Origin of the sequence: Halostagnicola sp. A56, from assembly GCF_000691505.1 — an archaeon.
GTDB lineage: Archaea > Halobacteriota > Halobacteria > Halobacteriales > Natrialbaceae > Halostagnicola.
This window is the reverse complement of record NZ_JMIP02000020.1, coordinates 56563-170309: the sequence shown is the minus strand read 5'-3', so window position 1 is coordinate 170309 and position 113747 is coordinate 56563. Positions and strand designations below refer to the sequence as shown.

Below are 113747 nucleotides of genomic sequence, written 5' to 3'. Positions count from 1 at the left end.
CGAGCGCGACGAACCGGTCGATTCGGGTGCCGGCCAGACGTCCGCGCGAGCGGCGCTCGCCCACGCGATCGGTGCGAAACTCGCAGACGAGTCTCGAGTCGGACTGCCTGCGATTCTCGGCGACGACCACGCGGACACCGTTCGCCGCGACCTCGAGGAACGGCTCGGCGTCGACGTCTTCGAGGTGCCGATGGGGCCGCCGAGCCTCCCCGGCATCCGGCTCGAGGACCTGCTCTACGACGCGCTCGAGGACGCTGGCGTCCGGGTGACGACCGGTGTTCCGGTCGTCGATTACGAGTCCGTCGACGCGGACGGCGCTGGCGCCAACCGCGGGCAGATCGACCACGTTCTCGTCGACCGGAAGCGAAAGCGGGTTCCCTACAGCGCGGATCAGTACGTCCTCGCGACGGGCGGGCTGGTCGGCAAGGGCGTTCAGTCCGACCGCGAGCGGGTCTACGAGCCAATCTTCGACTGTCACGTCGCCCACAGCGAGGATCGGTACGACTGGTTCGTCGACGAGGCGTTCGGCGAGCATCCGTTCGCCCAGTTCGGCCTCGCGGTCGATCGGGAGTTGTACCCGCTCGGGGCCGACGGCGAACGCGAGTTTTCGAACCTGCGCGCAGCAGGTGGCGTATTAGGCGGGTTCGATGCGCCCGCGGAGAAATCCGGCGGCGGCGTGTCGCTCTCGACCGGTTACGCGGCGGGGGCGGCCGCCGGCGAGGAGGTGGACCGATGAGCGGGCGAACGACCAGCGGGCGGACGACAGGCGTGCGCGAGAATCTGCGAATTCGGCCGAAACGGCCGACCGAAGCCGGTCGGCGAGCGATGACTGCGACTCGAGCGACGACGGTGATTCGATGAGTGAGACACACCAGCCGACGGACGACGGATCGAGAGACGACGAGTTCGAACCGGTACAGGTCTTTCCGGAAGCAGAGGAGATGGACCTCCGACCGGGGGCGGACGACTGTTACAAGTGCTCGACGTGCGATACGAACTGTCCCGTCGCCGAGGTCGACGACGAGTTCCCCGGCCCGAAGTTCCAGGGCCCCGAACAGTGGCGACTCAAGCGACAGGATGACCACGACATCGACGACTCGGTGATGAAGTGTTCGAACTGTATGCGCTGTGATAACGCCTGTCCATCGGAAGTGCCCCTCTCCCAGATGCACAACACGGCCAGAGGCGAGTACGTCGAGGAGAACATGAGCAAACTCTCTCGAGAGTACTGGCGGAATCGGCTCCTCTCGAACTACGGGACGATGGCTCGCATCGGAAGTAAAGTACCTCGGCTCACGAACTTCGTGATGGGGTTGACAGTGACACAAGTCGTAAACGAGAAGCTGCTCGGAATCACCGGCGAGCGGACGTTTCCCGCCTTCGCGACGGAGACGTTCCGCGAGTGGTGGGAAAAGCGAGGCGGGGCCGCCGCCTCGAGGGAGAACGCGCGAAAAGCCAGAACGCGCCGGGACGACTCGAGCGCCGACGAGCGAAAGCGGGTCGCGTACTTCCACGGCTGCTATTCGAACTACAACACGCCCGAGGTCGGCAAGGCGATGGTCGAGGTCTTCGAACACTTCGGCTACGAGGTCGTCGTTCCCGACCAGCGGTGTTCGGGGACTCCGATGTACGCGAACGGGATGTTAGACGACGCCGAGCGCGCCGCCGAGACGAACGTCGACGAACTGGGCGCTGCGATCGAGGAGGGGGCGGATATTATCGCCTCCTGTACGTCCTGCTCGATGTCGCTTCGTCAGGAGTACCCCGAACTCTTCGACTTCGAGGATACCGAGGCGGTCGCCGAGCACACCTGGGAGGCCCTCGAGTACCTGCGGGTTCACGAGGACCTCGAGGACGAACTCGCCGACGCGAGCGTCGACTCGGCGGACGTCGCCTACCACACGCCCTGTCACGCGCGCAATCAGGGCCTCGACGGCCAGACCGTCGAACTGCTCTCGGGTATCGACGGCATCGACGCGCACGACGTCGGCGACTCGTGTTCGGGAATCTCCGGCACCTACGGCTGGAAGACAGAACACTACGAGACGTCGATGGCGATCGGCGAGGAGATGTTCGAACACATGGAACAGGTCGACGCCGAGGCGGGGATGACGGAGTGTCCCACCTGCGCGATGCAGATGGAACACGGGACCGGCTACGAGATCGACCACCCGCTCGAGATACTCTCGGCGGCGCTGGTCGACGGGCCCGAAGCGGGCGGAGGGGACGCGGCCTGATGGACCTGCGCGATCGCATCGCTCGCCGACGGTCCGCACACAACGGGGGCCGGCTCGTCGTCGACCGCGAGTACCTCAGTCCCGCCGTTCACGCGACCGAACCCGTCGGCCGCGGCTCGGTGCTCGAGCAGTGTCTCGACGCGCTCGAGCCGGTGTTCGACGGGGAACTTCCCCCGCCCACCGCGGTCGTCGGGCCGCCGGGGTCGGGAACGTCGGCGATCGTCACGGCGCTTTTCGCGGCACTGAACGAAACCTTCGGCGACTCAGGGCGGGCGATCGGAACGTCGACCCGGACCGGCCGTTCGGGCCCGACGACCTGGTTCGTCTACATCGACGGCCGACGGGTCCAGACCCCGTTCGCGTTCTACCGGGCCGCGCTCGCGACGATATCCGACGACGCAGTCCCGACCAGCGGCGTCGGTACCGACGAACTGCGAGAACGAGTTATCGACCGACTCGAGCGCCCCGACCGACGGGCCATCGTCGCGATCGATCACCACGATGAACCCGAGACGCTGACCTACGAGCGGGTTCTCGACCTGCTCGAGCCGGTCGGAGACGCCGTTCGAACCGCCGCCGTGGGAACGCGCGAACCCGACGACTGGCACGACGCCACGATCACCGTTCCCGCTTACCGACAGCACGAACTCGTCGACATCCTCGCGGATCGGGCCTCGACCGGGCTCGCCGCCGGCGCGCTGGCACACGATTCGATCCGCCGCGTTGCCGAGTGGGCCGACGGAAACGCCCACGACGCCCTCGCGGCGCTGTACGTCGCGGCGGTCCGCGCGAGCGACGACGGAGCCGGTCAGATCAGAGCGGCGGACCTCGAGGCGGCGATCGCGGACGTGCCGAAAACAGGTATCCACATCGATCGAACGCTGGCATTGTCACGGAGCCGTCAACAGGTGCTGCTTGATTTGCTGTCGGTCTCGGACGGTTCGAAACCGATCCGCGAGGTCGCTCGAGCGATCGACGCGGAGTCCGAAGTCACCGCGAGCACCGCGACGCGATTCCTGTATGAACTGGCCGATATCGGGGTTTTAGAGCGGGTTGGGCTCGAGTCGACGGGGTCGGGTCGTCGCCCGAGTACAGTCGAACCGCGGTTCTCGCCGATCGCGTTTCGATCGCTGATCGCGGAGTAGCGTCAGACACCAGCGGTTGTTTTTTGTACTTTATCGTTAGCTGGTCTTGGTTCGGTGTTGCTGAAACAGTTTGAGAACGAAGAAATACGAAGCTATGCCTTACGAAAGACACGTTCGATACTGTTCCGATTCCATGGTTTTCGTATCTGAAATCGAGGTCGTGTCGTGAGCAAGCATCTTTCAGCGAGTGCTACACGGCGGAATTTGATGAACCTTGGGAGCGTGAGCGGACGGCGACACGCGACCGGTTGTTCTCTCCGTGAGACACAAGCGATTCTTCGCTTGATCGGCGTTGAACGCTCTCATCAAGCAATCTGTCACTGGGTATATCGGCTGGCTGAAAACGTGCCAGACCCGCCGACGGCGCAGCCGTCGCGGATCACCATTGATGGAACCGCTGTCAAGATCAACGGCAACTGGTCTTGGGAATATGCTGCAATAGACCTAGATTCACGATTAATTCTTGATGTCGCAGTGTTTGGACGACGAGGCACTGATCCAGCCGCTGCATTCCTGCATTGATTGACCAAGAAACACGATCTCTCCGAGACGATGTTTCTCGTCGATGGCTACGGCTACCTGACTGCCCTCTCTCGGTTGGGGTTAAACGGTCAGCTCCAAGAATAGGGTTGTGTTGCTGATGTTGACTTTCGTAGACTATGCTGGCTCGTAGCCTGCTCATATTGTTGATAGTCGCGATGCTGGGATCAATGAGTTGTGTATCCAGTTTCTCATGCCACTGTGCTGGCTTTGCTCGCTCGAACGCGTCGTCTGCGGCCCGTTCCACCGAAGAAAGCCAGCGTGGTCGATTGCCTTGACGGTCCACTCAGCAGGTTCATTGATGGGGTTTGCGATAGCAGTTCGCCGCTATAGAGATACCCTTCGTCGCCGTGGATACCAGTGATAGAATTCTCGATGTCATGGCCGAACAGGAATAGCGATTGCTCGAGGTTTACCATATCTGACGGAACTGCCCAGTCCCAAGAGCCGAGGTTTCTGCGGGTGGCACCAGGGTTTTATACATTGAATTTGTATTCAGTACTTGTATGGATACGCAATTCGAAGACAAGACTGCACTCGTCACCGGTGCAGGCTCAGGAATTGGTCGCGCAACCGCGGAACATTTCGCTCACTACGGCGCAAACGTCGTGGTCGCAGACATCGATACAGAGGGCGGAACTGAAACTGTTGACCAGATCGAAGCTGCTGGCGGGGAAGCAGTCTTTGTCCAAGTTGACGTGACCGATGAATCTGACGTCGAAGCAATGGTCGAAACCGCCTGTGACACCTACGGCGGCCTTGACATCGCACACAACAACGCGGGTATCGAAGGTGGCAATGCACCACTCACCGAGCAGAGTATGGATAACTGGCAGCGTGTTCTGGACATCAATTTGACTGGTGTCTGGTTAGCGATGAAATACGAGCTTCCGAAACTCACAGATACTGATGGCGGTGCCATCGTAAACACGTCCTCGATTGCCGGACTCTCAGCAGACGGAAGCGCCCCATATACTGCAAGCAAACACGGGGTTGTTGGACTCACCAAGTCTGCCGCTGTCCGTTATGCCGAGCAAGGTGTCCGTATCAATGCTGTCTGTCCTGGCGTGGTTCGGACACCCATGGTCGAACGAACACTCGAGGAACACTCGGAGGCAGTTGAAGCAATGACCCGCGAACAGCCTCTGGGCAGAATGGCAGAGCCGGAGGAAATAGCCTCCACTGTGGCGTGGTTGGCGTCCGACGATGCGTCGTTCGTGAACGGGCATGCGCTCCCGGTTGAGGGGGGAAAACTCGCCTGAGAAGACTGATCGTCCTGTAACTACTGTTGTGTTTCCCCACCGTCGACGGGAATCGCCTGCCCAGTGATGAACGAGGCTTCTTCTGAACAGAGCCACACAATCACGTTTGCTACTTCTTCAGGTGTCGCGGCACGTTCCATCGGGACGTTCTTGATAACCGCTTCGCGTTCTTCTTCGGACATCGATCGGAGAGCTGGTGTATCGACGATCGTTGGACAAACAGCGTTGACTCGGACACCATCTCCAGCAACCTCGAGAGCTGCTGTGCGTGTAAGCCCGACCACCGCATGTTTACTCGCTCCATAGGGTGCTCGACCTGGACTGCCTCGAATGCCGGCTTTCGAAGCGACGTTGACGATAGCGCCACCACTTGATTCGAGGAGTGCAGGGAGTTCGTATTTCATGCCGGCCCACACACCTGTTTGATTGACACCAATAACCTGATTCCAGTCTTCTTCGTCGATATCTGTTATCGGTGATGGTTGGTTGCCGGTCGCTGCGTTGTTGATAGCACAATCAAGCCGACCATGTTCTTCGAGTGTAGCGTCTATGAGTGCGGCTATCGAAGGCGGACGGCTGGTGTCAACCTCGACAAAGGTCGCGGATCCATGATTGGTGTTGATCTGTTCAGCAGTTTCTTGACCGGCTTCGGTGTCGATATCTGCCACAATGACATGTGCACCTTCATTCGCGAATCGTTGAGCAGTGGCATGTCCGATGCCGGAGCCGGCTCCGGTGATGAGAACGACGGAATCTGTATAGTCGAACATCTCTTTTATATATTGAATCTTTTGTAAAGGGCCTTCTGGTACGCAGTTGCTTCCATATTTTGACCGAGCAAAACCCATTCCCGACGAGCAAACCCACCTGTGGCGATCGAATAGTGGTTGCTCGTTCATCACTCTGACAGTGAGCCCGACTTTCGGTGACGCTTTGAGGTAAGTATGCTTTCAAGTTGGATCATAAGCGGAGTGCCCAGATCACTGTAACAGAAGGGGAGCTGACACCTAATGCTACAGACCCTGAGTCACTACCTATCTCCTGTTAAAATACAGGCTCGAAACAAGTAACGAATACGAGCTACTCAGAAGAAGCGGTGATACGGTCGATATGAGTTTGAATTGCTTCTTTTAGCAACTCAATTGACTCGTCCGGGTGGTAGACCGTAAGCCGGCGTGCACGGGTCCCAATCAACAGAGAAAGGAACAACTCAGCTTCTACTGCTGGAGTGATGTCTTCGAACACACCAGCTTTGACGCCTCGAGAAAGAATGTCTTGAAGAAGGCTCTTGAGTTCGTTATCCACGACAAGGTACTGTTCCCGACAGTCTTCGTCGTGTGGCGCATTAACTCGAAGCTCGAACATCGCTAGCATGATATGATACGTCTCTTCCTCGACGGTGGGTGGAAGAAGCGTATCAACGAGCGTTTCGAGTTCTCGCCGTGGTGACTGTGTGCTATCTGGAAGATTGGCAAGGAATTGCTGGAGCACGTAATCAAGGAAGTCGACGAGGAGTTCATCTCTGCCGTCATAGTGATAATAGATCAGTGTCTTGCTGTTTTCGAACTCGTCGGCGATGTGTTGGATTGTCAGATCGCCGTATCCGTGTTCACTTACGGCTTTATATGTTGCTTCCATAATGTCTCGTTTTACGGGGTCCATCTGGTCGAGATCATTTCCAATGAACTACGAAAATATCGGATTTTTCGGCCACGACGCGACGATTATTCCGGCAAACTTCTACGACTTCCACGGGCCGCAGTTCCGACTGTTTCGGCTCGGGACGTATCTCAACCCGGGGAAACGGCTCCGGTTCGAGGGATTCGATATCGACCAGACCGCGGACGAAACCGGTATTCGAGTGATCGGGACGAACGTCACCGATCGATTCGAAGTACGCGATATTACGATCCACGGCCAACACGACAGTGGGACCTGGGGACCGGCCCTGTTCGGGATTTCCGACCCGAACGGCAAGGGTGTCGTCGAGCGGTTCCGCGCGCCCGACGGTGGTCTCTTCGGCGACTACACGCCGAACGCGGAAAACACCTGGAAGGGACCGATCGGGATCGAGGCGAACATGAACCAGGGAACCCTCGAGTTCATCGACTGCGAGCTCGACGGCTTTCCGAGTACCGGGCTGTACGCATCAGGCGGTGACGGGAAAATTGTCGTCGAGGGTGGAACGTACCGAAACAACGGTACCGCGAGCCTCCGTATCGGCGGCAGAGACAGTGAAATTAGGGACGTGACGATCGAAGTCGACGAGGAGCCATCGTACGGGCTCGGCCAGCGCGGACTCCGTATCGAAAACAGCGACGGCGTCTACGTCGACAACGTCGACATCTCGATCACGGCCCCGCAGCCGAACAATCACGCCGTCTCGGTGATGAACACGTGCAACGGCTTACAGCTCGAGAACTGCTCGATCGAAATGAGAGGCGATCGGGTGAATCACGGCATCGTTGTCTCCCCACAGGCAGGCGAAGCGTGGATCAACAAGGTCGATATCGTCCACGAGACATCTGGCGGCTACCCGATCTGGATCCGCAACTCCGACAACGACGACCGTATTCTCGTCGAACGGGTCGACATCTCGGGAGAGGCCGGCGTCGAAGGTGGCTTCCGCGACGGCATCTGGTGTGGCAGAAACAACTGTCGGTTCAGTACGTTCGTCGTCGATCAGCCCGGTCGAGGCGACGTCAACCGGAACGGGATCATGATCACGGGCGAGGATACGGAAATTTATCGCGGCGAGTTCTACGCGAGTCAGTATCCCTACATCGATCAGGGCCACAACAACCACATTCGCAACTCGGTCATGGTCTCCGACGACGACGACCTCGAGGGGGCGCGCCTGTACTCGACCGCCACGGAGCCGACGCTCCAGTACAACCAGATCGTCAACGGCATCGACGACCTCGGCGCCTCGTCGGTCAGCAGCTGGCACAACGAGCCGTAGTCACTCGCGCCCTCGTCGTCGGGAACGGCCATCGATTCGGACGGAGTCGACCGGAGCGGCTACTTGGAGCCGTCTGCGGTCGCTCTGATCGCGTCCCGGAAGGTGACCGGTTCGAGGTCGCTTTCGTCGACCCACTCGAGAACGTCTCGAAGTTTCGATTCGGTCACGTCCTCTTTGAACGTGTGCGCGCCGATGATGGCGATCGCTTCCTGCTGTTCGACGTTCGCGAGCTGTGCTTTGGTGTTTTCGGTGCTGGTGTACTCGATGAAGTAGTTCCGATTGGTGTCGAACGGGTCGAACTCGTCCTTTGGGTTGAGCATCGAGCCCGGATTCACGTTCGCGATGCCGTCGTAGTGGTCGGTCGCGAACTCGAGGGCCCACTCGTCGACGATGTCGTACGGAGCGAGGAGCGTATCGACCACGAAGTCCATCGCCTCGAGTTGCTCCTTGCAGTCGCCGAGGAACTGGTTCATCAGGTCCTCGGGGTAGCGTTCGACGGTTTCGCCGGCCGCGAACGACTCGCCGATCGCCTCCTCGAACTCGATGTACGGTCCCGTCTCGTCCGTCGACGAGGCGGTGATGGCCCGGCGAACGCTGTTTTTCCCGTCGGTGATCTCGAGGTCGTAGATCTGGTGAAAACCGTGGTTTCGCTCTTCGGGGTAAATACGCGTGTCGCCGGGGTCAACGTCTTCGACGAGTTCGAACTCGCCGAGGGCGTTGTGTCCGGTCGTGTGGGCCATGATCTCCCATCCCGCGTCGGCGAGTTCGGTGAGTTCGGATTCACCCATCCAGTCACCGCCGTTGAAGTCCTCGCGGTCCATCCACTCCGTGACGATACCGGTGCTGGCGGGGATGTCGAACTCCTGATGGACCGGAAACGCCAGTTCGTAGTCGGACATGGGCCCGTCGTCGTAGACGAAGACGACCGCGCCGCCGTCGATGTTCGGGACGTCCCGGTCACTGTCACTCGAGCCGTCGCCCGGCGAGCCATCGTCGCTTTCGGTTTCGGCCGACCGGATTTCGTTCAACGCGTCGGTACAGCCGGCCGTCAGCGAGACGGTGCCGGCCGCGAGTGCGCCGAGAAACTGGCGACGTTTCGATTCGGAATCCATGTACTGTTCTTCCCGTCGGGCCCACCCTATCTACTTATATGTCGGTTAAGCGTCGAGTCGGTGCGCGAGCCGATCGGTCCGCCTGCCCGGACCCGACGAGCACAGACGAACCACGCTCGTCCGTCGTCGGTCGATCGAGCGTCGTCACCGTTCGGCGGGTACCGATCGAGACACGACGGTTCGAGGTCGCCCGAGCGTGATCGTCCGTCGCGTTTCACCCCCAGTCGCAATCGAGCGCGCGCCACGAGTCTTGCGTTTAACCCGGACATAATAAGGACCGGGTCATGTGTAGCTCCAGCCGATACCGTGTCTGTTCCGGAACGCGACCGAACGTCGACGGTGGGGGCGATCGATCGGATCGACTTCCGGTGGATGAGTTCGTGACAAACGTTATCCCAGTCGGCCGCTCGAGCGTCGGCGCTCTCCTGAGTACCGTCGCTTTGTCACCGATTCTGTACAGGCTGTTAGGTCCCGCCGCGTTCGGCGAGTACTCGTTTCTGCTCGCAGTGTTCGTGATCTATACTGCCGTGGTGAGCGTCGGCGTTCCCGACGGCGTCCGAACAACCCTGTCCGCGAATCGGCGAACGAACTCGAGCGGTCGGCTCGTCGTCGCACACGCACTCGCCGCGATCGGGCTGGCAGTGCTCGGCGCAGTCGCGCTCGCGCTCGCCACTCGAACCCGCGTCTTCGATACGATTTTCGGTGCCGGTGCGAGGCCGTATTTCTTCGTGTTCAGCGCGCTCGTGATCACGACCCAGATTCGGGAGTTCACCAGACAGACGCTGGCCGGACTCGGTCTCGAGGCCCAGGCCGAACGGCTCCCGATACTCGAATCGGTCGCCGTCGCCGTGGTCGTCCTCCCGTTCGTCGCCGTCGGCTTCGACGTCTTCGGCGCGCTCACAGCGCATCTGGTGGCGAGCGTCTTCGTCTCCATCGCGGGAGTCCGCCTCATCGTCCGACGCGTGTCGCTTTCGGAACTGGGCGCTCGATCCAGATCCGGATCCTGGCTCGAGCAGATTCGGCTCGATCCGCTGACGGCCGTCCGCACCGTTTTATTGGTGGCACTTGCTCACGTCGGCGTCGTCTTCCTGTATCGATTCGTCGACGCCGCCGCGGTCGGCACGTACCGCATCGCGCTCACGCTCGCGTCGGTTCTCTTCGTCGTTCCGCTCGTGCTCCGACCGCTGTCTGCCGATTCTCGCGCCGAGTCGTGGTCCCGGAACGGAGTGGGGGCCCGGTCGAATCCGGTCGGCGTGACGATCCGATACACGTTCGTCCTGACCGCCTGGAGCGCGGTCGTCCTCGCGTCGCTCGCGGACGTCGTGGTCCCCGCTCTGTTCGGCCCCGCAGCGACGAGCGCCGTCGGGCCACTCGTGGTGATGCTGCCCGGCGCGTTCGGGGCGGCGCTCGCCGGCCCCGTGCAGACGGCTTCGAGGACCGACGACGGCCGCCGGTATTCGGTCGCTGCGACAGCGGGCGCAGCGGGGCTCTTCGTCGCGGCGAGTCTCGTACTGATCCCGAACTTCGGTGTTCGGGGTGCGGCCGCTGCGACCAGTATCGGATACGGATCGCTGTTCGCGTTTCACCTCGCGAGCGCTCGAGCGCTCGATCTCGAGCCGCTCGCCGGCGCTCGACTCGGGCGGACCGCCCTGGGGAGTGCGCTCGCGGCGGTTCCGATCGTCGGCTTCTCGGCGGCGATCACGACCGGGTGGCTCGCGGTCGCGATCGTTCCCCCGGTCGCGCTCGTGTTGGTGTTCGGCTTCGGCGTTCTCGTCGGGGCCGTCGACCTCGAGGTGCCCTTCGAAGCGCTCGCGGCGGCACCCGACCCCGTCGGCGGCTGGGCCGACGCGGCGTATCGGCGCTTCGACGGGTTCGATGCCGATTCGGTGCCGATAAACTGGGTTCAGCGTCTGCTCATCTTGGTCGGGATCTCCCTGCTCGTGACCGGCCTCTTCGTCGGCCTGCTCGGATCCGGGATCGAAAGTCTGCGATTCTGATTCGAATCTCCCCGGCGTTCGCCGGGCAATCAACGGAGAGTTCGAGACGAGCGTGAGAAAAGAGAAGGAAGGGATCGTGCGGCAAGCGGCCGTCCGTCGAAGCCATCGCGTGCTCGTTTACAAGCGGGCTCGGAGAATGCCCCGGGGCTCGACGCGACGGCAGCCCTCACTGTGGATACTGTTGTTCTAACTGCTCGCTCTCTGCCATGTCGAACACCATCGCGAACAGCAACAACAAAACGCCGAGACAGCAGACGATCGCGCTCGCGATACCGCTCGTGAGCACCGGGCCGTTCTGCCCGACGGCATCGACGAGCGTCAGGCACGCGGCGACGATGCCGAGTGCGGTCGTCCCCGCACCGACGAGGTAAAACAGCGCCAGCGGGTGGAAATCCGTCACGAGGTGTTTCGTCTTCAATCGCCAGAGGAAGTCACGAAGCAACATGAACGACACGTTCGGAATGTACGTCGAGTACTCGATGCTCGACTCTTCGTCGCCGTAGACCGCCGGCATTCCGACGTCCGCGACCCGCATCTCGTTGACGTTGAGTTTGACCAGCAGGTCGTTACAGTAGCCGTAGTACTCGTAGAGCGAGGGAACGTCGACGGCCTCGAGCGCCTCGTGAGAGATCGCGGTGTAGCCGTTCTGCGGGTCCATCGTCTTCCAGTACCCCGAGGCGATCTTCGTCAGGAACGTCAACATCGAGTTCCCGACGAACCGGAACCGCGGCATCGCCGCGCGATACTCGCGATCGAGCAACCGATTTCCCTTCGCGTAATCGGCGCGTCCCTCGACGATCGGATCGAGCAACCGCGGGAGCTGTGAGAGGTCCATCTGCCCGTCGGCGTCGATCGTCGCCGTCACGGTCACGCCCTCCTCGAGCGCGGCGAGGTAGCCGGTTTTGATCGCGCCGCCGGCCCCCATGTTCTCTCGGTGCTGAATCGGGAGGACCCGCCCGATCGAGTCGTGGAGGGTCGCCCGGGTGGTGAGCGGTTCCGGCCCGCCGTCAGTTCGGGGCTGATCGTCCGCGGCGCTGGAGTGATCGCCGTCGACGACTGCCGATGAGATCGTTCCGGTCTGGGCCCCGGACCCCGCTCGAGCGGCCGCGAGAATCTCCTCCCACGTCCCGTCGGTCGACTGGTCGTCGATCGCGTAGATCCGATCGACGTACTCGGGGATCTCCCGGATGACGTCGCCGACGAACCCCTCCTCGTTGTACGCGGGGAGGACAACGCCGACGGTGGCTTCGCGGTACATCAGCGCTCACCGATCGCGCCGGTGCGACCGGTCCGCGAGCGCGCGCTTGGAGCGCGGCTCGTCATGTCTCGAGCAAGTCGCTCGCCGTCACGACCTCGACGTTCTGTTCGTCGATGTACGCGAGGAGATCCTCGAACTCGTCGACGGCCATCCCGCCGTCGCCGATCTGCTCGAAGCGAAGGACCGCGAGCTGGCCGTACTCGGCGGCGTACCCGACGTACTCTCTGGTCACGTCGCCTTCGGTACCGGGGAAGACGCCGACGTTGTGCGGATCCGTCAGCGGCAGGGCGTTCGGACTCCCGCCGTACCTGAACGCCTGTTCGTGTTGCTCTCGAAGGATGTCCATTGTGTTCGGGCCGAGGACGTTTCCCGGGGTCACGAAGTGGCGCGCGCCGTCTTCGAACCCGCGGCTCTCCAGGTAGGACTGGGTTTCGCCGATCATCTGGCGTTGTTCCTCGGCAGAGTAATCGGGCAGTCGGGACGACCCCGTTCCCGGACGTGCGAGCATTTCCCACCCGCCCTCTGAGAGCTCCTGTAACGACGAGTAGGAGAGTCGACCGGAGCTGTTTACCGTATTTGGGATAACGGACTCGACCCCAACGAAATCGTGCTCTTGCATCGGTTCGAACGCTTCAGAGCGGTGGCTCTCGAGCGTCCCGTCGAACAGCAACATGACCTTGCCTTTCTCCGGACGCGAGACGGAGCGAAGGTCGTCTACCTGACACTCGATCGCGCCGTCCTCGCCGCCTCGGCGACGCGCGGCGATGCGGATCTCGTGAACGGAACTGAGATCGGTGTGTGAATCGACGCCGGTGGTCCCGAGGTCCACGCGAACCCACCGGTCGCGCGGGCCGATGAGCGACCGCGTCAGCGAGTGAACGCTGTTCGAACCCGGGGCCAACAGATCGACCGTCAGGTGGAGTTGCTCGCGGCCGGTGAACTTGACCGCGAGCGAGAGGTTTCGGCCGCTGAGGTCCAGCCCGCCGGTGATGGTTCGCTCGATACCCGCGTACTCTGTGGACTCGTCGGCGGTGAGTTTCGCGGACTGTGAACCCGCGTACGAATCGTCCGAGGCCGCCTCGAGTTCGTTGTTCTCGAGCATCGGCTCCCACTGCTCTATGTCCTCGAAGTCCGCGATCGATTCTCCGGGTAATTGCTCGTCGTCGTCGCCGTTCCCACCGTCGTCTTCGTCGCCGTTCCCATCCGTCTCGGAGTCGTCCGTTTGGAACGGAAGCGACTCGCGTACTTCTGAGGCGCACCCTGCCAGCCCTGCCGTTGCGCCGACAGCGGCCGCGGCTATGAACGATCGTCGATTTCGCTTCGTCATCGACCAAGACAACGAGTCGTCTGACCTTTCTTATCCGTGTGTTAAGCGCCAGCGCGCTCCGGCCTCTTCTCCGGTCGAAACGCGACTGAGACGCGATTATCGGGACGATAAGCGGCCCAATTCATCAGCGAAGCTATCGGATCGAACGATTGTTTGTTTCCCGTGAAACAGTTGCTCTCTGTTCATTCAGTACGCCAATAATTTCACCATAAGTTACCACTCATATATGTATAACCCCCCTCTCGTAACGCTCCGATGCAATGCGAGGAAACTCACGATTTCGTTCGATAGACCGTCGATCGTACCTGAAAGGTTGTCTCGTCGGCGTCGGATCGACACTCGCGTTCGGCGGTGTCGCTTCGGCCGACCACCTCGAGGGAGAGTACAGCAACGTCGTCGACATCGTCGACGCCGGTGCGGATCCGACCGGCTCGGAGTCGATCACGCCCGTCCTGCGCGAGGAGGTCGACGACGACACGCTAATACAGTTCCCGGAAGGGCGGTACGCGATGGACGAACAGCTTCGACTGACTGATTTCGATAACGTCGGATTCGTCGGCTACGATGCGACACTCGTTCCGGCGAATTATTACCAGTTCGACGGACCGCAGTATCGACTGTTCCGGCTTGGGACCCGGGCAGCGCCCGGTCGAGACCTCCGGTTCGAAGGGTTCGAAATAGACCAGACGGCAGACGAGACCGGAATCCGCGTCATCAACGCCGAAGTCGAGGATGGACTGCTCGTCCGAGACATCGTCGTCGACGGAGTCCACGACGCGGGAACGTGGGGGCCAGGACTTTTCAATATCGTCGACCCCGATGGAGAGGGACGCGTCGACTGCTTCAAGGCGCCCGACGGCGGCGTCCACGTGGACGCGACGCCGAACGAAGGCAACATGTGGAAGGGGCCGACCGGAATCCATGTCAACGATTACCACGTGGGGACGCTCATCTTCGAAAACTGCGAACTCGGTGGCTTCCCGGGCAACGGGCTCTACGGGTTCACCGAGAACGGACAGATCGGTATCGACGGCGGTCACTTCGAAAACAGCGGCACCGCATCGATTCGTCTCAGCGGCTCGCGCGGCGCGATCAGAAACGCCTCGATCACCGTCGACGACAACCGCGACGACGCGCCGGGCCAGCACGCGATTCGAATCGACGACGGGGACACGTTCAACGTCGAGAACGTCACCATCGACGCCCCCAAACCAAACGGTGAAGCGATTCGGGTCATGAGCGACGTCGAAGACGTCACGATCGAAGATACCGAGGTCACCGTCGGCGAAGGCGGAAGCTCGGCAATCCGTCTCGACTCCGGCTCGGGGACGGCAACCTTCGAGAACGTCGATGTCGACATCGACGGCAGCGCCTACGCGTTCAGAATTCTCGGGGACGACTCGGGAGCCGTCACCCTAGAGGACGTCTCGGTCACGGGCGATGCCAGCGGGCTGCCGATTCGTCACTCGATCCTCTGCGAGCGCGACGACGTGACGTTCCAGGGGCTTTCGCTCGAGCAAACCGGAAGCGACGAACGAGGGGGGCTCTATCTCAGCGGGGACGACTACCGTATCGCAGACAGCGACCTCGAGACCGCGAACACGTCGATCGCCATCACCGGTGCGAGCGACGTCACGATCGAGGAGACGGTCGCCCGGTCGTCCGAGAGCAACTCTGTACACATATACGCCGACTCGGGAGCCGTCTCGCTCGAGGACAACTCCTTCCCTGACGGCGTTCGAGACGATCGCTGAGGTCGGTCACCGGCCTGTCCGGTTGGCTAACCGCGCGCCGTAGACCTGATCGCGATCGAGAGGGGAGACGATCGACGAAGCACTCGCGGGGGCGACGAAGCCGGCATCGAGCGGAGCTTAGCGGTGCCATAATAAACCCGCCCCGCCCGAAATCGATACCGGAATGACACGCGTCAGCGTCATTATTCCGACGTACAACCGAGCCGAAACACTCCCGCGTGCGATCGATAGCGCCCTCGAGCAGACAGTCGAGGATCTCGAGGTGGTCGTCGTCGACGACGGCTCGACCGACGACACGAGCGCCGTGCTCGCGGGGTACGACGACCCGCGAGTCCGGCCGGTCGTTCACGCGACGAATCAGGGTGCCAACGCGGCCCGAAACACCGGTATCGAGCACGCGAACGGCGAGTACGTCGCCTTTCTCGACTCGGACGATACCTGGCTCCCGGCGAAACTCGAGCGACAGCTGGGGGCGCTCGAGGGCCGCTCGAGCGAGTGGGTCGGCGTCTACTGTGATTCGCGATTCGAGCTCTCCGGAACCGACGGCCGACTGCGAACGACCGCGGCGAGCGTCCTCGCCACCCGCGACGAGACGCCGACACTAGAGGGAGACGACGAACTGATCGGCGAAATCCTCGCCGACAACGTCCAACCGGGCGCGGGGTCGACGCTTCTCGTCCGGACCGCCGTCGCGGACGAAGTCGGGGGTTTCTCCGAAGCACTCGATCGATTCCAGGATCCGGAGTTCTGTCTGAAGGTCTTAGAGCAAGGTAAACTCGCCTACGTCGACGAGCCGCTGGTCGTCCGCGAAGAGACCGGTCATCCGCCGGCCTCGGTCGTCCACGCCGCCAGCGATCAGTACCTCGAGATGCACGAGGAAACGGTCGATCGATACGAGGACGAGGGATTCGATATCCGCGCGAGCCACGACCTCATCGTCGCGAAACGCTACTTCGCTGACGGAAAGCCGCTCCGAGGACTCTGGCACCTCCGCACGGCGTCGGCCTCGCCGCGTAACTACCCGGGGCTGTGCTGGGCCGCCGGAGCGGGCCTTCGGCGCAATCCGCTCCCGGTCGTCACGACGATGCTCGGCGGACTCGTCCTCGCGGCGATCGCCGGTCGAACACTTCGCTCGCGGCGACGTCTCGAGTAAGCTGATAGTTCAAGATTTCGCACGGTCGGTCGACCAGTTTATCCGTTGTTTTGTAGCCCCTCTCGAGGAATGTTTGATTTTCTTGTGGTGCGTTAGACCGCAGTCCTGGCAGCGCTTCGGTACTCTCGACACGGTGCGTAATTCTCACGGGGAGTCGGTATCGAGAGCCGACGCGTTCCCGACATTTCACGATGGTTCACCCCTCTTCACAACAATGATTTGGTATTATAGCTCGATAGGATATTTCGCAGTCGGTATCCGGAGCTTTCGAGGCGTCTCCAGTCACAATCGGGGCGAACGAGGACCGACGATGGTCGAAATGGCTGTTTCCGACGTTTCAATGCTTAACTGAGCCATAATTATTGGTCGCTCTTCCGATGGTCAACTAACGAGGTGCACGTTTACAGGTGCTCGCCGGACGTCGGATTGACAGCGAAAGGTTCGATCGAACGCTGCCCGCTCGTTCACCACGGTTGTTATAGACGATGAACAAGGAACTCTTCGGCGTATTTGGCGGTATCGAGGTGTTCAGTCGGTTCCGGTCGAACGACGAGTTCGACGCGATACTCGAGGGAGAGCGGATCACCGCCGGTATCAGGGACTCCGGGCTCGGAGCGCCGGGATGGAGCGCGACCCACGAAACCGAGACCGGAATCTGTCTCGTTTGGGGAGAGGCGTACGTGCCCGGTGAGGAAACCAACGCCGCGCGCTGGGTCCTCGAGCAGTATCCGAACGCAGGAACCGACGCGCTCGCGTCGCTCAACGGATCGTACCTCGTCGTCCTCGATATCGACAGTGCCGAACACGCGTTCGTCGCCACCGACATGGTCAGGTCCCGGTCCTGTTTTTATACCGACGAATCGGGCGTCCGCGTCTTCGGAACCGATTCGGGCGAGGTCGGCCGAACGCTACCGGCACCCTCGCTCGATCCGGACGCCGTTCTCGATTTCCTGCATCTCGGCGTGACCCTCGGCGAGAAAACCTGGGTCGAGCACCTCTCTCGACTGCCGATCGACAGTCGACTGACCGCGAATTCGGTAGACCGGCTGGATAGGTTCGTCTATCGCCCGCGCGAGTTTGACTACGTCGACGAACTGGCCGACCGACTCGAGCGCGCGCTCGAGCGCCGGTCGGTACTCCCGGGTGAAGGGGCACTCTTGCTATCTGCTGGTTACGACTCACGCATCATCCTCTCGCAGGTGCCATCGATCGAACGAGGTTACACCGTCGGCTATCCGGACGGGCAAGAGGTCGACGGCGCGAGACGGCTCGCAGACCAGTACGGCGTCGAGCACACGGCGTTTCCGCCCGACGAACGGTACCTCCGCGCCGACGAATCGAAGGTGCGCTACTCACAGGGGATCAAGGAGTCGCTGCACATCCATCACGCCGGATACACCGACGAAATAACCGCCGACACGATCTATCACGGCCTTCTCTGTGACACGTTCTTCCGGGGCCACTTTACCGAACAGGCCAGTATCGATGTGTTCGGCAAACGGATCAATTTCGATCGGCTCGAGACGGATCCCAATCCGGTCGACGTGTTGCTCTCACGGTTTGGCTACGTTCCCGAGACGAGCCGCGAACTCGCCGAGCGAGTGCCGTTCGAACACGACGCCGAGGCGTACCTCGAGAACGCCATCGAAGGTGCAGTCGACGCGGTCGCGGATCGAGCGGACCAACCCCAGAACGAACTCACCGCGTGTGGCATCGCGAATCAGCCGTCGATTCCGTTCCACAACCACCTCTCGGACAACTTCTTCACCGCGTTTCTCGCGACGGACGCCGAACTGGTCGAGTGGCACCTTCAGACGCCGCCGGAACACCGCACGACGGAGACGTTCCTCCGCGCGTGCGAACAGATCGACGGAGACATTCTACGTCACCGACCGCCGGATCGGCCGCACGATTCTTCCCTTCTCAACGAGACGGAGGGGTTCATTCGACGGAAAACGCCGTTTTTGTCGTCGTTCGAACCGCCCTGGCCAAACCGCGAAACACTCTTCGACCGGTACTGCACCGACCAGCAGTTGCTCCCCGACCTCGAGTGCGCTCACGCACTTCCGGCCCGGCACAAACTCCGGCTGAACGACGTTCAGGGGTGGCTCCGTAGCTGGTCGGACAGCGACAGATCGCTGCTGTCGTGGTTCGGAGCACGAAACTCGCCGCTCGTATAAGGAGTTCTATCACAACAACGATTTTGGCCACACCTATACACCGCGCTCAGGATTAAAACTGCACCCCGTGACGGTGAAACGAAACTGCAACGGTCACGCGATGAACCATTTCTCGGGCGAGTCGTGCTGAAGCGTGGCAATATTTATGCACCGTGAAGAATTACCGAGAACCATGCGTCTGACGAGTGAAAAGGAGCTGAAATATTCCGAGCCCGGGGATCACTTTACTGGCCCGCCAGCATCGGAGTTCCTCCCCGCGTCAGATCCTACTCTCTGTGCGATACTCGAGGAAATGGAAACACCGGCTACTGTGGACGAAATCACCGATCACCTCGTAGAGCCGTCGAACCCACCGATAGAAACCTGGGCCGATGTCCACGAACGCCTCTATGAAGAGCGCCTGCCCGCGCTCGAGGCGTCGGGCGCGATCGCGTTCGATCGGGATCGGGGGACGGTAATCGTCCTCGAACCCGACTCAGGCGGGCATCCGATGGCTGCTCGAGCGCTCGTGGGTGCCGTTTCGATTCTGTTGGTGATCGTTCTCTTCTTGGTTATTTAGACCGGGTCGAAACGGGGACTTCGTTACTCGAAGATTCGCCGGACTGTCAACAGCGTGAACATCAGTAGTATGAGCGCGCTGAGTCCGATCCCGGAGATAATCGAGACGACCGGCAACTCGAACACTGCTCCCAGTAGCAACACGTAACAGAGCACCGTCGCGCCGAGGTACGAATCGTCCCAGTTCGTCTCCGCGTCTTCCTCGTCGTTCGGTTCGTCCGTGGTCGGATCCACCTGGAGATAACGATCGACGGTGTCTGCCAGCGGTTTGCGCTCGACGATACCACGGTTCTGTTGATAATCGATTATTCCCGCCTTATCGAGTTTCGAGAGGTGGGACTGATACAGCGGGATGTAGACGCGCTGGCGCTGGGTCGACGTCAGCTCTTCGACGGTGGTCTCGTGTTCCCACGCTGCGACCTGCTCTGCAACGTCTCGCATACGCACGGGCCCCTCGGTTTGGCGCAGATACTCGAGTACGAGGCGTCTGCGTTCGTTTTGCAGTAGATGGAATATTTCGTCCTTTGGGAACGTCTCGTCGACGCTCCCGGGGGCATCGGTCTCCGACTGATCGTCACCCGCGATGTCTTCGTCCCGTTCCCCCTGTTCTTCCGAACTGATATATGTCGACTTCATCGTGGTGATTCCCTCTAATCAGAAGGAGATAATAAAGGATTGGAACCGTACATCTCGTGGGAATTTATTTTCGTTCAGTTCATGAATGCGAATCCGTTTTTCACTCATTTTATTCCGGAGACCCCAATCCAACTCCAATTTTCGCCAGATGTGCTTGCCTCACGGTATGCTGTCGGGCACAATAACACTCGTGGTTGGTGTTCCTGTTGTCGGATTCATCCCCGCGCTAAAGCACGGGGCTTTCTCCTTGCACTTCCGTAAAGTGGGGAGCGAATGGGGGGAGGCGCGCCGACGGGAGGATGGGGGGAGATTGGTACCCGTCACGCGATGCGCGCCTGTTTGATTCGTTGGTTCGACACATGATAAAACTGCGTCAGACGATTGCGTGACGATCGTCAGACGGCGAGGAAATGTCCGTCGACGCGACGACCTATCGATTCCGCTCACTCCGATCGATCCGGCCTGAAGACGAGCACGTTCTGGTGAACCATCGACGGGACGTACGAGAACGGGTAGCCGTAGACGTGGAGGTCCTTCGAGGGATCGTACCAGATCAGGTTGGCGACCAGTCGAACGGGGGCCGCGGATTCGATGGCGCGCGCGAGGTCGGCCGAGAGGAACTCGTAGGACTGTTCACGGTACATATCTCCGATGAAGACGACGAGGTGGCCACCCGATTTGACGGTCCCCGTGAACTGGGCGAACTTCTCACCCATATCCGCGAGCCACTCCGGTTTCGTCTGCTCCGTCGGCGCTCCGTCGGCGTCCGATACCGCGTCAGCATCACTCGTCCGATCCGCGTCGGACTCGCCCGAATCGGTATCCCCCTCACCAGAGTCGTCCGCACCCGCCCGCTCGGCGTCGAACGATCCCAGTTTGCTCGCTCGAGTCGCCCGCTCGTTTCGGGTCTGCTCGAGTTCGTCCATGTGCCAGTAGGGTACGTCGGTGAGCAGGAGGTCGATCGACTGGTCCGGGATCTCCTCGATCAGAGATGCACAATCTCCGTGGCGGAGGTCCTGCGTCTCGAGGGGCGGTTCGCCCCGGTCGCGGCGCTCGTCGTTCTCCCGCTCGAGGACGTTCTCGTAGATGTCGATCCAGCGCCGATTCTGCTCGAAGCCGATGGCGTCGCGCAACCCCGTCCCCTCGTGCTCGCAGAAACTCGCGCCGAGCAAGGTGCCGCCGACGCCGGCGAAGGGGTCGAGGACGGTGTCGCCGGCCTTGCTGAACCGGCCGATCAACTCCGCACAGAGTCGCGGCGGCTTCTGGCCGCCGTGTTCGCTGCGCAGGTCGTGCTGGACATCCGGCGGGTACCCCTCGGCGATCACGGATTTCGTCGCGTACTTCCACTCCCGGCCGGTCAGGTCGTTGACCCGGTTCCGTTCGTCGTAGATGCCCCGCCCCTCGAGATACCGCTGGTGGTCGGCGAGTTCATCCGTGTCGATCACCTCGCCGTCTTCGACTGGCAGGGACTCGTCTCGAGCGCGTTCGGCGTCGAACGCCCCGTCGTCGTCCGTGACGAGCCGACTCTGGCGGTGGCGCTCCTCGTCGCTCATACCTCGAGTGGTCGTCGCTGGGCCATAACAGTGGTGGAACCCGCAGGTTCGACTCGGCGACGGTATCCGCGGCTGTCTCGACAAGCTGCGCGTCGACTGAGCGATCAGTTGTACTCGCGCCAGCGGTAGCCGCAGTCGGTACACTTGAAAAAGCGGGTCGGCGGTTCGTCGGCCGAGGCGGTCTGTTTGAGTTCGTACCAGGCTTCCTGGTTGCCACACTCGTCGCAGACGACATCCGACGCGATCGGTTTGCCCTCGAAGTTCGCCTCCTCGCTCGATTCGATCACGTCGTCGTCCGTCTGGGCCTCGGTGGTGACGAACGCCGACTCGCGCTCCCGGTCGCGATCGTTTGCGCGACCGCACTCGTCGTTCGTACAGACCATCTGATCGCCGTCGGCTTTCATCATCGAACCGCACTCGTCGCAAAACTGCATACACCGCGTAGGGCGTCGACGCGCAAAAGTCCCAAGGATTGGGCACTCGATGCCCACTCTCTGCACGGCGACGAGGCAGGCGGCGAGCGCGTGACCCGTCATCGGTTATATTCCGCCGTTTCGCAGGTGGTCCGTCCGCTTTCGGCGTTGTCTCCGATAAGATTCGTCGTTATGGTTGGTCGGATTCGCGTTGGGTCCCGCCGAATCCGTCGTTAGCTCTGACCGGAGAGCCGCTAGAATCACGACGGTTCCCGGCGGAGAAGAGCGTGTCAGGTACTTCGCGCTGGCGGACCTAGAGACGAACGGATCTCGAGGCACGCCGCCCGCAGTCGATCGTCAGTCGACCGTGGTCGCGACGAGATCCGTATGGAGGAGGAGACGAAATGGTATCCAACGACACAGCAGACGAAATTCAGGAGTATCTCGGCGTGGTTCCAAGCTGGATCGAGGCGCTGCCCGACGCCGCCGCCGATCACAGCTGGAACGTCGTCCGCGATCTCCAGCTCGGCGAAACCGACCTCACCCGACGGGAGAAGGCGCTCGTCGGAGTCGGTGCGAGCGCTGCGATCCAGTGTCCCTACTGCATCCACTTCCACCGCGAGGAGGCGAAACTCGAGGAGGTAACGGAAGCGGAGTTAGCGGAAGCGTTCGCGCTCGCCGGCAACGTTCGATACTTCTCGACGGTGCTACACGGCGTGGAAATGGACCACGAGGAGTTCGAGGCCGAAACCGAATCGATCGTCGATCACATCAACGAACAGCAGGCACAGGCGGCCGACGACGACTGAGTCGACTGGTGTCCACTCCTATTTTTCAGGAATTGAGCTACCGTCGCCACCCACAAGACGGCTCCACTGGTCCCGACCGGAACCGAAGTCGCTATTCAGATTGGGACGATACTAGCGATCGTGACTGAGTACGACGCGGTCGTGTACGATCTGGACGGGACGGTCGTCGACCTCGCCGTCGACTGGGACGCCGTCCGGACCGACGTGCTCGACGTCTACGACACCGCGGGCGTCGAACCGCCGGCGAAGGACCTCTGGACCCTCCTCGAGAGAGCGGACGGCGCGGGCATCGCCGCGGCGGTCGAGAACGCGATCGCCGACCACGAACGCGAGGGCGCGCGCCGATCCACGCGACTCGCTCGCGCGGACGAACTCCTCGAGCGAGACGTCGCCGTCGCCGTCTGCTCGCTGAACTGCGAGGCGGCCTGTCGGCTCGCGCTCGCGGCACACGACCTCGACGCCACAGTCGGTGCAGTCGTCGGCCGCGATACGGTGTCGGCGAGAAAGCCCGATCCGGAGCCGCTGCTCGAGTCGATCCGTCTGCTCTCGAGCACGCCGGAGGCAGCGTTGTTCGTCGGCGACTCGGAACGAGACGAGATCGCGGCACGACGTGCGGGCGTCGACTTCGAATACGTCGACGCGCGGATCCCGGATCGCTAATCGCAGATGCCGGGGCGTTGATTGTACGACTACTTGATCGTCGTCTCCTCCGTTGTACCGAAACCGACCTCTCCTGACGCCGTTACTCCTGTTTGCGCTTCGCGTACGCGAACACGGACAGCGCGGTGACGACCCAGATGGGTGCGCCGACGCGGATCGCGAACTCGGCGCGCGCCCCCCAACTCGTCAGGTCCGCCGTGATCGAGAGGAGCGCGACGATGGGAGCGCCGACGGCGATGGTCAGGACGAACGTGACCTGCATCACCCAACCGAAGTCGACGCCGTCGGGCGAGGTGGTTTCGACGGGTTCTGGCACGAGTGAGCATCGCCGTGCAGTCCTATTAAGTGCCGCGGGAATCGGTTGTTCCACCGGGTAGAACGCGAGGTCGAAGATTCGCGTGAACGTGTGACGGCCCGTTCGGCGGGATAAGAGTCGTTTGATCGCACGAGAGCCGTTCAGCGGGAAACGTTCGACTGTCCGACAGCAGAGCGGTGAGGTTTAATGAACGGCCACGAAGGTATAGGGTATGGTAACCGTACGGGATCTGCGCGAGCAGATGGGTGAGACGCCCATTACGATGCTGACCGCATACGACGCACCGACGGCCGAAATCGTCGACGAAGCGGGCGTCGACGTGATTCTCGTCGGCGACAGCGTGGCCAACACGGCCCTCGGCTACGAGACGACGGTTCCGGTGGACGTCGACCAACTGGCCAGCCACGTCGGTGCCGTGGCTCGAGCCACCGACGAGGCGCTCGTGGTCGCCGACATGCCGTTTCTCTCCTTCGGCGTCGACGAAGCCGCCACGATCGAAAACGCCGGCCGCATGCTCAAAGAGGAGGGCGCGTCCGCTGTCAAACTCGAGAGCGGTCCGCACACGGTCGATATCACGGAGCGGCTGGTCCAACTCGGCATCCCCGTGATGGCACACCTCGGATTGACGCCCCAGCACGTCAACCAGTACGGCGGCTACCCGCGACAGGGGACGGATCGGGCGGCCGCCGACCGGATGCTAGAACTCGCCGAAGATCACGCGGATGCGGGCGCGTTCTCGCTGGTGTTAGAGCACGTCCCGTCGAATCTGGCGGCGACGATAACCGACGCGATCGACGTTCCGACGATCGGTATCGGTGCTGGCCCCCACTGCGACGGGCAGGTGTTGGTCTTCCACGACGCCGTCGGTCTGAGCGAGTGGACGCCGTCGTTCTCGAAGCAGTTCGGTGACGTTCGCTCGGAGATGGAGTCAGCAGTCGACGACTACGTCGCTGCGGTCGAGGACGGCGAGTTCCCGGCCGAGGAACACAGCCATCAAGAGGGCGACCTCGGGGACATCTACTAGTTTTCGGACGGGATCGAACGAGGTCGAGACGCCGAACCCTCGTGGCTCGCTACCGCAATTCCAGAAAATCGTCTAGCGTCTCGTTGAACGCGTCGGGTCGCTCGAGCATCGGCAGGTGCGCCGCGTCGTCGATGGTCGCGTACTCGCCGTCCGGCAGTTCGTCCACGAGAAACTCGTGATACCACGGCGGCGTGAGCTGGTCGTACTCGCCACAGACCGCGAGTGTGGGGACGTCGATCTCGCCGAGATCAGAGCGCACGTCGAAGCGATGGCAGGTACGAAAGTCCCGCGCCACAGTCCGTCGCCCGCATGCGCGCATTCGATCACGAGAGGCCTCGAGCAGTTCGGGATTCGGATCGTGAAAGAGCCGATCGGGTTCGTGGAGGAACTCGATAGCCCGTTCGAAATCCGACTCGAGCCAGGCCAACAGATCCTCGAGGACGCCCATTCGCGCGCCCGTCCCGGTCAGAATCACTTTGTCGGGCTCGAAAGACCGCTCGAGCAGCGCGTGGAGGGTAACGGCACCGCCGAGCGAACTCCCGACGACGGCGGTGGCGTCCGTCTCCTCGACGACGGCGAGCAGGTCGTCGCTGTAGGCGGACAGCGTCGCGTAGCCGGCGTCGGCCCGAACGTCGTCGGACGCGCCGTGGCCGCTCAGATCGAGCGAGACGAGGTCGTACCGGTCCGATAGCGAATTTTGAGACTCCCAGACAGTGTGTGATGTTCCGCTGCCGTGGACGAAACAGATCGTTTCCTCGGAGCGCTCACCTGCGGTCGCGACGAAGGCCGTCTCCCGTCCGTGATGGGTGACCGTGTCCATATAGTGTCAAAGGATAACGACTCGCATAAATATACGAGTTCGCGTCGACCCTGCGAGAACGCGCCTAATATGACACTACCGGGTGACGGAACTGCGTGCAATGTCTTTTCCGCCACCTCGATCCCTTCCGGCGATTTTTCGGCGAAAGATATAAATACTATCGTGCCTAACTTAGGGTTAGTTACATGCTGGAACGACTCTCAGATCAAGATGTTGAAGTGAGGTTCTCCACAGATCAGATCTTCAAAAAGTACGCCGAAAAGAGGGCGGAGGACTTTGAAGAATACACTAGAACGATTCGAGACGTTTGATTTGGAGACGTAACTTCTCACAACTCACCCGCGCCTTGACCGCCACGATCGCCTCGCTTACTCTCTGCGCTTCCGAGAACCGAATCGGTACCGTAGGCCAAAGTGAGGCGACGTACGTCGGACCGTTGTGACGGAGGTAGATTTTTTTTCTCCCGACACGACTCTTACGAGCTGACTGTTTCATTCGCAGGATCTACCTATCGACCGTTCCACCACAAGTGTGTATTAGAAGGTTTCAAGAGAGTCAGCGAAACAGCTCCTCACAGAGCTGGCCGATGGCATCGAGGCAGATGCGGTCGACGGCTACCTCGCTGGCGAGGATCGACCGTCGACGGTCGTCGAGCCGAAACCCCGCGCCACCGGGCTCACCCTCGACGAGATCGTCGCGGACCATCTCGACTACCTCCACCACGAGGCGTTCTTCGTGGTGTCGACGACGTTCGAGGTGACCGCCTATCGGACGCTGTGGTTCGGGCTCCAGTACGACTCGGAGACGGTCGAGCAGGGAGAGACGGTCGGGAACGGCGCGCTCGCGACGGTGCGCTGGTACGACGGCGAGCCGGTCGGCGACGGCCACCTGCAGGGACAGTTCGCGGCCCTCAAAGACGTCGTCGGCGAAATGCTCGACAAAGGCGTCTTCACGCCGTCGACGGCGAGACAGTGCCTGAAACGGAAGCTCGCCGAGCGGGTCGGAGACCGACAGGAGCTGCTCATTCCGACCGGAGAGTCACCCTTCGAGACAGCGAGTCTCGGCAAGCCGTAACACCAATCCCTTAGTGGATATCGGGGGATGTCTAAGTATGTCAAATCAGTCTGAAGATGACGTTCGTGTTTGGCTTGTCGAACGGACGTACTCCGATGACGAGCAGAACCTGATCATCCTCACCTACGCAACACCCGATGGAGAACAGTACTATCGGAAGGAACGCGCACTCACGTCCTTCACCGACGTCCGAGATACGACAGCAGCAGTCGATGCTGAACCCGGCAATCTTGGCATGGTCGATGACCCCGACCTCCAGGAGCAATACGCGGCCGAAGCACAGCGAATGCAGGAAGTTCACGACCCTGACGACGTAATCTGAGATCTACTGGTCGACAACGCTGCAGGCCATGGGTTATGTCGTAGCAGGCCTTAGACGGGGTATGCGCGAACTCGTCTTCGCTCTCGAATACGAGCCCGGCTGCAACAGGGTGGCGGACGCCCTCGCCGACCACCCCGACGCTCGCGTTCGCTCGCTCTCGCTGCACGCCACTGCCGAGCGTCTCTGGCGGGTCGACCATGCCACCGGTACGCCTGAGGCGCTCAACGCCATCGAGGACGCCTTTCTCAACGGCGACTACTACGCTGACTGTCTCGCCACCGAGGACTGCAACGCCACACAGACCACCCGCGTCCTCGACCGCACGGACGACGCGCTCATCCTCTACTCAGATTGGGAGCGCACTCCGACCTGCGCCTCAGTCCCCCACATCGCTCGCGACCACCTCGGCGACGGCGTGCTGTTCGAGACTCGTCACGAGGGCCGCCACTACACGTGGCGACTCATCCACTCCGGCGATGGCGACGTGGCGGCGTTCTTCGACGCTCTCAAAGTCGCCGTCGGGGAGTGCGCCCAGATGGAGATGCTCCGCACAGCGGACACAACATCAGCTAGGGGAAGCGACGGAACACCAAGTGGATTGCCTCCAGCCCAAGAGGCTGCTCTCCAGGCCGCCGTCGAACACGGCTACTACGAATCACCCCGCGAGGTCGATGTTGGAGAACTCGCAGAGCATCTCGACGTGCCACGGTCAACACTCACCTACCGACTCCGTCGGGCGGAAGAACATTTGGCGAAGCAACATGTCGCCGGCGAGCGGGTAGCGGAAGAACGGCTGGCATCCCACTGAGGGCAGTAGTTGGAATATTCCAACAAAGACATATCGAACTCCCGCTCCTACCATGACGTGATGACAGAGAATCCGGACGCAGCAGGAGGAACGAGCGGCGGCGGACAGCGACGTGAGCTGACCGCCCGCCTCGCCGTTCCCGAGATGGACTGTCCCTCTTGCGCCCAAAAGGTGAACAAGAGCCTCCAGCGTGTCGACGGCATTACTGACGTCACGCTCCAGCCGACCACCGGCACGGCCAACGTCACGTACGACCCTGATCGAACTAGCGAAGCCGACGTAGTCAAGGCGATTGAAGGCGCCGGCTACGAGGTCGTCGGGGGCTCGGACGCCGAGGGCGATGATGAGGACAACCAGGCGGCCGATGGCGTCGACATCGCGCCACCATCGGAGGTCTGGACGAGTCCTCGCGCGAAGAAGACGTGGCTCGGCGCGGCGTTCGTCACGCTCGGCCTCCTCTTTGAGTTCCTCCTCACCGGACAGAACGCCACGGTGGCGAGCGTCCTCGAGTACCCGCTCCACATCGCAGATGTCCTGTTCCTCGGCGCCGTCGCCGCCAGCGGCATCCCGGTCGTCCGTAGCGGGTACTACTCCGCGAAGAACCGAAGCCTCGACATCGACCTGCTGATGGGGACGGCGATCATCGCGGCGACCGGTATCGGCTACTTCGTCGAGGCGGCGACGCTGGCCGTCCTATTCAGCATCGCCGAGCTGCTCGAGGACTACGCGATGGACAGGGCACGGGACTCCCTGCGCGAGCTGATGGAACTCTCGCCCGACGAGGCGACCGTCCTTCGCGACGGTGAGGAAGTGACCGTTCCCGCCGAGGAGGTCGACGTTGGCGAGACCGTCGTCGTCCGCCCCGGCGACAAGATTCCGCTCGACGGAACGGTTATCGAAGGCGGGAGTGCAGTCGACCAGTCGCCGATCACGGGCGAGAGCGTCCCCGTCGACAAGCAGACGGGCGACGAGGTCTACGCCGGCGCGATCAACGAAGAGGGGTACCTCGAGGTAGAGGTCACCTCAACCGCTGGCGATTCGACGCTCTCGCGCATCATCGAGATGGTCCAGGGCGCACAGGCGAAGAAGACCGAGTCTGAGCAGTTCGTCGACCGCTTCTCCGGCTACTACACACCCCTCGTCGTCGTGCTGGCAATCCTGACCGCCGCAATCCCGCCGCTGGTCATCGCCGACCCCATCTCGGTCGACCTGGCCGGGTACGGGTTCACCTTCGCGAGCGACTGGCAGACGTGGTTCATCCGGGGGCTCACCCTGCTGGTGATCGCCTGTCCCTGTGCGTTCGTCATCTCGACGCCCGTCTCGGTGGTGTCGGGAATTACGAGCGCCGCGAAGAACGGCGTCCTGATCAAGGGCGGCAACTACCTCGAGGCGATGGGCGAAGTCGATGCCGTCGCGCTCGACAAGACGGGGACGCTCACGAAGGGCGAACTCGCCGTCACCGATGTCGTCCCGGTCGGTGACACCACGGAGGACGATCTGCTCCGTCGCGCCGCCGGACTGGAGCGTCGCAGTGAGCACCCCATCGCTGCGGCCATTCTCGCCCGTGCTGAGGAGACGGGCGTGGGTAATCTGCCCGATGCGACGAGTTTCGAGAGCCTCACGGGGAAGGGCATCCGGGGCGAGATCGACGGCAAGACGTACTATGCGGGCAAGCCCGCGCTCTTCGAGGAGCTGGGCTTCGACCTCGCTCGAGCACGCCGCGAGACGGACGGCGGCGTCGTAGCGGAAGAGTCGTCAGAGTCCGACGACGGGGCGTTTGCCGAGAATGCACTCTCCGCGCTGGAGCGGGAGGGCAAGACGGTCGTCATCGTCGGGACGGAGTCGGAACTGCTGGGTGCGATCGCCATCGCCGACGAGGTTCGCCCGGCCTCGAAGCGGGCTGTCGAACGCCTGCACGAGCTGGGCGTCGAGCGCGTGGTGATGCTGACCGGCGACAACGAGGGCACCGCCCGCGCCATCGCCGAGCAGGTCGGTGTCGATGAGTATCGCGCCGAACTCCTGCCCGACGAGAAGGTCGACGCAGTCGAAGAGTTACAGGCGGAGTACGGGGAGGTTGCGATGGTCGGCGACGGCATCAATGACGCCCCCGCGCTCGCCACTGCGGAGGTCGGCATCGCGATGGGCGCGGCGGGCACCGACACCGCCCTCGAAACGGCTGATATTGCGTTGATGGGCGACGACATCGGGAAACTCCCGTACCTGTACGATCTGTCGCATACGGCCAACGGTGTGATCCGGCAAAACATCTGGGCCAGCCTCGGCGTGAAGCTCCTACTCGCTCTAGGCGTGCCGCTGGGCCTGGTCAGCGTTGCGCTGGCAGTCGTTGTCGGAGATATGGGGATGAGCCTCGGCGTCACCGGGAACGCGATGCGGTTGTCCCGGATTGAGCCCGATCGAATCATCGACGCCTGATTCTGCGGCGGGAAGTGCGGGCAGGACGCTCTTTTTTCGGGACTTACCTCCGCTACATCGAGACAAGTTGTGGTTTGTCTGGGGCAGAAAGGACTGAGCCCCACCGTGGGCTCGTGATTTGATGCCCGAGAATCCAGACGACGATCCATTCCACGATTGCGAGTTAGGTCCTGACGCAGTCCTCGGGACGCGCACCTTCCACGATGTCCTGTTCACCGACGACACGGAGACGCCGATGAACGTGCTAACCGGTGAGACGCCCGCCCATTCGCAGGCGACCGTCAAGGAGGCAAAGGAGTTCGCTGCGAGTGTTGACACCGACACGCCACAGATCGCACTTCCGGCGTCAGTCGAAACGCAAATCGAGACGCAGAGTAAGCCCTACACGTCGGCTGCGTTCTTCCACTTCAAGGCGACAGGCTCGCTCGAACGCCACCGCGCCTACCACGCCGCCTACGAGGCGGACGCGTTCGCGGTCGACTTCGAGGCCGACTACGCGTCGGGCGATCTAACCATCACAGTCGACCGAGCGAACGAGTCCTAAAAATCGACCGCTAGATCAGGTTTTTCGAGCGCCGGCGATGGGTGCCGGCGCAGCTGGAGCGAGCGAGCAATCACTCCCGGTGCGTCGGCGTTTCGAGGTGTTCGAGATGCACATGGTAATTTACGCTCTGGTAGAAGAATCGACCCACGACGACGCACTGGCCACCGGAAAGACGGTGTTCGACCGCTTGGTCGGCGCGGACCCACACGCCGGCGCCGTCTTCGACTACCACGTGACTTTCGATGAGGAGGATACGTCCGTTGCGGGGAAGGCGCGATGGGGGGAGTTGCCGACGGCAGCCCCCGTCGACTCCGATGACGGCCAGGACCTGCTCGAGCGTGGCTGGGAGGCGACGAAGGAGGAATTCGAGCGTAATCTCGACCGGGTGAAGGAGGCCATCGACGAGCTCTCCGACGAGGAGATCATGCGCGACGAGGACCTCGCCCGGCACGCCTTCCACCAGGTCGGTGCGTACGACGGCCCGACGATCTTCCTGTACACCGAACACGGAACCGGCATTCGTCACCGTGGACAGCTGGATCGACTCCTCGAGGAGAGTGAGGAGCTCTGGATCGTACCCGCTGACGTCCACTTCTGAATAATGCCCAGGATCACCAACTGGCGACGCGAGAGCCGCTCGCCGACGCTTGCGTATCGGAACACCGAGACCGGTGCGCGAGCCGTCCTGCATCGAGCCCCGGATTCCTACCGGTACAAGTGGCGCGGAGCAATCCTCGTCGACGGCTACCCGGTGTGGTCGCGGGGGTACGAGACGAAGGACGCAACGTCGTTCCGTGACGAACTCCGGGAGCGGCCGGCCCCGGACCTCAGCTGCCCGGAGTGTCCGAACAACGACGTTCGCGTCGGCGAGAAGGCAGCAGACGGGGCGAAAATCCAGCGATGGTACGACTGCCCCGACTGTGGGTACGAAGCCCCCTCACGCATCGTCTACGGCGCCGAACGGTGAGTGAGTGAGCGGTGGGCGCTGTTTTTCGGCCGGGCACGAGGTGGTGGCCCGGTACGACCGGGTGAGTCAACCAATGAGTCTCGAAGTACTTGACCGACACAGCGAGGCACTGTTCGAGTTCCTCTGGTGTCCCGTCTGCGGGCAGGAGGTCTTCACCCACATCCCGTTCGAGGGGGTGTTCTGCAAGAACTGCAACACCCAGGTCGAACTCCAGGAATCCCGAGAGACGCGCGGCTACGAGGAGGCCGTGCTCGCCTGCTTCGATTCAACCACGACCTGGAACCTCCACGTCGACGAGAAACTGCGCCGCGACCTGCCTGATGGGTCGGCCCGCGTGAAAATCTTCGGCGCACCGGGCGCCTACAAGGTCGACTGGTGGAGTCCAGAGCCGGGGGAGGACTGGGAACCTGTCGAGCGCGGCGAGTTCGACGACGTCGAGGAACCATCAGAGGTGTCGCACCTAGCGTAGAGCACGCGTTAGGGCGGTGAATTTACGCCCGACACACGTCGCAGGACCCGCATCCACGAGGGGTTCGATCGTCGAAGTAGAGACGGCGCCATCGAGCAAACTGATCCGCATACGTGTCCTTGCTGTACGGGAATTGGTACAGATTGACCCCGTCCGGCAGGTCTGTGATTTCGGGCGCGTCTACGCCGGGGAATCCGTTACGAAACACGAGATCTTCTGTTTTGGACACCAGCTCAGGAGCAACAGTAGATGGGTCCGAGGCCTTCAAGAAATAGAGTGATGGGATGAACTCCTTCGGGTCGAAGAATCCGTTAGCGTGAAGAATCCATCCACAGAGCCACAGATACGCCTTCTCACTAGAGAAGAAGACTCCGTAGTGGTTGTCCGATTGCCGGCGTTTATACACGAACACGGGGAGACCACAGCTGAAGCCGACCCGCGTTGGCTCTGCGTGGATATAGCAGTCCTCACGGTCGATGTAGTGGACCAACGGAGCTTGACACAGCTTGCCTGGGTGCTCACCAGTACCAATCTGCTCCCACAGCTCCGAGACGGACGCCACGTCGGCGCTCTCGTCCTTGAGAGTCGTATCATCGATTGCACGATGGACGGGCGCAGCGGACTGAATCTCCTCGGGGAGATCGTCGCTGGACAGCTTCGCCGTCTCTCGGTCAGGGAGTGTCCGATAGAAGTGTTTATAGAAGCCCTCACGACGCCGCTTGTCGGCGAGTGTTTCACACCGGGCGCAGTCCTCGATGAACATCGCAGGTACCACCCGGTCTGGATTCTCGGCGGCCTCCTCGTACAGGCTACGCTGCCGTTCGGCCCGCCTGGCGATCTCATCCGAATCGGGGAGCGGTGAGCTCCTCTCAGACTCCGATGACATACGCATACCTTTGGGCTGGAACAGCATCAGTTTCCGAGCAAGGACCCCGCCCGACCGCTATCTTGCGAATTTTGGAATTCATTTTTAACCGGGTTTAAGTTGTCCAGTGACAACCCTTCGGCGAGATTCCAGCGACTCCACTCGATTCAGGAGAGGTTGTTTCTGCGCCGGCGATGGGTGCCGGCGCACCCGCGTCGGCGGTGATCGATGTCGACACGAAGTCAACTCCGGTTCATCCAACGGAGCGAGACCGCAGGCGAACAGTCCGATACCGACCGCATCGCACAAATCTACCGACACTCGGACGGCTATCCCGATAGCGTCCTCCGTGACCTGGACCAGCTGAAGCAGCTGCTGGACGAGACACGAACAGAGCGCGGGCCTGCGTACGCCGCTGCCCAGTTCCTGTTCCTCGACACGCTCTCGACGATGACCCTCTACGTGGACGAAGGGCGTGACCGGAGCATCCACGCTGACCAACCCTCGGATCTCCTCGACCCGGACAATATGGAGCACCTCGACCAGCCGATGTTCCTGCTCGGACACGGTGTCGAGAATCCGGCCGACGGCATTCACGGCGACGAAGAGTACCTCTACGTCGTCGAGCTTCCGACCCGGAACCCGTTCGACGACCCCTCCAAGTGGACCGTCAAGGTGAGTGGTCACTCCGCCTTCCCACGCTGGGATGGTCCGACCGAGGAAGCCTTCGATCGGGCTAGCTGGCAGTTCCACGGCCCGCTTGAGCACGCGCTCGAAGAGATGGTCGCTGAGCCGGCGTGAACACTGAGCCCGCTCAGATGATGCCGCCGATGACGAGTAGTCCGACGACGAGCAGAATCGTCGCAACAACGCTTCCCCCGGCCAGCCACTTGTTCTCCATCGCCTTCTCGTGAAGCGGCATATCGGCGTACTCCTCGCGGAACGCCTCGAGATTTTCCTCGTCGTAGAAGTACTTCATCTTCAGCGCAAACCGTTCCGTCACCGCACAGCCGGTACAGATCGGCTCGCCCTCCAGCCGCTCCGTTTTGATGTGGCTGGTGCAGGCGATCGCCCCGCAGTTCGGACAGTAGGTGTACGTCTCGGTGACGCCACTCGTGTCACAGTGGACGCACTGATGGATGCCGTCCTCGGCGGTCACTCTCGACGGGCCTGCCGCGTAGTACTCGTAGGGGTAGGTGTACTCCTGGACGTCGGTAGTGTGCCGAACTTCTGGGAGGTACACTGGTTCGATCGACTGGACAGAGATGTCCGAGCGGTTCGGCTCACAGGTCTTGTTGTACGTGACGTTGTTGTCGCCGGTGTAGGTCACCGTCGTCGTGTGGTGCTGCTGGAGTCGCTCGACGGCCCACTCCTTGTACTCCGTTTGCGTCTGCCCGAACCGCCGCTCCTCGACGTCGTCGAACACCTCTCCGAACTGCTCCGCATCGAGGTCGACCGTCGCGTGGAGATTCTCGGTGACCAGCGTCCCGACGTCCTCATCGACGACCTGCGGCTGCCCGCGTTCGGCGTGGGCGACGAATCGGGTCCGGTCGTTGATCCGGTGGATGACGCCCACCGACGTCTCGAAGACAGCGTTCGTGTCCGCGGTGACAGCGACCACCGGGCGGAACGTCACCGATGAGTGTGGGTCTTGGAGGTCGGCGGCCTCGATGTTCTCGATGTCGCGGAACGCCTCCGTGACTGGCGCGTCGACGTCGGCGGCTGGATCGTACGGGCGGAGCGTCTCGTCGCAGAGAATCTCGATGCGACCGTTGTAGAGGTCGAGGCCGATCTCGTCGGCGATCTCCCGGAGGTCCTCGCCATCGAGCAGCTCGATTGGATGTGGGTCGTCGTTCTGCTGGAGGCGGTCGGCGTACTCCTGAGCAGGGTTCGTAAACCGGCCGGTCGTGACGACCATTCCGCGTTTCGGGCCGTCGAAGTCGAACGTCGCGATCGCTGAGTGAAGCTTCTGGACGACCGGCCGCCCGACTGTCCCCGTGTGCTTGCACTCGACGATGATCGCACGCCGGGTGCCGTCGACGACCTCCTCCATGATGACGTCGCGACCCTCGTCAGCCGTGCGGTCGGCCTGGCGGACGTTCTCGTAGCCGAGGTTCCGGAACACGTCCTCCATCACGTCCTCGAACTCGAACCCCGAGAGATCGTCCAGTACAGCCATCCTCAATTATGTGGACAGTACGTTGCAACTGCCAAATACGTTGCCGAACGCTACGCCGTCCTGTTTGTTGAACCGCTGAGAGGGGTGGGGCCGCGGCACCGGCAAGGCCGAGATTACATCCGAATCCTCTGTAACCAGTCCGTCACTTCCGTCCTGACTTCCTCTCTCCGATCGTCTTGGATTGCCAAGTACACACCATCTCTCTCCAACCCACCCCTCGTGGAGAAGCCCTCCCGTACGTCGGCATCTGGACAGCGGTCTTCTATCGTTTGAAAGCTACTCCCGACGCCATACCCACCATTCGTATTGAACGGGACCACAGTCTTCCCGCCCAAATCGTGTTCACTCAGAAAGGTCTTCATCGGCGGTGGCAACTGCATATCCCACGTCGGGGCACCGAAAAATACGGTGTCATACGCCTCGATATTCTCCACGTTACATTGGAGAGGCGGGGTGTAGCCCTCTTCGTTTTCTTGGTCTACCTGTGAGACGAGCGTGTCGTAATCGACGGGGTACGGATCTGCCGGCAACACTTCGAACACCTCTCCACCCACTTCTTGCTGAATGATTTCAGCGACAGCTTGGGTGTTTTCCGTACGAGAGAAAAACACGATCAGTACGCTGTCCTCATCCGCAGTTTGGGAGGGGGTATTCTGCTCTTCCGTCTCGGACCCGCTCTGGTGTATACATCCCGCAAGGAAGCCCCCTCCTGCCACTGCAGCTGCCCCTAGCAGTTTACGCCGACTCGTTCTATCGATCTCTGAATCGTTCGAAGTGCTTAGGGTATTCTCTCTCATTGTGGAGTGACTGAGTCCTCAGATTACTGAGGCGCTAGTTGGCTTCCGACCCAGGGACAGGAGCGCCAGCAATCGGCAGGGGCTCGTACGGTTCTTCCAAGTACTCTAGCTCTGAATCCGTCAGGTCGGTATCGAGTGCTTCGACGGCTTGTTCGAGATGTTCGACGCTGGTGGTGCCGACGATCGGCGCATCAACGACGTCCTGGTGGAGTAACCACGCCAGCGAGAGCTGTGCCATCGTCACCCCCTTCTCCGCAGCGAGTTCCTCAACTCGCTCGTTGACGGCCGGTCCGCCGCCCATCCGGTATTCCTCGTGCGTCTCGGTGAGCTCTTCGCCGCGGGTCGTCGCCGTCATCTCTTCGTGGGGGCGGGTGAGGTATCCTTGTGCGAGCGGACTCCACGGGATGACGCCGATGTCTTCTTTCTCGCAGAAGGGGAACATCTCCCGCTCGCCTTCGCGGTAGACGAGGTTGTAGTGGTCCTGCATCGACACGAACTGTTCAAGATCTAGGTGCTCGCTGGTGTACAGTGCCTCGGCGAACTGGTGAGTCCACATCGACGACGCGCCGATGTATCGAACCTTCCCGCGTCGTACTGCGTCATCAAGGGCACGCAGCGTTTGCTCGATGGGTGTCTCGTAGTCCCACCGGTGGATCTGGTAGAGGTCAACGGTATCCATCCCCAGTCGGTCTAGCGAATTCTCCAGTTCCTGTTCGACAGTCTTCCGGGAGAGTCCCGACGCGTTCGGGTGTGGTTCGTCCGCATCGGAGAAGAGGTTCGTGGGGAAGTAGCATTTCGTGGCGACGACGTGTTCGTCGCGGTCGTACTCTCCGAGAACGTCCCCGATGATCTCCTCGGACTCCCCGTTCGAGTACGCGTTGGCCGTGTCGAAGAAGTTGATACCGAGGTCAATCGCGCGTTCGATGATCTCGCGCGAGCCCTCCTCGTCGAGCGTCCAGTCGTGCAAGTCGCTCACGCCGAAACTCATCCCGCCGAGACAGATGCGGCTGACCTCCATTCCGGTCGAACCGAGAGTCGTGTATTCCATGGTTATGGTTCTTCGAGGGCAGTTACTTCAGATCCGTCCGGTTCAGCCATGAAGGCGAGGTGGCTGAACGGCAAATCGGCATTCCGTGTGTTCCCGTGCCAGTGCTCTTCATCAGGCTCGAAGACGATCAGGTCGCCCTCCGAGACCTCACGTTCTCCGTTGCGGGTCGCGACGATCCCTTCGCCTTCAGTGACGTACAACACCTGTACGCCAGCATGCGTGTGGAATTTGGTTCGTTCTCCCGGTCGGAACGTAACTTCCACCGAGCGGACGGTGTTCCCGTCGAACTCGCTCGAAACACCATCCGAAACGAGCGCCGTCGTCACTTGGGCCGGGTGATCGGATTCTTCTCTATTAGCGGCCGGAACGTTTGTCACATCCATGTTTTGTACGTTTGCGAATTGCGGGTTTGATATCCAAGACTTCGATGCTATCTGGAAACCGTATTTAACTCCCGTCGTCTCTGAAGTGGCGAAGGGGATACCGAAGATCGGGTCTGAGAGACGGATAGGTCACGTAGGGAGAGCGCTCAGATCAGCTCACGTGTCCCGTTCAGCCTCCCCCAACCACTTCACCATCTCCGGGTCTCGGTGGTCGAAGAACTGGCTTTCTCCTTCGTCTAGTTCCGAAATCGTCTCCATTTCCTCCTTGGTGAGTTCGAAGTCGAAGACATCGAAATTCTCGGCGATCCGGTCGGCGTGAACCGACTTCGGAATGGCGACGATTTCGCGCTGGATGAGCCATCGAAGCACTACCTGTGCAGCGGATTTGCCGTGGCGGTCTCCGATCGTGGTCAACACGTCGTGTTCGAAGATGTCGTTCTGGCCTTCGGCGAACGGCCCCCACGACTCGTGTTGGATGTCCTGTTCCTCGAGGAATGCTGCATCCTCGGTTCGTTGGTAGAAGGGATGCGTCTCGATCTGATTGACGGCTGGGACGACATCGTTGTGGACCATGAGGTCCATCACCCGGTCGGGGTGGAAGTTGCTGACTCCAATGGCCCTGATCTTGCCGTCCTCGTAGAGGTCTTCCATAGCCTGCCACGAACAGTGGACGTCGCCGTAGGGCTGATGAATCAGAAACAGGTCGAGGTAGTCGAGGCCCAGTCGGTCCAACGATCGCTCGAACGCGTCCAACGTAGCCTCGTAGCCGGTGTCCTGCACCCAGAGTTTTGACGTAACGAACACCTCGTCTCGCGGCACGTCGCTCTTCTCGATTGCCCGCCCGACCGCCTCCTCGTTCTCATACGACGCCGCAGTATCGATGAGTCGATACCCTGTTTCGAGGGCTTCCGAAACACTTCGTTCGCACTCGTCGAGGTCCTCGATTTGATACGTGCCGAATCCGAGAATCGGCATCTCCACACCGTTGTTGAGTTCAACTGTCTTCATAGTAGGTCTCTGTCTACAAAATCAGAGGGACTACGGCCAGATAGCGACGGTGCTAATTGGAAACCGTGTTTAAGTGCTCCTGTGTTTGGAGTGCCGAAGAGAGTAGCTGACGCTCACCCCGCCTGAGGAGTCTCGAGAGCGAGGGTTGTGAGATGCCGAGTTCCGCAGCGAGCTCCTCGGTCGAGGTCTGGCGTGGGCTCTCGTAGTAGCCACGAGAGAGCGCGAGTGTCAGCGCCTCGTATTGCCGTTCAGTCAACCCAAACGGGATAGCATCGTCCGATGCAGCGGAAGTGGAGGTCATCGAGATGAGGTCGAGCGAGATCCCGTAGTTCTCACAGCGGGTCCGGGACTCCATGAACGCATCACGGTCCTTGTACACTTTCCTCTCGTACCATCCGTCCGGTGTGACGACGGTCGGCTCGAGTTTGGCCGCTACGGAACTGCCCCCACTGAATACTTCCGAGATCGCGTCGTCGAGGTCTATCGTAAGGTTGTGGACGGTTTGTTCGCCCGCGTAGCCGATTGTTGTCGCCTCTTGGACTTCGTCCAGCGATTCCAAGTCGGCTTCTGAGACATTGATCTCGGAATCAATTTTGACGATGAACATCCGGGCGTCCTGTTCGAAACAGAGTCCGTGAACGCACTCAATTTGGTCTGGCGGGAGTTTCTCAGCTCGAAAGGATGGCGCGCCGTTAGCGCATTTCTTCCTCTGAAAGATTTACTGAATTAATTCATGTGTGTCGGCCTCGTTCGGCTACATAAGAGATGATCTGGAACCAACTTTCATCTACTCGGACTGCTCGAGAAGTGTGTCGGGTGGTGAGCTAGATGTCTCGAACGCGAATCGCCGTTTCGTTCGTCCTCGCGAGCGTCTTCTTCGGCGGAACCTTCGTCGCTGCGAAAGCGGGACAGGCGTACATCCCGCCGCTGCTTTTCGTCGCCTTGCGCTTCGATATCGCGGCCGTTCTCCTGCTCGCCTACGCCGCGCTGACGACGCCGCGAGCGGACCTCGTTCCGCGCACGCGAGGCGATATCGCCGGCATCCTCGCCGCCGGCGTCTTCGCGATCGGACTGGCGAACGCGCTCCTGTTCGTCGGACAAGGGTACGTCTCGAGCGCGGTCGGATCGATCGTCTTCAGTCTCGTCCCGATCTTCTCGCCGCTTTTCGCCGGCGTCTTGCTCGCCGACGAGCGACTGACGCCGGCGGGGGCGGTCGGCACCGCGGTCGGACTCGTCGGCGTCGCGATGGTGATCGGGATCGATCCCGGGAACCTCTCGAGCGCGCTCGACTACGGCACCGCCATCGTCTTCGGCGGCGCCGTCAGCGCCGCACTCGGCGGCGTCCTGATTCGACGCGCCGAGACGACGACCTCGAGTACGGTTCGAACCGCCTGGGCGCTTCCCGTCAGCGCGCTCTTGCTCCACGCGATGAGTGTCGGCGCGGGCGAGTCGGTCGCCGCGATCGAGTGGACCGTCGGGGCGGTCGTCGCGCTGGTCTACGTCGGCGTCTTCGCTGGTGCGATCGCCTACATCGCGTACTTCGACCTCATCGACCAGGTCGGGGCTATTCGTTCGAGCCTGACGTTCTATGCGACCCCTGCTGTCGCCGCGATCGGCGGCTGGCTCGTCCTGGGCGAACAGCTTTCGGGACTCGCGGTCGCCGGATTCGCGGTGATCCTCGCTGGGTTCACTATCATCGGCTACCGCACAGTCGTGCCCGCGCTCGAGAGCGCGGTTCTTCGGACGATCCACCGCCTTCCGCCGATCCACCTCCACGGCGACGACCGCCGCGAGACGGGGTTCGAGACCGACGGCGACTGATGCTTGCGGTCGCCGCTACAGGACGTGATTTCGCACCGCCGCGACCGAGTGCGGCCAGTCGTCCTCGAGCGCTCCTAACTCGGCCTCGACTGCCGCCGGATTCGCCTGCATCCACGCCTCTTCGTCGTCGAGCGTCTCCGACCACTCCGCCTGCGAGTCGATGCCGAAATCCGCGGCCGTGTACGCGTCGCCGTCGACGGTGACGGTGCCGTGAACGTCGCCGCAGTTCGAACACCGCGTGGAAGCGATGATGAAGTACCGCTCGAGTCGTTGCTCGACCGAATCGTGTTCGCTCATACCCGCGTTGGTTCCGGTTTCGCATATGAACCCTCGGCCGAGAGCAGTCGCGGCGGAGAGGCTGTCGTCTCGTCTGCGGTCGATTTTTCGAACGGCGTTCACTCGAGCCACTCCGGCGTCCACTCGACGAGTCGTCGGCGAACCAGCGCGTACGCGACCGAGATGGCGATGCCGCAGACGATGGCGACGCTCACCCAGCCGTCGAAGACGAGCAACCCGGGTACCGCGAGCCCGACCGCCAGGGCGGCGTCTTCCGGCGCGCCGTCGTATCGAACCCACCGGCGCGGTCGGATCCACGTAGAGCGGACGTGGTCGTAGACCGCGCGTTCGCTCCGGTGGGTCCACGGATCCATCTCGGGACCCCCTCCGAGCGCGTCGCTCGCCGAGTGGAGCCAGGCGGCGACCGCGGCGGCCGCGAGCGCGGCGGTGATCGCCGTCGGAACGAGCAGTGCGACGACGATACCGAGCGCGGCGAGGGGTGCGCCGAGCACGGGCGCGTGAAAGGTTCGCCGGTGCTCGAGGAGGAGATCGAAGTCGGGCGCGAGTCCGCCACAGATCGCGCCGATAGCGAGCGGGACCACGAGTTCGGGAACGGCGTATGCGATTGGAGCGACGACTGCGAGCCCCGCGAACACGTGCGTCGTCGCCATCATACCGGGACGGACGGCCGCGAACGGGAAAACTGTGTGCGAATCGGCGTCCGATTCGACGCAGCAATTATTGTTGCGTCCCGCCCTAGTCCGACCCATCAGATGGCTGTCCGTCGCAGACGCGACCTCACGTTCGAAATCCCGGTGGTGGAGCGATGACGTTGCGCGAGCGAGCCGGGAGCGGCGAGCCGACCCACCGGCTCGTCACTCGCTCGCTGCCCGGCGTCAGAGACTCGGACGACGCCGGCCGCGTGACCGCAGAAAACCGGGTCGTCGACATCCTCCTCGAGTACGGATCTGCCGTCAACCTTCGAATCGATCCGAAGCACGGTCAGTTCGAAACCGTCCGAAGCGAGTTAGCGCGGGTGCCGGAATCGGAGCAAGTCCTCGCCGGCTCTGGGCGGGAGTTCCGGGCGTCGCTCCCGGCGGATCGGCCGCTCGTCGAGTCGGTGCTGGAACTCCCCGCCGACGCGACCGATGCGTGGGTCGACCGCACGTTCTCCCTCGAGGCGTTTGCGATCCTGACCGAAGAGTCGTGGCTGTATTACTCGGTCCCTCACGAGACGCATATCCGCGAGTGCAACGCGAGCGAGCGCGACGAACTCGTCGCGACGCTGAACGAAGCGCTGGAGCAGGTTCCGGGGTCGGCCGTCGTTCCCGTCGATGGGGTCACCTCGTGGACGACCGACGGCGCGCGCTACGAACTGACGTGGGATCGTCTGAAACGCAATCCGGACGCGAACGGCTCCGTTGCGTACGATCTCGAGCGGCTCCAGCGCGTTCGCGTGGGAACGACAGAACCCGCTCTTCGGTTCGACTGGAGACCAGCGTCTGCCGAATCGGTGCCCCGCCGTGCGTGGTGGTGGCTTCGGGACTCCGAAGCGGCGAGGCCACCGACCCGCGTTCGCGTTCTCGACTCAGCGCGAGCACGGGAGATCCTCGACGCATTCGACCGGCTCCGATCGTCGCTCGAGTACTCGTACGAAGTCGGTGATTCCGACTCGAGGTAGCGGAGCTCGACTCAAGATAGCGGAGCTGGACTCGAGGTTTCGACTAGCGTCCCTGGAGGTTCTCGCCCTGATAGCTCCCGTCGTAGGCCTCTTCGTGGTCGGCCTCGACGAGCACCAACTGGGCGATTCGGGCACCGCGCTGGATCTCGATGTCGTGGTGGACCTGCAGGAGTCCCTCGCCGCGGCCCTCGTAACCGGCGTCCCAGACCGCCGTGTTGAGCATACAGGAGTTGCGCATCAGCGACGAGCGCGGGTAGACGAAGCCGATGTGACCGTCGGGGATCTCGATCCGCTCGCCGTAGCGAGCGACGTAGGCTCCCTCGGGGAGGTAGTACGTCTGGGGCATCTTCTCCTCGAGTTCCTCGAGAGGTCGGGCGACCCGCTCGCCGACTGACTTACCGTCTTTCGTGATACGGCCTGGCTCGAGTTGCTCGAAGACGATCTCGAGGGTGAGATCGACGCCGTTTGGCTGGATCTGCTCGTCGGTCGCCGGCGAAACGTGGTCGGCGACGAAGGCACCGGAACGGAACATACGCTCGAGAACGGAACGGAACCGGCAAAAACGTGTCGCGTTCTCCCTGGTTCGCGGCGGTGTCCCATCCCATACTCATTGCCATCACGCACCCCCCGATACCCCTACACGCACACTTGTATGTCTCGTGCGCGGAAGATGGTGGACGTAAACGGGCGTGTACTTTTACCGCAACATTTGCGCCAACAGTGCCCATTTTACTGGAACTAGCATGGTCGACCCGGATAGAAACACGCTGGATTTATCAGGACGGAAAGCCGAGATTCGGACGCTATGGGACAGACTCTTACCGAAAAGATTCTCGAGGATCACCTCGTCGAGGGCGAACTCGAAACTGGCGAGGAGATCGGCATCGAGATCGATCAGGTTCTGACACAGGATACGACTGGGACGATGGTTTGGCTGCAGTTCGAAGCGATGGGGCTGGACGAGGTCCAGACCGAAATCGCTGCCCAGTACTGCGACCACCAGACCTACCAGTTCGACTTTAAGAACACGGACGACCACCGCTTCCTGCGCTCTGCGGCCGGCACCTTCGGTGCCCACTTCTCCCGGCCCGGAAACGGTATCTGTCACAACGTCCACCGCGAGAACTTCGCCGCACCCGGCAAGACGCTGCTCGGCTCGGACAGCCACACCCCGACCCCCGGCGGACTCGGCGAACTCGCGATCGGCGCCGGCGGTATCGACATCACCGTCGCGATGGGCGGCGCGCCCTACTACGTCGAGATGCCCGAAGTCGTCAACGTTCGCCTCGAGGGCGAGCTTCCCGAGTGGGCGACCGCCAAGGACATCATCCTCGAGATGCTCCGACGACTCACCGTCAAAGGTGGCGTCGGCAAGATTCTCGAGTACACCGGCCCCGGCGTCGAGACGCTCACCGCACCCGAGCGGATGACGATCACCAACATGGGCACGGAACTCGGTGCGACGACGTCGATATTCCCGACCGACCACCAGACCGAGGATTACCTCGAACGGCTCGGTCGCGGAGACGAGTACGTCGAACTCCAGCCCGACGACGACGCGGAGTACGACGACGAGATCGTCGTCGACCTCTCGGACCTCGAGCCGCTGGTCGCCCAGCCTTCGATGCCCGACAAGGTCGTTCCCGTCAGCGAGGTTGCCGGTCAGGACGTCGAGCAGGTCATCGTCGGCTCCTGTACCAACGGCGGCTACGAGGATATCCTCCCCGTCGCCAAGATGCTCGAAGGCCGCGAGGTCGCGATGGAAACCGAGACGATCGTCGCGCCCGGTTCCAAACAGGCCTCCGAAATGCTCGCACGAGACGGCTGGGTCGCCGAGATGATGGCGGCCGGCGTCAACTTCTCCGAAGCGACCTGCGGTGCCTGTATCGGGATCGGCCACGTGCCGGCCTCCGATTCGGTCTCCATGCGAACCTTCAACCGCAATTTCGAGGGCCGCTCGGGCATCGAAGACGACAACGTCTTCCTCTGCTCGCCCGAGGTCGCCGCCGCCGCGTCGATCGCCGGCGAAATCGTCGATCCGCGGGATCTCGAGGACGAACTCGACGATCTCGAGGCACCGGGCGTCGAACTCCCCGACGAGTACGACGGCTCCAAGACCGACCTCATCGCACCCGACGAGGCGGTCGACGACGAACTCATCAAAGGACCGAACATCGGCGACGTCCCGATCCGAGACCAGCTCGGCTCGGCGGTCTCCGGTGAGGCGCTCTTGAAGATGGAAGACAACATCACGACCGACCACATCATCCCTGCAACGCAGGACATCCTGATGTACCGGTCGAACGTCCCGAAACTCTCGGAGTTCACCCTCTCGCGCGTCGACGACACGTTCGCCGAGCGCGCGCTCGAGGCCGACGGCGGCTTCCTCGTCGCCGGCGAGAACTACGGACAGGGCTCCTCGCGTGAACACGCGGCGCTGTGTCCGATGTACCTCGGTATCGAGGGCGTCCTCGCACAGAGCTTCGCCCGGATCCACCGCGCGAACCTCTTTAACTTCGGTATCGTCCCACTGACGATCGACGATGACACCTACGAGAACATCGATCAGGGCGACGAGATCGAAATCGTCGACGATGTCTACGACGCAGTCGCGAGCGGACAGGAGGAGTTCACCGTCCGCGTCAACGACGACTACGAGGTCACGGCGACGCTCGATGCCTCCCAGCGCGAACGCGACATTCTCGCCGCTGGCGGCAAACTCTCCTGGACGAAAGAACAGGCCCAGGGTAGCGGCGCAGCGCCCGCCGACGACTGATCGAACTCGGCGGGTATCGAACCCGGAGAGTTCCCGACGTTCGGCTCGCGGTTTTGCGTTTTTCCTTTCTTTTACCGTCGTTCCTCGAGCGGGTAGGTACCGATCTGGTCGCCGTCGAGCAGCTATTTAGGCGGCTGGACGCTACTGGCTATCCGAATGCCTGAGTTCGAGAACGCGGGCTACCGGCGACTGTTCGGGGGCGACGGACTCACGTTCGGGACTGGATTCCCGCTCACCGGCGCGAACCGCTCGAGGCCGGACGTCGATGAGGAGTTGCGACTCGCCCAGCGCGCCGAATCGCTCGGCTTCGACGCGCTCTGGTGTCGGGATGTGCCGACCTACTGGCCGAAATTCGGCGACGCGGGCCAGACGTTCGATCCGTGGACGTGGCTCTCGCAGGTCGCCGCCGTCACCGACGAAATCGCGCTCGGGACGGCCAGTATCGTCCTCTCGCTTCGCCACCCGCTTCACGTCGCCAAGGCCGCGGCGAGCGTCGACCGACTCTCCTCGGGCCGGCTCGTCCTCGGCGTGGCGACCGGCGACAGGGATCCCGAGTTCCCCGCCTTCGGCGTCGATCCCGAGGATCGAGGCGCGCTCTTTCGGGACGCGATCGAGGTCCTCCGCGCGGTCTGGCGCGAGGACGCGCCCGAACTCGAGACCCGCTGGGGACGGCTCGAAGGTGATCTCAAGATCGTTCCGAAGCCGACGACAGAGGCGCTGCCCCTGCTCCCGACGGGCCACGCCCGACAGGACTTGGAGTGGATCGCCGACCGCGGCGACGGCTGGCTGTTCTATCATCTGCCGGAGTCGACCCTCGAGAGCTTCCTCGCTGACTGGCGCGACCTCGCGGGCGAGAAGCCGTTCTGCATGGCGATGGGTGTCGAGTTCGCCGACGATCCGGACGCCGATCCGACGCCGATTCATCAGGGGATGCGGGCCGGATCCGAGTGGTTCCGCGAGTACTTTCGGGATCTCCGGGATCTGGGCGTCGACCACGTCATCGTCAATCTCGCCACCGAAGATCGAGAGCGGGCGCTCGAGACGTTCGAAGCCGAGATACTCGCCGAACTGCCGTAACCCGATACGCGATCTCACGGTCGTTCACGGTGGGCATTCGCAGTGATCGGGCTTGCCGGCCGCTCAAACTGGGACTTTGCGGTGATCGTTCGTGGCGCCCGCTCGAGAATCAGTGCTCGAGAATCAGGTCACTCCCCGTCCGTCGATTCGTCCGCGTCGGAGTCGGGTTCGCTCGCGACCGACCCGGCGACGCGTTTGGCGACCATCGTGGGAACGTCGGATGGCATTGTGAGCAGCCGATCGAAGAGGACGAGCCCGACCGCGAGGACGAGCAACGCGCCGCCGATGAGCGGTTCGTCGCGGACGAACGCGAACTCGAGCCCGGCGAGGGCGGCGGGGATCGCGAAGACGAGAATGCCCGCGAATTTGATCGTGTCGATGATGCCGGCCATTGGATCGGGGTATGGTCGACAGCCTCAAAAAGACGCCGACGTCTGCCGACCCGGAACGGCTTTGGCTCGCCGCCCGCCTAGGCTCATCTACGACATGTTCACGGGAATCGTCGAGGAGACCGGGGAGATACTCGCGCGCGAGCAGACCGACGACGGCCTCCGATATCGGATCGGGGCCGAGGTGGTCGCCGCGGGCCTCGAGCACGGCCAGAGCATCAGCGTCAGCGGGGCCTGTCTCACGGTCGAACGGTTCGAAGCGCGCTCGTGGTTCGAGGTCTTTCTCGCCAGCGAGACAGTCGAGCGGACCTACCTCGGCGACCTCGTCGAGGGCGACCTCGTCAACCTCGAGCGGGCGATGGCTGCCGACGGCCGGTTCGACGGCCACGTGGTCCAGGGCCACGTCGACGCCGTCGCGACGGTCGAGTCGATCGAATCCGTCGGCGAGGACTGGTACTTCGAGTTCGCGCTCCCCGAGGGGTACGACCGCTACGTCGTCGAAAAGGGCTCGATCACCCTCGACGGAATTAGCCTCACGGTCGCGGATCTCACGGCTGACGGGAACGTGACGGTCGCGATCATCCCGACCACCTACGACGAAACGGCCCTCTCCGAGAAATCGCCCGGCGACCCGGTCCACCTCGAGGTCGACGTGCTCGCGAAGTACGTCGAACGGTTGATGGAATCGCACCTCGAGTAACCGTTCTCCGTCGGTACTGATCGCGACTGGACGCGACCGACCAGTTCGCCGGCAGAAAGCTATTCTGACGCCGAGACCGAAACGAGACCCATGCGAGTTCTCGTTGCGGGCGCTCACGGACAGGTCGGACAGCACGTCACGAGCATCGTGGCCGACAGTTCCCACGATTCGCGGGGCATGGTCAGAAGCGAAGACCAGGTCGAGGACATCGAAGCGCTCGGGGCCGAACCCGTGGTCGCGGACCTGACGGCGGATATCGGTCACGCCGTGGAGGACTGTGACGCTATCGTGTTCGCCGCCGGTTCGGGCGGTGACGACGTCTGGGGCGTCGACCGCGACGGGGCGATACGCCTCATCGAAGCCGCCGAGCGCCAGGGCGTCGACCGCTTCGTCATGCTCAGCTCCCTCGGTGCGGACACGCCGTCCATGGCTCCCGAAGCGCTCCGCGACTATCTGAACGCGAAAGCCGAAGCGGACGAGCGGCTTCGGGAGAGTGATCTCACGTACACCATCGTTCGTCCCGGCGAACTCACCACCGAGGAGGGGACGGGTCGCGTTCGGACGGCCGCAGATCTCGAGCGGAAAGACGGCGACATTCCGCGCGAAGACGTCGCGTGCATGCTCGTGACCGCGATTCCGATGGAGAGTACGTACGACCGTACCTTCGAGGTGCTCTCGGGCGACGAGCCGATCGAAACGGCGCTCGAGGATCCGCTTTGAGGAAGGGCGGCGCGCGAGGAATGTGGCGCGCGATGAGTAACTGGTGAACGTTCTCGCGAGCCGACGCCGCCCCCTCGCGGAGCCGACTCGAGAGATTCGACCCTACCGCTGGCTCGGCTCGAATTCCGTCTTCTCGGGTGTCAGGTCTCGATTGCCCGCGTCGTCGCGAACTTCGCGGTAGGTCTGGCGGTAGCGGTCGATTTTCCGGTAGAGGTAGTAGCCGAAGACGGCGTTGAAGACGATAATGAAGCCCACGAACGCGACGCCGGGACCGATCGGGAGCAGCGCCGTTCCCAGTCCGGGGACGAACTGCACGCTGAAGTTGTACGTGCCGTGGATTATCGCGGCGATGAGGATCCCCTTGACGACGAGGGGGCCGGCGTTGCGCGGATTGAACTTCGCCAGCCCCAGGTAGAAGCCGGCGATCGTCGAGTAGATGACGTGGCCGGGACCCGCGAGCGCCCGCGTCGTCGCGATCTCGCTCGCGCCGACGAGGAGCCCGGTGCCGGCCTCGAGGTCGGCGAGGTAGCTGCCGATGTAGAGGGTGTTCTCGATCGAGGCGAACCCGAGCCCCGCCACCGCGCCATAGACCGCACCGTCGATAACCGCGTCGAAACTGTCGCTTCGATAGGCGTAGACGCGCACGGCGACCATCTTGATCGTCTCCTCAACGGGACCGACGACCAGGAAGAAAAACAGGAAACTGCCGAGGAGCGTCGCCTCGCTGATGAACAGCCCGGCGGCGGAGTTGACGATCGCGGCGACGGGCGCGAGCAGGATTATGAGGACGTAGGTCGCGACGAGAAGTCTGAGCGGCTCTTTGGTCGTGATATCGACGTACCAGACGTACGCCGCGAGCAGCGCCGCGGGGACGACCGAGAGCAAGAAGAAGACGCTCACGAGCGGTTCCTCGGCGACGACGATAGCCGGGGACAGCAAAATCGCGGCCGTGATAATCACCGCAGTCAGCAGGAGGATAGCAGGCAAGCCGTAGCTGATACCGTCGTAAACCCTGCAGGCGATCTTATCAGGCAGCGTTCGCGGTTCCCAGGTCGATACCTCCTGTAAGTCCCTCGAGTCGTCCGCGGACCGTTCGATCAGATCGCGTCGCCGTGCCATACGTACCGCATTACGGCCGCCCGGAAAGACGTTTTCACCGTCTGAACACGGAATCCACAAAGGCCTGCCCGCCGAACGGACGCGTATGCACTTCGACCAACGAACCCAGCGCGCGCTTCGAGCCGTCGGCCTCGAGACCGCGGACCTCCGCGAGGCGTCCGCGGCCGTCGTCGACGCCGTCGCGGCCGACGCCGAGGAACTCGAGTTCTTCTTCGAGACACACGACACGGTCTACTCCGATATGGACATGGCACACTCGAGCGAGACGTACCCCGAACACGCCGTCGACTATCTGGACCTGATGACTCACGCCGACGAGATGCGTGGCTGGCTTCGATTCGATAGCTGGGGCGTCTACGTCGAGGACGGGCGGGTCCTCGAGGACGACTACGTCGAGTTGACACTCGGCCCGACGATCGACGGCCGGGTCAGATTCGCGCCGGACCGAGAGACGCTGCGATGATCGGGGGTAGTTCCGCGAGGCGACGCGTTGTGACGGTCTGGGACGGTTCCGCGGGCGGTCAACAGTCACGAGCGGAGGGTGATCGATGACGGCGGTTCGCGTTCGAGGCATCTACACGACGGCGCTCACCCGCCTGCTCACCGAGGCCGGGTTCGACGTCGTCCAGGCCTCCGATCCGATCCGCGAGCGGTTTGACGACGAGTTCGCGATCGCCCCCGCCGCGGTCGCCCTCGAGACGACCCGCGACAGACGGGGCGTCGGGATCTCGGGCCCGCCGGCGGCCGTCGAGGCGGTCGCCGACGAACTCGACTCTCTCGCGATCGACACCTTTCGGTGGGAGAGCGAGACACCCGAGGGTGCCGTCTTCGACGCCGAGGTGCTCGAGGCCGCGGGCGGCAGCGGCGCAATCGTCGACCTCGACGACGGGCGTCGGGGCTATCTCAATTACGACGACGCCGACGGCTACGTCGACTCCGGCGACCGATATCGCGTGCAGGTTCGCGACTCGACCCCGCCGTGGGCCGACGACCGTCCGCGGGTCGTCTCGACCCGCGAGGTTCGCAGTGGGCTCTGTACGCTCTCTCGAGATCGTACCGGCGTCTCGGCGGCGCTCTCGGGCAAGCGCGCGAACGAACTCGTCGGCATGACAGACCTGCTCTCGACGGACGTTCCCGAGGGCTGGGGGCTCCGCTGGCACCACGCCGCCGCCGACGCGGATCTCGAGGCGCTGGGGGAGGCGCTGGATCGAGTCGTCGACCGCGCCGCGGCGCTCGAGGACGAACTGGCCGACGCACCGGTCGAACCGGGTGAGCCGTCGCAGCTGGTCGCACCGCGGTCGACGGTCTGGCTATGGTTCGGCCGACGCTCTCGGTTCGCACTCGACGAGGCTCGACGCGCCGTCGAGACGACGATGCCGGGCCACCACCGGACCAAGGCCGCCGACAGGGCGGCGAGTTCGGCCGTCGACTTCGCGGAGGCCGTCTGTGCCACTCCCGCGGCCGCCTTCGACTCGGACGACGCGTCCGGATCGGGTGCGGACGCACAGTTCCCCTTCGCCGCCGTCGCCGAACAGTTCGGCCCGCTCGCGGGCGACCGCCTCGAGATCGGCCACGGGAAACCCGACGGACGACTGTTCTCGCTCGGGTCGGGCACCGTCACCGAGTGGGACCCCGAGGGAAAACTCACGCTCGAGCGCTCGATGAGCGCCGGCGGCAGCTACGACGCGCTCGGAACCCCGAAAGAAGACGGCGACACGGCCGTGACGAAGTTCCGCGAGGGCCGCTGGTGGTATCCGACGACGTACAAGGCTGACGACGGTTCGACGAAAGGCACCTACGTGAACGTCTGTACGCCGGTCGAACTCTTTCCCGGGACGGCCCGGTACGTCGACCTCTATATCGACGTGATTCGCTCGCCCGAGGCAACGTCGACATTGTCGACGAGGCCGAACTCGAGGCCGCCGTCGAGGACGGACTCGTTTCGACGAACCTCGCGGAGAAAGCGCGGAGCGTCGCGGGAGCCGTCGAACGAGCGCTCTCGAAGTGATCCGGTCCTGTAGCGGATCGGGCGGTTCGTTCTCGTAGCGGCTCGAGCGGTTCGTTCTCGTAGCGGCTCGAGCGGTGAAACGTCCCGGAACAGCTGTCTGTCCGAAATCGAGGTCGTTCGAAGTCGCGATCAGTCCGAAGCCGTCACGATGTCGTCGATATCCGCGCCCGTTTCGCCGGTGAGGCCCGTCGTCGGAAGGAGGTGCACGTAATCGTCGAGATCGAGTGCAAAGTCGCGAGCGGTTTGCGGGTCGACCCAGCGAAACTCGAACTCGGAGCCGTGTTCCCCGCCGCCGTCGGTCACGGTGTGCGTCCATCTATCGCGCGGTTCGTGGATTCGTGAGTGAAAGAAGTGGCGCACGTACCGCTTCGGCGGCGACCGCCGTCGCGTCCAGACGTCGGTCGAGAGGTGGCGAGTCGCGCTGAGCGCCCCGAGGCCGCTCTCCTCGACGACCTCCCTAAATAGCGCCTCTCGAGGGGTTTCGCCGGGCTCGAGGGTCCCCTTCGGAATCTGGAGGCCGTCGTGTCCCGGCCCCTCGAACACCAGCAACTTGCCCGTGTCGCGGGTGATGTAGGCGCAGGCTTTCTGGACGTGCGTGACGTTTTCCATGATATAGCCTCACAGCGGCCGGTGTGAAAAGCGTACCCTGAAGGGTATTAAGTGTGATTAAGGGGTTTCGGCCTGAAATAGTCACCTCTCCCAATTTGTGGTGGTGGCAACCGGACTGGACAGCACCGACGCGACTGCCCCGATCAGTCTTCGGTCGATGCCGAATCGGCGTCCGTGACCGTCTGATCGACTCGCCGCGTGAACACGGTTGCGAGCGCCGGTCCGGAGATGTTGTGCCAGACGCGAAACAACGCCGGGATCAGTGCGGCGACCGGGCCGAAAAACGCCTCCGCGAGCGCGACGGTGTGGTAACTGGAGCGACGGCGAGGGGTACTGCTTTGTTTGCTCGCCGCCAACCCCCAACGCGATGAAAGAACCAGTTCGGACGCTCCTCACCGGCGCGACAGGCTCGCTCGGGCGGGAGTTGCGGCCTCGCTTGCACCATGCAGGTCACGACGTTCGAGCGACGAGTCGGTCGCCGCCGTCGGAAACTGCTGATCACGCCGAGTGGGTCACGTTCGATCTGAAAGACGGAACGGGGCTGTCGGACGCCGTCACGGGTGTCGACGTCGTCGTTCACGCCGCGTCCGCCCCCCGCGGAGACAGTGAAGCGGTCGACGTTCGCGGGACCGAGCGGCTCCTCGAGGCGGCCGCTACCGCCGGCGTTTCGAACTTCGTGTACGTCTCTATCGTCGGCGTCGACGAGATTCCGTACTCGTACTACGAGCACAAGCGAGCCACCGAACGAATCGTCGAACGCTCTCCCGTTCCCGCGACGATCGTCCGTGTCACGCAGTTTCACGAGTTCGTTTTCGGATTACTCGACGGACTCTCGTGGGCGCCGATCTGGCCGCTTCCGACCGATTTTCAGACACAGCCGATCGAAACCGGTGAGGCAGCCGCGGCGATCGTCGACCACGCGACGCTCGAACCGGCTGGATGGGTACCGCCTGTCGGCGGTCCCGAGATTCGGACCGTCGGCGAACTCGCTCGCGCCTACCGCGACAGTCGATCCGCGTGGCGTCCGATCGTTCCCGTCCCGGTTCCGGGCGCCATTGCCCGCGGCTTCCGGGCCGGCGAGGCGACGTGTCCAGAGCGGACCGTGGGTTCGGTGACGTGGAAGCAGTGGCTCGAGAAGCCGAAAACCGATTCAGAACCGTAAGCCGTCTCGATCGATCGGCGAGTTAGTCGGCAGCGAGTTTGTCCAGACCGGCCAACTCGATGTCAGCGCCGTCGACGGAGGTACGAAGCGAGTCCATCCCGTCGTCGCGGTCGATATCGAAGTCGCTCTCGTACAGTTCTTCGACGCGAGCTATCTCCTCGTCGGTGAGTCTCGGCACGTCGCTTGCCGCCGCCCACTCGTCGATATCGGCTTTCGTGCGGAACGTCGGCGTCACGGAGGCGACCGGGTCGTGGGAAAGCAACCAGGCGATGGCGGCTTGCCCCATCGTTCGCTCGCTCGAGCCATCTCCAGCACTGTCCCCTGCGCGCTCCAAGAACCGCAGCTTCTCGAGTTTCTCCCAGCCGGTCTCGTACCAGGCGTCGGGGCGGAAGCCGCGGTGGTCGCCCTCGCCGAGTTCCGTCTCGGGGGTGACCTGTTCGTTGAGGATGCCCGAGGAGTGGGGAACCCGCGGGATGAGACTCGTCGAGGAGCCGGTTCGCTCGATCGTCTCGAGGAAGTGGTCACCGACCTCCTGCTCGAGTACGTTCCAGACGAGTTGCACCGAGTCGAACTCTTTCTCGATGGCGAGGTCGCCCTCCGCGAGCCAGCCGATCGAGGGGCCGAGCGCGAGCCCCGTCGCGTCGATCGTGCCTTCCTCCTCGAGCTCGTCGAGCAACTCGAGCACGTCCGGCGTGATCTCTGAGACATCCGCGTTGTGGAGTTGGAGCAGATCGATCGAGTCCATCTCGAGGCGCTCGAGGCTCTTTTCGACGGCCTCCCGGAGGTACTCGGGGTTCATCTGCTTCGGAATCTCGCCGTGACCTGCCTGGGGATTGTTGTAGAAGTCGTAGCCGACCTTGGTCGCGATCGTAACCTCGTCCCGGACGTCGGACAGCGCTCGCCCCACGATCTCCTCGCTGCGGCCGTGGCCGTAGACGTCGCCCGTATCGACGTAGGTGACGCCCCGATCGACGGCGTACCGGAGCATCTCGATCGCGTCCTCCTCGGAGCGGTCGCCCCACCAGTCGGTGCCGACGGTCCACGCGCCGAAACCGACCTCGCTGACCTCGAGGCCGGAGTCGCCGAGTTCGCTGTATCGCATACGCACACGTTCGGAGCGAGGGGACTTAGGGTGTACGGAACGTCCCCACCCGGTGGGAATTTTACGTCGGTTGGCTCCGTTCCTGAACCGCTCTCGCTTCCGAGACCGAACTGCTTACAGTACCGCTCCGTAAGGAACGCATATGAGTGAGATCTTCCCGCGTCGGTTGGGGTCGTTTCTCGCGTTTCTCGTCTTCGTGGTACTGCTGTCTACGCTCGTTCTCGGCCTGATCAGTGACGGCCCGTTGCTCGAGTCGATGGAGACGATCGTCGTCGTCCTCGCCAGTCTCGTTGGGTTCCTTCTGGTGATCGGAGCTATTCTCCTCGTCGGCGTCCTGTGTGCGTTCGTGTTCGCTCGCGTCATCTCGTTCGTGTTCTCCTGAGCACAATTTCCGTTGCACCAATTTTGCCAGATACGGGCTCGAGCGGCTCGTAACCGGGTGTATTTCCGGTCGTCCGGCAAGCCGATCGGACAACCGAACCCCTATGCCCTCCGCGACAGTATTCGATTCTATGACAAAGCGGCACGTCTCGCTTCCCGAGGAGGCAGAGGCGGGAATGCGGGAGTTCGTAGCGGAGGTCGACGAACGACTCTCGAGCGACGAAGACACGTGCAGCGTCGTCGAAGACGTGCTGATCGATCTCTCCGGGGATCGAGAGGCCTACGACCGCTGGCAGGCCGGCGGCTCGGTCTCGACGGCAGAGCGCGTCCGATTGCAGAGCTACGACCCGTGTCATACGACTCTCGAGAGCGAGTACTACGCCGAGAAAGACGAGGAGAAGTTCCGCAGATCCAAACACCTCCAGTGGCTCTGGCGGCAGTTCGACAGCCTTCCCATCGCGGACAACGTCGAGTTCGCGCTCCGATTCCGACGGATGCTCGCCGACCACCTCTTCGAGGAGTGTGGTGACAACTGTCGGTTCTTCAAGGGGATCTCCTTTACGTACGGTCACAACATCACGATCGGCGACAACACGGTCGTCCACGACGACGCTCACCTGGACGACCGGGGCAAACTCACCATCGGCGATCGCGTCTCCGTTTCCGACGGCGTCCACGTCTACAGCCACGACCATGACGTCGTCGATCAGACCTCCGTTCGAAATTTCCACACGATAATCGAAGACGACGTTCGGCTCACGTACGACTCGATGGTCCGTGCGGGCAACAAGGTCGGCGAGAACGCCATCGTCGGCGCGCGCGGCATCGTCCAGCACGACATCCCTGCCCACCACATCGCCGTCGGCATGCCAGCCAAGAGCGTGAAGATCAAACCCGGCTGGGAGTCGGTCGCCACGCCGATCGAAGACGCGGGCGTCAACCGCCAGGAACAGCGACACCTCGAGTACGACCTCGACGCCGATCTCGAGGTGTTCGACGAGTTCCAGCGCGACCTCGAGCCGCCGAACTGAACGGTCCCGCGAAACTGACTCTCCGGACGGTTGAACGCAGGGAATAGCCAAGTGTGTGGAGTGCGTTACACTCACACATGGACCCCTGGGGGTGGCTCGTCGGCTACGTGGTCCTGTTCGCCCTGCTTCACCTGCTGTTGTACTACCTGTACGTCCGTCGCGCGGACGACGACCCGTCGTCGTCCCCGTCGTTTTCCGAACCCGACCGCGGCCGACCGCGGACCTCGCCCCAGTCACCACACGAGCACTACGCGCCGCGCCAGGAGTTCGACGACCCCTCGGAACTCGAGGCGACCCTCGAGTTCGACGGCGAGACGATCCAGTGTCCCCACTGCGGGGCTCGCAACGAGTCGGATCAGACATTCAGTTACTGCTGGAACTGTGTCTCGTCGATCCACCGCTAAGCGAGTCGGACAGCCCGGCCTCGAGCGCGTCGAGATGGTCTGCGCCAACGACGGCGACGACCGAGCCATCCGCCCGTCGCGCCCGCAATTGCTCGACCATGCACCGTTCGCGTGCGTCGTCGCGATACGCGGTCGGACGTTCGACCTCGTCTTCCGTCCCGCCGAGCAGCGCCCGGACGCCGGCGACGTGTGCCCGCTCGTGGGCCGCCTGCGTCTCCGGATCGTCCGCGCGCGTACAGGAGTACGATACCGGCTCGTCGGCGGCGACGGTCAGCGATGTCGCGTCGGTGACGGTCGCGGCGACTCGGCTGGTCAGCGCGTCTCTGGTCGCGTTCCCGAGACTCGAGAGGACGCGTCTGGCGGTCGACGGCGAGACGCGGTCGGCGACGAGTCGGGCGACGAGTCGGCGGACGAACGGCCAGTTCGGGGCGTCGATACCGACGACCTCGGTGTTCGAAACGGCGTCGATCGCCGCGCTCATCTCGCCGCCGAATCGGGGCGGAGATCGCTCGTCTCGAGCGTACGCGCGATACAACGGGACCGCGGCCGAGGGTAACTCGAGGGCGAGCGTGTCGGGGTCAACCCGCTCTATGACCGTTCGAACGCGGCCGATACTCGCCGGGTGGTCGTGGACGACACCGAGGAGCACGACCTCGCCGCCGGGGTGACGAATCGAACGACAGAACTGGGCGGTGACTCGAGGATCGTCGACGACGGTCTCGATCGAAGACGCGGCCATCTGATGACGGATACCACTACGCGAGAGCGATCATAACCGTTTCGTTATCACCGCAAGTGGATCGTTACCCGAACGAACCGTTCTGTTACTCGCGAAAGTCCGCCGTTTCTCGCGTGAAACGATCGGTGGATTCGAATAGCGAGGGTATTACTCCGGGTCGAATCGATCGCGTCGACCGGCCCTCGCGATCGACGATCCGGTCTCGAGACCGAATACAAAGGCGATATCGCGCCCGTTCGGGCGTGTTGTGGGAAGTAATGGATCGTGAGCTTCGACAACGGTTTCGCCCGTTTATCCGACCCGAATCCGTTGTCGGAGGCGGATAGCCGGTAGTGAACACGTCTGGGCCGCCGATCGGCGACACGTCGAGGTCGGGCCGATCGATTCGTCGTCGCCTGCCGTTTCCCGACTCGAGATTCGGCCATCCCTCGAGATCGACGCGGTCGCCCTTCTGGATCGTCGCCGTCCTCGCGCGACCGTTCGCGATCTAGCGGACGGACGGTGCACCCCTCGGCCGGATCGACGAACGCCAGTACATCGCTCAGACGACGAACGCCAGTACCTCGCCGAATCCACCTCGGCTGGACAACGCGCGCTCGAGGCCGGCTGTGAGCGCTCGCGCCCGAATCACGCGACACCGGACACACTATGCGGGAGACACTCGAACCGTGGGATACCGGAAAGCGGGTATTGAACGCCGACGGGACCGTAGTCGGGCGTCTCTCCCACGTCGAAGACGGTCGCGGCTACGTCGTGCTCGACCCGACCCTCCTCCAGACGATCAAAGCGAAACTCGGCTGGGGGTCGGTCACCGACGACGCACACCCGCTCGATTCGGGGAGCATCGAGAAGATCACGGACGATGCCGTGCACCTGCGCGGAACGCTGTGACCCGCTCAGTCCGTTACGCGCCGGTCGAACGCAGAAATCGGCCTCGCAGTTGCTTTGTACCGGCGGAAGGCGCCGTGAGCCCACTCGAGTGCCGCCGTCGAATCGTTCCGGATCACGCCGTGGTAGGTCAGGTCGTCGTCGAACGGAACGACGTAGGCGACCGACTCGGTCGGCGTCTCGACGATCGAGAGTTCGTAGGGGACCGTCGGCACCGTGTAGATGTCGACCTCCCCCTCGAGCGCGCCGTCGCCTAGCAGATCGGCGTGATCCGTCAGCGTCACTCGCGCCAGCGATTCGGTGACGACGAGTTCGACGTCGAAGTCGTCGTCGATCGCGCGCTCGCGAAACTGCCGTCGGAACGCCGGCGTCCTATCGGCCGCGGCGATGGCGCGAAATCGTTCGGCACGGTCGATCAGCTCGACGATCTCCCCGAGCGGTTCGTTCGGCGCATGTGCCGGGACTTCGAGCAGGGTAGCACCGCGAATCAGGTCGGTAGCGATCGGTGTCTCCGTGGGTAACTCGCCGAGCAGATCGCTCGTCCGCGCGATCGACTCGAACGTCTGCCGACTCCGTCGATGGGCCGTGAGCGCGAGTCGACCGGCGACGGTCAGACGAAACCCGTCCTCACAGCGTCGAATACAATCGAGTGCCTCGAGTTCCCTGATGGCTCGATCGATCGTCGACCGGGAGCAATCGAGAACTTCGATCAATTCGCGCTTGGCCGCCGGCCCGGCGTCGAGGTGCTCGAGCAGCGGCGAACGCTTGGCGACGGTCCGTAAAACGTCGTCTCCGGTACTCGAATGCCCCATCCTCACCTATTCGACGACGAGCGACGAGTAAAAAGTTCCCGATCAGGCGGTCGCGTCGGCGTTTAGACGCCCGTACTGTAGCGTAGAATGCCCGCAAAGCCGCCAAAGGCGTTGTACAACTGTTCGCCCTTTTCGAAGTCCGTCGAGATGAACTTCGTCTCGGTCCCGCGCTGTTCGGCGATCTCGATGAGGTGGTCGATCGCGTCCTCGCGGTCGCCGTCATCGGCCTCGATCGCGGTTCCACACTCCGAACACTCGTGGTCCGGCGTGGAATTGCGCCGATCGATTACTTCGTAGTCGGTGTTCGAACACTCCGGACAGTCGAAGACGACGACGTCGGAGCGCAGGTCCTCGCTGATCAACAGCGTCTCGACCGAACCCATAATGAGGTTGTCGCGGGTCTGCTCGAACCCGTAGGTCGCCCGCTCGCCCGCATGGAGTTCCTCGAAGAACTCCTCCATCTCCTGTTTTTCCTTCATGACCTCCGCGTCGGCAAGCGCCTCCTCGGCGTTGTCGACGAGTTCCTTCAGACCGGACTCGTCGGTGTAGGAGACGTCGAACTTCCCGAGGACGTTGTCCTGGATCTCGTGGTGGAGGTAATCACCGTCGAGGAACTCGTCTTTCGTCGGTGAGGGACCGCCGACGAGAATCCCGTCGAGTTCGTGACGTTTCGCCACGAAGAGGTCGTTCGCCATCCCCGCGACTTCTTGGTAGAAGTTATCGATCGCCTCGAGGCGCAGTCGGGCGAACCGCTGTGCGGACTGGCCACCTTTTCGCTGCTTGCCGGGAACGAGCGAGGAGGCGGACTTGACCGGCTCGATGCGCTTGCCACGCAGCCAACCGACGTTCGCTTCGCGCCGGTCGAGGACGATCAGGCCGTACAGCCCGTTGTCCGCCAGCATGTGCTCTAACGGTTCGGTGAGAAAGTCCGAATCGCAGTGATACCGGAAGGATTCGACGGGCTGGGGCGGGCTCTCGAGGACGTTCGTGACCATCTCCGTCTGGCCGCCGCCGGCGTCGACGGCCCCCGAGAACATGACGAGCCCGTTTTCCGGGGGAAACGTATCGTAGTACCGAAGTCGGTCTTTGATCGAGGTCAACGCGTCCTGGACGTTGGTCCGGGTTTGCTTCGACTTGATGTTGGCCGCCTCGGAGTGTTCCTGCGTGACGTGTGCGACGACGTCACTGATCTGGCGATCGTCGGGAACATAGATAGTCACGAGTTGCGTTCCCGACCCCTCGTAGTCCTTGAGATCCTCGATAACCTTCCGGAATTCGTACTTCTTATGCTGTGAGTAATCTTCCGTATTACTTTTGTCGGTGGAACCCATTATTGATCTTATGGTAGATAAGACCACCAAGACAGTAAAGGTGCCCGATTATTTTTGAGTTATGGTTGGAAGCGTTAATATTCTGTGGGTAAATTCACGGGGCCATCTAAAATATATTGTGGGGATCATACACTACTGTGAGTTGAACAAATCAAACAATTCATAGAATATATAATAATCGAGAGGGTGAAAATCAGGCTATCTCACCACCTATGTTCGAAGTACTACAAAATGGTATATTCCGGCCGCGTCTCGAGTGACTTTCATTGCGGATCCTCACCAGATACCGCCGAGCGTACAGTACGGCGCTTTCTATCGGTTGATTCTCAGTACTCACGGTCGGAGAGCGTCAGCGCCCATCTCTTTCGACAGTCGACGGGCTCTCAGGCGTGTGCTGGATCTCCCTCTGTGTCGACGTAGATCATGAGTCTCGAGCGATCTGTGGTCCGATATGTGCAGAGGACGGTGACGAGAGGACGCCGCGTAGTTGTCCACGAACCGAACGGTTCTCATATTCAGCCGATGGGACGGGTCGTATTTAAAATTGGTTGGTCCGCAAACCGCTGTAGGGGCCATGGTCTGGACGGTTTCACGTTCCGAGTAGGGGAGCTACGGACGAGTGCTGTCCTCGTCGTCGACGATGGACCCAAATGTCAGCTTTCACTTTGACTTTTCGAAGTACTCGAGGACCGCATTCGCGGTGACGAGTCTCGATTCTCTGCGTCGAATCCAAGCCGGATGTTTTCTGTTGACTCGAGATGGTGATTGTACACTCGACTCTCCCCTCGTCTTATCGATCAACGTTCGTCGATGTGAGTCGCTGCTTCCCGTCTCGAGACCAACGCGATCATCTCTACTCGTGGTAGACGCTCTTTGACGATTTTTCGATCTCGAGGCAGTATCTGCTACGCAGGACCCTGGCCGGGTGTAATCTGACCATCTCTCTATCGCGTCCTCCGATCGGAGTGCGGTTCATCCTCGGAACGCTTTTCACCCGTGCGGCGGGACCTTTCGTCCGATGGCGTACCCGGAATCGGTCGATGTGACGGATCTCTCGCCACTTGCGTGGCGACTTCTTCGTGTAGCGGCCGGATACGAACAGCGGGGCGTCGAACGTGCCATTGAGGGTATACTGCAGGCCCATATTTCGATGCTCGAGTCGGGCAATCGGATGCTTTCACGATCGCGGAGACAGGCGCTTTTCGACCTCTACGCGGCCGAACTCGAGGATAGTCAGATCCGAGCCATCGCCGAGGAGTTCTGACCGTCGGCCCGGTCGATTCCACGACCCGCAAGCGTCTTTATTGGCTGTCAATCGATGCCCCGTGTCGACCTCTCCGACTGGAATAGACGTCACCGAATTCTGCAAACTTCGAAAGAATTAATCGTGAAGATACTAAGAGAACGCGTGTATCAATGATACAACTCGGAAATTCACAGGCACAGCACCGCGTACTCGTTTTCCTCGCCGTGTTACTCGGAACCGGGATCGTGGCGGGGGCACCGACTCCGAACGGGTTGCCACTGGACGGACAGTACGCCCTCGCGACCATGTTCTTCGCCGGAGCGCTCTGGGTGACCGGAACGCTCCCGCTCCCCGTGACGGCGCTGTCGATCCCGATCCTGTTGACGGGATTCGGCGTTTACGCGAGCATGGATGATGCGCTTCGGGGGTTCGCCGACCACATCATCTTCCTGTTTATCGCGGGGTTCATGCTGGCGAACGCGCTACAGAAGTACGACATCGATCGGCGAGTCGCACTCTACATGATGGCCGTGATGGGGACGTCACCGCGTCGACTCGTTCTGGCGGTGATGCTCGCGACGGCGTTCATCTCCATGTGGGTGTCGAACACGGCGACGGCGGCGATGATGCTCCCTATTGCGTTAGGGGTGCTCGCGCAGGTCATCGGTCGCGAGGGCATCGAAGCGGCGGCGGCCGCTCCGGACGCGGATGTCGATCCGGAGATGTCCGCAGACGGCGGTGCGACCGCCGCCTCGGCGGGTAACGTGGACGGCTTTACCAACATTCAGGTGTCGATGCTTCTCGGGACGGCCTACGCCGCTAGCGTCGGCGGCGTCGGAACGCTCATCGGGACGCCGCCGAACGCGATTCTCGCCGGGCAACTCAACTCCATTCTGGACTACGATATCGGGTTCGCACAGTGGCTCCTTATCGGCATCCCAATCGTCGTTTTGACGCTTCCGCTGGTCTGGTACATCCTCACTTACTGGCTCTATCCACCGCGAATCGCCGACGTTGAAGACGCGCGAGCCCAGGCCGAGACGTATCTTCAAGAAGAGGGCGAGCTCGGGACGCACGGTCGCCGCGTAGCCTTCATCTTCACCGCAACGGCGGTGCTGTGGGTACTCGGGGGTCTGGGCGAGTTCGTCGGCCCCTACCTCCCTGCGGCGTGGGAGACGACGCTCTACGGCGGTGAAGGTACCTCCGTGTTCGGCACGGAGGGCCATCAGGGGTTGCTCTACTACGTCATGGTTGGGATGTTCACTATTCCGGCGCTCGTGCTCTCGGATACCATGGAGTGGGACGACCTCGTCGATATCGACTGGGGAACGATCTTACTGTTCGGTGGCGGTATTGCGTTGGCGGACGCGCTCGCTGCAACCGGAACGACGGAGTGGATCGCGGACACCGTCTTCGGATCGCTGACGAACGCGCCCATCGTCCTTGTGGTCTTCGTCGTCGTCCTTCTTGTAATTTTCCTGACGGAAATGACATCCAACACCGCGACGGCGACCATCATCGTTCCCATCCTCATCGGCATTGGGAGTGTCTTCGCGTCGACGCTTGGTCTCTCTGACGTCGCCGCTGCGGTGTTCCTCGCTGTCTCTGGAGCCGTCGCCGCGAGTTTCGCGTTCGCGCTTCCGGTGGCGACGCCGCCGAACGCCATCGTCTTCGGTTCGGGATACATCAAACAGGAGCAGATGATGAAAGCCGGCATCATTCTCAATATCGTGATGACCGCTGTACTGACCGGCCTCATCTGGTTTATGTTCCAGTTCGTCTGGCCGACCGTTCTCTGGTAAGCAGCAAACACCATTCCGTTCAACCCGACCAATTATCACCGATTCCAAACTCTATCGAATACATGGAGCGCCTCTCCGTCTACACTGCGACGTTTGCTGTCATCGGGATTATATTTGGCTTCAACGCGCTCGCCCTGTCCGCCACTGGAGAGTGGGGACTCCCCACGCTACTGATCGCGATCGGTTCGGTGGTGATGATCGCTGGTGCCGTGTACGAGTTGGTATCGACCGATCCATCTGCGTTCACGGTCTCGTCAACTGATCTCCTCGTGATATTCGTTGGCGGCTGTTTGAGTCTCGTTGGCGTTACCTTGGAATATCAAATGTAGGTTGTCACTCATCGTCGATCGATTCCGTTCGGATATAGTATGGTCCCTCCCAGTCTTGGACCCACTCCGGGGACCGCATTGTGGGACCGCAACTGGTTCGCTTCGTACGATTTGTCCGGGAAGACGGTTTCTTCCTCGTTAGTTCCTTCTACACGGGCCACAATTTACATCACCGAGTCTTGGTCTTCTGCGGAAACCAGTTGCTTTTTTCTCCGTCGTGGACGTTCCCCGGAGAGTCGACCTATTCCCGCGGATTAAACGTAGCGGCTATTTCTGAACTAGTGGTATTCAATCGACTCGTAATCGATTTGACGGCGCGTATCCACTATCCTTACGGTCGATCCCAACCTCGGTCGCTTGCTGGCGGGTCAATGATCGGTAGCTCTCTCCAGTAATTTCTCGATAGTAGAACAGCTTGACCATACCCCGAAACGAATACGATGTGGGGTGCCACTCGGGATATTGATCCTCGGGATACGCGAATGGGTGGTCGAGAGCTGCAAACGCACTGTAGAGACTTGTTCCCCGTTCCAAGCGTTTCTCGAGCTCAAGTGAAATGGCAAACGTATCCGACATTCGGGGAGTGTAGGATCTCATCAGGCGTATCGTAACATCTTGAACGGGGCAGCGGCGGTTCTCTCTGGGCAGTACGTGCAGGTTAGTGAAGTGGCGGCATTCTTGGTTGTCGTTGGCTTCGTCGCTCTGGCGTCGACGTTCTGGTTGACGTTTCCGATCGGGGCTATCAGCGGGAGCATCCATGAGCGGGTGGCGCTATACGAATCCAAGTGAGCGTCGTACCAGTAGTTTCGATGCTCATATTTTCACACGACGTACGGATCTGTCGACATATCCCCATGTAATTTAGAAGTTGGTTCGTATTTTATTAAGCACGATTTGCGTGTCATGCGCTGAATCAAACTTTGATTATGACTCGATGGTTTCAACAGAGCATGTAATTCCTACTCTTAAGGTTCTGTTCAAGGCAATTGGGCGATCCAGAAGCGTCGAATGTGATCGTCCGCTCCTCGTTAGGTGAAAGGTGAAAATAGTTGTCCGAGAATTGGCCGTCAATTGGAACGTCAAGCGCGACGAACAACGCAGCAGCGTCAGTCCTGATCGTCACCTCGTCTTCGTCGACGGAGACTGTGAGATCCGGTTCCGGCAATTCGAGATGCTTGTACTCTTCGAAGAACTCGAACGCTGGGTATGTCTTGTCGCTCCCGTCGAAAGTGATACTGAGGAACGTTTCTTCTGTGGGAATGTCGTCTGTCAACTGATCCGGATCTACAGTTGCGACGCAGTCGCTTTCAAGTGCTGCGATGGAGACGCTTTCGTCAACCTCTCCCACGAGCTCCCCGTTAAAGGTGTAGGACTCGACGGTTATCTCCCCGGAAAGGGATTCTCGTTCATCGTTTGTAAGCCAGATTTCGACGCCATCGTCGCTCATGGTCGTCGAGAGCAGGACCGGTGCGTAGATACGACGGCTAATGTGTTGGAGCGCTTTCCAGTCGCCGCCGTATTCGACGGACGACCACGACGCGCAGGGCCAGAGGTCGTTCAACTGCCAGAACAGCGTACCCATGCAATTCGGCTTTTGTCGCCGCCAGTGTTCGATGGCAACTTTCATCGCGAGACCCTGCTGTACCTGGCTGAGATAGACAAAGTCTTCAAAACTAAACGGAATACGGAACGACGCGGCCATCCGCTGAAGTATTGTCCGGTTTCCACTCTCGTGTCTCTGGTGGTGCTCCATCAACGGTGCGGTCGGATTGAGCTCCCCTTCCGGGAGCACTGACAAGAGAGCATCAACTGAAGGGAACGACTGGTATCCGAACTCCGAGACGAATCGTGGTTCGACCGTCTCATATTCGTCAAAATCTGCGCCATCATGCCAGACGTCCCAGTAGTGGAGATCACCTTTATTCGTCAGATAGGGATCTTGCATCCCGGTTCCGCTCGACGGCGATCCGGGCCAGTAGGTCCGGGTCGCGTCCTCTTCGGCTACAGCGTCGCCGATCACGTCGTAGAACAGTGTCTCGAAGTCCTGCTTTAATTGTTCTAGTTCGTCGGCATCGTCGAACCAACTTTCGAGGCCCATTTCAACCTCGTTATTTCCACACCAGAGAGCGATTGACGGATGGTCCGCTAGCCGACGGACCTGATATCGAACCTCTGCCTCGACAGATTCCAGATACTCCTCATCGCTTGGATATAGCGCACAGGCGAACATGAAGTCCTGCCAGACAAGTAGTCCACGCTCGTCACAAGCTTCGTAGAAACCGTCGCGCTCGTAGTACCCGCCACCCCAAACGCGAATCATATTCATGTTTGCGTCAACGGCGCTGTCGAGCAGCGAATCATATCGGTCGCGCGTGACCCGCCCGTGCAGTGCATCGGCCGGGATCCAGTTAGCTCCTTTCGCAAACACCGGTACTCCATTGACCTCAAACATGAACGACTCACCACCGTCCTCTCGGTCCGTTTCGCGAACGAGTTCGAGTTCTCGAAATCCGAGGCGGGTAGATGTCTTGTGCGAAGGATCGGATGGAATAGACGAGTTAACTGCTGCCACACCGCCGTCGGCTGTTACCGCATCCGTGTTGCCCGGTACCGGCTTTGGGTCCGCGTCGATAGCTACGGTAAGATCATAAAGCGGCTGGTCGCCGTACCCGTTCGGCCACCAGAGATCGGGGTCCGAAACGTTGAGGCTTACCGTTACCTCATTGCTTCCCTCAGTGACATCAACAACCTCACGCGTTGCCGTCTCTGCAACCTCAGCAGTTAGCACCGCTTCGTCATCGGACGGTGCGTCAAGGCCGACGATTACGTCAAGGTTGACGCTATCAGCGTCGTGATCCTGTACAGTCTTCGTGTACTCGATCCGCGGTTCGGAGTACGCCAGCAGTTCAATATCCCGCCAGATACCGACTGTCGGAAGGCACGGCCCCCAGTCCCAGCCGTAGTGGCACTGAGCTTTTCGGATGAAGTTTCGTCCCGGTTGGTCAATCGGATACCGTAGTGTCGGGACCTGGTATTCATGGTTCTCCGAGCGTCGGGTGCTGTACTCGACAGGCGAGTCGAATCTAATGTCTACCTGATTTTCTCCGACCGTAAGGATATCACTGACATCGAACTCATGCTTGCGGTGCATATTAGCAGTTTCACCCACGACTTCACCGTTGATCCGCACCGTCGCAACGGTGTCGAGGCCTGCACACCGCAAACGTATACGATCCTCGTTGAGAAAGTCATCGTCGAGTGTCACGGTGCGTCTATACATCCAGTCTGACTTTCCAACCCATTGTAGGTCGAGTTCGTTGTCAGCGTCGTACGGATCGGTAATTTCGCCGGCATCGAGGAGATCTGTGTAGACCCCGCCGGGAACTGATGCCTCGAGCCAGTTATCTGCCTCCAACTGGCGAAACTCCCAACTACCGTTAAGCGACTCTATCCGCATACTCTGACTGTATCAGTAGAGCATAATAACGCTACCGGTACCCTCAATGGACCCAGATGCTTTTCGAAAACATCATTGATGAGATTGGAGAGACTTGCTCTGATTCGCTCATCCGTATGAGAGGATCTGGTATAGTTGATCAGTTGAGCGCCACTGTCACAGGACCAGGAAACTCGAGAAGAAGCTGCTGCGTGCTATCCCCGAAGATTGCTTTTCCGGTTGGAGATCGCTGATTTCCGCATGTGAACAGATGATCACATCCAGTTTCACGACTGATTCGAAGGACCGTCTCGACATGGTCGTCTTTCGGTGCAACGACGACGCGGTAAGTGATTTCTAAGTCCTCCTCATCAAGAGTCTCGGCGACTATAGACTGAACGGAACTTCGCTCGGCATCCAAGATGTTGGTTTCGTCATAGTGAGTGTCTTCGACATCACCGATTGCCTCCAAATTTTCGACGTCAGCTTCGAATGACTCGGGCCGGATAATGGATAAAATTACCAATCCACAATTGCTACCACGGGCTGTCGCAGCCGCCTCAGTAAGTAGTTTCCGCCCTTCCTTTGTGTCTTCCGCAATTATCAGTCCACGTTGCATACGGCGACCCATGAACTGGTTCTACAAGAATCTATTGTCGTAATCAGAGAGAGTATAATTGGCGAAGGGGAAAGTGCGTTGTTTGATTGAGGGAAACAAATATTGGCATTTACTGTTATCATATTCTTTAGTATTGGGTTTTTCCACATCCACTAATCCGCGGGAATCGGTAGAGTCATAAGCTGTTATCGACGTTCACTGTACGACCGAGAAACGTCACGACACGCAGCTCGGCTGGCAGCAATTACGTGAGAAACTGAGGGAAAAAGGGCTTTAGACCGCTGATCAAGCACCCAGGGTAAGCCCAGGACCTGAGATTACTACCTCACCATGACACCGACGAAATTATAACACACGGTTGATGATCGTTACGTAACTAATCGCTCTATGTCGACAGAACCAGACGAAGTTACGAGACGAGAGAAGATCGATGCACTGCTCGATGTCGCGCGTTTCAACCCAAAGTTCACGCTTCTAATCATCATCCTCGGTCTCGCAGCGGCCGTCCTTGAGGGCGTCGGTCTTAGCTTTATTCTCCCGATCATCGAGATCGTCCAAGCCAACGATCCGACGGCCGAAGCGGATGGACTCATGGGGGTGTTCGTAACGGCCTACGCAACGCTCGGGATCCCGTTCACACTGGGCTACGTCGTCGTCGGCGTCGCAGCCGTAATGACTGTTCGGTACACGACGAGCTTCGTCGTTGCATGGTTCCGGGAGGCCCTCCGGACGTACTATATTCGCGACTTACAAATTCGCGCGTACGACAGCGCTCTCGATGCCCGCGTCAACTACTTCGACGAAGAGGGTTCCGACGATATTCTGAACGCAATCGTCACACAGACCAACTACGCAGGGAGAGTCATCCAACGCGTCATCAAACTACTCGAAAAACTCTTTCTCTCTTCGGTCTATCTACTCATTGCAGTAGTCATTTCGCCATTGCTGACCGTATTTGCAGTTACCGTCTTAGGGTTCCTGACTGTATTCCTCCGACGGGTCGTTGAACCGGGCTACGCGGTTGGTGACATCGTAGCTGATGCCAACGAGCGGAGACAGGAAGCCGCCCAGGCCGGGACGCAGGGAATTCGTGACGTTCGGGTCTTCGGACTGGCCGGTGAACTTCGACAGGACTTCCTCGACGCGATCGATCAGTTCACGAGCGCACGTATCACCCTTCGTCGCAACGAAGCGGCGATCAACAACTTCTACAATCTCGGCGTCGCTGTCTCCGTATTCGTCCTCATCTATCTCGCGTTGACGTTCGCTAATCTCTCCTTCGGTTCGCTTGGTATCTTCCTCTTTGCGATGTTCCAGCTCGGTCCCCAGGTGAGTAGTGTGAACAACCTGCTCTATAGCGTCGAGAACGATCTCCCGCACCTTGTCCGAACCCAACAGTTCATCACAGAACTCCAGTCGCGAGAGGAGCCAAACGATCCGACACAGGGGGTTCCCGATGTTGTCGATCACATGGAATTCGACAACGTCCACTTCTCGTACAACGAGGAGGAGCGGGTACTACGGGGAATCAATTTCGAGATAGAGAAGGGTGAATTCGTCGCGTTCGTCGGCCAGTCAGGTGCCGGCAAGTCAACGATTATCTCGGTGCTCGCGAGATTATACGAGCTCGACGAGGGCGAGATTCGGGCCAACGGTGTTTCCATCCAGGAATTGGACATTGACGAGTGGCGGGAACGAATCGCCGTCGTCCGACAGGACCCGTTCATCTTCAACGACACGCTCGAGTACAATCTCACAATCGGGAACCGGGACGCCTCACAAGCGGAAATCGATCGCGCCTGTTCGATCTCGAAAATCAATGAGTTCTTCGACGAGCTGCCGGACGGCTACGACACGATGCTCGGTGACGACGGCGTGCGGCTGTCAGGCGGCCAGAAACAGCGGGTTGCGTTGGCGCGAGCGCTATTGCAGGACGCCGATCTGCTAGTCCTCGACGAGGCGACGAGCGACCTGGACTCGACCCTCGAACAGGAGGTCCAGGCGGCGATCGAGAAGATGGAACGGGACTACGCGATGATCGCGATCGCCCATCGACTATCAACGGTCGAGAACGCCGACCGGATCTATACAGTTGAGGGTGGCGAGATCATCGAGACCGGAACGCACAGTGAGTTGATCGATAGCGGTGGACAGTATGCGGATTTGTATGCGATTCAGTCGCGTGGGTAATCGTAGCCGTTTTCATTAGTCCTACAGAAACCCCCTGCGGCAGATCGAGACAGTGTGATTGACGCACCCTCATAGGGAGCAGTTCAGATTAGTACTCATAGTAGCGGTGTGATAGAATTTATTGGCTTAAACCGCATACCGACCATTTCAAGCCTTTCGCGTCGGTATCCAATCTGGAGTCAGAGATCAGGAACACATCCCGGGGAGCCTGTCCAGCACAGTAATTCCACCTCCAAGATCGGGGACCACATCGTTTTTGTACTGCTTAGCGTGTCATAGAAAAATTTCGCATAACCGCTCTTCTTAGGTATAATGGAGTGAATGGCCCGCTACGTAGGTATCAAGACTGAACGTAGCCAAGATCCTCTAGTCGTTGTGTAACATCGTTTGTAGTTGCTTGATCCATCGTCATTTTTCCCTCGGTGACCGTTCTACGGGAATCAAATTCTGACTCGGACCACGGAACCGTCACGATCGAAGGATGGTACCGGCCGCAGGGGTGGCCGTACGTCCGCCACTCTCCTGCTGCGTTTCCATGGTCCGACGTGAGTACTGTTTTTCCTTCGACTTCCTCGATAATCCGACTCACTTCGGAAAGGGCCAGTTCGAGATTCTCGCGGTATGCAGCCCAGACAGTGTCCTTGTCGACTGCACCACGCTTGAGTTGCTCCCAGACGTGCAGCTCGCCCCCTCCGTCCGTCTTCTTTCCTTGCCTCCCCTCGTCGGTAAACCCTCGCTGCTGGATCTGCTGGCCTGTCTCACCAATAAAGGGGAAGTGTGGTTGCACCAAGTGGACCAGAAGCCGTTTTTCTGGGTATTCTTCGGCAATCTCAAGGACACGGTCGACTGCTGGCGCAGGTGGGACAGTACGGAGATCGTCGTCCCAGCAGGACTCGTAGAGACGCTCACAGTGGTGGAATTTCGCTTCTACCTCGTGCATCTGTGTCTGGGGGTTCGCCGACATTAGCACGGTATCGGGGTACGTGTCCGGGAAGTTCTTATCCAGCCAGACGCGTGTGCATGAACCGGCAGATATTCTCGCTGAAAGTTTCCCAAAAATACTATCGGTTTCCTCGAAAAGATCGTACCGACAACCATCTAAGATAACGAGGGTATCCCAATCTTCCTCCATCACATACGTGTACTCCTTGTTCCGAATGTGGTGGCGGTAGTATTTCAACATCTTCATTGCCACTAACTCAGGATTAGAAAATGCTACTTGAAACTTCTGTAACATACTATCAGTGTGTGAGCGGAACTGTTAGAAGTGTTTTGGGTTATTAGCGTATCTTATCAGAACACCTCTTCAATTCAATGTGGGTTGCTGGAGTCTACTGACAGAGACATATCTGACCCAGAGTTCTGTCGTGCTTAGAGTGCTGATCAGCTAGTCAGCAATACGTCTTCGAAGTCAGCGGCTATCTTGGCCGGGTGGAAGCAGGCTTGCGCCCATTCTTCGTTCTCCTCACCTGTGGCCTCTTGCCTCGATTTATCGGCTACCAGCGCCATCAGGTGATCCTCGAGTTCGGAGTTCGTCCGAACAACACCATTGCCCTCCGAACTCGTGTTAATAACCTCTGGCATCCCGCCGCCAGTGTTTACGACGACCGGAAGTCCAGACCGCTGAGCCTCGATTACAGTTAACCCTAATGTATCGCGGAAGGATAGGTGTAGGTATATATCTGCGGCGGCATATACTGGGGCGATCGGTGAGAGGAATCCGGGGAAGAGTACGCGGTCATATACATCGGGATCAATCTGCCCACGGAACTTCTCCTCAATCTCTTCCCTGTATTGCCCGCCGCCGGCTACGACGTAGTAGCTATCTTCCCATTCAGACAATACGGTGTTGATGCCCCGTGCAAAGTCGACGACTCCCGTTCCTTTCGAGCGGTAATTGAACCCTGTTATAGAAAGGAGCAATGGACTTTCTGATCCGATCCCCCAATCCTCTCTGAGAGAGTCGTTCGACGTGGCCTGAGCAATTGACTCCTCGTTGTAGGGTTCGTAAATGGGGGTTATTGGCTTATCGATTGTCGGATACGTGTATTTGATCTGGGTCTTATGAAAGTGGGAGACGGGGATAATGTGATCCGCCTCGCCAACGACTCGGTCACGAATATGCCTGATCCTCGAAACATGGAGAGAATCCTGAAACGTTGTCCCCCCCTGATAACGGTCTTTGAATTCTCCCCAGAAACCGCCTCTCGGACGCAGGTACACATCATTTCCGTACCGAGAAGCAAGTTTTGAAATAATGAGCAGGTTGATCCCAATCGAATCAATCACAACGGGAGCGCCCGTGGCTTTGAGGTGGCTCTGAATTGATCGAAGTTTCGAGATCTTACTGGTCTTATTCTCTGTGAGGTCTTGCTGGAGCGTCACTCGAAATACATCGAGCGAATCTCCACGAAGTCGGTAGGAATATGGTTTTTCTAAATGAGTATGATTTAGTATGTGGGAACCTTGAACGATATCGTGCAATTGTGAAATGGTTTCGAACGAATATGCGAAGTTATGGTGCGTCTGTAACTCTCGGATGTGTCGTTTTTCGCACGGTGGGTGGTGTCGACCGTGACCGAGCACGTCCCTACCACGTGTATGCGGTGTGCGGTCGGCTGCGGGCACGTCCAGCGAGCCGTCGAAACGGGGTACGGGTTAGATGTCGTTCGCGGCGACGCCGCTCACCCGGTCAATCAGGGACTGGCCTGTCAACGCGGCGTGAGCGAAACGGCGGATCCCGACGGCGAGTGGCTCACGCGCCCGCTCGTCCGACGCGACGGCGAGCTCGTCCCCACGACGTGGGAGACCGCCCTCGAGCGCGCCGCCGAGGGACTCGGAACGGCTCTCGAGGGCGGCTCGGATCGCGTTGCCGTGCTCGGAAGCGGCCAGCAGACCAACGAAGCGGCCTACGCGCTCGGCAAACTCGCACGTGGCGGCTTCGGAACGCGCTATTACGACGCGAACACGACGCTCTGCATGGCGAGCGCGGTCACCGCCTACTACGACGCCTTCGGGAGCGACGCGCCGCCGCCGACCTACGACGATATCCCCCAGGCCGAGACCCACCTGGTCTGGGGGGCGAATCCCGCGGCAGCACACCCGGTGCTGTTCCGCTGGATCCGCCAGTCCGCAACCGAGGACGACTGCGAACTGCTCGTCGTCGATCCGATCGAGAGCGAAACGGCCGAAGTCGCCGACGCGCACGTCGCGCCCGACCCAGGCGGCGACCTCGAGTTGGCTCGAGCCGTCCTCGCGCGCCTCGTCGAGACTGATCGGATCGACGAGTCCTTTGTCGCCGACGCGACGACCGGCTTCGACACGCTACGAGCGAGACTCCCCGACGCCGAGTCGGCGGCCGCCGCGGCGGGCGTCTCCCTCGACACCGTCGACCGGATCGCGGCCGCGCTCGAGCGCGACACCCTGATTTACTGGGGCATGGGCGTCAACCAGAGCGTCGACGGGACCCAGACCGCGGCCGCTTTGATCGACCTCTGTCTGTCGACCGGCAACCTCGGCCCCGGAATGGGCCCGTTCTCGTTGACGGGGCAGGCGAACTCGATGGGAACTCGCGTCTGTTCCTCGAAAGGGACCTGGCCCGGCCACCGGCCGTTCGACGATCCGGCCCACCGAGCCGAAGTCGCCGACGAGTGGGGCGTGCCGGTCGAAACGCTGCCCGACGATCCGGGTCCCGGCCCGGTCGGCATCCTCGAGGCAGTCGAGGACGAGGCCGTCTACGCCGTCGCGACCAATCCCGCCGTGGGAATGCCCGACGCGACGCGGGTTCGAAGACGGCTCGAGGAAACGTTCCTCGTCGTACAGGACGCCTTCCACAGCGAGACGATCGAGTATGCGGACGTCGTGCTCCCGGCCGCGACGTGGGGCGAATCGGAGGGGACGGCGATGAACATGGAACGAACCGTCTCGCGGGTGCGGGCGGCGACGGAGACGCCCCCGGGCGTCAAGACCGACCTCGAATTGATCGCCGAACTCGCGACGCGTCTCGCGCCGGGGCTGCTCGATCGGTCGCCGGACCCGGCGTCGATCTTCGACGAATTTGCCGGGCTCACCGCGGGGACGCTCGCGGACTGCTCTGGAATCGATTACGATCGCCTCGAGGACGAGCGAGCGGTTCGCTGGCCGGCACCGACACGCGAGGCCGTCGGTGGCTACCGCTATTACGATGATTCGGCGACCGACGGGTGCGAGGAGGCCGAATGCGAGAATCTCGAGAGCAATGGGAGCGAGCGCTGGTCGTTTCCGACGCCGAGCGGTCGTGCCAACTTCTCGGCGGGCGGTGGGACCGGCCTGCCGGAGCCACCGGACGAGAACTATCCGCTGACGCTGACCACCGCGCGCCAGCCGGACGCGTACAACACCGGGGTTCGAACCCGCGACGACGGCCCGCCGACGGCACGAGTCAGCGCCGGAACCGCCGCGGCGCTGGCGGCCGAACTCGAGGGACCGGAGGACGACCGGTACGGTCGCATCACCTCCCGTCGGGCGTCGATACTCGCTCGACTCGAGGTCGACGAGACGATTCCCGACGGTGTCGTCTGGCTTCCGATCCACCACCCGGACGTGAATGATCTCACGATTCCGGCCGTCGATCCTCGGTCCAAAGAGCCGAACTTCAAGCAGTGTGCTGTGCGCCTCGAGGCCCCGACCGGTTCGACGGCGATCACGCTCGAGGAAGTCACGGCCTAACCGGTGCTTCGAACCGTTACGGCTGAACTGGCGTTCGAATCACGACGTCGAATACTGACGCCTGAATAGAAACGTGGCCGTCTCCCGCGGGAGACGACTGGACGCATCGAATTCTCGACCGTTGGCGCTGCCGGCGACGGAAGGCGGTGCCTCTGACACGCTGTGCCCGGTCGATTCGGGCGATTCCGTCGGCCGGTCAGGTGATGTGGCGAACAGTTCTTCCCGAACCGCCTGTCCCGAGCCACACCCAGTTTAAAAAATCAGCGAGTTTAAATAAACCTTCGTGTCGGTTCAGGCTACTTTTGATCGTTCAAACGGATCGAATTCCGCCCCGATCGTTTATCGACCGATTTCTATCGGTCGTTCCGAATCACCTCGGACCTCGGCGGTTCGCCGTTACAATTCGTGACTGACTCACTGCTCGGTCCGATCCGAAAGCGCGGCCGCGCCCTCGCGAGCGCGCTCGAGAACGCGCGGTTCGTCGAGCGTCCGGACCTCACGGTCGGCCATGAGAACCGCCCCGTCACAGATCGTGTGTCGCACGTCGCCCGCTTCGGCGGCGTACGCGAGGTGGCTCACGAGGTCGTGGGCCGGCACGAGGTGTGGCTTCTCGAGGTCGATCACCGCGAGGTCGGCCGGAGCCCCGGGTTCGAGACGGCCCGACTCGATACCGAGCGCGTCCGCGCTTCCCGCCGTGAGCATTTTCACGACCGATTCGGCCGCGACGGCACTCGCGTCCGACGCGGCGAGTTTGCCGAGCATCGCTGCGTCCCGCGCTTCGTCGAGCATCGAGAGATCGTTGTTCGAGGCCGCCCCGTCCGTGCCGAGGCCGACGGTAACGCCCGCGTCGAGCAGGCGCTGGACCGGTGCTATGCCGCTGGCCAGTTTCATGTTCGAGGCCGGACAGTGGATCACGCTCGTGCCGGCCTCGGCGAGCAGTTCGATCTCCCGTTTGTCGACGTGGACGCCGTGTGCGACGAAGTCCTCGGCCTCGAGCAGACCGCGTTCGGCGGCGTACTCGAGCGGACGCACCTCGTGCTCGTCGACGATCGGTGTGACCTCGTCTTCGGTCTCGTTCGCGTGGTAGTGGATCGGAACCCCCGCGTCGCGCGCTTTCGGGACGAACTCCTCGAGGTACGACGCGCCGACGGTCGTCAGCGAGTGGGGCGCGAACACCGTCGAAACCCGTCCGCCGGCGGCGCCGTCGAACTCCTCGGCGACGGCGAGACTTTCCGCGGCGTCCGCGCGTGCCGCGTCGCCGTCCTTGCCGACGGTGACGATTCCGTGGCCGAGCACGGCCCGAACGCCAGATTCCTCGACCGCGGCGACGATTTCGGGGACCTCGAAGTACATGTCCGCGAATGCCGTCGTCCCGCCTTTGATCATCTCGAGGATCCCGAGTTCCGCGCCGGCGCGGATGTCCTCGGGCGCCATCGCGCCCTCCGCGGGCCAGATGTCCTCCCGGAGCCACGCCTCGAGCGGCTTGTCGTCGGCGTACCCGCGAAGGAGGGTCATCGCGACGTGCGTGTGGCCGTTGACGAAGCCGGGCGTTACGAGCGAGCCCGCGGCATCGAGGGTCTCGTCGGCCATCCCCTCGAGTTCGGATCCGATCTCGAGGATCGTTCCCGCATCCTGATCGACCAGTACGTCGGCGCGTTCGACCGTCGCGTCGGGACCCAGCACCGCCCCGCCGGTGATCTCGAGCGTCGTCATCGTCCCGCCTTTCTCGTCCGCGAGTGTGAGGCTGTCGATCGGTTCGAGCGCCGTCGCGGTCGTCGTCGGCGAGCGGTGCCCGCTCGGCCGTCGTCCAGTCGGCGGCTTTAACAGTCATTTCCCCGAACGTCGATCCATGAACGGTCCCGAACGCGACGACGGCGACGGTCGCCACCTCTCCTCGCCCCACGCGGTCAGAAACTGGAGCGCGTTGCTCTCGCTCCTCGCGCTGGCCTCGTTTCTGGCGGCCGGCACGGCGTTCGTCGTCTCCGACGCCGCCAGCGCTGCGGCGGGTGCGACGCTCCTCGGCCTCGGACTGATCGGGGCGGCTCTCCTCACATCCGCGAAGGCGCCGACCGTGGCCCGCCGACTCTCTGCCGCCTGGGCCGAGCACCGCCGGTACGTCTGGTTCTCCGGCGGCCTCTTCGCGCTCGGGATCGCGGCCGGGATCGCGCTCGCCGCCGCCGGGATCGATCTGATGCAACTGTTCCTCGAGCTCATCATGGAGGAACTCGAGGGCGGCGAGCTAGAGGGTGCTGAGGTCGATCCGGGCGGTCTCGGGGGCGGTGGCGGCGTCGCACTCGAGACCTCGGCCACCTCTTTCATCCGCAACAACACGCCGCCGTTTCTCGCGTCGATCATCGGCGCGCTGACCCTCGGTCTGTTCACGTTCTTCGTCATGACGCTCAACGGGGTACTTGTCGGAAACATCGCCGTCGCCATCGGCGGGGAGGTCGGCTACGGGCTGTTCCTCGCGTTGCTCGTCCCCCACGGCGTCTTCGAACTGACGGCGCTGTTCGTCGGCGCTGGTGTCGGATTCAGGTTCATCTACCGGGCGGGCGAGCGCGTTCTCGGCACGCGACCGGCGCTGTTTACGAGACCGTATCTCACTCGGACGGCGCTGCTGGTCGTCTTCGCCTGGCTCATGCTCGTGGTCGCGGCGTTCGTCGAGGCCTACCTGACGATTCCGGTCGCGGAACTTCTGTTCCCGACGCAGGCTGCCTAGGACGGTCGGGAAGCTCGACCACGATACTTCGACGCTACTTTTCCGTCCGGGAGTCGGCGCGTCGGTGTTCCGCCGTCACCGACCGGTGGCTCGTGGGTAGTCGTCGACGACCGCCTTGGCCGCTACCCGACCGCTTTCCATCGCTCCCTGTATCGATGACCAGCGCGTGTACTCGCCGGCGAGGTAGACGCCGTCTCCCGCATCTCGAACGTCTGGAAGTGTTTCGTGGATACCGGGCGGCTGGGCGAACTGCGCGAACGAAATTCTGTCAGTGTGGATCGGCTCGAGTCCCTCAAACCGGCGGGTTCGATACCACGACTCGAGGCACTCTCTTGTCAGTTTCGCGAGTTCTCCGTCGCCCTCTTCGCGGTCGCCGAGAAAGGTCGCGCTCACGAGCGTCGCGCCCTCGGGCGCGTACTCCGGTGCGACGTCACTGTGGGGGACGACGTGATTCGGCCCTCGCTCTCCCGTGTTCAACAATAGCCGCGACCCCGTCTCGAGGCCCACGTCCGCCGGAAGCCGATAGTACTGCGTGACGCAGGATCTCGCGTCGGTCGGGATCGACTCGAGTCCGGTCAGCTCGTGCGCCGTTTTCGGATCCGTAGCGAGGACGACGGCGTCTGCGGTCCGATCGCCGCCGTTCGCGACTTCGACTGCGACGGGACTCTCCGTTTCGGCTGTGCCCTCATCGGAGTCCAAAGCGGCGCTTGGCTCCTCACCGATGGCGGTGACTGCGGTCTCCGTCTCGACGGTCGCCCCGGCCCGCCGCGCGTTCGAGGCCAGTTGAGCGGTGATCGAACCCATCCCGTTCGCGGGCACCGCGATATCCCCCGCCGCGAGCGCCGCGAACGTGTACTCGAAGACGCGTTTCGAGGTCGAGAGCGACCGGTCGAGCGTGATTCCGCCGTAGAACGGTCCGGCGAAGTTCTCGAGGAACCGCTCGGAGAAGCCGCGCCCACGGAGGTACTCCGCGATCGATTCGTCGTCCTCGCCGCCCGCGAACACCGTCTCGAACTCCAAGGGTCGCCGCGCTAACGCGGTGCGAAGCCGGAGCACGCGAAGCTTGTCGCCAAGGGTCACGTCGCCGTTTCGAAGCGTCGCGGGCAGCGCAGTCGGATCCCGAACCGGATCGCCGAGCGTCGAACGGCCGTCCGATCCCGCGAGCACGGCTCCGGGGGCGAACCGCCTGAGTTCGAGCGCCTCGAGGTCGAGCTCTCGTCGGACTGCCGGGTAGCCGGTGAAAAGCACCTGGAACCCTCGATCGAGCCGAAACCCGCCTCGAGTGACCGTTCGAACGCGCCCGCCGACGGTTTCGCGACGCTCGAGGCAGGTCACGTCCGCGCCGGCGGCCGCGAGGTGTCGCGAGGCAACGAGTCCCGCGAGTCCGGCCCCGACGACGATGACGCGTGGTGAACTCGACATGAGTGACTCCTCGAGGCGTCCGTACAAAGGTCTACAGCCTACGTGGGAACCACGGCCTACGCGAGAACGAGAACCACAGCCTATGCGAAACTCACAGCCTGCGCGAGCACCGCCGGCGACGGCGCTCGTGGCGCTTGCCGTGCCCGCTCGTCGCCCGAAAGGAAAGACAATTCCCGCGGGACCGCTAATATCCGCCCAATGCGTATCGCCGTTCCCAACAAGGGCCGCCTGCACGAGCCGACGATCGATCTCCTAGAGCGGGCGGGACTCCATATCGAAAACGGTGCCGACCGCAAACTCTACGCCGAGACGGTCGATCCGGACGTGACGATCCTGTTCGCTCGCGCAGCCGACATTCCCGAGTACGTCGCCGACGGCGCGGCCGACCTCGGTATCACTGGTCTCGATCAGGTCCGTGAGGCCCAGACCGACCGCGTCGAAGAGTTGCTCGACCTCGAGTTCGGCCGCTGTCGGCTCGTACTCGCCTCGCCCGAAGACGGCGACATCGACGCCGTCGCGGACCTGGCAGGCAAGACCGTCGCGACCGAGTTCCCGAACGTCACCCGCGAGTTCTTCAACGACGCCGGCATCGAACCCGACATCGTCGAGGTCACCGGCGCGACGGAACTCACGCCCCACGTCGAGATGGCCGACGCCATCGTCGATATCACCTCCACCGGCACGACCCTCAGAATGAACAACCTCGGCGTCGTCGCGGACGTCCTCTCGAGTTCGGTCTACCTGTTCGCTCGAGACGACGTCGCCGACGACCCGAAGGTCCGTGAGATCCAGACGGCGCTCTCGTCGGTCCTCTCTGCGGACGGCAAGCGCTACCTGATGATGAACGTCCCCCGGGACGACCTCGAGGACGTTCGCGAGGTCATCCCCGGACTCGGCGGGCCGACCGTCATGGACGTTGCCAACGGCGAGGGCGAGAAAGTCGCGGTCCACGCCGTCGTCGACGAGCGTGACGTATTCGAGACAATCACCGAAGTCAAAAGCGCTGGCGCGAGCGGCATTTTGGTGACCGAAATCGAACGCCTCGTCGAGTAACGCTACCCCGCGGTCGGCGAGTTTCCGACGATCGTTCCCTCGCCCCCCGTGACGACGGTGCCCATTTTGCCGTTTGCGCCCTCGCTCTCGTCGCCGTCGTCGGTATCATCGCCGTCTCGCCGCCCTCGAGCGCGAAACTCGTCGACGGTCTCGTCGTCGACTATCACCGCGACGGTCCCCGCACGCGGCGGCGCGAACTCAAGGTCGAATACCTCCTTGCTCCCGCCCGAGAGTACACCCGAGAGACGCTCGTCTCCGCCGAGGGGTCCGTCTTCGTGCTCGAGACGAACCCGGTAGTCGTAGGCCCCCGGCCGCTTCCCGTCGTTCGAGACGATGAACTCGAGGTCGATCGGATCGCCGATCCGTGGCCGATTCCACCGATCGATCTCGATCTCGTAGTCGATCGCCGCGGCTCCCGATCCGCCTCGATCGGCGGTCGAGCCGTCGCTTTCGCTATCGGCCGGTTGCACCTCGGTACTCCGATCCGACCCCCCGCCGCCCTCGTCGGCATCTTCTGACCGCAGCAGACGCTCGAGCAACCGGCGACCAGTATCCCGAGTGCCCCGACGCCGCCGGCGAGCGTCTCGCGACGCGTCGCCATCGCCTAGTCGGCCTCCTCGACGTCGCCGAGGCCGACGAACTCGTCTTTCGTCTCTGCGGCGTCGGCCTCCGATTGCGCACTCGAGCGAACGGGGATCTCGTCGCTCGAGAGCAGCGGCGACGTCACCGTTCTCTCCTCGCCTGCCTCGAGTTCGTGTTTCGTGTCGTCGGAGATGATCCATTCGGCGGTCGCGATCACGGGGTAGGGGTTCGTGTTCACGAGATCGACGGTGAACGGGTCCCGCCCGGTCCACGCCTCGACGCCGTCCATCGTTTCTATGGGTCCGTACTCGGTTCCGACCTCCTGCTCGCCGTCGATGTCACCCTCGCCACCGACGTTGACCTCGGCTCCGAGGTTCGTGATGCCGACGGTCGATCCGCCCGTGACAGACTCTTCGACCGCGTTTCCGTCGACGTCCGTGACCGTTGCGGTGACCCTGAACTCGACATCGAACTGTTCGGTCGCGTCCTCCTCGTAGGACTCGTCGCCGTTCACCTCGAAAGTCTCCTGCCCGAACTCCTCGACGAGGTCGATGCGTTCGATCGACGTACTCGAGGCGTCACCCTCGTACTCGTCTGGCTCGTCGAAGGTCACGTCCGTCGTTCCGACCGATTCGAATCCACCGCCGTCCACGGTCGCCTCGAGAGTCCAGTCGATCGCTTCGACGGGATGGGAAAACCCCTCCCACGACGCGAAGACGGTAACGTCCGCCAACTCGAGCCGTTCCAGTCGCCCGCTGTTCGTATCGAAGTGTTCGTTTTCGACGCTGAACAGGCCCGCCTCGACCTCGGCGGCTGCAGTGCCCGCAAACGCGAGACTGCCCATCGTTGCCGCGCCGATTCCCCCCGCACCGATCATGAACGTCCGTCGCTTCATTACAATTTTCGAGACAGTCAAGACGACATTAGTTATACACGAGCTGACCTCTTTCTCAGAACCAGTAGCCTCCACATACGACGAGTATACCGATGCTACGGACTCGCTGTCTCGTCGATAGAAATAAAAAACGGCGGTGACTGCAGAAAGCGCCAGCGGGACGACCCTACGGCTCGCCGCCGGTCGATCCGGTACCGACGTACGGCTCGAGGGACAACAGTTGCGCGGCGGGGGAGACGCGACCGACTCCGCGTTCGTACTCGACGATGTCGTGTTCCTCGAGCGTCGGGAGGTGGGTCTGTGAGAGCGAGTCGTGTACTCGCTGACACCGCTCGAGGAAGGTCGTCTCGAAAGTCGGATCGTTTTCCGACTCGGAGACCGCCCTGACGAGTTGGTTGACGGTAACGGATTCGCCGGCTGCGAGGACGTACCGGATGATCGCTCGGCGCCGACGGCTATTCAGGATACGCTGGAGCGCGTCTAGCGTGAGGGTCTCGAGGCCTGAATCCGCGGCGGCGGGCGACACTCGATCCGTCCGTTCTGTCGGGTGCGGAATCTTCATCGGCACCTGATGCTCCTCTTGTGAGACCTGTTAAACCGAGTCGGTCGTTCGTCGGGTTTGGGTGATTCGCCGTTAATTTGGACCATTTGGTGTCGTTTTAGACCCGGTAAACGATTCTAACTCGGCTATAACGGGTGCTATCGCTGTGACGATTCGGCGCCGAACTGAGGCTGCTTCTCGAGGACGAGTAATATCGTATTACTTCGCGAAAACCGATCGAGGGTATCGGCGTATCGACGCTTCGAAGCGACGCCCGGTCGATCGAATCGGGTACGGTCGATCGACGGAGTCTCGGTCTCGTACGCTTACGCGAACGTTCGAACTCGATGAAACGGTATCGAACGAACGCCCGCTTCACCGCGGCGAGACCTGCTCGTAGACCTGCCACGTACGGTCCGAGAACGAAGGCGATAAAACGATATTACTCGAGCAGTCCGAGGTCCTCGAGGCGGGAGACGATCCTGTCGACGGCGTGTTCGGCGTCGACCGGTTGCTTGCCGCCGGTGATGACGAGTTTGCCGGAGCCGAACAGAAGCGCCACGACATCCGGATCGTCGAGTCGGTAGACGAGTCCAGGGAACTGTTCGGGTTCGTACTCGATGTTCTCGAGGCCGAGACCGATCGCGATCGCGTTCAGGTTGAGATTTCGCCCGAGGTCGGCCGAGGTAACGATGTTCTGGACGACGATTTCCGGATCCTCGTTCACCTGAATCTGGAGTTCACGAAGTTTATCGAAGACGATGCGAAGGCTTTCGTGGACGTCGTCGGTGCTTTTCGCGCCGGTACAGACGATCTTGCCCGAGCGAAAGATCAACGCGGCGGACTTGGGGTTTTGCGTTCGGTAGACGAGACCGGGAAACTGCTCGGGGTCGTAGTCGGCCCCCTCGAGGTCCATCGCGACGCTCTGGAGGTCGAGTTCCTGTCCGATGCCGGTCGACGCCACCACGTTTTCGATATTGATGGTGTCCTTCGGATCCGTCATAAGTCGCTTAAAAAGACGTATTTAAGGTTTATAAAGGTTGGTGCCCGCACCCCGTCTCTCCGGTTTGTGCGACGACTGTCACCTTCCTTTATATCGGGTCGCGTGGCGTCTCGAGGGTGCACTCTTCCGATTCGCCGCTTTTCGCCCGGCGCTCGAGTCGTCGAAAGCGGTAGGCTCATACTCGACCCGAAGCGACGAACGGTCGTGTACTTCCTCGAGCTGGGCGGAGAGGACGATCGGTTCGCGAGGCGGGAGGCGGCGAGCGCGGCGGCCGACGTCGATCGAATCGCCCCAGGGATCGCCGTCGCGCGCGGTCTCGCCCCCGAGCGTGTTCGCGGGCTCGCCTATACACATCGCGCGAGCGAACTCCTCGGTCGGACGGACGCCACGCTCGAGAGCGCCCGCGCGCTGCTCGAGACGGCGACCCTCGACCGCGAGGGCTCGGTCGCTGTTCGAGCCGTCGATGTCCGGGCCTCGAGCGGGGTTTCCACCGCGAACGTCGAACGAACCCTCGGGGGCGTGCTCGTCGATCGGGGCTTCTCGGTGGACCTCGAGGATCCGGACCACGTCCTCCGCGCCGCGTTTTCGGTGGGGGAACTCGAGACGGGCGACGCCCTCGAGCCGATACTGGCCGCGGAGACGCGGGGTGACTCGAGTGCGAGGCCACGGAGCGAACGCATCTCGGTCTGCACGCTCGGCTGGCTCGCCGCCGAGAGCGTCCGCGACTTTGGCTCGCGTGCGCCGACGGACAAACCGTTCTTCCAGCCCGGCAGTATGGACCCGCTGTTGGCTCGTGCTGTCGCGAACGTCGCTGGCGCCCACGAGGGTAGGCGGCTGCTGGACCCGATGTGTGGAACCGGCGGCGTGCTCGTCGAAGCGGGCCTCGTCGGCGCTGATGTCGTCGGGACCGACGCCCAGGAGAAGATGGTTCGCGGCGCGCGCACGAACCTCGAGCACTTCCTCGACGATCCCGCAGAGTCGCCGACCGGGGTTTCTCGCGGGTCGTGGCACGTGGCCCGCGGCGACGCCACCAGTCTGCCGCTAGCCGACGACTCGGTCGACGGCGTCGTCTTCGACGCCCCCTACGGTCGCCAGTCGAAAATCGAGACGCACCGACTCGAGGACCTCGTCTCAGGCGCGTTGACCGACGCCCGCCGGGTCGCCGACAGCGCCGTCATCGTCGCCGACCGCTCGTGGGCCGGCGAGGCCAGAGCGGCGGGCTGGGAACTCGAGGCGGCCTTCGAACGGCGGGTGCATCGGTCGCTGACGCGGTACGTACTGGTACTCGAGTGAGGCCCCGGCTGCGGTGAAAATCAGGCTGGTTCGTCCCGAAACCGTTCGATTCCCTCGTCAATCTCGTCGAAGTCGTCGTCGGCACCGACCAGTAGCGTTCCCTCGAGAGCGTCTGCAGTTGCGAGTGCGTAAGCATCTCCAAGCGCCATGTTGTGAGCCTCTTTGAGAACAGCCGCCGTCTCCCAGCACTCGCCCGGCGCGTAGATGTCGACGCCTAATTCCTCGAGACGCTCGAGACTCGATCGGACGGCGTCGGTGGGGAACCCGATCCGAGAGCCGACGTACAACACTTCGGTTTTTGTGACTGGTGAGATGTAGCCGTCTACTTCGCCCGAAGCGACTCGGTCGATCCACTCCTCGACGATGTCGCTACCCGGTTCGTCGTCGAGATACGCGATCAGCGGTTCGGTATCGAAGACGAGGGTCTCGATCATTATTCGTCCTCGTCGGGTGCAAACTGCTCGACGGTCTCGTCAGCGTCTCGCCTGTCTCGCTCTCTCGACTCTCTGAGAACTGCCGTTGCTGGGCGTTCGGTATCGCCGGAACGCTCGAGTCCCCGAAACTCCCGCATCGATCCGACTGGCCGGACGACGATCTCTCCGTCTTCGTTCTCCACGAACTTCACTCGACCCGGAGTCGGGATTCCGTGCTTTTCTCGGAGGGGCTTTGGAATCGTTGCCTGTCCCTTTTCGGTGACGGAAACGACTCGCTCCTCACCGTTGGAGTTAGTATTACTCGACATGTGTATTACTTCGGCAGAGATTTACTTAGTACTGTCGTCGACGAGCGTCGGCGATGGTGGATACGCGTTCCACGCCGCTTCGTTATCGACGAATTCGGATCATCACTTCCTCGTTATTCGGCTGTAGACATCGCCCGTTCTCGCAATCGCTCGCCCTTCTCGCTCTCGACCGTGAGTTCCGGCACCGGTACCGGCGTTCCGTCCTCGTCGATCGCGACGAACGTGAACGTCGATTCGGTCGTGAGCTCCGTCTCGCCCGACCGCGGCTCCTCGCGCCAGGCTCGCAGCGCGACGTTGACGCTCGTCTCCCCCGCGTCGTAGACGTAGGCCTCGATGAGCGCCGTTTCGCCGAGCGGGACCGGCCGGAGGAAATCGAGTTCGTCGACGCGGGCGGTGACGCAGGACTCGCCGGCGAACCGGATCGCCGACATGCCGCCGACCTCGTCGAGCCACTTCATCAGGTTCCCACCGTGGAGCGTGCCGTTGTTGTTCGCGTGGTTGGGCTGGACGGGAAATCGGTTTTCGATGTACGTCTCGAGCAACGCAGTCATGTCTCAGCGTTCTCGTTGCGGGTAGATAATCGTGCGTGATCTCGTTGGGTCTCCGTCGCCGTAGACCGCTTCGATTTGGTCTCGAGTCGGTTCGATCGTTCACTGGGCCGTCGTGAGTCGCATGTGCGTCGTTAGTCCGACGACGAACGCGCTACAGGCGAGCAAGAATGCATAGACGGGCCACTGCATCGGGGCGGACTCGAAGCCGAACACCACTGCAGTCGCGAGGACGAGGAGCGCTCCACAGACCAACGCGAAGACGCCGAACCAGAGCGGACCGACGATTGCGGGGCCGACGGTTCGAAGCAGGAGTTCCGCCAGCACAACGGAAATTGCGAGCCCGAGGGTGATCGTGACCGTCGAACCGACGGAATTTCCGAGGAGTCCGCTGAGCTCGAGGGCGACATCGACCATCGGTGAGAGCGGGAAGATCGTCCACGCTCGAGTCGTGTACGAAATGTCGCTCGCGTTCGACGCATCGATTGCATCCGAGCGGTCAGCGTGTTCGGACTCGGATGGGTCCTCAGCCATTCCGTCCTAACTCCGCGAGCACGTGCGAGACGTGAATCCGGTCGCTCGAGCCCTCCTGCATCTCGAACTCCGTATCCGCGACGAGTCGGTGCATTCGGGCGAGTTCGTCGCCGTGGTACCGCTTTCGCGCGACGGCGAGGATCTCCTCGAGGACTTCCCCGCCATCGAGACCGTCGTCGACCAGTAGGTCGTCAAGGGTCTTTCGCGCGTCGGTGAACTCGCCGGCCTCGGCGTCGTCGACCATCGACTCGATCTCCTCGGCAAGACCGACTTCGCCGATGGTCTCGTAGGCCCCGGTCATCGTGAGTTCACTCGCGTCTTCGACGGTCGTCTGGGCGGCTAAGATCGCCTTTCTGAGGTTACCGTTCGCGTACCCGGCGACGAACTCGAGGCCGTCGGCGTCATACTCGACCCCTTCGGCCTCGACAATGTGCTCGAGGATAGTGACGGTTTCTTCGCTCGTCGGAGCCCGGAAGGAGACGGGGAAACACCGCGAGCGGATTGGCGGAATGAGCTTCGTCGGCTGGCGCGTCGCGACGATAAACTGCGTCGTCCGATGGTGTTTCTCCATGATCCGTCGCAAGGCTTGTTGGAAGTCCTCGCGAACGTCTTCTGCGTTGTCGAGCAGGATCGTCTTGTACGCACCCGATACGGGCGCGTAGCTTGCGGATTCTTTGAGTACGTGATTGATCATGTCCCGCTTCGACATCGACGATCGTCCGACCAGAAAGCCCGCGAACCGTGGATCGTTCTTGATCTCGGTCTTCGTCCGGCCGAAGAAGTCGGCGACGTTGATCTCGATCAGGTCGTTGTCCACGTCGTCGCCGTAGACCTCGCGAGCCAACGCGCGCGCCGCCGCCGTCTTCCCGCTTCCCGGCGGGCCCTGCAGGATTAGGTTTATCGGCTCGTCGACCGCCCGCTGGAGGTATCTGCGGGCGTCGTCCTGGGGCAGCTCCTCGAGCGACGGGGCATAGGTCTCGGTCCACAGCGGCGCGTCCATCGCCGGTGAGTACGAACGGGACGGGTAAGAATCGGTCGGTTAGCCGTCGAGTTCGCCGACGGTGAACTCGCTCTCGACGGGCGTTCCGTCCTCGCGTTCGACCCGCGTCGCCTCGTCGATCTCGCTCGGATCGCCCTCGTAGAGGACCAGTACCAGTTCCTCGTCCGCTCCGACGGACTCCTCGAGTTCGACGGTGATGTTCTCGTGGTCGCCCGGCGAGAGTTGCTCGCTCGTTCCTAGCGGGTCGCTCTGGCCGTTCTCACCAGCTTGCTCGACCGCCAGGAACCCCGTCGCCGGGGCGGTCGCGCTCGCCGTGACGGTGCTCTCGTTCCCGCCGGTGGGTTCGACGCTCGGCGTGCCGTCGAACTCGAGGTCGATAGTTTCGATCGCGCCGTCGGCTTCGGTGTAGATACCGATCGTCTGCTCGCCGGGCTCGGTGCCGTTCGTGTCGACGTCGAACGTCACGTCTCGAGTTTCGTCCGGCTCGAGCTCGAGCAGTCGCTGCTCGAGGACTTCGCCGTCGATACGGAGGTCGACTTGCTGTTGATCGAGATCGTCGGTCGGGTTTCGGATCTCTCCGGTCACCTCGATCGTCTGGGTGGTCGTCGCCGAGGCGGGAGTGTCGATCGACTCGACGGTAAACGAATCGCCGACCGCGTCGTCGCGGTCGGCCATCGTCACCGACGCGATGTCGCTGACCGGATAGCCCTCCTCGATGTAGGGCTGGTCCTCCTCGCCGTTGGTCTGGTTGTACGCGTAGGTCTCGTTGTTGGTGCTGTCCCGGTGAGCGGTCGCGGTCAGCTGTCCGAGCAGTTCGCCGTCGTCTGCGGTTCGATTAACGGTCACGTTCCGGTGTTCCCCGGACTCGAGGTAGTCGGAGACGCCGAGGGTCGTCCCGGTGCTGTCGCTGACGACGACGAACCCGCCTTCCGAGAGGGACACGGCTTCGACCGTGACGTTGGTTCCGTCCCCTTCCTGATCGTCGAACTCGATCGACGCGTCCGAATCGTCGACGCCGAACAGCGCCGGTGCTTGTCCGATGACGACGCCCGCCGCAAGGACGACGGCGAGCGCGAGCAGGATCGCGACGATTCGTTTGACCGTTCCGAACTCGGGTCTCGATCTCATCTCTTCTGAATCAACTGGATACTCCCCCTTTGGGCCCCGAGGACGTAAAACGTCGAGTTCGTTCGGTGACCCTATCGCGCCCCTTCGAATCGTGATAGCTCCCGTATGTTTGCCATATGTTCTCTCATGTTATGGTTTCGCGAGAAACTGATCGCTCGCGGCCATAATCTTCATATAATGAACATTCATCCAACGTCATACTAATAACAATAATTCGTGTTCGACGAAGTTCAGTAAAACTGTTCCGCTCTAATGAACGGAAATCGAACCCGAAAAAATCTCGTCGAATCGCGTTCGCTCGTTTCAGACGCTAATTTAGCCGATAAGCGGAGATGGACGGGGTCTTAGAGCGGATGACGTTCACAACGGACCTCGAGGCGGCGACAGAGGGGACTGAGTTCGACGGGCTTGCCGCAGATGATACAGTTACCCATCTACTCGCACCAAGCAGGTTCGGACTAAAACTGTTGTCGAAATGCGTCCGCGACGGTCACCGCCAGCGGTCGCGATCTCGATCTTCCGGATACCGCCGTTTCTCTGACTCTCGAGCCACTATTCGGGAATTACGTCGAACCAAAAGCGGGTCGGTCTCGTCAGTTCGAACTCCGTTCGTTCGCTCGAGATCGGACCCTCACTCGAAAACCGGCGAGTTCTCCTCGAGTTCCTCGATGTCGCTCGTGAGGCTTCGAACCTGTTCGGGAAAGAGCGAGACCTGCACTTCGTTTCCGTCGTCGTCCTCGAGGACGAGTTTGACTCGCTTGTCGCCGAACTCGCGCGCCTCGGCGGACTCGACTTCGAAGAGTTTGACCGTCGCCGATTTGTTCGACGCGCCGACGTTCTTGATCGATCCCTCGTTCAGCTCTATCATGAACTCCTCGAGGTTCAGCGTGAGCATGGTCGTGCTACGAGTGCGGGGTAAAAAACGCCTCGGCATCGCGCTTGCGAATCGGGGGAGGCCGTACCGACCGGTCGATCGCGCTGGTGCGGGCCAGAGCCGGCGTTCGAGCGCTGTCCTCCGGTTTTAAGTTCTCCTCAGACGATAGCCCGAACGCTATGCAAGTCACCTGGCACGGCCATTCGACGTGGCACGTCACCGTTGGGGAGACGGACCTGCTGATCGATCCGTTCTTCGACAACCCGAAGACCGACCTCGAGCCCACGGCTCTCGAGACGCCAGATTACGTGCTGTTGACGCACGGACACGCGGACCACATCGCGGATGCGGGCGCGTTCTCGGACGCGACGCTCGTCGCGACGCCGGAGCTTGTGTCCTACGCCGAAGACGAGTTCGGCTTCGAGGACGCCGTCGGCGGGATGGGGATGAACATCGGCGGCACCGTCGAGTGCGACGACGCTACGTGACGATGCACCGGGCGGACCACACGAACGGCGTGATGACCGACTACGAGTACGACGTGGGGATGCCCGGTGCTTCGTGATCTCCGATACGAAGCCGACGCAAGTTAGTGACGAAGAGTCGACGACCTTCTACGCCGCGGGCGACACCGGCCTCATGACCGAGATGCGAGACGTGATCGGGCCGTATCTCGAGCCCGACGCCGCGGCGCTCCCGATCGGCGATCACTTCACGATGGGACCGATGCAGGCCGCGATCGCCGTCGACTGGCTCGACGTCGATCACGCCTTCCCGCAGCACTACGATACGTTCCCGCCGATCGAACAGGATCCCGAGGACTTCGCAAGCGAGGTCGCTGCGACCGGAAGCGACGCCGAGGTCCACGCGCTCGAGGCCGACGAGCCGTTCGAGTTGAATCCGTAGCGCGAGCCGTTCGAGTTGAATCCGTAGCGCGCATCGATCGCACGCGAGCGCCGGTCTCGACGCGTCGAGTTCTGTGCCGGCGTCGAACGTGTTCGATGGGCGAGAATAACGTTTACACGCCCGGCTGTTGTCCGTCCCAGTGCAATGACAAAGGAAGTCACCACGACGTCGACGGAAGGGTTCAGCGCGACGAACGAGATCCGCGACTTCGAGACGACCATCGACTCGACCGGCGAGGACGCGCCGGACACGCTCGAGAGCCTGTTGGCCGCCTACGGCTCGTGTTACGTACCCGCGCTCCGCGTCGCGGGACAGCAACGCGGCGTCGACGACATGGGCCGGATCGAAATCGAGACGAGCGGCGAGTTGAACGACGACGACAAACTCGAGTCGATCCGGTTCGACATTCGAGCGGAAGCCGAGGTCGACGACGACACCGCCGAGGACGTCCTCGACCGCGCGGATCAACTCTGCAAGGTCCACGACGCGCTCAAGGGCGACCTCCACGCGGATCGATCGCTCGAGGGCGACGCGTTCTAGGCGGGTTCGACGCCGTTTCGATCGTTTTCTCGAGGCCCATAACGACCATAGTCGCTCGCGCCGTTAGCCCGGTATGATCGACGGAAGGCGGCTGTTGCTCGTCGTCGCTGTGGCGGCGATGCTCGTCCTCGCGGGCTGTGCTACTGCTCCCGAACTGAGCGACGAGCCCTCGCCGTCCACGTCGACCGTCGACGGAGAACTCGAACTCCACCACCTCGATGTCGGGCAGGCCGACGCGACGCTCCTGGTGACGCCCGAAAACGAGACGATCCTGATCGATACCGGCGACTGGCGATCGGACGGCTCGGCGGTCATCGACTCCCTCGAGTCCCGAGATATCGACCGGATCGACCATCTGGTGGCGACACACGCCCACGCCGATCACATCGGTGGCCACGCCGCGGTTATCAACCACTTCGAGGAGCACGGCGGCGGCGTCGGCGCGGCCTACGATTCGGGCGTCACACACACGAGCCAGACCTACGAGAACTACCTCGACGCGGTCGAGAACCACGACGTACGGTTGTTCGAGGTCGTGGCGGGAGATCGACTCCCGCTCGAGGACGAGCAGGTGAACGCCACGGTGTTGAACCCGCCCGATGGTGATTCGGGGACCGACCTCCACGAGAACAGCATCGTCCTGTCGATCGAGTTCGGCGCGTTTTCGTACCTCACGACCGGCGATGCGGAAGCGGGAACCGAACAACGGCTGGTCGAGGAGTGGAGCGACCGCCTCGAGAGCGACATCTATCAGGCGGGCCACCACGGGTCGTCCACCTCCTCGACCGATCCGAAACTCGACGCGTCGACGCCCGAAATCGCCGTGATCTCGAGCGCGCAGGCGTCACAGTACGACCATCCGAGCGCCGAGGTGCTCGAGTCCTTCGACGACCGCGGGATCGAAACCTACTGGACCGCGGTCCACGGCGACGTGGTCGTGACGATCGACGGCGACTCGAGTTCCGTCACCACTGAACACGAGGCCCCGACCGATCCCGGGGAACTGATCGAACTGAAAGAGTGACCGTCGATGCATTCGATCGACCGTCGATTGATATCACTGGAGGCCCGATAGCCGATATGGCGACGCGCTACACTGCTGTCCTCGATCGGATCGTCGACGGCGAAACGGCGGTGTTGCTCCTCGAGGAAGACGATTCGGTGCGCGAAGAGCGGACCGTTCCGGTCGCAGACCTCCCCGAGGCGGGTAGACACGAGGGGGCCGTTTTCGAACTCGAGGTGACCGAGGACTCGATCCTCGAGGCGACCTACCGGCCCGAGACCGAACGCGAGCGACGAGAACGGCTGCAGGATCGGTTCGACGATCTTTCCGAGCGCCTGTAAGCGGACGGTGTCGCCGTTGGATCCGCTGGATCGATTAAATCTGAGTCGATGAGACCGAATGGGCAGGTTCAAACCCGCGTCTCGAGATGACTCACGTATGATACGCTCGTTCGACGGAACGGAGCCACAGATCGCGGAGTCGGCCTACGTGGACGAGGCGGCGGTCGTCATCGGCGACGTCGTCATCGAACCCGATGCCAGCGTCTGGCCGAACACGACCCTCCGCGGCGATCACGGCACTATCGTCGTCGGCGAGGGCGCGAACGTCCAGGACAACGCGGTGCTCCACGAGGATGCCGAACTCGAGCCCTACTCGACGGTCGGCCACAGCGCCATCGTCCACGACGCGACGGTCGGCGAACGTGCGCTCGTCGGAATGAATGCGGTGGTGCTGGACGGATCACACGTCGGCGAGCAGGCCGTTGTGGCCGCGGGTAGCGTCGTTACGGAGGGGACCGAGATCCCGCCGTCGACGCTCGTTGCCGGATCGCCGGCCGAGCCGAAAACCGAACTCCAGGACGATCGACTCGCCGAGACGGCCGATCGGTACGTCTCCCTGTCGAAGGAACACGCCGAGCGCAGCGAGTGTCTGGAGTAGGAGTGTCCGACGTGTCGCCGCCGCGCGAAGTCAGCAGATCTGCCAGCCGCCGTCGACGTGGAGCAACTCGCCCGCGACGTACGCGGCGTCGTCGCTCGCCAGGAAGAGGTAGGCACCAGCCACGTCTTCGGGCGTTCCGGCCCGACCCAGCGGAACCGGTTTGAGCAACTCGTCGTTTGCTGCCTGCTCTCGAGCGCGCTCGCTCCAGCCCTCGATGAACTCGGTCGCGATCTGGCCCGGCGCGACGCCGTTGACCCTGATTCCCTCCTCGGCGTACTCGAGGGCACTCCCGCGGGTGATCATCCGAACCGAGCCCTTGCTCGAGTCGTATTGGACTTGCTCGAACTGGGCGAGGTTCGAACTAATCGACGCGGTGTTGATGATCGCGCCGGGGTCGTCCCGCTCGATCATGTCCTCGGCGGCGACCTGCGTGCCGAAGAACGCGCCCCGCGAGTTGACCGCGTGGATGCGGTCGAACTCCTCGGGAGTCACCTCACCCATCGACTTCGGGATCTGGAGGCCCGCATTGTTGATCATCACGTCGACGCCACCGTGGCCTCGAGCCGCATCAACGAGCGACTCGAGGTCTTCGCGGTCGGTGACGTCGGTCTCGACGTAGACGCCGGCTCCGGGGCCGTCCTCGAGCAACTCGTCCGTCGGAACCGCGGCGTCTTTGGCCTCTCGCTCGAGGTCGCCGTTTATCACCGTCGCACCGCACTCGCCGAACCGACGCGCGATCTCGCGGCCGATTCCCGAACTGGCCCCCGTGATGACGACCGTCGTCTTCTCGTAGTCGTAGCGTGGTGTAGCCATACTAGATAGTGACACACAGGGGGCATAAATCACGGTGTGGCGTCTCAACCTGGTACTGAGCGATTGATCCTCCGCCGGATCGATGATATCGGGGGCGATCGGCGTCGATTTCGGCGAGATGATCGGCGTCGGTCCTGGTGGGATGATCACGGTCGGTTCCGGCGGGACGGCGTCGAAAACGGCGGCCGGTAGACAGGTCCGTGCTCCTTTCGTCAAGTTGATAGCGCGAGAGTCCGTCAGGTCGACGTGACTATGTCGTCTCTCCCCGCGACGACGGGTTCGCTGCCGGCCGGCGCGCTCGACTCGAGCGGGTCGCTCGCCGCCGGGGCTCCGGCGGCGATCACGTCGCCGATCACGGAACTCGCCCAGACGACGGTCGTCGGATCGTTCACCGTCGTCAATCTCCTCGCGTGGGTCTCGATCGGCATCTTCGTGCTCGCGTTCGCCCTCGAGTGGCGCGGGGAGATCGATCCGGCCCGACACGTCGCCGCGGCCGCGTGGGTGCTGTTCGGGCTGTTCTGGCTGTTGATGGCACCGCACTACTACGCGGATGTCCAGAGTCCAATACAGACGTTGCTCTCGCTCGCCGCCCTCCCGCTGTGTACCTACGCCGCGTACCTGCTCGTCAACGGTCGAACGTCGTTGCTCGTGCTCTCGAAGGCGGTCGCGATCATGGGGATCATCTACCTCCCCGCGGAGACGATCCCGTTCGTGCGCCGGTGGTTGATCGAGACGACCGCCACACAGACTCACTACGGGATGGAACTGCTCGGACACAGTCCGGGAATCATCGAGGGAAGCGCCGGCTACGAGAGTAAGTTCGATTTCGACCCCGACGAGACCGTCACCGGGCGGACGACCTACATCATCATGGCCTGTACCGGGATCGGGAGCATGGCGATCTTCGGCGGCCTCATCGGGGCCGTGAAAGCGCCGCTCAAGCGAAAGGTCGCGGCCTTCGCTGTCGCGATCGGCGTCATCTGGATCCTCAACCTGATCCGCAACGTCTTCATCGGCCTCGCCTCACCGTGGGGCTGGTTCCAGCACGACCCCATCGTCCACGTCATGACGACGTACCTGGGGGCCCAGCCGGATCGCGTCTCCTATCTCGTCGCGCACAACTACCTCTCCCAACTGGGCTCGGTCGTCGCCCTCCTGGCGATCGCCTACCTCCTCATGAAGATCCTCCCCGAGATCCTCGAACCGCTCGAGGAGGTCCTGTTCATCCTCTCGGGAACCGAGTACGACCTCGAGGAGGCCGTCGACGCGGAGAAGCCAGCAGATGCCGACGACTGAGTTCTCGCTCGCCTCGCGGTCGGTATCCGTCCCGGACGCGGACGCGCTCGTCCTCGCGGACGTCCATCTCGGAAAAGGCGCGGCCTCGAGCGTCGACGCCCCCCTCGAAACCGCCGAAGACAGTATTTCGCGGCTGAAACTGCGCCTCGAGAGTTGTGAGCCGTCGACGGTCGTCATCGCGGGCGACCTGTTGGATTCGTTCGATAGCGTTCCGCGCGGTGTCGAAGCCGATCTCGCCGAGCTCTGCGACCTCGTCGCGGACGCCGGCGCGTCGCTCGTCGTGACACCTGGGAACCACGACACGATGCTCGTGGATGTCTTCGATGGAACCGTGGCCGACGAATACCGACTCGCAGACGGCGAGACGGTGGTCTGTCACGGCCACGACGCGCCCGAGTCGACCGCCAAGCGGTACATTATCGGACACGATCACCCTGCGCTGTCGGTCGACGGACGGAAACTGCCCTGTTTCCTCTACGGACCTGGCGCGTACGACGGCGCGGACGTGCTCGTCTGTCCGGCGTTCACGCGGCTCGCCCGCGGTGCCACGGTAAACGACATGCGCGGGTGGGACTTTCAGTCACCGCTGATCCGCGACAGCGACGCGTTTCACCCCGCCGTCCGCGACGAGGCGGACGCGGAGACGCTCTGGTTCCCACCGCTCGGAGAGTGTCGCCAACTCCTCTGAGACAGTCGCTGCGTGAAATCACGGCGCGGAACGGTAGAGCCGAATCTCAGTCACTACACCCTCGAGATCCGAATCAGTCGGTCGTGTCGGTTTCCGATCGCTCGTCTCCGGCTGCCGGCTCGTCTTCGGTCGTTATCCCTTCGACTTTCTCCTCGACGGTTTCGTCTACTTTCTCCGCAACAGTTTCGTCCACCGTTTCTTCGACCTTTTCGTCGACCGTTTGATCAACGGTTTCTTCGACCTTCTCCTCGACCGTTTCATCAACTTTCTCTTCGACCGTCTCGTCCACATCTGAGACCACCGGCAATTGCGATTGACATATTGAGATTCGATCCGTTGTCGGTACCTTTAAGTTCTCCCGGGCAATTTTTTCAGTTGACGCTTCGCTTGGAGGGCCGAAGCGTCAGCGGGGACCAATTCAGGGCGGCAAGCAACCGCGTGACATTTTTCCGTCACGCGGTTTGCTTTCCTGTTTACGCGACGACACTCACTTTCGGTAGTTACTTCAGCGTCGGTCGAACGCCCGATATCGCGATCGTCGAGTCGAATCCGTACCGAGAGAATTGTGCTCTTCGAAAGCACCTGAAAGCTAAACATGAACCGCGTGTTATGTGTACTCACTTGGGAAACCCCTCATCAGCACAATACGTACGGATTCCCTCGTTTACTGTAGCTCACACGAAAACTGGACGAATCTGATCGAAACAACCCGACATGTTTATTAAATTTCGACAGTAAGTACGACCGGTACTTACCCAATGTACGACCTGACAGGATTTCAGCGTGACCTGCTCTACGTCATCGCTGGCGAGGAGGAACCGCACGGACTGGCCATCAAGGAGGAACTCGAGCAGTACTACGAAAAGGAGATTCACCACGGGCGACTGTACCCGAACCTCGATACCCTCGTCGACAAGGGACTCGTCGAAAAGGGACGCCGCGATCGGCGAACCAACTTCTACACGCTCACCCGCCGCGGACAGCGCGAACTCGAGGCGCGCCGGGAGTGGGAAGCACAGTACGTCGAACTCTAGGATAGGGTCGGTCCGCCTGTTTTGACGCGGTACGGGTCCGTGTCGACCAGACGTTTGCGTCGACACAGACTCGTCAGGGTAGCGAGAGCGGTCGCCGTCCGGAGATCGCACTCGCGCGGTCACCTGCGACATTTGGGGTGAGCAATTTGTTTATTTACTTCTACGGACAATAGCGGTAGGTGAACGGAGCGACGCTACAGGTCGTCGAGGCACCGCTCGACGAGACGGTCGTTCGGATCGCCCTCGCCGGAGCGCTCGGACTCTTTCTCGGTCTCGAGCGCGAGTGGTCGAAACGGCCGGCCGGAATCAGGACGTTCTCGCTAATCAGTCTCCTTGCGGCCGTCTTTACGATCCTCGTCCTCGAGACCGAAATTGGCGATGGGGTGATCGTCCTCGGCGGACTGCTGGTCATCGTTCAGGGAACCATGCTCGCCGTCAAGGGCCTCCTCGATGAAGACGAAGACGCCGGGCTCTCGTTGACGACGTCGGTCTCGATGCTCGTCGCCTACGGCGTGGGATCGGTCGTCGCGGCCGGTTTCGTCCTCGAGGGAGTCACCGTCGCCGTCCTCTCGACCCTGTTGTTGGTGCTCAAGCGGGAACTCCACGAGTTCGCGTGGGGGCTCTCACGCGAGGAGATGCGGTCGACGACGGAGTTCGCGATCCTAGCGTTCGTCATCTACCCGCTCTTGCCCGCCGAAGAGACGCTCACTATCGGTTCGATCGCGATCCCGATCGAACCAAAGGTGATCTGGCTGATGGTCGTCGCCGTCGCGGGAATCGGGATCGTCAACTACGCGATCGTCTCGACGTACGGCGGACGCGGCATCGCAGTCACCGGCTTTTTCGGCGGGCTGGCGGCCTCGACCGCCGTCGTCGGGACGATGCTCGACCACGTCAACCAGCGGCCCGAGGCGGCTTCCTACGCGGTTGCGGCGATTATCCTCGCGGACGCGGCCATGGCCGTCCGGAACCTCGCGATCGCCCTCGCGTTTACGCTGGGCGGCGGCGTCGACGTCCTCGTCGAGGCGCTCGTTCCGCTCGGCGCGGTCATCGCGGTTGCGGTGGCCGTCGCCGCCGTCTCGGCGGACTGGTCCGAGTCGCCCGAGATCGACCTCGTCAGCCCGTTTTCGATGAAGAACGCGCTCGCCTTCGGCGCGGTCTTTCTCGCGGTGCTCGTGCTCGGGTCGCTGGCCGAAGTCTGGCTCGGGACCGTCGGCTTTTACGTCACCGCCGTCGCCAGCGGGCTCGTCTCGAGCGCCGGCGCGACGACCTCCGCCGTGGTGTTGTACCGTGGCGGACAGCTCGGCCCGACGGAAGCATCGATCGCGATTCTGCTGGCGACTGTCTCGAGCATCGTCGTCAAGGCGCTGCTGGTGAGAACGGCTTCGAACCAGCGATTCAAAAATCGCGTCACCACCGCCAGCGGCGTTCTTCTCGTGGGCGGGGCACTTGCGTCCGTCGTTCTGGTCATCTGATCGGACAGACGAGATCCGAATTGGACACCACTTCCCGCGTGGCAGGCACACGCCCAGCGCGCTCGAGAGTCGGGACAGCTATGGGCGTCGATGACGGAGTATCGGTCGTGTCACATCCGGTTCGCGCGTGTCGGCGCTGTGTCCAACGCGAGTACGAATCGATCATCGACGGGATCGATTACTGTGCGGACGCGGTGTCGGAATCGTGGGACGGAGACTCTGTTGGGGATCGTCGGCGCGTCGTAGAGCCGATGCAAACCGCGCTCGAGTCGGCGGGGATACTCGAGCGCCTCCCTATCGTTCTCGCTGACTCGATCGAGTCGGCCGGGTACGAACTTTCGGCGACGCCGGTCCCTGCCCCTCCCTACGTCGTTTTAACGAGTCGAGGCCCAATCTGTCGGGCCACGATTGAACCGGGACGAATACTCATCCGATTCGACGTTTTCGACGTTGCTCGAGATCCAGAACCCGTTTATCACCGACTCGATGGCGTACAGGTCTCGGTATCTTTAGAGTAGTATTCTCCCCATAGGGATTCGATTCGCCTGCAACCGGAGGGACACCGGATTTTACGGCCGAACTCGCCGATTCGTCACGAACAGGTTTTCTGTACCTGACCACGGTTAATAAAATGGCCATATTTATTACTAACATGCCACAACTATCGGTAGGTGTATAACAGTGACTGGTAATCGACGTTCGCATGCTCGACGAACCGTGCTCGTTTCATCCGCAAGCCTCGCAACGTTCGGTCTCGCGGGCTGTCTCGACGGAGGCGCTGGCGAAGGATCCGAGAATGCCGATGGGGGGACCTCCGAGGAGGATACCGAAGGCGATGAGACGACGGACTCTGAAGACCTCGAGATTGCGGAGTTCGAACTCCTCGATCGAGACGACGCTGCCGTCGCGTCCATTCACGGCGATCACTGGGACGGTGGCCCGCTCGAGGTTCCCCACGACGACGGGCGCTCACTCGGGGCGGCCGCCGAAGACGAGGACGGGAACGCCATCGAAATCGGCGACGAGTACGCTCTTGGCGTGGTAGTGGCCCAAGAGGCACAAACGGGAGTCGTTGCGAGCGACCCCGACGAGGATTTCCACGGCGATCACATCGACCTTCACGGCGAAGGAGACGGCTCCACAGCTGTCGTCTTCCAGATCCGAAACGACGGAGATGTCGTCTACGAAACGCCGGCCCTCGAGGTCGTTGTCGGAGACGCCGAAACCGAGACTGACCACGACGAGAGTGACCACGAACACGACGGCGAAAGCGACCACGACGAGAGTGACCACGAACATGACGGCGAAAGCGACCACGACGGGAGTGATCACGAACACGAGAGCGGCGGTGACCACGAACACGATCACTAAGCAGACCGCCACTTGGGTAAACGGCGTGAGTGCCTTTCGTGCGGTTTCGAGGGTGTCGTTTGGTGCTTCCATCCGACTCGAGGTGCCGTTCATCGGTAACGGTCGACCGCTTACTAAGATGGAATTCTCGAGTACTACGTGTTATTAACAATGCAATTCTAGATAATAACATTTTTATTCGCTCACTCGAACGTGCTACTATGAACCTTTCACGCCGTGGCCTCCTCCAGAAGGGGGCGGGCGCGGTCACACTCGCTGCGGTCGCCGGCTGTCTCAGCGAACCCAACAGCACCAACGCAGAGGGAGGGTACGCTGCGTTCTTTCCGCTCTGGGACTGGTCTCGGCAGGTGTCCGGCAACGAAATAGCCATCGAGAACGCTATCGGCACCGGCCAGATGGGCCACGGGTGGGAGCCACCCAGCGACCTCCAGCGGGACATCGCAGAGTCGGAAGTATTCGTCTACCTCGATACCGAACAGTTCGCGTGGGCCCAGGAGTTCGCGAGGACGTTCGAGCAAGAGTACGATCACATGACTGTGATCGATTGCATGGACGGACTCGAGAACCACCTTCTGGGAACCGAGAACGACACAGACGTCGATAGTGAACCGTCGGACCACGATTTCGACCCCGAAACCCTCGAAATCACGAACGCGACTCTCTACGACTACCGCACTGGCGAGGAAGTCGGGTCCTGGCACAACGGTCACTGGCACGGCGGTGTTCCGGACGTTCCTCTCGACGACGAGGTCGCGATCACTGCCGTCGTTGAGGATAGCGAGGGTCGGGTGCTCCCACTCGGAAGCGACGAGCAGTTTCAGTTCGCGGCCGCGTTTGCGAACGGCGAGGACGATGGCCTCGAAATTGAGTCCCGGGGGGATCACGTCGTGTTCAGCGGGACCGACACGACCCAGGTCGCTGTTGCCCTCGAACTCGTCGCCAACGGCGATGTCGTCTGGGAGACGAACGAAAAGCCGACGACCGTGACGGTCGTCGAGGAACTCGAGGAGACGGACGCGCCGGAGAACGCGGATCCCCACGTCTGGATCGATCCGGTCATCGCACAGGACATCGTCGAAACGATCGCCGAGGGTCTCGCAGAGGCCGACCCGGATAACACCGAGACGTACGAAGAAAACGCAGCGAACTACATTACGGACTTAGAGGCCGTCGACGAACAGTTTCACGAACTCGTCGAAACGGCGGACCGCACCGTCGCCGTCTTTGCCGGGCACGATTCCTACCAGTACATCGAACGCCGTTATGGGTTCGAGCTACATACCCCAGCCGGGATTTCACCCGACGACGTTCAGAGCAGCGAGGATATCACCGAGATGATCAGCCTCGTCGAAGAACACGATATCGACACGATCCTGTACGACCCCTTCGAGACGCAAGATCCTGGCGAGGACGTTCCAGACATGGTCGACGTACTGCTCGATGAAACCGACGCGACCGATTCTGCGCCGCTAACACCGCTCGAGGGAAATACCGAGGAGTGGGACGAGGCGGGCTACGGCTGGGTCGAACAGATGGAGTCGGTGAACATCCCCTCGCTGAGAAGAGCGCTGGGCGCGGAGTGAGTCGGCGAAATATGGAACACATAAACGCCTCCGCGTCCGAGTACGGAGTGAACTATCCGTGAATACCGTCGTCGATATCGGGGACGTCTCGTTCGCCTACGGCGATACCGTCGCGATAAGAGACGTCTCCCTGACGATTTCGAAGGGTGACTTCCTCGGACTCATCGGTCCCAACGGATCCGGAAAGACGACGCTGTTACACCTCATGCTCGGATTGTACGCGCCCGACGAAGGTACCATCGAACTGTTCGGTGAACCCGTTTCGGAGTTCGCCGATGGCGAGCGGATCGGGTACGTCTCCCAGCAGGCGACCAGTCGCGGCGGCACGATGCCGGTGACCGTCCGCGAAGCCGTGACTATGGGCCGATTTCCCCACGCCGGTCACGCACCACTGAGCGACGCCGATCACGACGCCGTCGACGACGCGATGGAGACGGTCGATATTTCCGAACTCGCAGACAAGCAGGTCAATCAGCTCTCGGGCGGACAGCGCCAACGGGCCTTTATCGCTCGAGCGCTCGCCTCCGAGGCCGATCTGCTCGCGCTCGACGAACCCACCGTCGGCGTCGACGCCGAGTCCCGAGACGAGTTCTACCGACTCCTCGAGACCCTGAACGAATCGGGGATCACGATCGTGTTGATCGAACACGACATCGGCGTCGTCACGGACCGCGCGGATCACATCGCCTGTATCAACCAGGAGTTATACCACCACGGAGACACCGAATCGTTCGTCGAAAGCGATGCCTTGACAGAGGCGTACGGAACGTCGGGACAGGTCGTCCACCATCACCACTAATGAATTTCAGACGCGCTACCGAACTCGTCGGAATCGGAGCGACCGCGCTCCTCGCGGTTGTCATGCTCGTATTCGTCGGCCTCGAGTGGCTACAGGGCTACGCCGCTACGGGTTGGTTGTACGATCAGTTCATCATCGCCGGGATGTGGCTGGACCTCTATCTGGGAACGAACGTGTTCAGCCACTCGTTCATGTGGCGATCGATCGCCACGGCCGTCTTCGTGGGAATCGTCGCGCCGCTGGTCGGCACGTATCTGGTCCACCGTGAGATGGCGCTTATCGGCGAGACGCTCGCGCACACGGCGTTCGCCGGCGTCGCTTTCGGCCTACTGTTCAGCGCGACGACCGGTTGGGACGGCTCGTTGCTCGTCGTCGCACTCGTCGTCGGCATCCTCGGGGCGCTCGGGGTCCAGTGGCTAACCGAGCGGACGAACGCGTACGGCGACGTCCCAATCGCGATCATGCTCACCGGGAGTTTCGCCGTCGGCACCCTCCTCATCAGTTACGGCCGCGGGCTGTCGGGCGTGAGCATCGAGGAGTACCTGTTCGGAAGCGCGTCCTACGTGACGATCGGTGGGTCACAGCTGATGGCCGCGCTCAGTCTGATCGTCGTGGGCGTCGTCGCCGTCACGTACAAGCAACTGCTGTTTATCACGTTCGACGAGCAGGCCGCCCGTGTCGCCCGGCTCAACGTCACCTGGTACAACACGCTCTTGATCGTACTGACGGCAGTCGTCGTCGTCGGTGCCATGCAGATCCTCGGGGTCATCCTCGTCGCCGCGATGTTGGTCATCCCGGTCGCCGGAGCCTCTCAGGTCGCTCACAGTTTCAAAGAGACGCTGGTCCTCTCGGTTCTTTTCGGCCAGCTTTCGGTGCTCGGGGGCTACGCGATCGCGATCAATCAGGGGCTCCCGCCGGGCGGATCGATCGTCGTCACAGCGATCGCCGTCTATCTCGTGGCGATATTCGGCTCGAGCGGCTCCGTCTCGGCGCTCTCGACGCACTGATGGAACTTCTTCCGGTCGGGAACTGCCATGTACGTTTAACTCACTACTCGTGAAACGGTGTCGTGATGGGAAGGCTATCCGAACTGTTCGAACCCGATGCCGTCGCCGTCGTCGGCGCGACCGATCGGGAGGGCGCAGTCGGCCGGGCGATCCTCGAGAACCTCTCGACAGGCTTTGCGGGCGAGGTCGTTCCAGTGAATCCGAACCGAGAGACCGTCCTCGGACACGAGTGCTATCCGGACCTCGAGCGCGCGCCCGTCGTCGACTTGGCGGTCGTCGTCGTTCCACCGCCGATCGTCCTCGAGACGTTACGAGAGATCGGCGAGACGGGAACCGAAAACGTCGTCGTCATCACGGCGGGGTTCTCCGAGACCGGATCGGAGGGCGCGCGACGTGAGCGGGAACTCCGCGAGATCGCCAGGGAGTACGATCTCAACGTGGTCGGCCCGAACAGTCTGGGCATCATGTCGACTGCCGTCGGAATGAACGCGACGTTCGGACCGGAACGGGCCAAAGCGGGCGGCATCTCCTTTATGAGTCAGTCGGGCGCGTTCATCACCGCGGTGCTCGACTGGGCGAACGATCAGGAGATCGGCTTTCGCGACGTCGTTTCGCTCGGCAACAAGTCCGTGCTCTCAGAGACCGACTTCGTCCGGCAGTGGGGAGAAGACTCCGAAACGGAGGTCATCATCGGCTACCTCGAGGACATCGACGAGGGGGCCGAGTTCGTCCGCGTCGCTCGAGACGTCACCGACGACACGCCGATCGTGCTCGTCAAGTCCGGTCGAACCGACGCGGGGGCACACGCCGCGTCGTCGCACACCGGCGCGATCGCCGGGAGCGAGCGCGCCTACGAGACCGGACTCGAGCAAGCCGGCGTGGTTCGCGCACGATCGGTACAGGAACTGTTCGACTACGCTCGGGCGCTCTCGGGGTTGCCGGTTCCCGAATCCGAGTCCGTCGCGGTCGTGACGAACGCGGGCGGCCCCGGCGTCCTGACGACCGACGCGGTGGGCGATTCGACGCTCGAGATAGCCTCGTTCACCGAGGAGACGCTCGAGTCGTTGTCCGAATCCCTTCCCGAGGAGGCGAACGTCTACAATCCCGTCGACATCATCGGCGATGCGGACGCCGACCGCTTCGCTGAGGCCCTCGACACCGCTCTGGCCGATCCGAACGTCGGAAGCGCCGTCGTCGTCAGCGCGCCGACTGCGGTGCTTTCGTACGAGGACCTCGCGGAGGTAGTCGTCGAAACGCGCGACCGACACGAAACGCCCGTCGTCACCGCGATGATGGGCGGGCAGCGAGCGCACACACCCGAAGCGACGCTTCGCGAAGCCGGAATCCCGAACTACTTCGACCCCGCACGGGCAGTCTCGGGACTCGACGCGCTCGCTCGCTATCGCGACGTCCGCCAGCGCTCTCGAGACGACCCGGCGACGTTCGACGTCGACCGCGAGCGAGCGCAGCGGATTCTCGAGCGCACGAAATCGCGGTCGGGGAACCAACTCGGCATCGAATCGATGGACCTGCTCGAGGCCTACGGCATCCCGACGCCGGAGGGAGCGGTCGTCGACGATCCGGAAAGCGCGCGAGAACTCGCTGAATCGATCGACGGCGATGTCGTCATGAAGATCGCGAGCCCGGACATCGCCCACAAATCGGACATCGGCGGCGTCAAGGTCGGCGTTCCGGACGCCGAGGTGGCCGACGCCTACGAGGACCTGATCGCTCGAGCGCGAAACTACCAGCCCGACGCGCAGATTCTCGGCGTTCAGGTGCAAGAATCGCTCGACTTGGACGGGTCGACCGAGACCATTCTCGGTATGAACCGCGACCCGCAGTTCGGACCGCTACTGCTTTTCGGGCTCGGCGGCATCTTCGTCGAGATCCTCGAGGACACGTCGGTCCGCGTCGCGCCGATCGGCGAAACCGAGGCCAGAGACATGATCGACGGCGTGAAGACGTCGCCGCTTTTGGCCGGCGCGCGCGGTCGCGAACCCGCGAACACCGACGCGGTCGTCGAAGCGATACAGCGCCTGTCCCAACTGGTCACTGACTTTCCGGCGATCCTGGAAGTGGATATCAACCCGCTCATCGCGGGCCCGAACGATGCACAGGCGATCGACCTCGTCGTCACCGTGGACACGGAGGAACTATGACTGACACAGACCCCAGCGACGCGACGGACCCGACCGACCGAACCGACACCGAGACGCTGCTCGTGAGTTCACTCGAGGCCAGCGTTGGAAAGACCGCGATTGCCCTCGCGCTCGCCCGACTCGCGAGCGACGGCGATTCGGCCCCCGCGGCGGGCTACATGAAACCGCGCGGGACCCGCCTCGAGAGCAACGTCGGAAAGACCCTCGACGAGGACCCGTTTCTCGCTCGAGAGCTCCTCGAGTTCGAAGCCGAGGTACACGACATGGAGCCGATCGTGTACTCGCCGACGTTCATCAAGCAGGTGATTCGCGGCCGCGAGGATCCGGACGAGCTACGAACCAGAGTTCGAGAGGCCGCCGACACGCTTGCCGCGAACTGCGATCGACTGTTCGTCGAAGGCGCCGGCACACTCGATACCGGCGGGATCATCGACCTCACGGATGCGGACGTCGCGGAACTCCTCGACGCGCGCGTGCTGCTCGTCGCCACCTACGAGTCTGCCGACGACGTCGATCCCATCGTGACCGCGGCGAGAACCTTCGGCGATCGACTCGCTGGCGTCGTGTTCAACGACGTTTCCGAGCAGGCGTACGACGAACTCGAGACGGATGTCGTCCCGTTCCTCGACGGCCGCGGGATCACGACATACGGAACGATTCCGAGCGAGCGCACGCTCGCGGGCGTCACCGTCGAGGAGCTCGCGGACGAACTCGGTGCGACGACGCTCGTCGAGGACGATGCCGACACCTACGTCGAACGGTTTACCGTCGGTGCGATGGGGGCAGACAGCGCGCTTCGTCACTTCCGCAGGACGAAAAACGCCGCCGTCATCACGGGCGGGGATCGATCGGAGATCCACACCGCGGCTCTCGAAGCACCCGGTGTTCGGTGTCTCGTGCTGACCGGCGGGCACCGTCCGTCCGGAGCCGTGATCGGTCAGGCAACCGAGCGGGGGGTACCCGTACTCTCGGTCCAGACGGATACGCTCACCACCATCGAACGCGCCGAGGCCGTCGTTCAGAGCGGCCGTACGCGGACCCGGCGGACCGTCGAACAGATGGAGTCGCTTCTCACCGAATACGCGGATGTCGATCTAATTTTCGAGACAGCGTTCGAGAAGTGACTCGCGGGTCGTACGTTCCTCGTCGGGAAAACCGTGATCGGTCGGTCCGGGCAAACCGACCTCCTCCGGGTGGCCGAATGTCAGAGGCACCCCGGCACGCTACCGTACTGGCTGAACCCTCATACCTTCATCTGATGCGGACTCAATCAATCGATCGTCGCCAGTATTTATCACTTGTGGCTGTTTATAAGTAATGCGGGGTGCGACGCGCTCGATGTAGATCGCTGCCTTCGCTCGCACGAGACCGTTTCGCCGAAACGTTGCTCCCCTAACACCTGATTGGTCGCCTCGCTCGTCTGACTAACAATTAAGAGTGTGCCAGCCAAGAATGGATTATGGACGATACTCAGCAGGAAATAACTTCCCTCGTGGGTCGTGAAGTCTACTCGAACAACGGGGTCTTCGTCGGCGAAGTCGAGGACCTTCGATTGAACGTCGACGGACAGACCGTGACGGGACTCGCACTCGGCAGCCTCAACACGGAACTGTTCGAAGCCGAGGCCAAAAGCGCAAGCGGCGTCATCGTCCCCTACCGGTGGGTGCGGGCTGCGGGCGACATCATCCTCATCAACGACGTGGTCGAGCGCGTTCGCAGCGCCGACGAGGACGAAGAAGAACTGATCGCGTAGGCGGCTCGTTCGATTCCTTAGTTTCCGTTCGATCCCTCTCCACCTTCGACCCCCATCGCGTCGAACAGCGTTCGTTTGACCGCTTCTTCGGTCAACTCGAGGAACGTGTCTCTGGTTTCCGCCGAGATTTCGATGCCGGTGAAGATTCCGAGCGGGATCTCCGCGCTCGCCTGGGTCGAGTGGCCAGCCGTCTCGCCGATTTCGCCGTAGGCGTCGTCGAGGATCTTGCCGATGTTGATCCGAATGTCTTTCGACCGGGCGGATAGGAAAATCGTCTCCTCGGCGATGCCGAAGACGGCAGTGGTCGTGACGCCCTCGAGGTTGAGCAGGTGGCTGGCGGCCTGCGTGAGCGCCTCGCGGTCCCGGACGATCCCGGCGTTCGAGACGAGGTGACTCCCCTGAACATCCCGATTCGCGATCGCTTCCGCGAGTACGTCGAGCGTCTCGGGCGACATCGACGGCGACTCGACCTGTTCTAACGTGTCGTGGTCCGCGAACGGGTAGAGGTACGCGGCGGCGGTGAGGTCCGCGGGGGTGGTGTCGCGTTTGAAATCGAGGGTTTCGGCCCGGATACCGTACAGTAACGCGGTCGCGACCTCCTCGGAGACGTTGACGTCGAACTCCTGGATGTACTTCGTCATGATCGTCGACGTCGAGGACATGTTCGGCCGGATGTCGACGAATTCCGGTTCGTACTCCGCCTCCGGCTCGTGGTGGTCGATCACGATATCGACGTCGAGGTCGATCTCGGTCGAGGTCGAGTGATCGACCAATGCGATCGTATCGTGGCCCGAGAGATCCTCGAGTTCGTCCCACTGGACCAGATCGATCCCGAGTAAGTTGACGAACGCCCTGTTTTCTTGGTGGCCCATATCGCCCAGATAGACGATATCCGATTCGACGCCGAGATGGGAGGCGATCGCCTGCAACGCGGCGGCGCTCGCGATCGAGTCCGGATCCGGACTCTCCTGTGTGACGATCGCCAGTCGCTCGGTGGTCTCCTCTAATAGCTGGGCGAGTTTCCCCGCGTTGTACTCGAGTTCACCCGACTCGAGGGCTCGAAGCGCCGAATCCGCGATGACCGCCGAGGGGTTGATAACGATGTCGGCACCGAGCTCCGAGAGTTCGTCGCCGGAGACGGGATCGCTCGCTCGAGCGACGACGAACTGGGTGCTATTCGAGTTTCGAATGTGCTCGACGGCTCGCTTGTTCGCCTCGACGTTCGAGGCGAGGATCAAGACGACGTCGCGTTCGGCGACGAGTTCCGCGGCCTCGGGCTCGCGGATGTCCGCCGTTCGTGCATCGAGGTCCTGATCTCGGAGCGACTCGACGCGACTCTCGTCGCGGTCGATGATGAGGACGTCCTTGCCTTGCTCGACGAGTTCCTCCGCGACGGCGTAGCCGACGCTCCCACAGCCAAGAATCGCGTAGTCAGAAATCGACGAGATCGTGACCCCCATGCTCATGTGAACGTGATGTAGGTCTCACAGCACTTAACGCTCCCGAAGAATGGTACGTTCCGCGAACGGTGATTGCGTTCGGGAACGGCCATTGCGTCCGAGAACGGCGAGACCGTGCACACCTGTCCCACGACAGTCCCCAAGGGAAACGTATTTCAACACGTATCCGAAAATTTCGGGTACAGGGCCGGTAGCTCAGTTAGGCAGAGCGTCTGACTCTTAATCAGACGGTCGCGTGTTCAAATCGCGCCCGGCCCGCTTCTGCTCCGAGCAATTACGCGAGGAGCGAAGCGGCTATTGGGATTTGAATGCAGGGAGAGAGCAGTCTCGCGAACGGAGTGAGCGAGGAAGCGATCGACCGTGTGTTCAAATCGCGCCCGGCCCGGTTTCGATCGGCGAACGGATGACAGGAGTGAAACGGTCTTAGTTAATCGGACACCGATACGCTAGAGATACTGGACCGATTCTGAACCAATGGGAGAGAATACCATCCACTGTCCAGATTGGAAGTACGAGGATCACAGGGGAGTTGTCAGCAAGTCAAGATTGAAGTGTCGAGCTTGAATACATTCGAGAGAGTCACGTATGGCAACTGTTCGAAGAGAGGGAAAGTGGACGCTCGAGAAGGATAGAGAAGGGGTGTACGCAATCTGTGAACGGGGTGAGCTCCGCGCTCGAGTACTCACAGCTGACTACGAACCGTAGGGGGTACTGGACGATGTCCAATCAGATATGATGACTGAGACGATCGAGGTAGTCGATTTTCCAGCGGCAGAACAGGAATTTCACAACTACATCGAACAAGTAGAGAGCGGTGGCTTTAGCCTATTCTGAGATTCACAGGGTCTTCTAAAACTCTTCACGGCAGACTGAAATTACGTACTGCTGGCCCACCGGCCACTGACCTTACTATGAGCGATGACGAACTCATCTGGCGAATCGCAGGGGGTTCCGGGGATGGAATCGACTCGACGAGCCAGAACTTTGCAAAAGCGCTGATGCGCGCAGGGTTGCACGTATTCACCCACCGACACTATCCGTCACGGATTCGCGGTGGTCACACGTACGTCGAGATCCGCGCATCGGCCGATGACGTACAGTCACGCGGCGACGGCTACAACTTCCTGCTCGCGCTGGGCGACTCGTTCGCGCGAAACCCCCAGGAAGAGGCCTACTACGGAAACGAAGAGATCAAGCCGCTCTCGGAGAACCTCGACGATCTCCGCGAGGGCGGGATCATCGTCTACGATGAGGGGCTCGTCAGCGAGGAGGACGTCGCTGACCTCGAGCTCGAAAAGCGTGCCGAGGAGAACGACTGGCACGTCTTCCCGATGGATCTCCGCGGCCTCGCGAAAGAACACGGCCGCGAAGTCATGCGAAACACCGCCGGTGTCGGCGTCACCGCCGCGTTGCTCGACATGGATCTCGAGCACATCGAGGACCTCATGAGCGACGCGATGGGCGGCGACGTCCTCGAGTCGAACCTCGAGATTCTCCACGAGGCCTACGAGATCGTCAACGAGGAGTACGATTTCGAACACGACCTTCGCGCGCCGACCGGCGAGCACGAAACCGAGCAGGCGCTGCTCTCGGGTTCGAACGCGATCGCCTACGGCTCGATCGACGCCGGCTGTCGATTCATCGCCGGCTACCCAATGACGCCGTGGACGGATGTGTTCACGATCCTCAGCCAGAACTTCCCAGACATGGGCGGGATCGCCGAACAGGTCGAAGACGAGATCGCGGCCGCGGCCCTGGCCGTCGGTGCCAGCCACGCGGGGGCGAAAGCCATGTCCGGCTCCTCCGGCGGCGGCTTCGCCCTGATGAGCGAGCCGCTCGGCCTCGCTGAGATGACCGAGACGCCGATCGTCCTGCTCGAGTCGATGCGTGCCGGTCCCTCGACCGGGATGCCGACCAAACCCGAACAGGGCGACCTCGAGTTCGTCCTCTATACGAGCCAAGGCGACTCCTCTCGAGTCGTCTTCGCACCGGGAACGATCGAGGAGTGTTACGAACAGACGCGCCTCGCGTTCCACATCGCCTACGAGTACCAGATTCCGGCGATCATCATCTACGACCAGAAGCTCTCGGGCGAGAACACGAACGTTCCAGTCGAGTTCTTCGACCGCGAACCGAACCCGGACCTCGGCTCGACGCTCACCGAAGACGAACTCAAGGAGGCCGCACACGACGCCTCCGGGAAGTTCCACCGCTTCGCCTACGAGCACGAGTCGGGCGCCGAAAACGGCGTCAGCCCGCGTTCGCTGCCCGGACAGAAAGGCGGGCGCTACCTCGCGACCGGTAACGAACACTCGCCGGTCGGTCACATCAGCGAGGATCCGGACAACCGCGTCTACCAGATGAGCCGGCGCGTCGAGAAGCTCGATCACATCCGCGAGGAACTCGACGAGGAACACGACTCGAACCAGACCTACTACGGCGACGAGGACGCAGACTTCGGCATCATCACCTGGGGCTCCTCCCAGGGTGCCGTCGCCGAGGCGGTCTCCCGGCTCAATGACAACGGCCAGTCGGTCAAGGCGATCGGCGTCTCCGACATGATGCCGTTCCCGGAGACCGAGATGGTCGAGTTCCTAGAGAGCGTCGACGAAGCGATGGTCGTCGAGATGAACGCGACCGCCCAGTTCCGCGGCCTGATCCAGAAGGAACTCGGTCGCTACGGCGAGAAGATGACGAGCCTGCTGAAGTACAACGGCAACCCGTTCGAACCCGCAGAGGTCGTCGAATCCGCCGAGATCAACCTCGACGGCGGCGACGAGGAACCGTCCGCACAGGTACACATCGAACCCGCAGCAGGTGACTAACCCATGAGTGCATTCAACGCAATCGGCGACGAACGAGAGATCGACCGCGAGGAGTACACCCCAGGGGTCGAGCCACAGCCGACGTGGTGTCCGGGCTGTGGTGACTTCGGTGTGCTCAAATCGCTGAAACAGGCGCTTCCGGAAGTCGGGCGAACCCCCGAGGAAACGCTCGTCTGTACCGGAATCGGCTGCTCGGGGAAGCTAAACAGCTACCTCGACACCTACGGTTTCCACACGATCCACGGCCGTTCGCTGCCGGTCGCTCGCGCGGCCAAACTCGCTAACGACGGCCTCGAAGTGATCGCCGCCGGCGGCGACGGCGACGGTTACGGTATCGGTGGCAACCACTTCATCCACACGGCTCGAGAGAACCACGACATGACCTACATCGTGTTCAACAACGAGATCTTCGGCCTGACGAAGGGCCAGACCTCGCCGACGAGCCCGAAGGGTCACAAGTCCAAGACCCAGCCCGGCGGAACGGCCAAGACGCCGATCCGGCCGCTCTCGATGTCGTTGACCTCCGGTGCGACGTACATCGCCCGCACCGCGGCGGTCAACCCGAACCAGGCAAAAGAGATCATCGCGGAAGCGATCGAACACGACGGCTTCGCACACGTCGACTTCCTCACTCAGTGTCCGACTTGGAACAAGGACGCACGGCAGTACGTCCCCTACATCGACGTCCAGGAGTCCGACGACTACGACTTCGACATCACCGACCGCGGCGAAGCCGCCCAGATGATGCAGGAGACCGAGGATGTCCTCAACGAGGGAACCGTCCTCACCGGTCGCTACTACGTCGACGAGGAGAGCCCGTCCTATCAGGAGGAGAAAAAAGAACCTCGGCCGCGTCCCGCAGGAACCGCTGGCCGAGCGGTACTTCGACGACGACGCCGAGTGGGAACGTAGCTACGACCTGCTCGAGCGCCACACGTAACCGTCGCGAGCCGTTCGACCCGTTTTTCCTGACTGGCCGTCAACACGCTGGACTCGTGTACTCCTAACGAGACGGCAGCCACGAATACTGTAAAACAACGGTCGATCGCGTTCCGGATCGGTTTGACTACGTTCACATACCGCAGTTGTCAATCTCGAATATATCTGGATAGTGGGTTCGAGTCTGTCCTGTAGTCAACGAGAATGGATACAGGTGGCTTGCCGATATTTATACTGTACTCATACATAGAGGGACTAATTTAGATGTCCCCGTTCACAATGTCCGTGATTCTTTGCCGGTCAAACAATTGCTCGTCACTGCTGAATTCCTCAGGGTAAATCTGTTGTGCGGCCCGTTCGGTTAATTTGAGATTGATGATGGGTCCCTGGTAGAACCCGCCGGCTCGAATTCGGGTGTTATTTTGCGACGTCGAACTCGCGTATGGACTGTCGCTTTTGATCCGGAACACCGCCTTGTACATGAGCTACTATTCGGCTCGATTATTTAAACCCATTTCCAAAAGGAGAGGGACATCTATCGGTCCCACAAATCAATTGGTATACGTACGCATGAAACAGCAACAGACAGACGATGACTCGGCGTACGAGGTCGGTAGTCCCTCATCGGAGTGGCTCGGATATCAGGGCTCACCCACAGGAACAGAGATCGAGTGCGAGGGATGGCGACAGGAAGCCGCCCTCCGAATGCTCAACAATAATCTCGATCCAGAAGTCGGCGAGAATCCCGAGGATCTCGTAGTGTATGGCGGCACTGGTCGGGCAGCCCGAAGCTGGGACGCGTACGATACGATCCTCTCGGAGCTACGAACGCTCGCTGCCGACGAAACGTTACTGGTCCAGTCAGGGAAGCCGGTCGGACGGTTCAAGACGCATGAACGTTCACCACGAGTGCTTATCGCGAACTCGAACTTGGTCGGCGCTTGGGACGACTGGGAACACTTCCACGAACTCGAATCGAGGGGGCTCATCATGTACGGCCAGATGACCGCGGGATCGTGGGCATATATCGGAACGCAAGGCATTATTCAGGGGACCTTCGAGACACTGGCCGAGGCGGCTCGCCAACACTTCCCCGAGCAGGAGGGGCTTGAAGGGACGATCACGGTCACCGCTGGTCTCGGTGGTATGGGTGGGGCCCAACCGCTAGCTGTGACGATGAACCACGGCGTGTGTATCGCGGCCGAGGTCGACGAACACCGGATTGACAGGCGGATCGAAACGGACTACTGCATGGAGAAGACGGACGACCTCGACGAAGCGATCGAACTGGCCGAAGATGCGGCAGCGAACGGCGAGCCTCTTTCTATCGCGCTCCACATGAACGCTGCCGATATGTTCGACGGGCTGCTCGAACGCGACTTCGTCCCGGACATCGTCACCGACCAGACAAGCGCACACGACGAGCTAGAAGGGTACTACCCCGCGAGTTACTCTGTCGAAGAGGCCGACGCGTTACGTGAGACGGACCCCGACCGGTACGTCGAAGAGAGTCTCGACACGATGCAACGTCACGTCGAAGGCATCCTCGAAATGCAAGAGCGCGGTTCGGTGGCTTTCGAGTATGGAAACAACATCCGTGGACAGGTCGAGGAGCATCGAGAGGTAGCGAACGCGTTCGATTTCCCAGGGTTCGTTCCAGCGTACATCCGGCCCCTGTTCTGTCAAGGGAAGGGACCCTTCCGCTGGGTCGCCCTCTCTGGAGACGAAGCGGATATCCATCGGACTGACGACGCTGTCAAGGAGCTCTTCCCTGAAAAAGATCAACTGCACCGCTGGATAGATATCGCACAGGAACAGGTTTCGTTCCAAGGTCTTCCCAGCCGCGTCTGCTGGCTCGGCTACCAGAGCGACGATGGTCTGACAGAGCGTGCGCGGTTCGCACTCCGGATCAACGAACTCGTCGATGAAGGCGAGATTGCGGCGCCAGTCGTCGTCACGCGAGATCACCTCGATGCCGGCAGTGTGGCTAGCCCGAACCGAGAAACTGAGGCTATGCGAGATGGTTCTGATGCTGTCGCTGACTGGCCAATCCTCAACGCCCTGCTCAACTGTGCTGCTGGCGCAGATATCGTCAGCGTCCACGACGGGGGTGGCGTCGGTATCGGTAACTCTCTCCACACCAATAATCACGTCGTCCTCGACGGCTCAGATCTCGCTGCTGAGAAGGCTCAGCGCGTGTTTACGACTGACCCTGGCATGGGTGTCATCCGCCACGCCGACGCTGGGTACGACGAGGCGCTCGACGAAGCAACGACTTCAGACGTTCACGTCCCGATGAGTGAGAACGAATGAGTGGTTTCACCGCACCACCGAATTGGTCGGGGCCGTCATCGGACCCCGTAGACGAGCAGTTCGGCGACATCGTCAGCGGGGCCGACCTCAACACTGCTGAAGAGTTCGACGTAGTCCTTGTCGGCGAGCCGTATGACGGCGCGGTTATCTCCCGGCGCGGAGCCGTCGAGGGTCCCGAAGCCCTTAGGAACGCGCTTGCAGGGGTGAAGACCCATCACTTCGATACGGGACCCATCGATAGCGTAGCTGACATTGGGGATATCGACATACCCTCGGGCTCAGTTGCTGAGGTACAAGATGCGCTTCAGGAGATTACGGGGTCGGTTCACTCACTCGACGCGCTCCCCGTCTTCCTCGGGGGCGACAACTCATTGACTGTCCCGAATGTCGCTCCGCTGCTCGAGGATTCGAGCGTCGGTGTCCTCAACGTCGACGCCCACCTTGATGTTCGAAAGGTTCGAGACGAACCGACTAGCGGGACGCCCTACCGCCAGTTACACGAGGCCGGACTCGACAGCTACGCCTGTATCGGCGCTCGA

At 61.8% G+C, this 113747-nt stretch carries 110 protein-coding genes, 1 tRNA gene and 10 pseudogenes (2 of these 121 only partly in view); 71 read left to right on the top strand and 50 right to left on the bottom strand.

Annotation, left to right across the window (positions count from 1 at the left end; genetic code table 11):
- The 4 genes in view from glpB to EL22_RS11930 are tightly spaced (each overlapping or abutting the next) and all read left to right on the top strand, a layout consistent with a single transcriptional unit that may run on beyond the window.
- Positions 1–736, top strand: partial view of a glycerol-3-phosphate dehydrogenase subunit GlpB gene (gene glpB / locus EL22_RS11940; protein WP_050051714.1) — the 3' portion only. Its footprint begins 608 nt before the window's first position; the window shows 736 of its 1344 coding nt (coding positions 609–1344); its start codon lies beyond the left edge, outside the window; it ends in the stop codon at positions 734–736.
- Positions 733–861 (top strand): hypothetical protein, encoded by a 129-nt coding sequence (locus EL22_RS19005; protein WP_255349671.1) that lies wholly within the window; start codon positions 733–735, stop codon positions 859–861. Before glpB ends, EL22_RS19005 begins: the two co-directional genes overlap by 4 nt.
- Positions 858–2237: an anaerobic glycerol-3-phosphate dehydrogenase subunit C gene (locus tag EL22_RS11935; protein WP_050051713.1), complete on the top strand. Its 1380-nt coding sequence runs from the start codon at positions 858–860 to the stop codon at positions 2235–2237. The genes EL22_RS19005 and EL22_RS11935 overlap by 4 nt, the downstream gene beginning before the upstream one ends.
- On the top strand, positions 2237–3382 hold the full coding sequence (locus EL22_RS11930; RefSeq protein ID WP_050051712.1) for a Cdc6/Cdc18 family protein: 1146 nt from the start codon (positions 2237–2239) through the stop codon (positions 3380–3382). Before EL22_RS11935 ends, EL22_RS11930 begins: the two co-directional genes overlap by 1 nt.
- A 2-nt stretch (positions 3383–3384) precedes the next feature.
- Here the strand turns inward: EL22_RS11930 and EL22_RS18510 are convergent.
- Positions 3385–3572, bottom strand: a pseudogene (locus EL22_RS18510) (hypothetical protein); the annotation flags it as partial.
- On the opposite strand from EL22_RS18510, the pseudogene EL22_RS16120 reads away from it, so the two are divergent.
- Positions 3529–4000 (top strand): annotated as a pseudogene (locus EL22_RS16120) (DDE-type integrase/transposase/recombinase); the annotation flags it as partial. The pseudogenes EL22_RS18510 and EL22_RS16120 overlap by 44 nt on opposite strands.
- A gap of 428 nt (positions 4001–4428) precedes the next feature.
- Positions 4429–5184, top strand: coding sequence for a glucose 1-dehydrogenase (locus tag EL22_RS11920; protein ID WP_050051711.1), 756 nt, complete (start codon positions 4429–4431; stop codon positions 5182–5184).
- A 20-nt stretch (positions 5185–5204) separates the two neighbouring features.
- Here EL22_RS11920 and EL22_RS11915 read toward each other — a convergent pair whose 3' ends face one another.
- Positions 5205–5954, bottom strand: a complete 750-nt coding sequence (locus EL22_RS11915; protein WP_050051710.1) for an SDR family NAD(P)-dependent oxidoreductase — start codon at positions 5952–5954, stop codon at positions 5205–5207.
- Positions 5955–6264: 310 nt separating this feature from the next.
- On the bottom strand, positions 6265–6846 hold the full coding sequence (locus EL22_RS11910; RefSeq protein ID WP_231587942.1) for a TetR/AcrR family transcriptional regulator: 582 nt from the start codon (positions 6844–6846) through the stop codon (positions 6265–6267).
- Between the two features lie 19 nt (positions 6847–6865).
- On the opposite strand from EL22_RS11910, the gene EL22_RS11905 reads away from it, so the two are divergent.
- Positions 6866–8146, top strand: coding sequence for a right-handed parallel beta-helix repeat-containing protein (locus EL22_RS11905; RefSeq protein WP_050051709.1), 1281 nt, complete (start codon positions 6866–6868; stop codon positions 8144–8146).
- 59 nt (positions 8147–8205) lie between these two features.
- Here EL22_RS11905 and EL22_RS11900 read toward each other — a convergent pair whose 3' ends face one another.
- Positions 8206–9258, bottom strand: a complete 1053-nt coding sequence (locus tag EL22_RS11900) for a polysaccharide deacetylase family protein (RefSeq protein WP_050051708.1) — start codon at positions 9256–9258, stop codon at positions 8206–8208.
- 380 nt (positions 9259–9638) lie between these two features.
- Here EL22_RS11900 and EL22_RS11890 point away from each other — a divergent pair, with 380 nt between their 5' ends.
- Complete coding sequence (locus EL22_RS11890; RefSeq protein ID WP_197075897.1) at positions 9639–11255, top strand: oligosaccharide flippase family protein; 1617 nt, start codon at positions 9639–9641, stop codon at positions 11253–11255.
- A gap of 166 nt (positions 11256–11421) precedes the next feature.
- Here EL22_RS11890 and EL22_RS11885 read toward each other — a convergent pair whose 3' ends face one another.
- Entirely contained in the window at positions 11422–12513 is a 1092-nt protein-coding gene (locus EL22_RS11885; protein WP_050051705.1) for a glycosyltransferase family 2 protein, read from the bottom strand.
- Between the two features lie 61 nt (positions 12514–12574).
- Positions 12575–13840 carry a hypothetical protein gene (locus tag EL22_RS11880; protein WP_050051704.1) on the bottom strand — a complete coding sequence of 422 codons (1266 nt, stop codon included), beginning with the start codon at positions 13838–13840 and terminating at the stop codon, positions 12575–12577.
- 260 nt (positions 13841–14100) lie between these two features.
- On the opposite strand from EL22_RS11880, the gene EL22_RS11875 reads away from it, so the two are divergent.
- From EL22_RS11875 to EL22_RS11860, 4 genes are all read left to right on the top strand, one after another.
- Positions 14101–15594, top strand: a complete 1494-nt coding sequence (locus tag EL22_RS11875) for a right-handed parallel beta-helix repeat-containing protein (RefSeq protein ID WP_050051703.1) — start codon at positions 14101–14103, stop codon at positions 15592–15594.
- Positions 15595–15757: 163 nt separating this feature from the next.
- On the top strand, positions 15758–16747 hold the full coding sequence (locus tag EL22_RS11870) for a glycosyltransferase (protein ID WP_050051702.1): 990 nt from the start codon (positions 15758–15760) through the stop codon (positions 16745–16747).
- Between the two features lie 485 nt (positions 16748–17232).
- A complete protein-coding gene (locus EL22_RS11865; protein WP_050051701.1) occupies positions 17233–18927 on the top strand; it encodes an asparagine synthase-related protein in 1695 nt (564 codons plus the stop codon).
- 172 nt (positions 18928–19099) lie between these two features.
- Positions 19100–19486, top strand: a complete 387-nt coding sequence (locus tag EL22_RS11860; RefSeq protein ID WP_231587941.1) for a hypothetical protein — start codon at positions 19100–19102, stop codon at positions 19484–19486.
- Positions 19487–19509: 23 nt separating this feature from the next.
- On the opposite strand, the gene EL22_RS11855 is transcribed toward EL22_RS11860, so the two are convergent.
- From EL22_RS11855 to EL22_RS11845, 3 genes are all read right to left on the bottom strand, one after another.
- The gene (locus EL22_RS11855; RefSeq protein WP_050051699.1) at positions 19510–20121 is read right to left on the bottom strand and encodes a hypothetical protein; all 612 of its coding nucleotides are present in this window, start codon (positions 20119–20121) and stop codon (positions 19510–19512) included.
- Positions 20122–20564: 443 nt separating this feature from the next.
- Entirely contained in the window at positions 20565–21674 is a 1110-nt protein-coding gene (locus tag EL22_RS11850; RefSeq protein WP_050051698.1) for a DNA methyltransferase, read from the bottom strand.
- Between the two features lie 104 nt (positions 21675–21778).
- On the bottom strand, positions 21779–22108 hold the full coding sequence (locus EL22_RS11845; protein ID WP_050051697.1) for a transcription factor S: 330 nt from the start codon (positions 22106–22108) through the stop codon (positions 21779–21781).
- Positions 22109–22491: 383 nt separating this feature from the next.
- Between EL22_RS11845 and EL22_RS11840 the strand changes: the two genes are divergently transcribed.
- Positions 22492–22896: a carboxymuconolactone decarboxylase family protein gene (locus tag EL22_RS11840; protein ID WP_050051696.1), complete on the top strand. Its 405-nt coding sequence runs from the start codon at positions 22492–22494 to the stop codon at positions 22894–22896.
- A 120-nt stretch (positions 22897–23016) separates the two neighbouring features.
- On the top strand, positions 23017–23556 hold the full coding sequence (locus tag EL22_RS11835; RefSeq protein WP_050051695.1) for an HAD family hydrolase: 540 nt from the start codon (positions 23017–23019) through the stop codon (positions 23554–23556).
- An 82-nt stretch (positions 23557–23638) separates the two neighbouring features.
- On the opposite strand, the gene EL22_RS11830 is transcribed toward EL22_RS11835, so the two are convergent.
- Positions 23639–23872, bottom strand: coding sequence for a DUF5822 domain-containing protein (locus tag EL22_RS11830; protein WP_050051694.1), 234 nt, complete (start codon positions 23870–23872; stop codon positions 23639–23641).
- A gap of 211 nt (positions 23873–24083) precedes the next feature.
- Here EL22_RS11830 and panB point away from each other — a divergent pair, with 211 nt between their 5' ends.
- Positions 24084–24896, top strand: a complete 813-nt coding sequence (gene panB, locus EL22_RS11825) for a 3-methyl-2-oxobutanoate hydroxymethyltransferase (protein WP_050051693.1) — start codon at positions 24084–24086, stop codon at positions 24894–24896.
- 49 nt (positions 24897–24945) lie between these two features.
- Here panB and EL22_RS11820 read toward each other — a convergent pair whose 3' ends face one another.
- A complete protein-coding gene (locus EL22_RS11820) occupies positions 24946–25716 on the bottom strand; it encodes an alpha/beta fold hydrolase (RefSeq protein ID WP_050051692.1) in 771 nt (256 codons plus the stop codon).
- 185 nt (positions 25717–25901) lie between these two features.
- Between EL22_RS11820 and EL22_RS19000 the strand changes: the two genes are divergently transcribed.
- From EL22_RS19000 to EL22_RS11780, 9 genes and pseudogenes are all read left to right on the top strand, one after another.
- A complete protein-coding gene (locus EL22_RS19000) occupies positions 25902–26027 on the top strand; it encodes a hypothetical protein (protein ID WP_255349670.1) in 126 nt (41 codons plus the stop codon).
- A 247-nt stretch (positions 26028–26274) separates the two neighbouring features.
- Positions 26275–26790: pseudogene (locus EL22_RS11815) on the top strand (DUF6735 family protein); the annotation flags it as partial.
- 37 nt (positions 26791–26827) lie between these two features.
- A complete protein-coding gene (locus EL22_RS11810) occupies positions 26828–27112 on the top strand; it encodes a hypothetical protein (protein WP_006183450.1) in 285 nt (94 codons plus the stop codon).
- 61 nt (positions 27113–27173) lie between these two features.
- Positions 27174–27920 carry a helix-turn-helix domain-containing protein gene (locus tag EL22_RS11805; protein ID WP_050051691.1) on the top strand — a complete coding sequence of 249 codons (747 nt, stop codon included), beginning with the start codon at positions 27174–27176 and terminating at the stop codon, positions 27918–27920.
- Positions 27921–27980: 60 nt separating this feature from the next.
- Positions 27981–30353, top strand: coding sequence for a cation-translocating P-type ATPase (locus EL22_RS11800; RefSeq protein ID WP_197075896.1), 2373 nt, complete (start codon positions 27981–27983; stop codon positions 30351–30353).
- Positions 30354–30474: 121 nt separating this feature from the next.
- Positions 30475–30897, top strand: coding sequence for a hypothetical protein (locus EL22_RS11795; RefSeq protein WP_050051690.1), 423 nt, complete (start codon positions 30475–30477; stop codon positions 30895–30897).
- 106 nt (positions 30898–31003) lie between these two features.
- The gene (locus EL22_RS11790; RefSeq protein WP_050051791.1) at positions 31004–31495 is read left to right on the top strand and encodes a hypothetical protein; all 492 of its coding nucleotides are present in this window, start codon (positions 31004–31006) and stop codon (positions 31493–31495) included.
- 3 nt (positions 31496–31498) lie between these two features.
- Positions 31499–31864, top strand: coding sequence for a hypothetical protein (locus tag EL22_RS11785; protein WP_008526065.1), 366 nt, complete (start codon positions 31499–31501; stop codon positions 31862–31864).
- Positions 31865–31937: 73 nt separating this feature from the next.
- On the top strand, positions 31938–32333 hold the full coding sequence (locus EL22_RS11780) for a hypothetical protein (protein WP_008364319.1): 396 nt from the start codon (positions 31938–31940) through the stop codon (positions 32331–32333).
- Between the two features lie 22 nt (positions 32334–32355).
- On the opposite strand, the gene EL22_RS11775 is transcribed toward EL22_RS11780, so the two are convergent.
- Positions 32356–33219 (bottom strand): hypothetical protein, encoded by an 864-nt coding sequence (locus tag EL22_RS11775; protein ID WP_231587940.1) that lies wholly within the window; start codon positions 33217–33219, stop codon positions 32356–32358.
- A gap of 207 nt (positions 33220–33426) precedes the next feature.
- Between EL22_RS11775 and EL22_RS11770 the strand changes: the two genes are divergently transcribed.
- The gene (locus EL22_RS11770; protein WP_050051688.1) at positions 33427–33999 is read left to right on the top strand and encodes a hypothetical protein; all 573 of its coding nucleotides are present in this window, start codon (positions 33427–33429) and stop codon (positions 33997–33999) included.
- A 13-nt stretch (positions 34000–34012) separates the two neighbouring features.
- On the opposite strand, the gene EL22_RS11765 is transcribed toward EL22_RS11770, so the two are convergent.
- From EL22_RS11765 to EL22_RS11740, 6 genes are all read right to left on the bottom strand, one after another.
- On the bottom strand, positions 34013–35377 hold the full coding sequence (locus tag EL22_RS11765; RefSeq protein WP_050051687.1) for a restriction endonuclease: 1365 nt from the start codon (positions 35375–35377) through the stop codon (positions 34013–34015).
- 113 nt (positions 35378–35490) lie between these two features.
- Positions 35491–36174, bottom strand: coding sequence for a flavodoxin (locus EL22_RS11760; protein ID WP_197075895.1), 684 nt, complete (start codon positions 36172–36174; stop codon positions 35491–35493).
- A 34-nt stretch (positions 36175–36208) separates the two neighbouring features.
- Positions 36209–37222: an aldo/keto reductase gene (locus EL22_RS11755; RefSeq protein WP_050051685.1), complete on the bottom strand. Its 1014-nt coding sequence runs from the start codon at positions 37220–37222 to the stop codon at positions 36209–36211.
- A gap of 2 nt (positions 37223–37224) precedes the next feature.
- Complete coding sequence (locus tag EL22_RS11750) at positions 37225–37605, bottom strand: cupin domain-containing protein (protein WP_050051684.1); 381 nt, start codon at positions 37603–37605, stop codon at positions 37225–37227.
- Positions 37606–37761: 156 nt separating this feature from the next.
- A complete protein-coding gene (locus EL22_RS11745; protein WP_050051683.1) occupies positions 37762–38613 on the bottom strand; it encodes an aldo/keto reductase in 852 nt (283 codons plus the stop codon).
- Positions 38614–38665: 52 nt separating this feature from the next.
- Complete coding sequence (locus tag EL22_RS11740) at positions 38666–39220, bottom strand: helix-turn-helix domain-containing protein (protein ID WP_050051682.1); 555 nt, start codon at positions 39218–39220, stop codon at positions 38666–38668.
- 221 nt (positions 39221–39441) lie between these two features.
- Between EL22_RS11740 and EL22_RS11735 the strand changes: the two genes are divergently transcribed.
- Positions 39442–40434 (top strand): DMT family transporter, encoded by a 993-nt coding sequence (locus EL22_RS11735; protein WP_050051681.1) that lies wholly within the window; start codon positions 39442–39444, stop codon positions 40432–40434.
- 15 nt (positions 40435–40449) lie between these two features.
- Here EL22_RS11735 and EL22_RS11730 read toward each other — a convergent pair whose 3' ends face one another.
- Together EL22_RS11730 and EL22_RS11725 are read right to left on the bottom strand one after the other, a co-directional pair.
- Positions 40450–40731: a hypothetical protein gene (locus EL22_RS11730; protein WP_156184115.1), complete on the bottom strand. Its 282-nt coding sequence runs from the start codon at positions 40729–40731 to the stop codon at positions 40450–40452.
- Between the two features lie 98 nt (positions 40732–40829).
- Complete coding sequence (locus EL22_RS11725) at positions 40830–41384, bottom strand: hypothetical protein (RefSeq protein WP_050051679.1); 555 nt, start codon at positions 41382–41384, stop codon at positions 40830–40832.
- Between the two features lie 152 nt (positions 41385–41536).
- On the opposite strand from EL22_RS11725, the gene EL22_RS11720 reads away from it, so the two are divergent.
- The gene (locus EL22_RS11720; protein ID WP_197075894.1) at positions 41537–42391 is read left to right on the top strand and encodes a hypothetical protein; all 855 of its coding nucleotides are present in this window, start codon (positions 41537–41539) and stop codon (positions 42389–42391) included.
- A 43-nt stretch (positions 42392–42434) separates the two neighbouring features.
- Here the strand turns inward: EL22_RS11720 and EL22_RS11715 are convergent.
- Positions 42435–42926: pseudogene (locus EL22_RS11715) on the bottom strand (deoxyuridine 5'-triphosphate nucleotidohydrolase); the annotation flags it as partial.
- 270 nt (positions 42927–43196) lie between these two features.
- Here EL22_RS11715 and EL22_RS11710 point away from each other — a divergent pair.
- Together EL22_RS11710 and EL22_RS11705 are read left to right on the top strand one after the other, a co-directional pair.
- Positions 43197–45167 (top strand): aconitate hydratase, encoded by a 1971-nt coding sequence (locus tag EL22_RS11710; RefSeq protein WP_050051677.1) that lies wholly within the window; start codon positions 43197–43199, stop codon positions 45165–45167.
- Positions 45168–45323: 156 nt separating this feature from the next.
- The gene (locus EL22_RS11705) at positions 45324–46244 is read left to right on the top strand and encodes an LLM class oxidoreductase (protein ID WP_050051676.1); all 921 of its coding nucleotides are present in this window, start codon (positions 45324–45326) and stop codon (positions 46242–46244) included.
- A 128-nt stretch (positions 46245–46372) separates the two neighbouring features.
- Here EL22_RS11705 and EL22_RS11700 read toward each other — a convergent pair whose 3' ends face one another.
- Positions 46373–46636, bottom strand: a complete 264-nt coding sequence (locus EL22_RS11700; RefSeq protein ID WP_050051675.1) for a hypothetical protein — start codon at positions 46634–46636, stop codon at positions 46373–46375.
- 94 nt (positions 46637–46730) lie between these two features.
- Here EL22_RS11700 and EL22_RS11695 point away from each other — a divergent pair, with 94 nt between their 5' ends.
- Together EL22_RS11695 and EL22_RS11690 are read left to right on the top strand one after the other, a co-directional pair.
- Complete coding sequence (locus tag EL22_RS11695; RefSeq protein WP_050051674.1) at positions 46731–47333, top strand: riboflavin synthase; 603 nt, start codon at positions 46731–46733, stop codon at positions 47331–47333.
- 90 nt (positions 47334–47423) lie between these two features.
- Positions 47424–48053, top strand: coding sequence for an SDR family oxidoreductase (locus EL22_RS11690; protein WP_050051673.1), 630 nt, complete (start codon positions 47424–47426; stop codon positions 48051–48053).
- 102 nt (positions 48054–48155) lie between these two features.
- Here the strand turns inward: EL22_RS11690 and EL22_RS11685 are convergent, their stop codons facing one another.
- A complete protein-coding gene (locus EL22_RS11685) occupies positions 48156–49172 on the bottom strand; it encodes a PrsW family intramembrane metalloprotease (protein ID WP_050051672.1) in 1017 nt (338 codons plus the stop codon).
- A gap of 85 nt (positions 49173–49257) precedes the next feature.
- Here EL22_RS11685 and EL22_RS11680 point away from each other — a divergent pair, with 85 nt between their 5' ends.
- Positions 49258–49635, top strand: coding sequence for a hypothetical protein (locus tag EL22_RS11680; RefSeq protein ID WP_050051671.1), 378 nt, complete (start codon positions 49258–49260; stop codon positions 49633–49635).
- Positions 49636–49720: 85 nt separating this feature from the next.
- Positions 49721–51180, top strand: a pseudogene (locus EL22_RS11675) (DUF402 domain-containing protein).
- 129 nt (positions 51181–51309) lie between these two features.
- Here EL22_RS11675 and EL22_RS11670 read toward each other — a convergent pair.
- Entirely contained in the window at positions 51310–51789 is a 480-nt protein-coding gene (locus EL22_RS11670) for an NUDIX domain-containing protein (RefSeq protein WP_050051670.1), read from the bottom strand.
- A 143-nt stretch (positions 51790–51932) separates the two neighbouring features.
- Positions 51933–52091, bottom strand: a pseudogene (locus EL22_RS11665) (bile acid:sodium symporter family protein); the annotation flags it as partial.
- Positions 52092–52156: 65 nt separating this feature from the next.
- On the opposite strand from EL22_RS11665, the gene EL22_RS11660 reads away from it, so the two are divergent.
- Entirely contained in the window at positions 52157–52951 is a 795-nt protein-coding gene (locus EL22_RS11660; RefSeq protein ID WP_050051668.1) for an SDR family oxidoreductase, read from the top strand.
- 22 nt (positions 52952–52973) lie between these two features.
- Here the strand turns inward: EL22_RS11660 and EL22_RS11655 are convergent, their stop codons facing one another.
- Complete coding sequence (locus EL22_RS11655) at positions 52974–54053, bottom strand: aldo/keto reductase (RefSeq protein WP_050051667.1); 1080 nt, start codon at positions 54051–54053, stop codon at positions 52974–52976.
- 142 nt (positions 54054–54195) lie between these two features.
- On the opposite strand from EL22_RS11655, the gene EL22_RS11650 reads away from it, so the two are divergent.
- From EL22_RS11650 to EL22_RS11640, 3 genes are all read left to right on the top strand, one after another.
- On the top strand, positions 54196–54435 hold the full coding sequence (locus EL22_RS11650) for a hypothetical protein (RefSeq protein WP_050051666.1): 240 nt from the start codon (positions 54196–54198) through the stop codon (positions 54433–54435).
- 130 nt (positions 54436–54565) lie between these two features.
- Positions 54566–55465, top strand: coding sequence for an acyltransferase (locus EL22_RS11645; protein WP_050051665.1), 900 nt, complete (start codon positions 54566–54568; stop codon positions 55463–55465).
- A 77-nt stretch (positions 55466–55542) separates the two neighbouring features.
- A complete protein-coding gene (locus tag EL22_RS11640; protein WP_050051664.1) occupies positions 55543–55869 on the top strand; it encodes a hypothetical protein in 327 nt (108 codons plus the stop codon).
- On the opposite strand, the gene EL22_RS11635 is transcribed toward EL22_RS11640, so the two are convergent.
- A complete protein-coding gene (locus tag EL22_RS11635; protein WP_050051663.1) occupies positions 55829–56608 on the bottom strand; it encodes a hypothetical protein in 780 nt (259 codons plus the stop codon). The two genes, EL22_RS11640 and EL22_RS11635, sit on opposite strands and share 41 nt — an antisense overlap.
- Before the next feature lie 332 nt (positions 56609–56940).
- On the opposite strand from EL22_RS11635, the gene EL22_RS17230 reads away from it, so the two are divergent.
- On the top strand, positions 56941–57099 hold the full coding sequence (locus EL22_RS17230; RefSeq protein WP_156184114.1) for a hypothetical protein: 159 nt from the start codon (positions 56941–56943) through the stop codon (positions 57097–57099).
- A 157-nt stretch (positions 57100–57256) separates the two neighbouring features.
- On the top strand, positions 57257–57499 hold the full coding sequence (locus tag EL22_RS11625) for a hypothetical protein (protein WP_050051661.1): 243 nt from the start codon (positions 57257–57259) through the stop codon (positions 57497–57499).
- 5 nt (positions 57500–57504) lie between these two features.
- Here the strand turns inward: EL22_RS11625 and EL22_RS11620 are convergent, their stop codons facing one another.
- Both EL22_RS11620 and prf1 read right to left on the bottom strand, forming a co-directional pair.
- Positions 57505–58308 carry a winged helix-turn-helix domain-containing protein gene (locus EL22_RS11620; RefSeq protein WP_050051660.1) on the bottom strand — a complete coding sequence of 268 codons (804 nt, stop codon included), beginning with the start codon at positions 58306–58308 and terminating at the stop codon, positions 57505–57507.
- 62 nt (positions 58309–58370) lie between these two features.
- Positions 58371–59639: a peptide chain release factor aRF-1 gene (prf1, locus tag EL22_RS11615; protein WP_050051659.1), complete on the bottom strand. Its 1269-nt coding sequence runs from the start codon at positions 59637–59639 to the stop codon at positions 58371–58373.
- A 1018-nt stretch (positions 59640–60657) separates the two neighbouring features.
- Here prf1 and EL22_RS11610 point away from each other — a divergent pair.
- The 3 genes from EL22_RS11610 to EL22_RS11600 all read left to right on the top strand — a co-directional run bounded on the left by EL22_RS11610 (position 60658) and on the right by EL22_RS11600 (position 63016).
- The gene (locus EL22_RS11610; RefSeq protein WP_050051658.1) at positions 60658–60903 is read left to right on the top strand and encodes a hypothetical protein; all 246 of its coding nucleotides are present in this window, start codon (positions 60658–60660) and stop codon (positions 60901–60903) included.
- Positions 60904–61055: 152 nt separating this feature from the next.
- The gene (locus EL22_RS11605) at positions 61056–62687 is read left to right on the top strand and encodes an SLC13 family permease (protein WP_082146762.1); all 1632 of its coding nucleotides are present in this window, start codon (positions 61056–61058) and stop codon (positions 62685–62687) included.
- A gap of 62 nt (positions 62688–62749) precedes the next feature.
- Complete coding sequence (locus tag EL22_RS11600; RefSeq protein ID WP_050051657.1) at positions 62750–63016, top strand: hypothetical protein; 267 nt, start codon at positions 62750–62752, stop codon at positions 63014–63016.
- A gap of 940 nt (positions 63017–63956) precedes the next feature.
- On the opposite strand, the gene EL22_RS11595 is transcribed toward EL22_RS11600, so the two are convergent.
- Positions 63957–66473: a glycoside hydrolase family 2 protein gene (locus EL22_RS11595; RefSeq protein ID WP_050051656.1), complete on the bottom strand. Its 2517-nt coding sequence runs from the start codon at positions 66471–66473 to the stop codon at positions 63957–63959.
- A 139-nt stretch (positions 66474–66612) separates the two neighbouring features.
- Positions 66613–67071: a universal stress protein gene (locus EL22_RS11590; RefSeq protein ID WP_050051655.1), complete on the bottom strand. Its 459-nt coding sequence runs from the start codon at positions 67069–67071 to the stop codon at positions 66613–66615.
- 181 nt (positions 67072–67252) lie between these two features.
- On the opposite strand from EL22_RS11590, the pseudogene EL22_RS17225 reads away from it, so the two are divergent.
- Positions 67253–67364, top strand: a pseudogene (locus EL22_RS17225) (IS5/IS1182 family transposase); the annotation flags it as partial.
- A 94-nt stretch (positions 67365–67458) separates the two neighbouring features.
- Positions 67459–69261, top strand: coding sequence for an ABC transporter ATP-binding protein (locus EL22_RS11585; RefSeq protein ID WP_050051654.1), 1803 nt, complete (start codon positions 67459–67461; stop codon positions 69259–69261).
- 340 nt (positions 69262–69601) lie between these two features.
- Here the strand turns inward: EL22_RS11585 and EL22_RS11580 are convergent, their stop codons facing one another.
- A complete protein-coding gene (locus EL22_RS11580; protein ID WP_050051653.1) occupies positions 69602–70498 on the bottom strand; it encodes a hypothetical protein in 897 nt (298 codons plus the stop codon).
- A gap of 146 nt (positions 70499–70644) precedes the next feature.
- Positions 70645–71646 (bottom strand): glycosyltransferase family 4 protein, encoded by a 1002-nt coding sequence (locus EL22_RS11575; RefSeq protein ID WP_050051652.1) that lies wholly within the window; start codon positions 71644–71646, stop codon positions 70645–70647.
- A 189-nt stretch (positions 71647–71835) separates the two neighbouring features.
- Between EL22_RS11575 and nasA the strand changes: the two genes are divergently transcribed.
- Positions 71836–73968 carry an assimilatory nitrate reductase NasA gene (nasA, locus tag EL22_RS11570; RefSeq protein ID WP_050051788.1) on the top strand — a complete coding sequence of 711 codons (2133 nt, stop codon included), beginning with the start codon at positions 71836–71838 and terminating at the stop codon, positions 73966–73968.
- Between the two features lie 414 nt (positions 73969–74382).
- Here nasA and EL22_RS11565 read toward each other — a convergent pair whose 3' ends face one another.
- Entirely contained in the window at positions 74383–75681 is a 1299-nt protein-coding gene (locus tag EL22_RS11565) for an amidohydrolase (protein WP_050051651.1), read from the bottom strand.
- Positions 75682–75706: 25 nt separating this feature from the next.
- On the opposite strand from EL22_RS11565, the gene EL22_RS11560 reads away from it, so the two are divergent.
- Positions 75707–76687, top strand: coding sequence for a stage II sporulation protein M (locus EL22_RS11560; protein ID WP_231587938.1), 981 nt, complete (start codon positions 75707–75709; stop codon positions 76685–76687).
- A gap of 75 nt (positions 76688–76762) precedes the next feature.
- Here the strand turns inward: EL22_RS11560 and EL22_RS11555 are convergent, their stop codons facing one another.
- The gene (locus EL22_RS11555) at positions 76763–78109 is read right to left on the bottom strand and encodes an NAD(P)/FAD-dependent oxidoreductase (RefSeq protein WP_050051650.1); all 1347 of its coding nucleotides are present in this window, start codon (positions 78107–78109) and stop codon (positions 76763–76765) included.
- 198 nt (positions 78110–78307) lie between these two features.
- Here EL22_RS11555 and hisG point away from each other — a divergent pair, with 198 nt between their 5' ends.
- Complete coding sequence (hisG, locus tag EL22_RS11550; RefSeq protein WP_050051649.1) at positions 78308–79162, top strand: ATP phosphoribosyltransferase; 855 nt, start codon at positions 78308–78310, stop codon at positions 79160–79162.
- 2 nt (positions 79163–79164) lie between these two features.
- Here the strand turns inward: hisG and EL22_RS11545 are convergent, their stop codons facing one another.
- From EL22_RS11545 to EL22_RS11525, 4 genes are all read right to left on the bottom strand, one after another.
- Positions 79165–79701: a hypothetical protein gene (locus tag EL22_RS11545; protein ID WP_050051648.1), complete on the bottom strand. Its 537-nt coding sequence runs from the start codon at positions 79699–79701 to the stop codon at positions 79165–79167.
- Between the two features lie 65 nt (positions 79702–79766).
- Entirely contained in the window at positions 79767–80639 is an 873-nt protein-coding gene (locus EL22_RS11540) for a hypothetical protein (protein ID WP_050051647.1), read from the bottom strand.
- Positions 80640–80805: 166 nt separating this feature from the next.
- On the bottom strand, positions 80806–81201 hold the full coding sequence (locus EL22_RS11535; protein ID WP_156184112.1) for a hypothetical protein: 396 nt from the start codon (positions 81199–81201) through the stop codon (positions 80806–80808).
- Positions 81202–81622: 421 nt separating this feature from the next.
- Entirely contained in the window at positions 81623–82183 is a 561-nt protein-coding gene (locus EL22_RS11525; protein ID WP_050051644.1) for a TATA-box-binding protein, read from the bottom strand.
- A 204-nt stretch (positions 82184–82387) separates the two neighbouring features.
- On the opposite strand from EL22_RS11525, the gene EL22_RS11520 reads away from it, so the two are divergent.
- Complete coding sequence (locus EL22_RS11520) at positions 82388–83476, top strand: methyltransferase domain-containing protein (RefSeq protein WP_050051643.1); 1089 nt, start codon at positions 82388–82390, stop codon at positions 83474–83476.
- 20 nt (positions 83477–83496) lie between these two features.
- Here EL22_RS11520 and EL22_RS11515 read toward each other — a convergent pair whose 3' ends face one another.
- The 7 genes from EL22_RS11515 to EL22_RS11485 all read right to left on the bottom strand — a co-directional run bounded on the left by EL22_RS11515 (position 83497) and on the right by EL22_RS11485 (position 88323).
- Positions 83497–83910 (bottom strand): PIN domain-containing protein, encoded by a 414-nt coding sequence (locus EL22_RS11515; RefSeq protein ID WP_050051642.1) that lies wholly within the window; start codon positions 83908–83910, stop codon positions 83497–83499.
- Positions 83910–84218 carry an AbrB/MazE/SpoVT family DNA-binding domain-containing protein gene (locus EL22_RS11510; protein ID WP_050051641.1) on the bottom strand — a complete coding sequence of 103 codons (309 nt, stop codon included), beginning with the start codon at positions 84216–84218 and terminating at the stop codon, positions 83910–83912. Before EL22_RS11510 ends, EL22_RS11515 begins: the two co-directional genes overlap by 1 nt.
- A 113-nt stretch (positions 84219–84331) precedes the next feature.
- On the bottom strand, positions 84332–84769 hold the full coding sequence (locus EL22_RS11505) for an acyl-CoA thioesterase (protein WP_050051640.1): 438 nt from the start codon (positions 84767–84769) through the stop codon (positions 84332–84334).
- A 99-nt stretch (positions 84770–84868) separates the two neighbouring features.
- Complete coding sequence (locus tag EL22_RS11500) at positions 84869–85300, bottom strand: hypothetical protein (protein ID WP_050051639.1); 432 nt, start codon at positions 85298–85300, stop codon at positions 84869–84871.
- A complete protein-coding gene (locus tag EL22_RS11495; RefSeq protein ID WP_050051638.1) occupies positions 85293–86300 on the bottom strand; it encodes an AAA family ATPase in 1008 nt (335 codons plus the stop codon). The genes EL22_RS11500 and EL22_RS11495 overlap by 8 nt, the downstream gene beginning before the upstream one ends.
- A 39-nt stretch (positions 86301–86339) precedes the next feature.
- Positions 86340–87428 carry a CARDB domain-containing protein gene (locus EL22_RS11490; protein ID WP_050051637.1) on the bottom strand — a complete coding sequence of 363 codons (1089 nt, stop codon included), beginning with the start codon at positions 87426–87428 and terminating at the stop codon, positions 86340–86342.
- A gap of 631 nt (positions 87429–88059) precedes the next feature.
- The gene (locus EL22_RS11485) at positions 88060–88323 is read right to left on the bottom strand and encodes a hypothetical protein (RefSeq protein WP_050051636.1); all 264 of its coding nucleotides are present in this window, start codon (positions 88321–88323) and stop codon (positions 88060–88062) included.
- Between the two features lie 158 nt (positions 88324–88481).
- Here EL22_RS11485 and EL22_RS11480 point away from each other — a divergent pair.
- The 5 genes and pseudogenes from EL22_RS11480 (at position 88482) to EL22_RS11460 (ending at position 91690) form a co-directional block, all read left to right on the top strand.
- Positions 88482–89208 (top strand): annotated as a pseudogene (locus tag EL22_RS11480) (metal-dependent hydrolase).
- A gap of 144 nt (positions 89209–89352) precedes the next feature.
- Positions 89353–89748, top strand: a complete 396-nt coding sequence (locus EL22_RS11475; RefSeq protein WP_050051635.1) for an OsmC family protein — start codon at positions 89353–89355, stop codon at positions 89746–89748.
- A 73-nt stretch (positions 89749–89821) separates the two neighbouring features.
- Positions 89822–90772, top strand: coding sequence for a ComEC/Rec2 family competence protein (locus EL22_RS11470; protein WP_082146761.1), 951 nt, complete (start codon positions 89822–89824; stop codon positions 90770–90772).
- Positions 90773–90828: 56 nt separating this feature from the next.
- Positions 90829–91092, top strand: a complete 264-nt coding sequence (locus EL22_RS11465) for a DUF3006 family protein (RefSeq protein ID WP_050051786.1) — start codon at positions 90829–90831, stop codon at positions 91090–91092.
- A 97-nt stretch (positions 91093–91189) separates the two neighbouring features.
- Positions 91190–91690, top strand: coding sequence for a gamma carbonic anhydrase family protein (locus EL22_RS11460; RefSeq protein WP_050051634.1), 501 nt, complete (start codon positions 91190–91192; stop codon positions 91688–91690).
- Between the two features lie 30 nt (positions 91691–91720).
- Here the strand turns inward: EL22_RS11460 and EL22_RS11455 are convergent, their stop codons facing one another.
- Entirely contained in the window at positions 91721–92503 is a 783-nt protein-coding gene (locus EL22_RS11455) for an SDR family NAD(P)-dependent oxidoreductase (RefSeq protein ID WP_050051633.1), read from the bottom strand.
- 82 nt (positions 92504–92585) lie between these two features.
- Here EL22_RS11455 and EL22_RS17220 point away from each other — a divergent pair, with 82 nt between their 5' ends.
- From EL22_RS17220 to EL22_RS11445, 3 genes are read left to right on the top strand one after another with little or no spacing between them, the layout of a single operon-like run.
- The gene (locus tag EL22_RS17220) at positions 92586–92753 is read left to right on the top strand and encodes a hypothetical protein (RefSeq protein WP_156184111.1); all 168 of its coding nucleotides are present in this window, start codon (positions 92586–92588) and stop codon (positions 92751–92753) included.
- Between the two features lie 2 nt (positions 92754–92755).
- Positions 92756–93799 (top strand): archaeosortase A, encoded by a 1044-nt coding sequence (artA, locus tag EL22_RS11450; RefSeq protein WP_050051632.1) that lies wholly within the window; start codon positions 92756–92758, stop codon positions 93797–93799.
- The gene (locus tag EL22_RS11445; protein WP_050051631.1) at positions 93786–94487 is read left to right on the top strand and encodes a metallophosphoesterase; all 702 of its coding nucleotides are present in this window, start codon (positions 93786–93788) and stop codon (positions 94485–94487) included. Before artA ends, EL22_RS11445 begins: the two co-directional genes overlap by 14 nt.
- A 73-nt stretch (positions 94488–94560) precedes the next feature.
- On the opposite strand, the gene EL22_RS11440 is transcribed toward EL22_RS11445, so the two are convergent.
- A complete protein-coding gene (locus EL22_RS11440; RefSeq protein WP_050051630.1) occupies positions 94561–94776 on the bottom strand; it encodes a hypothetical protein in 216 nt (71 codons plus the stop codon).
- Positions 94777–95245: 469 nt separating this feature from the next.
- Between EL22_RS11440 and EL22_RS11435 the strand changes: the two genes are divergently transcribed.
- The 10 genes from EL22_RS11435 (at position 95246) to EL22_RS11390 (ending at position 105671) form a co-directional block, all read left to right on the top strand.
- The gene (locus tag EL22_RS11435) at positions 95246–95521 is read left to right on the top strand and encodes a PadR family transcriptional regulator (RefSeq protein WP_050051629.1); all 276 of its coding nucleotides are present in this window, start codon (positions 95246–95248) and stop codon (positions 95519–95521) included.
- Positions 95522–95700: 179 nt separating this feature from the next.
- Positions 95701–96996 carry an MgtC/SapB family protein gene (locus EL22_RS11430; protein WP_050051628.1) on the top strand — a complete coding sequence of 432 codons (1296 nt, stop codon included), beginning with the start codon at positions 95701–95703 and terminating at the stop codon, positions 96994–96996.
- A gap of 107 nt (positions 96997–97103) precedes the next feature.
- On the top strand, positions 97104–97514 hold the full coding sequence (locus EL22_RS11425) for a hypothetical protein (protein ID WP_050051785.1): 411 nt from the start codon (positions 97104–97106) through the stop codon (positions 97512–97514).
- 199 nt (positions 97515–97713) lie between these two features.
- Positions 97714–98367 carry a hypothetical protein gene (locus EL22_RS11420; RefSeq protein ID WP_050051627.1) on the top strand — a complete coding sequence of 218 codons (654 nt, stop codon included), beginning with the start codon at positions 97714–97716 and terminating at the stop codon, positions 98365–98367.
- Positions 98368–98567: 200 nt separating this feature from the next.
- Positions 98568–99950: a metal ABC transporter solute-binding protein, Zn/Mn family gene (locus EL22_RS11415; protein ID WP_050051626.1), complete on the top strand. Its 1383-nt coding sequence runs from the start codon at positions 98568–98570 to the stop codon at positions 99948–99950.
- Between the two features lie 58 nt (positions 99951–100008).
- Positions 100009–100749: a metal ABC transporter ATP-binding protein gene (locus tag EL22_RS11410; protein ID WP_050051625.1), complete on the top strand. Its 741-nt coding sequence runs from the start codon at positions 100009–100011 to the stop codon at positions 100747–100749.
- Positions 100749–101756 (top strand): metal ABC transporter permease, encoded by a 1008-nt coding sequence (locus tag EL22_RS11405; protein WP_050051624.1) that lies wholly within the window; start codon positions 100749–100751, stop codon positions 101754–101756. Before EL22_RS11410 ends, EL22_RS11405 begins: the two co-directional genes overlap by 1 nt.
- 65 nt (positions 101757–101821) lie before the next feature.
- Positions 101822–103918, top strand: a complete 2097-nt coding sequence (locus EL22_RS11400; protein WP_050051623.1) for an acetate--CoA ligase family protein — start codon at positions 101822–101824, stop codon at positions 103916–103918.
- Positions 103915–105042: a phosphotransacetylase family protein gene (locus EL22_RS11395; protein ID WP_050051622.1), complete on the top strand. Its 1128-nt coding sequence runs from the start codon at positions 103915–103917 to the stop codon at positions 105040–105042. The genes EL22_RS11400 and EL22_RS11395 overlap by 4 nt, the downstream gene beginning before the upstream one ends.
- A gap of 335 nt (positions 105043–105377) precedes the next feature.
- The gene (locus tag EL22_RS11390) at positions 105378–105671 is read left to right on the top strand and encodes a PRC-barrel domain-containing protein (protein ID WP_050051621.1); all 294 of its coding nucleotides are present in this window, start codon (positions 105378–105380) and stop codon (positions 105669–105671) included.
- Positions 105672–105688: 17 nt separating this feature from the next.
- Here the strand turns inward: EL22_RS11390 and EL22_RS11385 are convergent, their stop codons facing one another.
- Positions 105689–107137 (bottom strand): DHH family phosphoesterase, encoded by a 1449-nt coding sequence (locus EL22_RS11385; protein ID WP_050051620.1) that lies wholly within the window; start codon positions 107135–107137, stop codon positions 105689–105691.
- Between the two features lie 178 nt (positions 107138–107315).
- Between EL22_RS11385 and EL22_RS11380 the strand changes: the two genes are divergently transcribed.
- From EL22_RS11380 to EL22_RS11370, 3 genes and pseudogenes are all read left to right on the top strand, one after another.
- Positions 107316–107389, top strand: a tRNA-Lys gene (locus tag EL22_RS11380).
- Between the two features lie 653 nt (positions 107390–108042).
- The gene (locus EL22_RS11375) at positions 108043–109956 is read left to right on the top strand and encodes a 2-oxoacid:acceptor oxidoreductase subunit alpha (protein ID WP_050051619.1); all 1914 of its coding nucleotides are present in this window, start codon (positions 108043–108045) and stop codon (positions 109954–109956) included.
- A gap of 3 nt (positions 109957–109959) precedes the next feature.
- Positions 109960–110896 (top strand): annotated as a pseudogene (locus EL22_RS11370) (thiamine pyrophosphate-dependent enzyme).
- Between the two features lie 259 nt (positions 110897–111155).
- On the opposite strand, the pseudogene EL22_RS19320 reads toward EL22_RS11370, so the two are convergent.
- Positions 111156–111302: pseudogene (locus EL22_RS19320) on the bottom strand (Fe3+-hydroxamate ABC transporter substrate-binding protein); the annotation flags it as partial.
- A gap of 163 nt (positions 111303–111465) precedes the next feature.
- On the opposite strand from EL22_RS19320, the gene hutU reads away from it, so the two are divergent.
- Positions 111466–113208, top strand: coding sequence for a urocanate hydratase (gene hutU, locus EL22_RS11360; RefSeq protein WP_050051617.1), 1743 nt, complete (start codon positions 111466–111468; stop codon positions 113206–113208).
- A protein-coding gene (gene hutG, locus EL22_RS11355) for a formimidoylglutamase (RefSeq protein WP_050051616.1) crosses the window boundary here: on the top strand, positions 113205–113747 show its 5' portion. The gene runs 372 nt beyond the window's last position; 543 of the gene's 915 nt are visible here — the first part of the coding sequence; its start codon is at positions 113205–113207; its stop codon lies off the right edge, out of view. Before hutU ends, hutG begins: the two co-directional genes overlap by 4 nt.

Bases quoted from the DNA above. Each gene is read 5' to 3' on its own strand.
- EL22_RS11735 (WP_050051681.1), top strand. From the start codon at position 39,442: ATGTCTCGAACGCGAATCGCCGTTTCGTTCGTCCTCGCGAGCGTCTTC.
- EL22_RS11700 (WP_050051675.1), bottom strand. From the start codon at position 46,636: ATGGCCGGCATCATCGACACGATCAAATTCGCGGGCATTCTCGTCTTC.
- EL22_RS11750 (WP_050051684.1), bottom strand. From the start codon at position 37,605: ATGGATGTGACAAACGTTCCGGCCGCTAATAGAGAAGAATCCGATCAC.
- EL22_RS11525 (WP_050051644.1), bottom strand. From the start codon at position 82,183: ATGACGGATCCGAAGGACACCATCAATATCGAAAACGTGGTGGCGTCG.
- EL22_RS11510 (WP_050051641.1), bottom strand. From the start codon at position 84,218: ATGTCGAGTAATACTAACTCCAACGGTGAGGAGCGAGTCGTTTCCGTC.
- EL22_RS11500 (WP_050051639.1), bottom strand. From the start codon at position 85,300: ATGGCTGAGGACCCATCCGAGTCCGAACACGCTGACCGCTCGGATGCA.
- EL22_RS11415 (WP_050051626.1), top strand. From the start codon at position 98,568: ATGAACCTTTCACGCCGTGGCCTCCTCCAGAAGGGGGCGGGCGCGGTC.
- EL22_RS11565 (WP_050051651.1), bottom strand. From the start codon at position 75,681: ATGACGACGCTCGAGATCACCGGCGGGGCGGTGCTGGGTCCCGACGCG.
- EL22_RS11640 (WP_050051664.1), top strand. From the start codon at position 55,543: ATGGACCCCTGGGGGTGGCTCGTCGGCTACGTGGTCCTGTTCGCCCTG.
- EL22_RS11870 (WP_050051702.1), top strand. From the start codon at position 15,758: ATGACACGCGTCAGCGTCATTATTCCGACGTACAACCGAGCCGAAACA.
- EL22_RS11400 (WP_050051623.1), top strand. From the start codon at position 101,822: ATGGGAAGGCTATCCGAACTGTTCGAACCCGATGCCGTCGCCGTCGTC.
- EL22_RS11795 (WP_050051690.1), top strand. From the start codon at position 30,475: ATGCCCGAGAATCCAGACGACGATCCATTCCACGATTGCGAGTTAGGT.
- EL22_RS11875 (WP_050051703.1), top strand. From the start codon at position 14,101: ATGCGAGGAAACTCACGATTTCGTTCGATAGACCGTCGATCGTACCTG.
- EL22_RS17220 (WP_156184111.1), top strand. From the start codon at position 92,586: ATGATATCGGGGGCGATCGGCGTCGATTTCGGCGAGATGATCGGCGTC.
- EL22_RS11745 (WP_050051683.1), bottom strand. From the start codon at position 38,613: ATGAAGACAGTTGAACTCAACAACGGTGTGGAGATGCCGATTCTCGGA.
- EL22_RS11555 (WP_050051650.1), bottom strand. From the start codon at position 78,109: ATGTCGAGTTCACCACGCGTCATCGTCGTCGGGGCCGGACTCGCGGGA.
- EL22_RS11800 (WP_197075896.1), top strand. From the start codon at position 27,981: ATGACAGAGAATCCGGACGCAGCAGGAGGAACGAGCGGCGGCGGACAG.
- EL22_RS11620 (WP_050051660.1), bottom strand. From the start codon at position 58,308: ATGGGGCATTCGAGTACCGGAGACGACGTTTTACGGACCGTCGCCAAG.
- EL22_RS11505 (WP_050051640.1), bottom strand. From the start codon at position 84,769: ATGACTGCGTTGCTCGAGACGTACATCGAAAACCGATTTCCCGTCCAG.
- EL22_RS11900 (WP_050051708.1), bottom strand. From the start codon at position 9,258: ATGGATTCCGAATCGAAACGTCGCCAGTTTCTCGGCGCACTCGCGGCC.
- EL22_RS11650 (WP_050051666.1), top strand. From the start codon at position 54,196: ATGAGTGAGATCTTCCCGCGTCGGTTGGGGTCGTTTCTCGCGTTTCTC.
- EL22_RS11935 (WP_050051713.1), top strand. From the start codon at position 858: ATGAGTGAGACACACCAGCCGACGGACGACGGATCGAGAGACGACGAG.
- EL22_RS11405 (WP_050051624.1), top strand. From the start codon at position 100,749: ATGAATTTCAGACGCGCTACCGAACTCGTCGGAATCGGAGCGACCGCG.
- EL22_RS11605 (WP_082146762.1), top strand. From the start codon at position 61,056: ATGATACAACTCGGAAATTCACAGGCACAGCACCGCGTACTCGTTTTC.
- EL22_RS11455 (WP_050051633.1), bottom strand. From the start codon at position 92,503: ATGGCTACACCACGCTACGACTACGAGAAGACGACGGTCGTCATCACG.
- EL22_RS11685 (WP_050051672.1), bottom strand. From the start codon at position 49,172: ATGGCACGGCGACGCGATCTGATCGAACGGTCCGCGGACGACTCGAGG.
- EL22_RS11785 (WP_008526065.1), top strand. From the start codon at position 31,499: ATGCCCAGGATCACCAACTGGCGACGCGAGAGCCGCTCGCCGACGCTT.
- EL22_RS11780 (WP_008364319.1), top strand. From the start codon at position 31,938: ATGAGTCTCGAAGTACTTGACCGACACAGCGAGGCACTGTTCGAGTTC.
- EL22_RS11590 (WP_050051655.1), bottom strand. From the start codon at position 67,071: ATGCAACGTGGACTGATAATTGCGGAAGACACAAAGGAAGGGCGGAAA.
- EL22_RS11470 (WP_082146761.1), top strand. From the start codon at position 89,822: ATGATCGACGGAAGGCGGCTGTTGCTCGTCGTCGCTGTGGCGGCGATG.
- EL22_RS11820 (WP_050051692.1), bottom strand. From the start codon at position 25,716: ATGGACACGGTCACCCATCACGGACGGGAGACGGCCTTCGTCGCGACC.
- EL22_RS11445 (WP_050051631.1), top strand. From the start codon at position 93,786: ATGCCGACGACTGAGTTCTCGCTCGCCTCGCGGTCGGTATCCGTCCCG.
- EL22_RS11395 (WP_050051622.1), top strand. From the start codon at position 103,915: ATGACTGACACAGACCCCAGCGACGCGACGGACCCGACCGACCGAACC.
- EL22_RS11390 (WP_050051621.1), top strand. From the start codon at position 105,378: ATGGACGATACTCAGCAGGAAATAACTTCCCTCGTGGGTCGTGAAGTC.
- EL22_RS11490 (WP_050051637.1), bottom strand. From the start codon at position 87,428: ATGAGATCGAGACCCGAGTTCGGAACGGTCAAACGAATCGTCGCGATC.
- EL22_RS11720 (WP_197075894.1), top strand. From the start codon at position 41,537: ATGACGTTGCGCGAGCGAGCCGGGAGCGGCGAGCCGACCCACCGGCTC.
- EL22_RS11610 (WP_050051658.1), top strand. From the start codon at position 60,658: ATGGCGTACCCGGAATCGGTCGATGTGACGGATCTCTCGCCACTTGCG.
- EL22_RS11760 (WP_197075895.1), bottom strand. From the start codon at position 36,174: ATGAGAGAGAATACCCTAAGCACTTCGAACGATTCAGAGATCGATAGA.
- EL22_RS11635 (WP_050051663.1), bottom strand. From the start codon at position 56,608: ATGGCCGCGTCTTCGATCGAGACCGTCGTCGACGATCCTCGAGTCACC.
- EL22_RS11855 (WP_050051699.1), bottom strand. From the start codon at position 20,121: ATGAAGTCGACATATATCAGTTCGGAAGAACAGGGGGAACGGGACGAA.
- EL22_RS11765 (WP_050051687.1), bottom strand. From the start codon at position 35,377: ATGGCTGTACTGGACGATCTCTCGGGGTTCGAGTTCGAGGACGTGATG.
- EL22_RS11680 (WP_050051671.1), top strand. From the start codon at position 49,258: ATGCACTTCGACCAACGAACCCAGCGCGCGCTTCGAGCCGTCGGCCTC.
- EL22_RS11805 (WP_050051691.1), top strand. From the start codon at position 27,174: ATGCGCGAACTCGTCTTCGCTCTCGAATACGAGCCCGGCTGCAACAGG.
- EL22_RS11850 (WP_050051698.1), bottom strand. From the start codon at position 21,674: ATGAGCGACGAGGAGCGCCACCGCCAGAGTCGGCTCGTCACGGACGAC.
- EL22_RS11515 (WP_050051642.1), bottom strand. From the start codon at position 83,910: ATGATCGAGACCCTCGTCTTCGATACCGAACCGCTGATCGCGTATCTC.
- EL22_RS11375 (WP_050051619.1), top strand. From the start codon at position 108,043: ATGAGCGATGACGAACTCATCTGGCGAATCGCAGGGGGTTCCGGGGAT.
- EL22_RS11930 (WP_050051712.1), top strand. From the start codon at position 2,237: ATGGACCTGCGCGATCGCATCGCTCGCCGACGGTCCGCACACAACGGG.
- EL22_RS11905 (WP_050051709.1), top strand. From the start codon at position 6,866: ATGAACTACGAAAATATCGGATTTTTCGGCCACGACGCGACGATTATT.
- EL22_RS11475 (WP_050051635.1), top strand. From the start codon at position 89,353: ATGACAAAGGAAGTCACCACGACGTCGACGGAAGGGTTCAGCGCGACG.
- EL22_RS19000 (WP_255349670.1), top strand. From the start codon at position 25,902: ATGCTGGAACGACTCTCAGATCAAGATGTTGAAGTGAGGTTCTCCACA.
- EL22_RS11810 (WP_006183450.1), top strand. From the start codon at position 26,828: ATGTCAAATCAGTCTGAAGATGACGTTCGTGTTTGGCTTGTCGAACGG.
- EL22_RS11495 (WP_050051638.1), bottom strand. From the start codon at position 86,300: ATGGACGCGCCGCTGTGGACCGAGACCTATGCCCCGTCGCTCGAGGAG.
- prf1 (WP_050051659.1), bottom strand. From the start codon at position 59,639: ATGGGTTCCACCGACAAAAGTAATACGGAAGATTACTCACAGCATAAG.
- EL22_RS11865 (WP_050051701.1), top strand. From the start codon at position 17,233: ATGAACAAGGAACTCTTCGGCGTATTTGGCGGTATCGAGGTGTTCAGT.
- EL22_RS11690 (WP_050051673.1), top strand. From the start codon at position 47,424: ATGCGAGTTCTCGTTGCGGGCGCTCACGGACAGGTCGGACAGCACGTC.
- EL22_RS11435 (WP_050051629.1), top strand. From the start codon at position 95,246: ATGTACGACCTGACAGGATTTCAGCGTGACCTGCTCTACGTCATCGCT.
- EL22_RS11860 (WP_231587941.1), top strand. From the start codon at position 19,100: ATGCGTCTGACGAGTGAAAAGGAGCTGAAATATTCCGAGCCCGGGGAT.
- EL22_RS11910 (WP_231587942.1), bottom strand. From the start codon at position 6,846: ATGGACCCCGTAAAACGAGACATTATGGAAGCAACATATAAAGCCGTA.
- EL22_RS11845 (WP_050051697.1), bottom strand. From the start codon at position 22,108: ATGCAGTTTTGCGACGAGTGCGGTTCGATGATGAAAGCCGACGGCGAT.
- EL22_RS11655 (WP_050051667.1), bottom strand. From the start codon at position 54,053: ATGCGATACAGCGAACTCGGCGACTCCGGCCTCGAGGTCAGCGAGGTC.
- hisG (WP_050051649.1), top strand. From the start codon at position 78,308: ATGCGTATCGCCGTTCCCAACAAGGGCCGCCTGCACGAGCCGACGATC.
- EL22_RS11600 (WP_050051657.1), top strand. From the start codon at position 62,750: ATGGAGCGCCTCTCCGTCTACACTGCGACGTTTGCTGTCATCGGGATT.
- EL22_RS11645 (WP_050051665.1), top strand. From the start codon at position 54,566: ATGACAAAGCGGCACGTCTCGCTTCCCGAGGAGGCAGAGGCGGGAATG.
- EL22_RS11770 (WP_050051688.1), top strand. From the start codon at position 33,427: ATGTCGACACGAAGTCAACTCCGGTTCATCCAACGGAGCGAGACCGCA.
- EL22_RS11625 (WP_050051661.1), top strand. From the start codon at position 57,257: ATGCGGGAGACACTCGAACCGTGGGATACCGGAAAGCGGGTATTGAAC.
- EL22_RS11540 (WP_050051647.1), bottom strand. From the start codon at position 80,639: ATGAAGCGACGGACGTTCATGATCGGTGCGGGGGGAATCGGCGCGGCA.
- EL22_RS11920 (WP_050051711.1), top strand. From the start codon at position 4,429: ATGGATACGCAATTCGAAGACAAGACTGCACTCGTCACCGGTGCAGGC.
- EL22_RS11585 (WP_050051654.1), top strand. From the start codon at position 67,459: ATGTCGACAGAACCAGACGAAGTTACGAGACGAGAGAAGATCGATGCA.
- EL22_RS11885 (WP_050051705.1), bottom strand. From the start codon at position 12,513: ATGTACCGCGAAGCCACCGTCGGCGTTGTCCTCCCCGCGTACAACGAG.
- EL22_RS11705 (WP_050051676.1), top strand. From the start codon at position 45,324: ATGCCTGAGTTCGAGAACGCGGGCTACCGGCGACTGTTCGGGGGCGAC.
- EL22_RS11725 (WP_050051679.1), bottom strand. From the start codon at position 41,384: ATGATGGCGACGACGCACGTGTTCGCGGGGCTCGCAGTCGTCGCTCCA.
- EL22_RS11755 (WP_050051685.1), bottom strand. From the start codon at position 37,222: ATGGAATACACGACTCTCGGTTCGACCGGAATGGAGGTCAGCCGCATC.
- EL22_RS11670 (WP_050051670.1), bottom strand. From the start codon at position 51,789: ATGGAAAACGTCACGCACGTCCAGAAAGCCTGCGCCTACATCACCCGC.
- hutU (WP_050051617.1), top strand. From the start codon at position 111,466: ATGAAACAGCAACAGACAGACGATGACTCGGCGTACGAGGTCGGTAGT.
- EL22_RS11790 (WP_050051791.1), top strand. From the start codon at position 31,004: ATGCACATGGTAATTTACGCTCTGGTAGAAGAATCGACCCACGACGAC.
- EL22_RS11465 (WP_050051786.1), top strand. From the start codon at position 90,829: ATGGCGACGCGCTACACTGCTGTCCTCGATCGGATCGTCGACGGCGAA.
- EL22_RS11710 (WP_050051677.1), top strand. From the start codon at position 43,197: ATGGGACAGACTCTTACCGAAAAGATTCTCGAGGATCACCTCGTCGAG.
- EL22_RS11485 (WP_050051636.1), bottom strand. From the start codon at position 88,323: ATGCTCACGCTGAACCTCGAGGAGTTCATGATAGAGCTGAACGAGGGA.
- EL22_RS11775 (WP_231587940.1), bottom strand. From the start codon at position 33,219: ATGTCATCGGAGTCTGAGAGGAGCTCACCGCTCCCCGATTCGGATGAG.
- EL22_RS11840 (WP_050051696.1), top strand. From the start codon at position 22,492: ATGGTATCCAACGACACAGCAGACGAAATTCAGGAGTATCTCGGCGTG.
- EL22_RS11730 (WP_156184115.1), bottom strand. From the start codon at position 40,731: ATGAGCGAACACGATTCGGTCGAGCAACGACTCGAGCGGTACTTCATC.
- EL22_RS11580 (WP_050051653.1), bottom strand. From the start codon at position 70,498: ATGTTACAGAAGTTTCAAGTAGCATTTTCTAATCCTGAGTTAGTGGCA.
- EL22_RS11915 (WP_050051710.1), bottom strand. From the start codon at position 5,954: ATGTTCGACTATACAGATTCCGTCGTTCTCATCACCGGAGCCGGCTCC.
- EL22_RS11535 (WP_156184112.1), bottom strand. From the start codon at position 81,201: ATGAAGATTCCGCACCCGACAGAACGGACGGATCGAGTGTCGCCCGCC.
- EL22_RS11460 (WP_050051634.1), top strand. From the start codon at position 91,190: ATGATACGCTCGTTCGACGGAACGGAGCCACAGATCGCGGAGTCGGCC.
- artA (WP_050051632.1), top strand. From the start codon at position 92,756: ATGTCGTCTCTCCCCGCGACGACGGGTTCGCTGCCGGCCGGCGCGCTC.
- EL22_RS11695 (WP_050051674.1), top strand. From the start codon at position 46,731: ATGTTCACGGGAATCGTCGAGGAGACCGGGGAGATACTCGCGCGCGAG.
- panB (WP_050051693.1), top strand. From the start codon at position 24,084: ATGGTAACCGTACGGGATCTGCGCGAGCAGATGGGTGAGACGCCCATT.
- EL22_RS11385 (WP_050051620.1), bottom strand. From the start codon at position 107,137: ATGAGCATGGGGGTCACGATCTCGTCGATTTCTGACTACGCGATTCTT.
- EL22_RS11660 (WP_050051668.1), top strand. From the start codon at position 52,157: ATGAAAGAACCAGTTCGGACGCTCCTCACCGGCGCGACAGGCTCGCTC.
- EL22_RS11740 (WP_050051682.1), bottom strand. From the start codon at position 39,220: ATGTTCATCGTCAAAATTGATTCCGAGATCAATGTCTCAGAAGCCGAC.
- EL22_RS19005 (WP_255349671.1), top strand. From the start codon at position 733: ATGAGCGGGCGAACGACCAGCGGGCGGACGACAGGCGTGCGCGAGAAT.
- EL22_RS11880 (WP_050051704.1), bottom strand. From the start codon at position 13,840: ATGACGAAGCGAAATCGACGATCGTTCATAGCCGCGGCCGCTGTCGGC.
- EL22_RS11595 (WP_050051656.1), bottom strand. From the start codon at position 66,473: ATGCGGATAGAGTCGCTTAACGGTAGTTGGGAGTTTCGCCAGTTGGAG.